The sequence below is a fragment of the Nostoc sp. genome (assembly GCF_036917315.1).
GTDB lineage: Bacteria > Cyanobacteriota > Cyanobacteriia > Cyanobacteriales > Nostocaceae > Nostoc.
The window spans coordinates 1-115,343 of sequence record NZ_JBALDR010000018.1 but is presented as its reverse complement, the minus strand read 5'-3'; the positions used below and the strand labels follow the sequence as shown (position 1 = coordinate 115,343).

Sequence of the window (115,343 nt, the reverse complement as noted above, 5' to 3'; positions counted from 1 at the left end):
TGTTTGCAACAGCGGCACAACTTCCTCTAAAGCATTTTTGATTGCATCAGTTGATTGCCGATGATTACCTACACCAAAGGGCGATGCTTCCCCCCAACCTTCGATGCGATCGTGTGAGATACTCACCCATACATTAGTTGTCTGTGCCGTTGTGCCCCGACTAATGGTCAATGGAAATCTCTTATTTACTGTAAATAAATTTACATTTATTTGCATACTTTTTATACATATTATGCTACTAGCAAAAGCCAGTGTAAGTTGAAAGTTTAGATTATCGGATGCATCTGTTATACTTTTTTACATTCATTACAAAGTTTTTATACATACATTTTATTTTTACTTAGTTTATGAACAACTTAAAGAAATGGAAGATTTTAAAATCAAAAATGGTTTTAGATAATCTTTGGTGTCAGGTGAGACAAGATGAAATAGAATTACCAAATGGTAAAATTATAGATGATTATTTTGTCAGTCTTAAGCCTGACGTTGCGATGGTTTTACCTATTACTAGTAACAGAGAGATAATTTTTGTTCGGCAATACAGACATGCAGTAGGTGAATTTTTCTTAGAACTGCCAGCAGGGAATTTCGATCCAACAAAAGAGAGTGCAGAAGTAGCAGCAATTAGAGAACTTAGAGAAGAAACTGGTTATATTCCCCAAGAATTTAGAAAAATCGGAACTTTATACGATAAGCCGAGTAAAGATACCAATAAAATACATTTATTTTTAGCAGAGGATGTGAGCAAAGTTGGAGAACAACAACTAGATATTACAGAAGAGATTGAAGTTGTATTTATTCCTGTAGAATCAGTTTTAGAAAAAATTATTGAGGGAGAAATTTCTGTTGCAGGAACTGTAGCGGCTCTTTTTTTAGGTTTACAGGTTATCAGTTATTAATAAATATAGCTTCTTGATGTATTGTAATAACAATGCTTGATGTGAATTTTATCCTGAAGTGCTTACAGGAGCTTTTTTTTTTCGAGAGAGTGATGTCCATAAAAGCCAGATAATATCAATGACAGATAAAGAGCATAAAGCTTGTTTGCCTATTCCACTAAATCTAGAATTATTTAATTCTCATTGTGAGCTTCCCTATGGATTAGAAACACACCATGTATATCACGCTATGAACGAGTTTATTGATTTCCTGGGCTTCATCAATGTTCAACTGAAAACAAAAAATATGTCGCGTTTGGAAAGTTTTTTAATGCCTGCAAACTTTAGCAGTATTGTAGGCGAATTTATGAATATGAGTATTCCCAAGTACTGCTGTAACCTTGTGAAGAATCAATATCACAATGGTCATCCAGATTTAATTCCAATAAATACCTTTCCAGAGAATGCAGTTCAATATTCAAGTCAAGGCATAGAAGTTAAAGGTTCTAGACATCTGAATGGTTGGCAAGGACATAATCCTGAAGCTGTATGGCTTATGGTATTCTGTTTTGATAGCAATACATCTAGCGACAGCATGAAAAATATAGAGCCAAAGCCTTTTGTTTTTAGAGCTGTATATGCGGCTAAACTCAACGAGGATGATTGGACTTTTTCTGGTCGTTCTTCAACTAGCCGCCGTACAATTACAGCAAGTGTTAATAAAAATGGCTTTCGGAAGATGAAGAGTAACTGGATATATGAAAATCCATCACATTTCTAGAGCAGTTTGATAGTCTTCTGTTTGTATTGTTGTCAATTTGGGAATAGCGATTTGGCTTTTTTCAAAGTAATCTTTGTATCGCTCAATCCCAATCCCTGGATATCCAATAGCTTCTGCTGCTGCAATCGTAGAACCAGATCCCATGAAAGGATCTACAATAATACCTTTTCCTAATGGAAGAGACGCGTAAACTAGTTTTCTTAGAAAGGATTGTGGTTTAAGACTGGGATGCTCTACAATACTGCGTTCTCTTTGAGGAGTGCGTTCACTAGAAATAACATCCTCGAAAGGATTACCGTCAGGCTTTCTTCTTAAACCTCCTGTTCCAAATTCTTTGAGACAATCACTAACCCTCATTCCTTTTAAAAGAGGTTTACGAAAGATTCCCCAGGGTTCAAAACATCCGCGAGGCATTGAGCAAACGTCGTCAAATTCTTCTTCAGCATTTTTCGGCCTATCTCCTCCACGCAATGTTCTTACTAACCGAATAACTGTTCCTCTATATTCAAGTCCACCATCTACCAATGCTTGAAAAACTAACTGAGACAGGAAAGTATTAGATGCAATAAATATGTGACCACCAGGGCATATAGGTCGAATAACTATTTTTGCCCATTCCAAAAAGAAACGATATAAGCTGGCTCTTTCTTTATCATTAAGGGCTGTGAAACGCGGCAAAGGAGAACGTATATTTCCATCAAAAGATGGTGGTATTCTCCAAATTCCTCCCTTACCATTCTCTTTTTTCTCTAATTGGTCAAAGTCATATTCTTTGACTCCATAGGGAGGATCAGTAACGATCGCGTGAATGCTGCACTCAGGAATTATACTCAGCCATTCCAAACAGTCTGCATGTATTACCAAAGACTGACCGTACTCATACACCGAATAGTTAAGTGTTAATTTTGTGTATTTCCTTAGCACAGACTTACCATAGCTTAGAACGAGATTTAATAATAATTAAAATTAGCATAATCATCCTCTTATTTCAAGCTGACAGATATTTAAATTTAGTTTTTTATTTTTAGTTTTTACCTTGCCAATTGCTGCAATATATAAGCATAAAAAGCCTCTTTATCTACCTGATCCATAGCATAAATCTTCCGACCACCAGAAACTACTTTAGTACGTCCTTGACTAAGACCAGTGGTGATAATTTCTGTTTCCCATTCGCGCAATTCATAAAATTCTGGATGTCCCAAATAAGCCGTTGCCAGCACATCCCAAAAATAATAATCTTGGGGGATAACTAGTGCATAACACTGTCCGGCTAAATCAGATATGGGATAGTGGCGTTGTCGTCCCATTTTGTATACTAACTCCGATGTAACTGGGACATTGTTAGTTAAATCCAAAGGACACATAATAATTTCAATTTGGGTTTGCCATACCCGCGCTGCTGAAACCGCATCCCAATAAACATTCCATTCGGCAGAACCATCTTGTCCAGGTTCTAAACTTTTTTCTACATTACCACCAACATTTAACGCACCCCCCATCCACACAATCTTTTGAATCTTGGCTTCAATATCCGGTGCTTTGTCTAAAGCTACTGCAACGGTGGTCAACGGCCCAGTTACCATCAACGTTACGGGGTCTGATGCCTCGCGCAACACCTTAATCATGAAATCTTGACCTGTTTCGGCAATCAGAGGTGTAGTGATGGTTTCCCTTTGATTAAGAATGGGGAGATGGTCAACGATAAACGAATCACGGCGATAGAGAGTAGGAAATGGATTAATCCCGCGCACAGTGCTTTCTGCTACTGGGATATGAGAAAATCCCATCAAATCTATAATTTTACGTGTGGCGCTAACAGCTGGTTGAACGTAGCAATCTGCTGGAGTGACGACAACACCAAGGAGTTCAATACGATCCATTGTCAACAGCAGCATAGTTGCTAGATAATCATCTACACCGCCATCGTGATCCATTAATACAAGTTGTTTTGTCATAAAAGGAGAATTATATGGATGAGTTTATGGAAGTTGCTATTCAAGAAGCAAAACAAGGCAGACAAGAAGGTGGAATTCCCATTGGTTCGGTTCTCGTCAAGGATGGCAAAATTCTCGGCAGAGGACACAATAAACGCGTGCAAGACGGCGATCCTGTTACCCACGCCGAAATCGATTGTCTCCGCAATGCTGGGAGAGTTGGCAGTTATAGAGGTACTACACTCTATTCAACTTTAATGCCATGTTACCTGTGCGCTGGGGCAGTGGTACAATTTGGCATTAAAAAAGTCATCGCTGGAGAATCTAGAACTTTTCCTGGTGCTAAAGAATTTATGGTATCTCACGGTGTGGACGTTATCGATCTTAATCTTGATGAGTGCGAACAAATGATGAGTGAGTTTATTGAAACTAACCCCGAACTTTGGAATGAAGATATCGGTAAATAGTCATTGCATCCCTATAATCATAGCGATCGCAATATATCTGGTTGAAGTCCAGCACATTAGGAAAATATTGATAATACTTAAGAAAGAAGCTGCAAACTCTTTTATATTACACAATAATTTTAGTGACTAGAACTAGCTAAAATTTAAACGTGTGAAAATGTCAAATCTAACTGAATTTACATTATTTGCTCCTCGTAACAAAGGAGCATCTTTAATTGGGTCTTTTTCAGATTGGAAAGAAATTCCCATGTCAAAAAGTGAAGATGGTTATTTTCGCACTAAAATGAAACTGGAAGATGGCATTTATCAATATAAATTTCGCATTCAAACCAAAAGCCCAAATTTTGCACTTGATGAATGGATAGATGTCATTGATCCCAAAGCAACAGATGTTAATGAAACAGAAAAATATAGCATAGTACGCATTCAAGATGGTCAACGCATTGTTGATACTTACATTTGGCAAAACGATGAAATGCCGTTGCCTGATAATCGGGAATTAGTCATATATGAAATGCACGTCGCCGATTTTACTGGTGATGAAGTTGGCTCTAACGAACAAGGTAAATATTTAGGGATAATTGCTAAGTTAGATTATCTTTGCGAATTGGGAATTAATGCAATTGAATTAATGCCAGTTAATGAGTACCCTGGTGATTATAACTGGGGCTATAAAGTTCGCCACTTCTTTGCTACAGAATCTAGTTACGGTTCAACAGAAGATTTAAAGCGGTTGATTGACGAGTGTCATGGTAGAGGCATCCGCGTCTTTATGGATGGAATTTATAACCATACAGATGAAGAATGCCCTTTAATACTAATTGACCGAAATTACTGGTACTACGAACACAAGCATTATCCTGAAGACTCAGATAATTACTGGGGGCCAGAGTTTAACTATGATAATTACGACAAAAACTTAAATATTAAACCTGCATGGGAATACATCGGCGATGTGGTAAAGTTTTGGATTCAGGAGTATCACATTGATGGAATTCGCTTTGATGCAGTGCGGCAATTGGCTAACTTTGAATTTCTCAATTGGCTGACTAAGGAAGCGAAAAGCTATGCTGCACCCAAACAGTTTTACAACATTGCTGAACACATTCCCGATACAAGCACTGTAGTCAAGCCAGATGGCCCATTAGATGCTTGTTGGCATGAGAGTTTTCGCTACTTTATAATTCCGTATATTTGTGGTAAATCATTTGAATTAGAACAACTCAAGCAAATTTTAGATCCCAAACAGCAGGGTTATGCGATCGCAACCAATGTAATTAATTATTTGGCAACCCACGATCGCGAACGTGTATTACGAGAATTAGGCAATTGCGACATCTTTGACGCCGCCGCATTTGAACGAGCCAAATTAGCAGCTGCTGTGTTAATGACAGCGATGGGTATACCGATGCTATGGATGGGAGAAGAGTTTGGCGAATATCAGCAAAAAAGCGAAGATGTGACTAAGCCGCAGAAGATTACTTGGTCTTTATTGTCAAGCGACCAGAATCATGATTTATTTGAGTATTATCAAAAGCTGATTGCTCTACGCCAGCAAACTCCAGCTTTGCAAAGTGACAATATTAAGTTTTTCTACGAAAATGCAGCTGAGAAAGTGCTGGCTTACACCCGTTGGGATGAGCAGAATTCTCATGTCGTCGTCGTGGTAAATTTCTCCGAGCAAAATCTAAATCAATATAAAATTTCAGGCTTCCCAACTGCTGAGTATTGGCGAGATTGGGTTAGTAATCAGGAAGTGAAATCTGGAGAGGATGGTTTAGTTGCTGACTTACCAAGCTATACAGTAAAGATATTTGTTTCAGATTTACAGTAATGTAGTCTGTGGATCGTTAATGTCAAAAGGTTGGAAATACATTGTCGCAAGCAGTGCAATCGCTCTACTTATTATGAAGCCATGTCTTGGTACAGTTGAAAATTTTGCTAATCTTCGCCAGGAAGCATATAGCGGGTAACTGAACCTTTCTGCTCAATATTAACAGAGTACTGTAAGAGAAATTCAGTAGACCATCTAGGCTCGGATGCAGTTTGAACTCCAGGCTCATCACCAACCCAAGGAGGAGCCGGAGTATAAAAGTCTTTACCGTTAAGTTGTCGAGAAAGCCACTCTACACCTTCATAGTGACAACGACCTGCTCCTAGAAAATCACCTTGCTTATCGAAAATTTCTATAAACCGACCGCTATTGTCCCATCCATCATCAACATATCCCTGTATTAGAAGAGCAAACGAATTCTCAGATTCAACAGAAATTTTTACCAGGTACAGATTGCTGAGGCTGTATTGAGAGTACCAAAGATGGCGATTATAAGTTTTAACTACAGACTGAGGAATGTCTTGCTCAATTCTTTCAATCTCTACACAATTGAAAGCCATATCAGTAGATAGGGTTAATAGTTGAACACTTGCAATTCGACACGCAGGAAAAAAATTACAGAACGAGTCTGATAAATCGTAAAGTTTATTAAGTTCTGTTGAGTAAAATTGTCTAACTACAGACTTTCGGATATCTAAATTCATTCACTTTATACTTTCACGTACCACTAGCTTCAAAGTTTAATGAGATAACCCCGACTTCGCAATCACCTTTCGCGATCGTACCTGCTTTAAACCTTTACTGATAAAGCTTTTCAGTGATTAGATAAATTTGATTTATTAATTTTTTTCTTAATTACATCCAACTCTATACACACCTAATTAATAATATTTAGGTATTGATGACAATTAACGTCTTGAAAGACCAATCATCTACACCAATAACCCTTAACCCAAGAGTATTGTGACATAACACCATCTGCGAACAAGGCGTTGGGCAGTATTCGAGCTGATTCGTAAAGAAAATCTTAAGGATACCCAATTCATTGCTGGGCATGACTTTCAGAGAATAAACGCTTGATTGGCTCAAATTCCTGCAACGCTTACGAGACAGAGACTTTACTATAGTTTACAAATTAGCTCTTAACAGGAGGCTTTAATGGTAATTATTGACAATTTGCGCTTCCCTTTGACGCTTTTCACAGCACTAGGCTGCGGATTGGTGGCTGGCGTCTTCTTTGCCTTCTCAACTTTTGTGATGAATGCCCTTGCACGACTCCAGCCAAAGGAGGGCATTATCGCTATGCAATCCATCAATATCACCGCGATCAATCCGTTGTTCATGTTGGCACTCTTCGGAACGGCTGTGGCTTGCATCTTTCTAGCGATTTCGTCGGTGTTAAAGTGGCATCAACCTGGTGCTGCCTATTTGCTTGTCGGTAGCTTGCTCTATCTCATTGGCACCGTTCTAGTGACGATCGCCTTCAATGTGCCACTAAATGATGCGTTAGCGATCGCCAAACCGGATAGCACTGAAGGCGCGAACCTATGGGCTAGATATCTTACCAACTGGACGTTCTGGAACCACGTTCGGACAATAGCGGCACTTGCGGCAGCACTTATACTGGCACTGTGCGATCGCACGGTGAAATAGGAATGATGAATAGGTATAATACCTTTTGCTCGGCAAAATGAAGCTATATGAGTATTCAAGCAGCATACGATAATTGGTCAGCCACATACGATGCTGACGAAAATCTGACGCGCGATCTGGATCAAACCGTCACCAGAGAAACTTTGATGGGTTTGAAGTGTAAATCAGTCGTGGAAATTGGCTGTGGCACAGGTAAAAATACGCTTTTACTTTCACAAATTGCTCTGAAAGTTTGTGCGATCGATTTTTCAGCACAGATGATTGAAAAGGCAAAAAAGAAAGTGAGGTCTGCGAATGTAGTGTTTATTACCGAAGACATTACCAAGCAATGGACTTGTCAGAATGAGTCTGCCGATTTAGTCACTTGTAATCTGGTTTTAGAACACATCGAAGACCTCAGCTTGATATTTTCAGAAGCATCTCGTGTCTTAGTCAAAGGAGGATACTTTTTCATTTGTGAGCTTCATCCATTCAAGCAATATCAAGGAACAAAAGCTAATTTTCAAAGACAGCAAGAGAACTTTGAAATTCCTGCATTTGTGCATCATTTATCAGACTTTTTTAACACAGCAAAAGTTCATGGCTTTCTGCTTGAGGACTTCAAAGAGTGGTGGCATGAAAAAGATCAAAATAAACCACCAAGGCTTATATCGATCTTGTTTAGAAAGTAAAGACAATTTTGGCTGGGCTTCAGCTAGTGCAGTAATGCGATCGCTCGATCTGCCCACTCACTACTTATTGATTAACAGTTTAAATGTTTACTCCGTATAGCTGAGAGCTTTTCTTAGTAATATTCGATGAGCCTGAAAACATACGCAAATTACGCGAGTTTACGAATAACTCTGAGGATGAATAAGCCTATAGCGGTTTCTATTCAGATGCAGTACAACGTTATATCACAAGGTGTAGAGAGATGAGCAAATTTCATGGATCGGAGACGCTTGTATAAGTCAATATGAAATTTTATGACTTCAACCCGCACTTATATTGATCAGCGTGATATCTTTTCAATAGCAATTAAGCGTTGCAATTAACTGCATTTTGCCCTATCTCAATTACTGTAGAGCTTTTGAGTTTCGCATACCATTAGTGGAGGAAACTAATTATGAATACATTCAAACTTTTTAAAGCCTTTAGTTTAGCAAGCGCAGTTACAATTTCATTATTTAGTATGAATTTGATGAACCAAAAGTCAGCATCTGCTGTAGATGTTACTCCTAATGGTTGGTGTATACATTCTGGCTCGTACATAGTGTTTGGGAACTTTGACGGTAAAGGTGGTAGAGATGCTCTTTGTGCTGATGATCAAGGTTCTAAATGGATTAATTACGCCAATGGTAAGCGATGGTATACAAAAACATCTTGGTGTACCCACCCAGGTTCACGTATCAAGGCTATAAGGTTAAATAATGACAATCGTTATGACCTTGAATGCCAAAATCGTGATGGAAGTGTAGTACAGAGAAGAGAAGCACTTCCTAACGGACGTTTTAACTTTTAACATCTTGGTTATGTTGCAATACGGTTCAGTTAAGGCTAAAAAATAAAATTGGTGTAGGTAGGGTTGAGGAACGAAATCCTACATTATCAAGCCTTTGTTAGGTTGAGGAACGAAGCCCAACCTACTATTATTCTTAACTGAACTGTATTGGGTTATGTTGCAAACAATCAGATACACATTAGATACAGAAGGTTAAAATTCAAAAACTTTCTAATAATCTATTTCATGTACTGAGTACAAATGTTTTTGTAACACAACTAAAGAATGAAACACAATACAGGATAACTTTGATGAGGGATTTGAAATAACAATTAACCAAAATCTCCCCCTCATTAACCAGTTACAAAAAACTACAAGACATATAAAAAGAGATTGGGCTGTACAAAGAAGCCGATTAATCCCCATATTCCGCCGTAGCACCTCTCGCGTAGCACGGGGTTTGTTTTTGGGATTGGGTGCGATCACCAAACTCGCGCTCTGTGACCAGTAAACCAAAAAGTTTTTCCCAAAGAGCGATCGCTAATCAAGCTCAATGGTGGCTGAATCTGCCTGGATTGATTAATAGATTGTAGGTAGTGTTTTAAATTTATTCAAGCTGTAAATTTTTTGCTTACTCGTCTCCAAGAAAGTATTTCATGAATCAATGGCACGGTTGTAAAGTCCAAAGGTTTATGTAGTCTCGTTCCCAGTCTTAAGACTAGGAATGTATTCTTAGAGGCTCTTAACCAGTTGAGACAATGACTGTATCTTAACTTAGTGCTAATACTCAAGTGTTAGTGATTATTCCCTTACTTATCTCGATCGCCCCATATCTTATTTTGGAGCTGCACCAATGGGAACAGGTTCACCGAGAACTTTGGCGAATCTTTGCAAATAAAAATCCACAGGATTTACTACTGCTTGAATTGAGTAGCGATGTCTACGACGGGCTATGCGTACGCGTACCAGATTCCACCATGTCTGCAAACCATGTCCGAGCGATGATAGACCTAAAAAAAGAACAACTGTTATTGAATAATGAGTAACAGCGTTATGCAGCGGTCAAAATAGATAAGTGATGGAAGATGGGCGATTAATTATGGAATTTCCAAAACACGTAGAGAAAGTTTCTGTCAGCGCTGACAATTGCTTAACATCAGAATTATCAAAAAAGATTCATCAGTCATTAACACAACGAGATACTCAGTTTATTGAATTACTGATGCCTGTATGGGAATGGTTTTACCGTTATTACTTTCAAGTAAAAACTGATGGATGGCATCATATACCAACAACAGGAAAAGTACTACTGGTTGGCTCTCACAATGGGGGCATGGCTTCTCCAGATTTAATAATGATGATGTACGATTGGTTTTCTAGATTTGGAACCGAGCGTCTGGTGTATGGTCTAATGCACCCTTCTGCTTGGAAAGTGAGTCCAGAAATAGCAGGATTAGCCCAGAAATTCGGAGCAATTGTTGCACATCCCAAAATGGCTAATGCGGCTTTCGATCGAGGTGCTAGCGTTCTGGTATATCCTGGAGGACAATATGATATGTTTCGTCCTCATAGCCAACGCCATAAAATTCATTTTGCCGGTCATCAGGGCTTTGTCAAGCTGGCTTTAAAACAAGAAGTTCCGATTATTCCTGTAATCTCCGTAGGCGCTCATGATAGCTTGATAGTTTTATGTGATTGCTATGAGTTAGTGAAACAATTGCATCAATGGGGATTGCCGTGGTTATATCAAATAGACCCTGGAGTTTTCCCAATTTACTTAGGCTTGCCTTGGGGCTTGTCTATTGGCCCTCTGCCAAATATTCCTCTACCTGTGCAGATTCACACTCGTGTCTGTCATCCAATTACTTTTGAAAGATATGGTCGAGATGCAGCTAGAGATCGTAACTATGTAAATGCTTGTTATGAAATAGTTCAAAGTCAAATGCAGGAAGAGTTAAATAATTTGGTTAGAGATACTCAGAAATCTAGCTAAAACACGAATATTAGTGACGAAGTGACGCCTCCCCCAGTATTTCCAAAAGCGATCGCTCCATAACTTCACTGACAAATTTATTTCCTTGCAAGTTGAGGTGAATGTGATCGTGAAACAAACCTTGCGGCTTGGTAGTTGAATTGAAGTTCGGTAAAAAGTCTATATAGTGAATTTGCTGTGCTTTGGTAAAATCACTCAAGCGCTGACGTGCTTTTATTTCGTAATCGCGGGGGCCTGGTTCACCAATTTCTCGTAGTAAAGGAGTCATCACCAGCAGAAATTTGCTGTTGGTTTGGCGAGTCAAGGCTTGAATTTTAGCGATCGCCTCCAAATTAACCCCCACGCGATCGCCTGATTCTTTTTGCACGGCTTGCAGTTCAGGAATTGGCTTTTGCTTGACGATATAACGCTGCCACACTTCCACTAATGCCAGCGGAGGTTTACGATCGGGATAATTGCGATCGCGTCCTACTGGTAAAGAAGTAGGAGGAGTTGCAAACAAATCATCAGTATTAATTAATAACACCACTGCTTGCGCGTTAAAAGTGCCAAACTTCTCTAAATAAGCTAATTCATTCCTTGGCCCCCAAGAGTTTGCTGAAGCATTTAACACTTCTACTTCCTGATAATTACTATTAGTGAATAATGGTAGAGAACGCATCATCAAACTAGATATTGTATTAGTCTGATCTGTCCACCAGCCACCGTTAGCAATAGAATCACCTAAGAGGAGAATTCGCAGCCCAGAAGGTGCAGGTATCTTTTTTATCGGACTACCTCGCATAGAATATTCATTAATTTCAATGCGATTCCCAAAACGACGAGTACGTTGGTTGGGAGCCAACAAATAACCAATCTGCTCATCGCCAATATAAATCAGGGGATTACCAAAACCAAACAGCGATCGCAGTCCGATCTCGATCGCCAAAAACAATCCCACAACCACCGCCAAAATTACGCTCAGTGCTATTTTCACCTACTCACACCCTCTTATACTGAGTTGCTTTTCAATGATACTGGGGGATTGGGCACAAGAGGCGGAGGGGCACAGGGGCAGAGGGGAAAAACTTACTGTAACTTCTCCCCTGCTCCCCTGCTCCCCTGCTCCTCTGCTCCTCTGCTCCCCTGCTCCCTTGCTCCCCTGCTCCCCTGCCCCCCTGCCTCCTCCTGCTTCTAAATTTTTAAAGTGAATTTAACGTCATCCGCAAATAGAAGGACTACAATCAAAACGGACAAATATTTCATGCTCCAACAACAGAGGATTACAAAGCTGTGTCCGACTTAAATCGCGGAATTATGAAATTTAAGGGAGCAGATTCTCCAAAAGTAGTCACTATCTCTACCGTGTTGCTTCTGGGATCGATCGCTGCTCTCGTAATCTGGGCGCTGCAAGCTGCCTATGCGCTAAACTAAAACCATTAGTCGTCTAGAAGGACACTTGTCTTAAACGGTTTCCGTCTTAGCCAAGTGTCCATTTAGCAACTAATAAATAAAACCCCCCCTTATAACCATCAAAAATTTCAGCAAAACTTTAGATTTTAGATTTGAGGTTTTAGATGGAAAATTTAAATCTAAAATCCAAAATCCAGAATGTTTGAACCTTGGGGTATCTTAGTTATTTTAATTGTCTGCCCCCTTTTGGGCGGATTACCCCTGATAGCATGGATAACTTACGCCCTCAAACGGAAGCAGTTATCACAAGTTGGTACAGGAAATATTAGTGTATCAGCTGCCTTTTATCATGGCGGTAAAATTGTCGGAATTCTGGCAGTCTTGTCAGAAGCTTTTAAAGGAGTTGCGGCAGTCTTACTCAGCCGCATTTTCTTCCCAGATGGATCGTCTTGGGAATTGGTTGCCCTAATCGCTCTGGTAATCGGTAGATACTGGATAGGCAGAGGAGCAGGTACGACAAATGTTGTCTGGGGATTTGTCGTACACGATCCACTGGTGGCGATATTTGTATCTTTCTTTGCAGGTATTGCTTTTACAATTCTGCAATCAAGAAAGGTAGTCAAATTTGGGGTTTTGCTGCTTTTTCCTTTGTTTGTGGCACTTCTGCACCTGAGCGATATTCCCAGAATACTTGCTGCTGTGGCCTTAGCTGGTTTAATGGGCTGGATTTACACCAAAATTCCTGATGATATGAAACTGCCAGCCCAAGAGGCACAAACAGAATCGCAAGCGATGTTGGAATTTTTACGCGGCGAGCGCACAATGGTTTCTCTAGATGAAGAGTTGAATGCTGCCATAGTCGGAGAAAAGGCGGCAACATTATCTCAAATTAAACGCTGGGGCTATTCAGTGCCGAAGGGATGGGTACTAGCACCTATCGACGATCCAGAAGGGTTAACAGAATTTCTCCAACCATCAGAATTATCTCCCTTGGTGGTGCGTTCCTCCGCTATTGGAGAAGACTCAGAACACGCTTCTGCTGCTGGACAGTATGAAACAATTCTAAATGTTACTAGTCCAGAGGCATTACAGTCAGCGATCGCTCAAGTTCAAGCTTCCTACAATCATCCATCTGCTGTCCAATATCGGCGCGATCGCGGCTTAAATGATACAGCAATGGCTGTGTTGATTCAGCAACAAGTCCAGAGTGTGTATTCTGGCGTTGCTTTCAGCCGCGATCCCATTACCCAGCAAGGCGATGCGATCGTGATTGAAGCCCTTCCAGGCAGCCCGACGCAAGTCGTTTCGGGAAAAGTCACACCAGAACAATATCGCGCTTTTGTCGTTGAAACAGAAAATTCTTACTCTGTACAATTAGAGGGTGAAGGACGAGTCCCACAATCATTAATCAAACAAGTTGCATACTTAGCTTACCGACTCGAAAAACGTTATCATGGCACTCCTCAAGATATAGAGTGGAGTTATGACGGGCAAACGCTTTGGGTGTTGCAATCTCGACCGATCGCTACTCTGTTGCCCATCTGGACGCGCAAAATCGCTGCTGAAGTCATTCCCGGAGTAATTCATCCCTTAACATGGTCAATTAATCGTCCCTTAACTTGTGGAGTTTGGGGAGAATTTTTCACTTTAGTTTTAGGCGATCGCGCTTTGGGGTTAGATTTCGCCAAAACAGCAACTCTGCATTATTCCAGAGCTTACTTTAATGCGTCTCTCTTAGGAGATATTTTTCTCCGTATGGGATTGCCGCCGGAAAGTCTGGAATTTTTAACCAGAGGAGCTAAATTAAGTAAACCTTCCTTGCAGTCAACTTGGGAAAATTTGCCAGGATTAGGGAAGTTGCTGAAGCGAGAATTCAGTTTAGAAAAGGACTTCAAGGAAGATTATCACAAACGCTTCATTCCTGGGTTGTCGCAGTTGACGCAGGAAGATATAGATAGCTTGGAACCACCCAAGCTGTTGGCAAGAATTGATTTTATTCTGGAGTTGCTGCGTCATGGGACGTATTACAGCATTTTAGCTCCTTTAAGTGCCGCCCTAAGACAGGCGATTTTTCGGGTAAAGGATAGGCAAATCGATCATAGCGTCACCCCAGAGGTAGCGGCATTGCGATCGCTCAGTGCGATCGCTACAGATGCCAAGCAGGTATTGGTTGAGTTTGAGCCACAGCAAGTATTTGAACAATTAAAGCAAACCCCTGAAGGAGAGAAAATCCTCCAAGCATTTAACGAATTGCTGCAAGATTACGGCTACTTAAGTGAAGTAGGAACCGATATCTCCGTTCCCACTTGGCGGGAAAATCCCCAGATGATTCAGCAGATGTTTGTGCAGTTAATGCAGGGGAATGAACCACAAGCAGGTGCCAAAGACGCGATTAATAGTATCTTTGCTGGTAAACGCAAACGCTCTTTCGTGCAACGCCGTGTAGATATCAAAGGACGAGTCACCGAAGTTTATTCCCGGCTTTTAGCTGAATTGCGTTGGAGTTTTGTGGCTTTAGAAAAAATTTGGTTAGAGTCTGGTTTACTCAAGAAAACAGGCGATATCTTTTTTCTCAACTTTGATGAAGTGCGGCGTCTAATTGTAGATGAAGATTCCAGCTTATTAATAGAGCAGTTAGATGAGTTAGTAGAATTTAGGCGATCGCAATTTGTACAAGATAGCGAGATTATTCAAATACCTCTTTTAGTCTACGGCCATACACCTCCTCACCCGTTAGCTCCCTCTGAACTTTACTCTGACCAAATTTTACAAGGTATCGGAGCCAGTCATGGGCAAGCCGAAGGTAGGGTAAAAGTGTTGCGAAATTTACAAGAGATTCCAGACATCGACCGAGATACGATTCTGGTAGTACCTTACACAGATTCCGGCTGGGCACCATTGTTATTAAGGGCTGGAGGATTAATTGCCGAAGCTGGAGGAAGACTTTCTCACGGTGCGATCGTTGCTCGTGAGTATGGAATTCCCGCAGTCATGGATGTTCGTGGTGCTACATGGATATTGCAAGATGGTCAACGAGTCAGGATTGATGGGTCTAGGGGTATTGTGGAATTATCTAATGATTTAAGACCCGAATGATTACCACTTCCCTGAAAGACTTGCCTGAAGAGTCGGTTTCTCACAATGCCGAAATCAAGAAAAAGGTGATGTTACGCTTCGGCGATTTACCTCACCTAACTAATTTTTCTCAAGCACGTTTTGCTCCTGGACAAACTGCACCAGCACACGCGCATCAAGATATGTGCGAGGTATTCTTTGTGGAAGCCGGTTCAGGAGTAATTCACATTGATGGTACAGAATACCCCTTGCTTCCGGGAAACTGCGTAGCGATCGAACCGGGAGAAGTACACGAAGTTGTCAATAATGGCTCAACCGAACTTGTTTTGACATACTTTGGTTTGCGAGTCGAAAAATCGAGCTAATCATTCAGTTAGGATCGTTAACTAGCAATTGAGGTTAGTTTGATTTTGAATAAAACACGCAGTGGGGGCATAACAATGTTATGTCCTTAGAAAAGTTTGCGGATGTTGTTTATAAATCAATAGATTTCAGATCAAACCAAAACCCTGATGTAGAGACGCGATTTATCGCGTCTTCAAAAATCGATGATTTACTAATATACCAAGGGTGTCGCGTTGCGCATCTGACGCAAAGAATTTATACAAGCAGGACAATCACAGCCAAATAAGTTGATTGCCACATTGCTTTCTTCATCATTGAACTCCAGCATGGGAGCATCTTCTTGAGAAAACTCTATTTCACGCTGATAGTTAGGAATTTGAGCCAATACAGAAGCCCTGGCACATACTAAACCCACTTTATGTTTATTGCGTATACAAGATAGACGATCTGTGATTTTGGCTCCTGGTTCTGGCTCCATAGCTTGTGCGTGATTCAACATTACTCCCATAGAGAGAAGAGAGCTAATCAGCACTGGAGAAGAAAGCAAACTCAGTATGAATTTGTTCATTGGTTTTCTTGAAAAACAATCTCGATTGCTCAGATTATCCGATTAAATCTTACAGTGCAAGTAAATGTGTATCAGGAATAGCCCGAAATCCAGATGTAGAGATGCGATTTATCGCGTCTTGAAATACCAAGGGACTTCCGAAGTCAAAAATATCTATCCTATTGGTGTGTAGGCAGTGTTTCGACTACGCTCAACAACCGAGCTGGGGGAGATAGAAGAATATTATCTGAGTAAATTGGATAATTTATTTTCTGAAAGTCCCTAATTATTTACACCAATAACCCTTAATTGAGCCGTATTGTCGTATAACGCAAGTCTGTTTCTAATAACGTCAAAGCAGAAGTTGCTACAGGCTGCGCGAAACACCGAAACGTGAAAGCAGAAGCTCTTACAGGGAAGACGGAAGTTGCTACAGACTGCGCAAAACACGGAAACGTGAAGGCAGAAGCTCTTACAGGGAAGACGGAAGTTGCTACAGGCTGCGCGAAACACGGAAACGTGAAAGCAGAAGCTCTTACAGGGAAGACGAAAGTTGCTACAGGCTGCGCGAAACACGGAAACGTGAAGGCAGAAGCTCTTACAGGGAAGGCAAAACAGAGAAGTTTATTGGTAGACAAAGAGTTTTATATCCCATTGTCATTTGGAAACCTACTCAGTAATAATAGAATCTTCAACATAATCTATCAAAAATTAAAGAGATTGATAGTCAAAGCAGGTGTTTTTTGAGCGCTATTGATTGCCATGTTTATCTTCAACAAAAAATATTTTTATCTCACAATTTTACTATTTTTAATAGAAATATGTATTGCTGTTTTTGTCAATGATAGTTTCATTCGTCCTTTTATCGGTGATGTTTTAGTAGTTATATTAATTTATTGCTTTGTCAAAGCTTTTTTGAATATACATTCATCCATCGTCGCTTTATCAGTTTTTGCCTTTTCTTGTACAATCGAAATTCTGCAATATTTTAATTTTGTAAATAATTTAGGATTACAAAAATACAAGATTCTGGCTGTTGCTTTGGGAAGTGTATTTGATTGGAAAGATATTTTTGCTTATGCAATAGGTATCATAACAGTCCTATGGTTGGAAAATAGAACATGATTACTCGATCGAGTATTTCGCGGCGTTCAATAGGGAGAGTAAATTCAGGAATAATATTCTAAATTCAATCATATCTATCTCCAATACAAATCAGTATAGGAGCTATGATTTGGTTGTTAACCCAACTGACTACAAGATTATTTTCTTGGAATGAGGCTGCGTAGTTTACCGCCGTAGGCATCGCAGCCAAGTTGCGAAGACGTACAGCTTTATAAACTTCCCAGTCACAGGGTTGTCTAATTACTCCCTTACCTCATATTTCTGTAACAATCTTTTGGCCTTAGTTATTTATTATTGCTGGGAGAATAGAAACTGGGATGCATGGGTTTTCTTCGTTTTATCTGGATATTATAAAGCATCTCAAAAACTAATTCATTACCCATCACATAGTATTGAAATCGACGTTGGATAATATCGTTAAATTTATAAATAAAATCATAAAAAAAACTTGGATTTTTCGTGAGTTCTTTCAATGCTAATAACCATTTTCCTTCTTTGATAGAGAATGAAACTTGATAGTAAGCTAAAGTTCTGTTGTAAACTGTAAGATTATAAGACAGAGCACGCATTAAAGCTGGATTTTTTTTCACAGCTTTTTGCTGCATGAAAGAATAAGTAGCTATGCAATATTGATTTAGACGTTTAAATGGGCTTTCACGTACAAGAGAAGAAGAGCGCGAACGGTAGAAATAATAGGCTTCTGGCACTAGAAAAAAGCGAGCGCCATTAATTAAGCATTTCATGTCAAGCCAAAAGTCCTCAGCTATACTTAGGGTTTCATCGTACTCTATGCTGTGTTTAACCAAAAATTCTCGTTTGAACATAGGCTTACTTAAACCAAGATGCAGCCCTGTTTTTCCATAGACATCAGTCTCTACGAAATAAACGATATCAATTTGGAGAATTTTATCTATATGTTCTCCACTTTCTTGAATCAATGTACTCCAAGGAGATGTTGCACCATCTTTTATAAAATAAACATCATCTGCAATCATATCTGCATTTGCTTGTTCTGCTAGCAACACAAGCTTTTCTAATCTTTCATGAGCATACCAGTCATCTGAATCAAGAACAGCAATCCATTCTCCTTGGGCTGCTCTGATAGCAAGATTACGTGCAGCAGAAACCCCAAGGTTTTGTGGATTAACTATCACTGTGAGACGTGGATCGGTAAAACTCTTTGCAACTTCTACAGTTTTATCAATCGAACCATCATCGACAACGATAACTTCAAGCTCAGTGAGGGTTTGATTTAAGACTGACTCTATTGCCTTCTTAATATAAACTTCAGTATTGTAGGCAGGGATAATTACAGAGACTTTAGGATTCATGAAACTAAACTCCTGACTAATTACTACATGCTTAGATTACAATGTTAAAATTCCAAAGAAAATGTGTTGAAATAAGAATTCAGAAGTCCGAATCAAGACACTTAAGGATTTCTTGGCATTCGCGTTAGCGTCTCTGAAAGAGAAACCTTTCGTAGAGAAGGAGCTTCGTTCTCAATCGGGGATTTAGACCCACTAATGAATTCTTGTATCACCAAATTTTCTTGTTTTGTGAGGTTCTTAAACCTGATGATTCATCCGCTAGTTGTACATAATTCAGAATAAATTCTGACTTTTGACAAATGTATTCTGTTTGATAATAATTTATTTTTTCATAGCGTAATCACCAATGATTTTTACTCATTTACATTCCAGGTAGGTGAGAGATATTGGGATTTTTGTTTGAATGAACTACATACACGAGTTGTATAGTAACACAACTGTGACTGCTGTTGTGAAAATTCAAAATTTTGACGATTTACCACTTGCTGTTGCAGGCTTTTGGGAACTTCTATGTATGTTCCTTAGATTTTTCTATGTGTTAATAACCTGCTAATTGATGAATTGAACAAAAAATAATGTTGGACACCTTTTGCTCGGCTGCTTGTGTTCCTTTTATGTGATGTACATCACACTCAAAAATTACAATTCGTTTGATTTGTTTTATTTCTAAAGCATAAAGGGTAGCGATCGCAGCATTACAAAAAATGCAAAATCCCATCCCTTCATCTTTGAGTGCTTTAAAAAAGTGCTTATCCTTTTTTGCTCTCTTTGCTGACAGCGCCAATCGTGCCTATTCGGTATAGCGACGCGGCGTATAAACCCAGATATTACCATCGCGGCGCTTAATGGTTCGGGTTTTTGTGGAACCAACGAGAATAATTGTCCGCATATCAGCGCTTGCTGGAGTTAACTGCTCAAGTGCGATCGCTTTTACCGTCTGTCCTGGGCGACCGAGATTTCGGGCTAATACTACTGGTGTATCTGGTGTTCGATGTCGCAGCAAAATATTTCTCGCTTCTGCCAGTTGCCAAGTACGCTCTTTGGAAACAGGATTGTAGAAAGCAATGACAAAATCAGCCTCGGCAGCAGCGGTAATTCGTTGTGCGATCGCAGACCAAGGTTTCAAGATGTCAGAAAGGGAAATAGCACAGAAGTCATGCCCAAGAGGCGCACCAATGGCTGCTGCTGCTGCCTGCATTGCAGAGATGCCTGGGGCTACATGAATGTCGATACTGTCCCATTCAGGTTTAGCATAGCGATCGCACACCTCAAAAACCGCTGCTGCCATTGCATAGATACCGGGATCGCCAGATGAAACTACAGCTACATATCGCCCAGATGCAGCCAAATCAAGGGCCATCTTTGCTCGTGCTTCTTCTTCGCGGTTGTCAGACTCATGCCGTTGCTTGCCATCAGCCAGAGAACCAACTAAATCTAAATAAGTTTTATAACCTACTAGGTCAGTTGCCGACTTGAGAATCTCCTTCACTTCTGGAGACATCCACAGCGAACCACCAGGGCCCGTGCCAATAATCGCTAACCGTCCGCGTGGCTGACCGATGGTATTGGGGTCAATTACTTGAGGGGCAATAGCGATCGCAATGCTAGCAGAAGGAGAAGATAAAGGGGATGCACCTGTGGCGGCGATCGCTGCGGCTTGGGCGGGGCTATAACCTTGTGAAAGTAGACTTTCTAGCTGATTTGGGGTAAAAAAGCGGGTGGGTACTCCCAAGGCGCTAGATACGGCGTGGATTGCGGGATCGGCTGCGGCGGTGATGGGTGCAAATATCCCGGCGACTGATGTTTTTTCTAGTTTGGCATCAGCTAGTAGCTGTTGTACTAAAACGACTGCATTATCAATGATGCCACTAATTGCGATCGCGATCGTTGCTGGATGGTAGACAAGACAGTTGGCTGTAGGAGTCACCAAACGTTCTGTAACTTGGATGGTCAAATCTCCCTTGGCATCTATCGGTAATTTACTATCGCTCAACCAAGGTGCTATTCCTTCAAGATTAACTTGTGCCCCAGCTAGCACATCTGAAATAAATTTCTTTGCATCATCTGGGTTTGCCAAATGGTATCCAGGAGGAGGAGATAATAGCGTTGTGCCTAAACGTAAATCGCCTGTGGTCGTAATTGCAGGTTTAACATCCAGGACTTCGGCAATGCGACGCGCTAAATCGTTTACTCCACCAAGTCCACCCAACAAGGGAACAACAGCACTACCATCTTCAGCCACAGCTAGCACTGGTGGTTCCTGTCGTTTATCCGAGATTACCGGAGCTAGCGTCCTAATTAAAATACCAGCAGCACAAATGCCAATCAGAGGTCTTCCCTGCATAAATAACTCGCGTAGCGTCTCGCCAAAATTTGTGAAGCTGACATCAACTTCCGATGTGCGACCCTCTAAACCGTATAGTGTTGCCCCTGGTAAGACGCTGATTATCTTGCGTGCTACTGTCACGCTATTTTGACCCAGTATTACAATGGCAGGTGCAACATTCATCATCATAAATAGATATCTTGCAAAATTTGATATCCTTCAAATGAAACCACAGATTTAGACATGTAGCGACTTCACATTTACGACCTTGAGGAATTAAGGGTGCGATGTCTACCAAGGGCAACTCTTGGAGAGGCTACGCTAACGCCTACGCGCGTGCTGTTTTCAGCATAGCTGTTAAAAACCTATTTTGGGTTTATCCTATATTAGGTTTTAGAATTTAACTGAGTTTAGCAATATGTAATAACTCTCATCGAGATCGAATAAACCATCGCCAGAAAAAAGGCAAGCTAAAGTGCCTAAATCAGTTTTCAGCGAAGATTACAATCGGTTTCGCCAGTTACTTATAGAAGCGCGGAAAGCTGCAAAGCTCACTCAAACAGAGTTGTCAGCAAAGCTAGAGCTTCCACAATCTTATGTATCAAAGTATGAACGTGGAGAGCGTCGTCTTGACGTGATTGAATTTTTACAAGTTGCCCAAGTTCTAGAAATCGATCCGCTTGCTTTTATCAAAGAACTGGTGAAATACCAAAAGGAGACATAATAATCATTATTCAATATGTTGACTTTAACGCAGCAGATACAATAATTAATACCCAATACCAAAACGAATGGCATGAGATTAGTGCTACTCTCACTAGAATGCCTTTGCACATCAAGGCTTCAGATCAAGCTGGAATTCAAGGTAATGCAATATTCGATCCAGTAGGTACGAACGAATATATTAAAGCTGCTTTTATTCATGATGGTTGGCAATCAAATATTCCTATTCCAGGACCTTATAGATTTTTAGGTACAGATGTTGATTTTGCTAAAACTGGCATTATCATTGAAATTCAATTTTCTAACTATCCCTTTTTACTCAATAACACTTTGCGCTCAGAATTGTTCTTCAAAGCTAAAACTGAATTTGTTGGATACCCGACTAATTTGGTAATTATAGTAACAAAGGCTCTGATGTTTCCTGCCTCCAATAGCACTCTTTATTACGAGCAAGCTGTTAATCAATTAACAGCTTTGGCTAAAAACCAAGTTTTTGATGTACCAATCAGACTGGTTGGATTATTTGAACAACAAAATACAATAGTTCCTATTATCTGGACTGAGTATTTATCTAAAAGATATTCTAGAACCGTGAATACTAGAGTTAGTCGCCAATGCCAAATTATTGCGGGAGTACAGCCCGTAGTCGTTGTCTAATTAACTTATTGTAAAAATTAATCTATTAAGTCCATAATCTCAATTCGATTTGTTCTACTTCTTCTATTTGTTTTACCATTTGATTTTGTAAAGAGGTCGTTTTCCCATTTCCATTAAGCTTTGCATCTACTGGAATCTCTTCACCTCTTAGATTAGCTGCAAAAGCAGATTCTTCATAGATTAGTCTATCTTCCATTTCTTGCAAATGATACTCTTCTGGATAAATTTTTGCTTTGCTGCGTTCTGAAGCTTTATTTCCTACTTGCACGTCAAACTTAAATTTATCAATAGATTGACCAGTTTTTTCAACATAATCACGCAATGTTTTTAAATTTGGAAAACAACCATTTTTATCTGGATTGCCACTGAGACGACGCAACGCAACTTGATGATATTTCGGTTCAATTTCTGACCCGATAAAATGACGTTCATGATCTCTCGCAACCACTGCCGTAGTACCAGCTCCCATAAATGGATCTAAAACAATATCATTTTCGTTAGTTGTAGCTAATATCATTCTAGCTACCAAGTCTTCTGGAAATTGGCAGGGATGTATAGTTTGTTCTTCATGATTGTGTTTAACATTCCGAAACAACCAAATATCACCAGGATTTTTACCTTCTGGATTGCATGAAAGTTCCCCCTTTCGATTTCCTCGATAATGTTTCTTATTTTGATACTTTTGGGGAACTCTAATAGCATCTAGATTAAATTTATAATTATCTGATTTAGTAAACCAAAGAATAGTTTCATGTCTACAAGAAAACTTTTTCTGGGCATGAAGACCATGTTGCCTAGCCCATATAATTCGGTTGCGAGGAATTAATCTGCATGACTCTAAAATCGGAAAAAAGCGAATATCCAAAGGAATCAGCATTCCTCGGTCAGAAAAAGCACCAACTTGCCAAAATAGCGAACCTGTATTTTTGAGAATCCGGCTACATTCAAACAGAACGGCTGTTTGTTCTGCCAAATAAATCTCAATAGCTTGCCTTGATTCGTATTCTTTGCCTAGATTATAAGGTGGAGAGGATACAACTAAATCAACACAATCATCTGGCAGATTACTCAGCATTTGTAAGCTATCCTCCAAGAGAATCTGGTCTAAGGGTAGATTCTCTCTATTAGTCTTCATTACGATACCTACCTTGCAAGTAATACTAGGCTTTCGTCATCATAACCTATTTTAGGTTATTAGCAAATTTAAATAGTAGATGGAGTATAATACCATACTTACTTTAACAATATACCTTGTCGTCGTAGACATACATACCTAAAGGCGATGGAGAAGCGATCGCACTTTTTTGAGAGAATGCGATCGCTTGTTAAATTGGAAATTAGAACTCCAACCAAAATCCAAAGAATTTCATCCCTAATCCCCAGTCTCAACTCAATTAGCTTTACGTTCTTTCAGTACTTGATCTAGCAAATTTCTAGCAGGTTGTGCTTTAGCCAACGCTACTTGATGGTCATTATAAGCACGAACAAGGCGAGAAAGACTGCTCACACCTGTCTTGAGTTGCTCAAGTTCTTCACCAGCAACTAGTTCTCCATCAAGCATCCGCCCAATCAACGGTTTGATATCGCCCACTTCCTGCCGGACTTTTTGGAGCTTTTCTAGAGAACTCAGTAAGGTTTTTAGTGAGTTCAATATGTCGTCAATATCTTGGGCATCCTCCACTGGCTCAGGTGGATTTTCAATTGCGATCGTATCTTTGTCTGAAGCTGTAGGCAATTCCTCTACAGACGTTTCACTTGTAACCCCGTTTGACCGTGCCATCAACGCTTCCTCAAGGAATTTTCCTCAGTGTATCGCTGATTTCAAGTTGCCAAAGATAGTATTGTTATAATTCGTTAAATAAATACTTGTACAAATTCAACTGTACGTCACTATTACGAAACCAAAGAATTCTCTTAGCTCTAAATCAGGACTATTTCATTCTATTTTTAGGATTCAATTGGTACAGGTATAAGTAAAAACAACGACCAACATATAAACACAGCAATAATGATTGATTTTGAACCTTGGGACAGGTTGTTGCGTCAGTATGTCGATCGAGAGGGTCGTGTAAACTATATTGCTTGGAAAACTGAGCAACCTCAAGCGATCGCAAATTGGTTGTCGAGTCAAAAAAATCTGGCTTTTACATCTAATAGCAACACTTCTGAGCAATTGGCATTGTGGATCAACCTTTACAATGCGTTCACCATTTCGACAATTTTGGAGAGATACCCGCTTGAGTCAATCCGTCCGCGAATCTTAGGCATTCCCAACTGGCTGGCTTTTTTGTGGTTCTTCCAACGTCGTGCTTATTATATATTTGACGAACATTACAGTCTAGCCCAAATAGAAAACCAGATTCTGCGGAATCAATTACAGGAGCCACGAATTCATTTTGCAATTGTCTGCGCTTCCGTTGGTTGTCCGTTACTGCGGGCTGGAGCTTATTTTCCTCAACAAGTTACTCAGCAGTTAGATGAAGATACCCGTCGCTTCATTAACAATCCTGAAAAAGTCCGTTATGACTCAGATAGTAAAACGCTCTACTGTAGCAAAATCTTTAAATGGTATCGTCAAGATTTTCTTAAGGTCAAATCCTCTATTCCAGAATATATCCGCTCCTACCTAGAAACAGACTTGCCAATAAATGCTTCAACGCCGATTTCCTATCTCTACTATGACTGGAGCCTGAATCAGCGAATATCTTGATAAAATTGTTTGAGATAATTTGCATCAACGCCAATCCCCCACAAAAAACCGATATAAAGGTAGATTGCGTTTGCTTTCCAGCTACCCCATTTTGCGACGCGGCGATCTGAAGAGTGAACAATGCGGTTCACCAGATAAATACGTCCTTTTTTAACCAATCTCAGGCATAAATCTCCATCTTCCATAATCGGTAATGCCTCATCAAATCCATTGCAATCCCAAAAGTCAGTGCGACGACAAAACATTACCTGATCTCCAAACAACAGGCGCAATCCTCGAAAAAACAGGTGAGGCTTAAATAGCAGTGGCGCGTAGTAGGTTTTTAAATAATTATGTAGAGAGACGCCCCAGCGAGTCGTTTGAGATCCACTCATTAGAGAAATGAACCCCCCACAGGCAATAGTTGGTTCTGCTAGGGTTTGCTTTATTACCGTGATTAAGTCATCCGGCACCCAAGTATCTGCATGAAGAAAGCAAAGAATATCTCCAGTTGCAGCTGATGCTCCGTAATTCATCTGAATAGAACGCCCACGCTGTTCAGATGAGAGAACTTGTACGCCTAGCGACTGATTTAATGACCCCAAGCATTGTTTTGCAACTGCCACTGTCTCATCATTGCTGCCACCATCTACTACTATCACTTCAAAAGCAGGCGGATTAAGTAAAGTCAATTGGCGTAATGTCCGCCCTAAACTAACTGCTTCGTTTAAAGTAGGAATGACAATCGAAACTTGAGACATGCAGCTTAAGTAGTTTTATCGTTGCTTTTATTCTACTTACTTAATGTTGACAAGCTCTTAGTCCAAAGGTCAACACTCCTGAGTATGGTAAGTAGCTTTTAGCAGTTTTCCCCAGATTGCATTGTAAGGATGTACAAGCTGTGTCGGATGCCCATTTTGAAAGATCGGCCTGCCTTCGTTTGCCCACTGAAAAATTCCACCACTCAAGTTATAAATGCACTTCATCCCGGCTTTATCCAGTTTTTGGGCTAATTTTGCGCTCCGGTAGCCAACAGCACAGTACACAACAATTGGTCTATCTTTTGAAACTGTTGCAACTGCTGCTAAGTCCTCTGTGAGAGGATCTATGCGAACTGCTGTTTCGATATGGCTGACTGCATACTCAGCCTGACTTCGTGCATCTAGCACTAATGGACGGGGCTTTGCAGAATTTGATAGTAATTGAGCTAATTGGTTGCAATTAATTTCCTCAACAGTAGGAAACTGAAATCTAATCAGAAGTTTAAGAAAGTTAAACGTGAGCGATCGCACTTGTCAAAAGACTCTCTAGTTGAGAAACAATACTGACTGGGGCTGTGTTTAATGTTTAATAATAAAAAACTAGCAAAAAACAGGCGATCGCATTGGCATCAACTCTACAAAACAAACAGATAACTTATCCAGATTAGCTTATTTCAAAGTAAATATACTTATAATAATTACAGCATTTACTAATCAACTGCGATGTATTTATGGCAATTCTTCAACTGATTGAACCCGAAGTTAAAAATCTGGGTGGTTTTTCTGCCCGCCGCAGTTTGCCATATCCTAATCGCCAAACGGTTGGGCCGTTTATCTTTTTCGATCATCTTGGTCCGTCCGTTATGCCACCCAATCAAGGCATCGATGTCCGACCACATCCTCATATCAATCTGGCAACGGTAACTTATTTATTTGATGGTGCTTTGATGCATCGCGATAGTTTGGGTACTGTACAGGAAATCCAACCAGGTGCAGTCAACTGGATGACAGCAGGAAAGGGGATTGTCCATTCAGAACGCTCACCTGACTTTGACCGTCAGCAAGAAACTACTATTCATGGCATTCAAACCTGGGTTGCCCTGCCTGTTGAACACGAAGAAACCGAGCCAACGTTCATTCACTATCCGGCTGAAATCCTTCCCACCTGGGAAGAGAATGGCGTTATCATCAAACTTATTGCTGGGCAAGCATTTGGCTATACCTCACCAGTGAAAGCTCTCTCACCTATCCTCTATTTAGATGCAGTGTTGTCTGCAAACACCCACTTCACTATCCCTACAGATTATTCACAAAGGGCAGTATACAGTGTCACCGAGGGGTTGAGGATTAATGATGAACCGATAGAGCAATATCGTCTCGCTATTCTAGAGCCAAGCGATCGAGTTGAGGTCTCTGCTACAGATGCTGCTCGATGTATTGTTATTGGCGGTGAGCCGTTAGGTACACGCTACAAATGGTGGAATTTTGTCTCTAGCCGACCAGAGCGAATAGAGCAAGCTAAAGCTGATTGGCGCGACTCTCGCTTTGCTAGCGTGCCAGATGAAACAGAGTTTATTCCACTGCCAGAAGTGATAACAGAAGCTAATCCTTTTTCATAAGTGTGTCACACTTCAACGCTCACTACCTCGCTTTAGAATGTACAATGTTGCATTCTTTTTTCAAATCGATCGGTCTTTAACCGGACACAATCTCATATTATGTCCGTTTGATTACTTACTAAACCCCAAGAACTCCACCCCGCCAAAGCTGCGCTTTGTCTCCCTGCCCCTAATCCCCAGAGGGGGCCCCGAGTTCCCCGCTTGCGGGGAGGGGGTTGGGGGTGGGGTGCAATAACTGTGGGAATCATAACTAATTATGCGGACACAATCTCACTGGACAAGAGGGAGCAAATTGTTGAAAGTCAGCGTCAGGAGTAGATAATTCAACTAAACTTTTAGGTGTAAATAGATGCACAATGGTTTTAGGAGTAAACTGCCACTACTGCTGACATTCTGCTTTTTTACTAGCTTTTTGCCTGCCTCTGGTTCAGTTTTATGCCCAGCCGTTGCCTCTGACGAATACTATAAATTAGCCAGAAATTATAGCAGAGATGGACGCGCAGGAACCGATGGGCGATCGGGTAGAGATGGTAGCAGCGGTGAAAACCAAAATATTTTTGTCAATGGTTCACCTGTAAATTTTGACTTGTCGGGTAAAGATGGTGAAGACGGGGAAGACGGGGAACATGGCGATCAACCTGACTGTGGTTCCCAACGCGATCGCGTCAGCCATGATATAAATGCACCAGATGGTGGTAACGGTGGTAATGGTGGCAAGGGAGGAGATGGGGGAAATGGTGGTTCCCCCACAGTGTATTACAGCAATTTGGCAGACTTACGGAATATTTCTATCCGGGCAACTGGTGGGGAAGGCGGGCGCGGTGGTAGAGGTGGTAACGGTACGGAGGGTTGTAACTGTCACAGACGGAGATGGGAAGTAAAAACCTGCAAGGGAACTCCTGGTAGCCCTGATTATAAGTGTACTGAAAAGGTTTATCGATGTAGCGATGGTAGCGATGGGCGAGATGGCAGTGATGGTAGCGATGGTAGCCAAGGGCGCTTAGGAACTTTGAGTATTGTCAATAGCAAGGAACCTTTGGCAGCTGATACTCCAACTGTGCAGCTAGCAATGTCGGAACTGATAAACAAACAGTTTAAACTCTCGAAGAATAAGTGGAATCAACGCATAGGCGCAGCTTCTTTACTTGCGCCTAGTTCTGCGATCGCCGATGATTATCGAGAGTTTGAACAGCGTCTAGAAGAGGCTTTTCAAATAGTTTGGCAAGAAAGACAACCCATTACCAGCTTTGGCAATCAAGCCGTAACACTAAATTTAACTGATAACAAACAAGTAGAAATTACTTTTTCTGAGGAATTATGGGTTGACGGTAACAGCAAAAGTGAGGCTAACTTAACAACATTTACCGTTAACCATGCCATTCCCAAAAAAGATGTCACCCGGTTAGCTGTGGCAGAGTTTGCCGATGCCGGACAAAATCTCAACTTAAAAATAGTTGATTTGGCAGCCAAGTCTGATGCCATTAATACTCAGTTTCGCGTGAAATTCCGCGCCCAAGATAGCTCGCACGGTTTTTCTGGCTACAAAACTGAATTTGAAGGGGATATTCCCACAGAACTTGTGACTCGTGACTACAACCGTTTTACTCTAGCTTTGGGCAAGCTCAAAATTCCTGACGAAGCTTTACGCCCTAGTGTCAACGTTGATATTGAAGTCGTAGCAACTCGTTCTTTAGGAATACGTTCTGCCAAGCAAACTATTAGCTGGCAGGGTTCAATTCGCAAGCCTAGTAACGCAAGGCGGAACTAAAAATTAAAAATTAAAAATGAATACAGCATAAGCATTTCATTGATTTGGAATGGGTCGTTTATTTCCACCGTGTTTTACTAGATAAAGAAGAATGTACAATTCAGAATGAAGATGCTGTGCGATCTCCTTTTGGGAGAAGAGAAGGCTCTACGCTGCGCTACCCGCCAGCGATGCACTGAGCCTGTCGTTCGCGGAGCGTCTCGTAGAGAAGTGTCGTACACAATTCATTCTGACTCACCTCGACTACGCTCGGCGACCTCCTGACTCCTGAATTCTGTTCGATAAAGTTTAAGAAGATTTTTTGCCATCTGAAACCATTTGCGAGAGAATATAGGCTGCGAAATCTAATAACTGATCCAGCAAAAAGCCAATGATACCGATGTATAATATTTCCTGGATTATGTAATCAGTATTGCCAGCTTTATAAGCATCCCAAAGAGTAAAGCCAAGTCCCCTTGGGCCTGTTAACATTTCTGTGGCAATAACGATAAACCAGGCTACCCAAATGCTAACTTTCAAGGCATGAAATATATGAAAAATAGCTACTCGAAAGTTATTATTCTGTCTTTTGAAATGCCGCATCCCTATTGCTGTATTAATAATCATCGTCCAGAGAGTTCCCACAAAAACTACTACAATAGCAGCCGAGTCGCTCTCTTGAAACGCAATTAGGGCAATAGGTAGCAAAGCGATAGGAGGGATACTATGAGGGAGCTGAAATATCAGCCGAAATAGCTGATAAACCATGCTATTTATCCCGATAAAATATCCGATAAAACTACCCAATACAGCGGCTGGAATATAACCAACAAATAACCGTTGCAGGCTAGCTAAAATGTCTAAAAACATATTATTTTCTCTGCCTCAGTTCTCATGGAAAAGATTCGGGAAATACTGCGGCAACAATACAAAACAGGGCTGAGAAAAATGTATTGAATTACACATTCTATTTTGTTGCTAAAAATTTTTTATATCTTCTCCTCGTTAATTATTAATTAAAAAACTTAGGTATTATTACGATGTGATAGTAGTAGTACAAAGAAGAGGTAAAGCTTGACTTTACTAAACTTTATCAGAAAAGCAAATTTTAATTAGTAAATTAAATACAATTTCTAGAATTTATCAAATAAGGCACTTATTGCTAGAACTTACGTGCGTAGTTTACCGCCGTAGGCATCGCTCCTTGATTATCTCAGATGATGGAACGAGCCAAAAAAAGCCTTGAACAGGGTATACAAATCAATTGGATGGGTATTCAAACCCCAACCAATTGTAGACGCTTGTAAATAATGACACAGTTCGCTAGTTATCTTTAATAAAAGACGCGATCGCCTTTTTTATCGGAGAACCGGAATCGTCTCTGGTATAGTACGTAAGACCTTGCTCAATGAATGCAGAGGTCGTATCTATTAACTGCTGAAGAATCTCGGAATTAGTATCATCTATTTGTTCTGTGACTTTTTCCCCTGTAAATTTATTTTTCCGCTCTTCTGGAGGTAAGACAATGCGAGGATCTTTATAAGTCTCTTTTGGCTTGGGTTTAAATGTCTCATTTAAGTCAAACTGAAGACGTAAGTAACGTTTAGACTCATATCCACCCATGATTTGTCGGCAAATGGTACTATCAATCTCAGATGTAGGTTCCATAAAGATGTTAGTAAGATTTTTGATCCAGTCTAAGCCTCTCCATTTGCTGATTTGCTTATATTGATATGGTTGACCAGTTTGACCTGTGCCAATAGAAAGGATAGAAATATCTTCCAATCGCAGATTATCTAGTTTATATTTTTGCTTGATTTCTGAAGATACTGAAGACTGACTAATCCTCATCGCTAAACTTAAAGCTGCAAGAGCAGGGTTATTAGCAGAAACTCCTCCATCAATGTGGGGGAATTCCCAGTCACCAAATTTTTGTTTATCTACAGGTTCTAATTTATATGGTGGAAAAAAAGTAGGTGCTGAGGCAGAAGCGGTACATATTTCCCATAAATAACAGTCATCGTACCATCTGTCTCCTAAATCGGGATGACAATTTGTAAAAAAGGTTGTGTTGCGATATAGCGTATCGTAAGCAAGAATCAAAAGAATGGGTTTTTCGATATCCTTGATTCTTGTGGATTTATAGGCATCTTTGAGTACGCTAGTAATTCCATCATGAGAATATTTAGATGGGGAAAATACATCAATAATTGATTTGATGATAGACGGAAAGTTTTTGTAGCGCTCTTTTCTCTCCAGAGGAAATATATCTTTACCTCTATTTTTATACATTTTAATGAGTTCATCACTCTCCTTTCCAATAGCAATTCCTCCTGCTAATATTGAACCAGTAGAAGTACCAGCAACCATGTCAAAATATTCGTGTAAAAACTCTCCTTTTCCCTGATTTCTAATTTCTTGTTCTACTTGTTGAAGTATTCGTGCTGCAACAATTCCACGAATACCGCCACCGTCTAAAGCCAAAATTTTGAAGGACATAGCAATTCTCTTTGATTATTTCTGTGGACAAGCATCATGAGATGAATCACAATACGATTCCATTAGCTTGTTTACTCTTATCCGACTTATCCGACTTATCCGACTGGAAAAATACCTAAGTTTTTTTTTAACGAAGTGCCTTCTCTACGAGACACTACTTATAGCTTGCTTCTCTGTAGAACGGGTATGCGTAGCATCGGTGTCAAGTTAATTTGAAAGCCAGCCTAGAATATATTTTCTCCTTCCCAGGCTCCGCCTTCCGCAATACTCTTCGGTTAAGGCAAGAGACGCGATGAATCGCCGTCTCTACAATAGTCAATCTTTCGTAGAGACGGCGATTTATCGCGTCTTTGTGATTATTTAACTTGAAACACTTAGAAATACAGCAAATTTCTACGTTGTGAGGTTAAGAAATATCCCACCCGCGCAATCTGGCGTGAAGGTTGGGGAGGAATATATCTTGTGTAGTTGCTGTAAATTCAGGGTTTTAGTAAGGTTAAATAAATAGACCTCTTGCAAAAGTCCCTAACACCCCTCCCCGCTCTTCGGGCTACGGTGTACACACATCTTTCTAGAAAACCAAAATCGTCCTAGATCCCCCTAAATCCCCCTTAAAAAGGGGGACTTTGAGAGCTTTTTGCCCCCCTTTTTAAGGGGGGTTGGGGGGATCAAAAGCCTGTGGCGCAACTCTAGAAGACTTGTGTATACACCGTAGCCTTTTTAAGGGGGGTTGGGGGGATCAAAAGCCTGTGGCGCAACTCTAGAAGACTTGTGTATACACCGTAGGCTCTTCGGGAGGGGAGACAAAGTTCTTTCTTATTTTTGATTTATGCAAGAGGTCTAATATTTGCTACAAGAAAGTTAAAGCTTGACCCCGCACTTGCGTATTTACCTGGCCTTTGTCATAAACTATTTCACCGCCGACAATAGTGGTTTTAGCCCAGCCAGTCAGGTTCCAGCCTTCAAAAGGACTCCAATGGCATTTGGTTAAAAGTTCCTCGCGCTGGACTGGGCGGTATGTGTTTAAATCTACAAGCACCAAATCGGCATCGTAACCAGGTGCGATCGCTCCCTTATTCGGAATACCATAAGCCACAGCTACAGCTTTAGACATCCAGTTCACAACTTGAGCAACAGTACACTTGCCCTCCATCGCCGCAGTTAACATCAAAGCCAGGGAAGTTTCCACCCCAGGCATTCCTGAAGGGCTATTGGGATATTCTTGAGCTTTTTCTTCTAAGGTGTGCGGTGCGTGATCTGTCGCGATGAAATCAATTACGCCATCGCGCAAAGCTTGCCAGAGAACTTCGTTATCGTGGGGCGATCGCAAAGGTGGATTCATCTGTGCTAATGTGCCAATTGTTTCATAAGCACTAGTATTTAATAACAAATGCTGTGGCGTAACCTCAGCTGTCACCCAACTCGGTTTCTCCTGACGCAGCAAATCTGCTTCTTCGGCAGTTGACATGTGGAGAATATGCAGACGACGTTGATATTTTTGAGAAAGTTTTAATGCTAGTTGGGTTGCCAGTAACGCCGCTTGATTATCTTGAATTTGCGAGTGAACGGCTGGGTCGTGAATATTGGCAAATTCTTGGCGGCGTTGGTTAATTCTAGCTTGGTCTTCGGCATGAACGGCAATTAAGCGATCGCCTTTGGCAAATATCGCCTCCAATGCTGTTTCGCCATCAACTAACAACTGACCATGCATCGACCCCATGAAAATCTTAATTCCCGGTGTTGGCTTTGCTAAAAGCAAATCTGGTAAACTCTCTGCTGTTGCCCCAATAAAAAAGCCATAATTAACTAAGGATTTGTGTGAGGCCCGTTCTAGTTTGTCGTCTAGAGCCTGTTGTGTCGTAGTTAAGGGGCGCGTATTGGGCATTTCTAAAAAAGAAGTGACTCCCCCTTTAGCACAGGCACAACTGGCGGTGAATAAATCTTCCTTGTGTTCTAATCCAGGTTCCCGGAAATGCACCTGCGGATCGATAACTCCTGGCAACAAAGTTAAGCCTTCTGCGTCAATTTCAGTGACTAGTGCTGTTTGGGAGATTTCTGGCGCAACTTCGACTATTTGGCGATCGCGCGTCAACACATCTCCAACCATCAGTTCACCATCGGGTAAGATTATGCGAGCGCGGCGAATCAGTAACATTTTTGGAGATGACATAGGGATAACCAAGTTTAGACAGCGAGTTATGTATTACAGAGAACCATGCTTTTAGGTTAAACTTATTCGCGATCGGAGTAACCAATTTTTGCCGCGCCTTAAAAAAAAGTTTATTTTTAACAACAGAGGCAGCAGGAGTTTAAGTCCCCCACAAAATCTCCGATTTGGTGGACTGCAATTAGATAGGGTTGAACGCGAGAGCGTCTTATATAGAAGCCTTATCTAAATTCAAACCTCGTACCTCCTACCCCCGGTCACTGAGCGTAGCCGAAGTGCTGCCTCTTCCCTGGTTGTTGAGCGTAGTCGAAACACTGCCTCCTACCTCCTTCCCAATCCACAATCTAAAATTGGTAGTCAAGATGCAAACATAACTAGGAAATTAAAATTTTCCCGTTAAGATTAACAGATAAAGTCTCACTAGGCGAGTTAATTACCTACATCTTTCGTTAAGTTAAGTAATTTCATGCATAATCAAGTGTCTGATAACAACTCTAGTCAACAACCCGATAATTCTTGGATCGCAGAGCTAGGTAGAACAATTGTATTGAGCATTGTTCTAGCTCTAGGAATTCGTACCTTTGTTGCCGAAGCACGCTGGATTCCTTCTGGATCAATGGAACCGACTTTGCATGGTACACCAAACCAGTGGGAGGCAGACAAAATTATTGTCGATAAGTTGAAGTATAAATTTGCCGATCCGCAGCGGGGAGACATAGTAGTATTTTCACCGACGAAAGAGCTGCAAAAAGAACAATATCAAGATGCTTTTATTAAACGTATAATTGCCTTACCTGGAGAGAAAATACAACTTAAGGATGGCAAAGTCTATATCAACGACAAACCTCTACCAGAATCTAATTACCTCAGTTCTGGGCAGACTACAGTTATTGATGTTTGCCAATCAGGGCCACAGCCACCTTTTTTGGCAAAACCCCAGACTATACCTGCCGATTCATATTTAGTACTGGGTGATAATCGTAACAGTAGTTATGACAGCCGCTGTTGGGGTGTTGTCCCCCGCCAGAATATCATTGGGCGTGCTGTAGTTCGCTTCTGGCCTTTAAATCATGTTGGCGGCATCGATAAATCGCCAGTATATCCATAAAATAACAAACAATATTGCTCAAATAGCTGATTAACAAAAGAATTTTAGATTTTTGATTGGGGACTACTAAATCACCAATCTAAAATCCAAAATCCGTCTTGAAAAGTTTAGTTCGCTCTTTGCGAGATGCTGCGAATTTTCGCCAAATCTCAAATCCAAATATTGCTATGAACGAAAACAAAAAGGATACAGAGCAACTAAATTTAGGCGTTGCATATTTGCGGGATGATTTTGCTAGTTTTGTGGGATGGGCATCTTGCCCGTCCCTTGTATTTCAGGGCGCTCGTGTCGCCCACCCTACAAGAATCATCCCTTGATTCAGCAACGCCTAAATTTATTTATGGGTGTCTAAAATGTTTGAATTTTGAATACTTCTCCTGGCGGAGAGGCTACGCCAACGACAAGCTCAGTACAAGTTTTGAATTTTGAATTTGGAGCGAAGCGACGTGACGCCTTACCTAGCTAAGATTTTACTGTATCCAGTTAAATCACTGGATGGTGTTGAAGTTGATAACGCTAAAGTTCTTGCCAGTGGCGCATTACAATATGACCGCGAGTTTGCCATTTTTGACGAACAAGGTAAATTTGTCAATGGCAAGCGTCATGCTAAAATCCATTTAATAAGGGCACAATTTGTACTCTTAAATAGAACTATCTCGTTGCAAATCCCCGATCGCAACTTAGAACAAATTTTTCATCTGGATGAGGAACGGCAAGCATTAGAAGCAACTTTGAGTGATTATTTTGAGTTTGCTGTCACATTGGGACAAAACTCTTTGATGGGTTTTCCTGACGATACACACTCACTTGGCCCAACGGTAATTAGTACGGCCACATTGGCAGAGGTAGCTTCTTGGTTTCCTGGTTTAAGTGTAGATGAAATGCGCCGTCGGATGCGTGCCAACATCGAAATTGGTGGTGTACCAGCATTTTGGGAAGATCGGCTATTTAGCGAACAAGGTGATTTAGTTTCTTTTCGAGTGGGAGATGTAGACTTTTTTGGGGTTAACCCATGTCAGCGTTGTATAGTCCCAACACGCAATTCTTACTTAGGGGAAGCTTACCCAAACTTTCAAAAAATTTTTATAACCCAGCGACAAGCAACTTTGCCAAATTGGGTTGCTTCATCGCCTTTTAATCACTTTTATCGATTGAGTATCAATACTCAACTACCCCGATCGTCAGCCGGAAAAATTTTACAAATTGGTGATGAAGTTGACATAACCATATAACAAAGTTTACATTTTGTCAAAATAAAAAATACAAAGTAAATTTTTTATATTTTTTTTGTTTCTGCTGTGTATTTGCATAACAATTCTAAAATTGCTGTAATTAAATATAAGTTCTTGTACAAATCCAGGGGTTTCCAGACCAGAAAATCAACACCTCAGCAATTAAAAATTAAATTTAGGATTGGGTGCTAATGGCAACCTGAATTTTAGAATGGCATACTGGAGCTTATTGGTTAAATTTCAGTTCATTTGAGAAAATTTGTGGAAATATTGCCAGATAAAACCGAGCAAATTCAAGTGCAATGGCGTACCCACATAGACGATTTCTATAGTGGACTACTCCTGTGCAAAGTTTGAAAATTAGGCGTTGGAGGAAGTCAGCCAGTCAAAGAATTATAAGTATTTCGTACTATTTTATACTAAAAATATAAAATTTTCATGAAGAGCGATATATGCCGTAATTGTACTTATATACAATGTAGCTAGCACGGCAAAATGCACCTAGTAGATGCTGGGGAAGAATAAAACTACAATGTTATCCAAACTTCAGCCCGTCAAATCATTTAATCGCTTAGTTGGCAAAGTTTATGCCAAGATGCCTCTGAGATATGTTCTGATTGTGCCCTTTATCTTGCAAATTTGTGGTGCGGTGGGACTTGTAGGCTATCTTTCGTATCAAAACGGCCAAAAAGCGGTAAAGGAGCTTGCTACTCAATTAGAAAATGAAATCTGCGATCGCATTGAACAGCATCTTGATAGCTATTTAACAACTCCGAATCAAATCAATCAAATCAACTTAGATGCGGTTGAGCTAGGTTTGCTAAACCTTTCGGACTTTCAAACCACCGGTAATTACTTTTGGAAACAAATGCAGGTTTTCAATATTGGCTACAACAGCTTTGCCAATCCCAAAGGTGAATTTATCGGTGTTGAACGTTTAGATAATGGGAAGCTTTTGATCAATGAAGTGAGCGAAAAGCGCGGTATAGGAAAACTCTATGTTTATCCTACAGACAACCAAGGAAATCGCCGCCATTTACAGGAAGTCAAAAATTACGATCCTCGCTCAGAAGCTTGGTATACAGATCCAGTTAAGGTAGGCAAACGAGTTTGGAGTCAAATTTATCCATGGGAAGATAAACCAGAAATTTTATCCATATCTTCCAGCTATCCTGTTTACGATAAAAATCGCAAATTTGTTGGGGTAATTAGTGTTGATTTGCTCTTGTCACAAATTGGCAAGTTTTTAGCTAAGTTAAAAATCAAAGGGTCGGGTAAAACTTTTATTTTAGAGCGTTCTGGATATATAGTGGCTTCTTCTACTAGCGAGCCACCATATACGATCGTTAATGGTAAAGGAAAACGTCTATCAGCATTAAAAAGTCAAAATTCTTTAATTAAACTCACAACACAGTCTTTGATCGAACGCTTTGGCAGTCTTAAGTTTGTTGTAGGGAAGCAACAGCTAAGTTTTACCGCTGATGGAATGCGTTATTTTGTACAGGTAAAAAGCTGGAAGGACGAACTGGGTTTAGATTGGCTAATTGTGGCGGTGATTCCCGAAGGCGAATTTATGGAGCAAATTAATGCCAACACCCGCATCACTATTTTGCTGTGCATAGTCGCTTTTTTAGTGGCTACAAGAATTGGGATTTTGACTGCTCGTTGGGTAATTAAGCCGATTTTGCAATTAAACAGATCGGCGAAGAAAATTGCTGAAGGTGAATGGGAGGAAATACCAGATATTCAGCGTTCCGATGAACTGGGGGAACTAGCCAAATCATTTGAAACTATGGCAAAGCAACTCCAAGCATCTTTTAGTGCTTTAGAAGCAAAGAATGCCCAGATGCAAGTTTTAAATGAGGCGCTATCTCATAATCAGAGTCAGCTAACTCAATTTTTAGAAGCCATACCAGTCGGTGTCTTTATCATCAATGCTGAAGGTGAACCTTATTATACAAATCAGATTGGGCAGCAAATTCTCGGTCAAGGAGCGATCGCAGAAGTTACAGTCGAAGAATTGTCAGAGATATATCAAGCTTACCTTGCCGGGACAGATCGACTTTACCCCAGCGATCGCTTGCCGATTTTGAGAGCATTGCTTGGGGAAAGCATCAGGGTTGATGATATGGAAATTCGCTATTGTGGCAAGATTACTCGCATTGAGGTTTTAGGAAAGCCAATTTATGATGAATCGGGGAAGGTGGCTTTTGCGATCGCCACATTTTTTGATATTACCCAACGCAAACAAACAGAAAAGTTATTAGCGGAATACAATCGCACCTTAGAGGCTCAAGTAAAAAAACGTACTGAAGAGTTCCAGCAAGTTATCGAGCAACTGCAAACCACCCAAGAAGAACTGATTCAATCGCAAAAAATCGCTGCACAGGAACAACAAGCAGCCATTCGGGAAGCGGCGCGAAGTGCTGCCGCCAATCTCGCCAAAAGCGAATTCCTTGCTAACATGAGCCACGAACTGCGTACCCCACTCAATGCCATTCTTGGTTTTACCCAAGTCATGAGTCGAGATTATTCGCTATCTAGCGAACATCAAGAAAACTTGGCAATAATTAATCGTGCTGGCGAACATCTACTCAAATTAATTAACGACATTTTAGAAATGTCTAAAATCGAAGCCGGCAAAATCACATTAAATTGCAGCAGCTTTGATTTAATTCACCTGTTGAAGAACTTAGAAGAGATGTTGCACTTGCGTGCTGCATCTCAAAATTTAGAATTATTGTTTGAATATGCGCCAGATATTCCTAAATACATAGAAACTGACGAAAATAAATTGTGTCAAGTATTGCTCAACCTGTTGGGAAATGCGATTAAATTTACCGATAAAGGGAGTGTGACGCTACGGGTGAGACTGGGAGCAGGGGAGCAGGGGAGCAGGGGAGCAGGGGAGCAAGGGAGCAGGGGAGCAGGGGAGCAAGGGGAGCAAAATCTTTCTTATCCCTCTCTTCTTTTCTTCGAGGTACAAGATACTGGCTGTGGTATTGCCCCACAAGAACTTGAATTGCTGTTTGAAGCTTTTGAACAAACTGAAATCGGCAGAAAATTCCAACAAGGGACGGGATTGGGTTTAGCGATTAGCCGTAAATACGTGCAACTGATGGGAGGTGATATTACTGTCAGCACTACGCCTGGTGTCGGTAGTACATTTGCTTTTGATGTTCAGATTGCTCTAACTTGCCCTAGAGAAATCCCGATAAACCAAATTAAATCACAAATTAGAGCTTTAGCACCTAGTGAAAAAGTATACCGCATCCTAGTAGTTGACGATTCCAAAGAAAGCCGTATATTGCTAGTTAAAATTCTCACATCTCTCGGCTTTGAAGTTAATGAAGCTACAGATGGTAGTGAAGCGATCGCTAATTGGGAATCTTGGCAACCACACTTGATTTTTATGGATATGCGAATGCCAGTCATGGACGGTTACGAAGCCACAAGAATTATTAAAGCTAGAGAAATCGGGCATGGAACAGCCAATACGTCACGGAGGTTCCCAAAGTTAAAACAACTGGTGTCATCGGGGAGCCAGTACCTTGCAGAAGAGTTAACCGATTCAGTTGAGGGTGAGGTTCTGAAAGTTGTATGCAAAGAGTCTTCTACACCAGAAACAACTGGTGTTATACAAAATGATGCTTCTGGTACGTCCACTTTGCGATCGCGGATGCCAGCAGCCTTGGCTCCTGCTTACGACTTCTCTAGAACAATGCCGGATCGCTCCAATACAAATACAATCATTATTGCCCTAACTGCTAGCGCCTTTGAAGAAGAACGCCAGAAAATTTTGTCCATTGGCTGTGATGATTTTATTCGCAAGCCATTCAAACAGGAAGTATTATTGGAAAAACTGAGCAAACATCTGGGTTTAAAATATACCAATCAAGTAGAAACCACAAACACGGTAGTTGTCGATCGAGCTACACAGATTTTTGTAAGTGTTGCCGAACTCCTGGGGCATTTATCACAAATGTCACCTGAGTGGCTCCAACAGATTCACTATGCCGCAGCCAGCTGTAGCGATGAACTGATTTTAGAGTTACTCAAGCAAATTCCATCAGATAATGCTCAAGTTTTCCAAGTTCTCAGGGATTTAGCAAATAACTACCAGTTTGAGAAAATCATGGAATTGACTACAACAAACTTAGAATGAATTACGAGCATTTAGACTCTAATAAAAAAGATATTTTGATCGTTGATGATATGGCGGATAACCTCCGGGTTTTATCCTCCATATTGACAAGGGAAGGGTATAACGTTCGTAAAGCTTTGAACTGGCAAATGGCACTGACAGCAACTCAAACATTATTACCTGATTTGATTCTACTCGATATCATGATGCCAGAAGTAGATGGGTATGAAATTTGCCAGACTTTTAAAGCTTGGGAGCTAACAGCCGATATTCCAGTAATTTTTATTAGCGCTTTAGATGATGTTTTTGACAAAGTAAAAGCTTTTAAAGTCGGTGGTGTAGACTATATCACCAAACCTTTTGAGTTTCAAGAAGTTTTAGTGCGCGTGCAAAATCAACTAGCATTGAGATCGGCACGATTAGAAATATTGAAACTAAATGTTGAACTAGAACATCGGGTAAAACAGCGGACTGGAGAGCTAGAAAAAACTCTCCAAAAACTCCAAGAAGAAATCGATTCCCGCCAGAAATTGCAAAGTCAACTGCTAGATATAGCACTGCATGATTCCTTGACTGGATTATCAAACCGAGTTTTATTTATTAGGCGACTAGAAAATGCTCTAAATCGGGCGAAACAAGAATCTAGTTATCAGTTTGCAGTACTTTTCTTGGACTGCGATCGCTTCAAAGTTGTTAATGATTCCCTTGGTCATCCGGTAGGAGATGAATTGCTGATCGCCATTGCTCATCGCTTACAAGCATGTATCATACCCGTTGATACTTTAGCACGATTGGGCGGAGACGAATTTGGAATTCTCTTAGAAAATATCACAGATATTAATATAGCAATCCAAGTTGCAGAAAGGATTTTGCAACAATTATCACTTGCTTTTCAACTTTCAAGATATGAAGTATTTATGAATGCCAGTATTGGCATTAGTTGGGGCAATAAAGATTACGATCGCCCAGAGTATTTGCTGCGAGATGCTGATACGGCAATGTATCGGGCTAAGGCTCAAGGAAAAGCCAACTATCACGTTTTTAATCCAGCGATGCATCAGGAAGCTATTCAGCTTTTAGAGTTAGAAAATGATCTGCGGAGGGCTGTGGAAAGGCGAGAATTCCTCGTTTACTATCAGCCAATTATTTCCCTGGTTACAGGTAGAATTTCTGGATTTGAAGCCTTGGTGCGCTGGCAACATCCAATTCGTGGTTTGGTTTCTCCCATAGAATTTATTCCTGTGGCCGAAGAAACAGGTTTAATTAATGCCATCAATACTTGGGTATTACAATCAGCTTGTCATCAATTAAGCATCTGGCAACATTATCCAGTGACGCCAGAACCTCTAACTATGAGTGTCAATTTGAGTGCAAGATTATTTTTACAACCGAATTTGGTAGAACAAATTGACCGAATAATTTATGAAAATAAAATAAATCCGGCATATTTAGAATTAGAAATTACCGAAAGTGTAATTATGGAAAATACCGATGCGATAAAAATAATTCTTGAACGACTAAAGCAGCGAAAAATCAAGTTAATTATGGATGACTTTGGTACTGGATATTCCTCTTTAAGTTACTTGCACAGCTTTCCTTTGAATTCACTCAAAATTGATAAATCTTTCGTCAAACGGATGCAGGATAACAAAGAGAATATGGGGTTAGTACCAGCAATGATTGGCATTGCCAACTCAATGGGGATGAGTGCGATCGCTGAAGGTGTCGAAACACAAGAACAGTTAGCCCAATTGAGAAGTTTAAACTGTAATTTTGCTCAAGGATATTTATTTTCTAAACCCATAGAACAACGACTGGCTCTTGAGTTGCTCACCTCAGAACCTCAATGGTAGCTATCAAGTAGCACCTGGAAAAAATTTAATTGTCGATCCTTGGCTTATTATCTGTGAGTGCTAGCTACTATAATCCTTACAGCAGTTGATCGGGTTGCCAAAGGTGATAACTGGCCAATAGCTTCGATAATTTGCAAAACTCTCCAGCCACGTGAGAGTTAAACTATAAATATCAATATTTCGGTGAAATCGGTCAACAAATTTTAAGGTGATTTCAAAGAAGGATTTACTATCCTAAATAATTATACGCATAACTTTTGATCAATAATGCATTTTAATCAAACTAACCATCAGAAAAGAAATATTTTGGTGGTCGATGATACCCCAGATAATTTGCGGCTTTTATCGGCGATGTTGACTGCACAAGGTTTTGAAGTTCGCAAAGCCTTAAACGGTAAAATGGCACTGACTGCATGTCAAATGGTTTTGCCAGATGTGATTTTGCTGGATATTAATATGCCAGGTATGGATGGCTACCAAGTTTGTCAACAACTAAAAGCTGACGATAAAACTAGTGAAGTCCCAGTAATTTTTATTAGCGCTCTGGATGATGTTGTCGATAAGGTAAAGGCATTTGATGTTGGTGGTGTAGATTATATTGCAAAACCTTTTCATGGTGCAGAAGTGGTGTTGCGAATTGAAAATCAGATTAATTTACGCTTGCTCCAAGTTAAACTGCAAGAAAAAAACTTTTTACTCCAACAGGCTCTTGACAACTTGAAAGCCTCTCAAGTTCAACAAATTCAGAATGAAAAGATGGTGGCGCTGGGACAGTTAGTAGCTGGACTGGCTCATGAGATTAATAACCCGATCAGTTTTATTTATGGAAATCTCCAATATGCTGGTCAATATGTGGAAGACCTAGTAAATCTAATTGAGGTCTATCAGCACGAATATCCCAAACCTACACCAAAAATTCAGCAAATAGCCAAAGATATAGACCTCAATTTTATCATTAAGGATCTACAAAACCTCATAGGTGCAATGTATAGAGGCTCCGATCGCATTCGGGAAATTGTACTGGCGCTACAACATTTTTCTCGGCATGATGAAGCAGAGATGAAACGGGTAAATATCCATGAAGACATCGAAAATACTTTAGTGATGTTACAACATCGGCTCAGGGAAGCAGCCGATCGCCCGGCAATTGTTGTAGTGAAAGATTATGGTAACTTGCCCCTAGTAACTTGTTATGCGAGTGAACTAAATCAAGTATTTATGCATTTGTTGAATAATGCTATTGATGCAATAGAAGAGGGAGTAGAGAATGGAAAGTGGGGAGCAGGGAATCAATTTCCAGAAGAGGGAATGGGAAATCAATCTTCTCCTCCCTACTCCCTACTCTCTACTCCCCAAATTCGGATTCATACAGAGGTGACAGACTTGAATCTAGTCAAAATTGCGATCGCTGATAATGGTCTTGGTATTGAAGAGTCGTTGCGATCGCGTTTATTTGACCCATTTTTTACCACAAAACCTGTGGGCAAAGGTAGTGGACTAGGATTATCTATTAGCTATCAGATTATCGTCCAAAAACACCGAGGAAATATAAGCTGTAACTCATCTGTGGGTAAAGGAGCAGAGTTTGCGATCGAAATTCCCATAGAGCAGCAACCTGATATCTCATCGCAATTTTCAAAATCTTAAAAGAAGTTCTGACCCGATAAATCTAATTAATCAACAATTCTGGTGCTACCAATCCTTTTTGGATAGCTAAGACTGCGGCTTGAGTGCGATCGCGTACTTCTAGTTTCTGTAAAATAGCATGGACATGAACCCGCACTGTACCAGGGGCAATGTAGAGAATTTCAGCAATTTCTTGATTGCTTTTGCCAGCTGCTACTAGTGCCAAAATTTCTTGCTCCCGCTTCGTTAAAGGATTTTCTAAAGATTCCTCAGTTTTTGTAGACTGCACCGCCATCGAATTACCCTCAAAAGCGGCTCTAATTTCAGTTGTTGCCGTTTGATCCCACCAAGAAGCGCCCGCAGCAACCGATCGCACTGCTAATATCAAAGACTCAGCCGGAATACCTTTAAGACAGTAACCTTGCGCCCCGGCGGCAATTAACCGCGAAATCAGTGGTTTTTCAGAACGAGACGTTAAAACGAGAATTGGTAAATTTGGGTGCTTCTGCTTGATTTGGCGACAAGCCTCAATCCCGCCAATTCCCGGTAAACCTATATCCAGCAACACCAAATCCAGAGGATAGTGATTGGCTAATTCTACAGCTTGTTCTCCATCTTCCGCTTCTGCGACAATCTCCAAAGTGGTTTCTTGTTGCAACCGCATCCGCAAACCAAGCCGAAATAATTCATCATCTTCAACTAGTAAGATTTTTGTCATTTGTCATTTGTCATTTGTCATTAATTATCAGAAAAATGGGTTTAAAACCCCGTGATTCTAGCACGGCTTTAAAGTAATGAGTAATGAGTAATGAGTGGATGAAAAATGGGTATTTACTCATTACTTATTACTTGTTACTCATTACTCCTTCTTCCCCGTGCGTTCACGGCGGTGAGGATGTCAACCTCCCCTGCTCCCCTGCCCACTCCTCATCTCCCCGGTGGCGGACAAGCTGGGAGTCGAAAACCAAACAGTGCGCCGCGTGGTGAGCGATTCTCTGCCCAAATTGTACCCCCATGAGCAGTAATAATTTGCCTGGTTAAATAAAGTCCTAGCCCAGAACCGGAGACGTGGCGATCGCTATTTCCTTGATAAAATCTCTCAAATAAGTGAGGTAACTCTTTTTCGGTAATCCCGGAACCAGTATCGAGTATTTTTACCACTTGATCGCTAGAATAACCTTCAAATACTACTTCTACTTTACCGCCACGAGGGGTATGGTTAATGCCATTACTCAGGAGATTGCTGAAAACTCGCCCAAGTTGCAAAGAATCGCCATTTACCCAGAGAAAGCTGCGAAAATCTGATTCGCCATAGTGCAGAGAAATATAAACCTGACGTGTTTTCGCTAGTTCTGTCAGGGTAGCGACGATCTCCTCCGCCACTGTCACCAAGTTAACTGGTGATATCTGTAGTTTCAGCCCTTCCGCATCATTGCGGTACACATCTAAAAGTGTTTGGACTAATTGCAATGTACTGCCATGACTACGAGCCATTGTTTGTAAGACTTTTGCTTGCATCGGCGTGATTTCACCGAATTGCTCATTTTGAAAATATTTCAGCGTTTCAATTGCTCCTAATAGGGGTGTTTTCAAATCATGCGTTAGGGTAGAAACAAAATCTTCACGCATGATAGCTAGTTGTTCTTGGGAACGTAATTGTGCTTGAGTATAAGCGATCGCTTCTTCATTGCGGTGGTTGCGATCGCTTAACCAACCTGTCACCATCAACGCCAATACTGCAATTAACCGATTTGCCAACGTTGGAGAATTAATCATTTCTCCTCCGGGCACAAACAAATTTAACAATGTTAATCCTGTAGCTGCAAGAGTGATCCCCAAAACTGCTCTCCGATTCAATCGAGAATCTGCTAACAAAATCGTCCCTGTGTAGAGGTAGCCAAATACGTACTCAGGGGGTGTCAAATATTCTAGTATTATCACGATTGCAAAGGCGATCGCTATTAGTCCATAGGTCTTTACACGCTCATTTATAGCTTCTTTCATAATCAATAATCGACTTAATCTCGTCATTTATGATTTACTAAAAAATCGCGATCATACAATCTGCATAACTATTTAATTCACCAATTACGAGCTATCTGCAATCTATATCTGCAAATGCCAACTTAAAAATTAACCCCAAAATTACGATTATCCAAATGCAGGAAAGGAGACTGGAGAGTGGAAACTGGGTAGTTGCCCAGAAGAAGCGGGGTCTTTACTACCATCTTCCCAAATCCTAATCCCATTAAGAAAATACTTTATGATATTTATATTCTTTGAAAGTAGCAAACTGGGAAAATGTATTGTATAAACAAATAATCCTAAGTAGTGAGATAGATGAATTAAGAGTCAAAATTAAATATTCTTAACGAAAACTTTAATAAGTCTCTGGAAAATAGTCAGAACTAAAAATATTCAGGAGTTATGTTAGCGGATAGCTAAGGTTGAGCCAGTACTGGGTAAAAATTAATGAGTCAGAATTATTACTTATGAATCTTCCTACTCTCAGTTAAGGCACTTACTACTCGAAACTGATTTGATGCTAAGTGCGATTATTGCTTTTCGTACTCAGCATTTTTAGGGAAATCCCTTGAAATCAAATACTTCCACAGTTAATCTATTATTTCTCAGAATTGGCTTGCTACAACTTAAATTTAATTTAGCGTCAAATATATGGGACAAGGTTTTTTGCAAATTGGCTTAACGCTGTGTATTGTCATAGCAATCACTCCATTATTCGGAAAATACATAGCGCGTGTCTTTTTGGGAGAAAGAACACTGCTTGATTTTTTAATGAACCCCATAGAGCGAAGTATGTTCGTATTTGCGGGTGTTCGGAGAAAAGATGACATGACGGGTTGGGAGTATATCCGGGCCATACTCTGTTGCAACGCGGTCATGGCCATTTCAGTGTATTTTCTGATATATTTTCAGAGACTCTTACCCTGGAATCCAAACGGCTTCGGTGCGCCCAATTGGGATGTATTGCTGCATACAACGATTTCATTTGTAACCAATACCGACCAACAACACTATACAGGTGAGACAACCTTAAGCTATTTTAGCCAAGTAGCGGCTTTAGGCTTTTTGATGTTCACCTCCGCAGCCACCGGTTTAGCCGTGGGAATTGCCTTTATTCGCGGGTTGACGGGTAGAAGACTGGGAAACTTTTACGTCGATCTCGTCCGTGGAATTACGCGAATATTGCTGCCGATTTCGATTATTGGCGCGATCGCTTTGCTGGTAGCAGGTGTACCACAAACCTTAGCTGGGACTATGGATGTGCAAACCTTGGAAGGCGGCACGCAATATCTGGCCAGAGGCCCGGTAGCATCCTTTGAAACGATCAAACTTTTGGGCGAGAACGGCGGTGGCTTTTTTGGCGTCAACTCTGCACATCCCTTTGAAAATCCCAATGGTGCTTCTAATTTGATAGAAATGCTGGCCATGATTTCTATCCCAGCCGCTTTGATTTACACCTACGGTATATTTGCCAATAACATCAAACAAGCTTGGCTACTTTTTTGGATGGTGTTTGTGATTTTTGTCATTCTGGTGGGAGTGACAGCCGTGGGAGAACTGCAAGGTAATCCCCTGGTTAATACCGCCTTTGGATTAGAACAGCCCAATTTAGAGGGTAAAGAAGTTCGATTTGGTTGGGCACAAACAGCATTTTGGGCAGTGATGACTACCGCTACTATGTCTGGTGCTGTGAATGGGATGCACGATTCTCTGATGCCGCAAGGAATATTTTCGACTCTCTTCAACTTATTTATCCAAGTTATCTGGGGTGGTCAGGGAACTGGAACAGCTTACTTATTTATTTACTTAATTCTCACAGTCTTCCTCACTGGACTCATGGCAGGACGTACTCCAGAGTTTTTAGGACGCAAAGTTGAAAAACGGGAAATCGTCCTCGCTAGTGTAGTGCTGTTGATTCACCCAATTCTAGTTTTGATCCCCAGTGCGATCGCTTTGGCTTATCCCATCTCCCTATCTGGAATTAGTAACGCTGGCTATCACGGTATTTCTCAAGTAGTTTATGAATATGCCTCAGCAGCAGCAAATAATGGTTCGGGCTTAGAGGGCTTGGGGGATAACACCCTATGGTGGAACTTGAGTACTTTAGTTAGCCTAATCGGAGGACGCTACATTCCGATGATTGCCATCTTGCTGCTAGCTGACGGAATGTCTCGCAAACAACCAGTAGAAGAAACTCCTGCTACCCTAAGAACTGATTCTTTGGTGTTTACTAGTATCACAGCTGGAGTAACGCTGGTTTTGGGAGTATTAACTTTCTTTCCCGTTCTGGCTTTAGGCCCCATAGCTGAGGGTTTGAAACTAGCATCTGGCAGTTAGAAAAGTTATGAGTTATAAGTTTGAAATTAAGAAAATATCAAAAAGTAATTCAGGAGGCAGGAGGAAGGAGTAACCCAGACTTAAAAGTGTGAGATTCAAGCAAGAAAGGTTTATATCTTGCACTAGGCGTCTCGTACCAGTATCTTATTTTTAACTGGGTAATTACTCAGAACTAAAGTTTTCATTCATACTTCTTTCCTCCTGGCTCCTGCCGTTATCTTATAAATTATCCGGTTTCGTAGGATGCGTTACTAACGCATCCTACAGGTTGGATATTTTTTTATTAGAAGTTCCTATAACTCCTAACTCCTAACTTCTCACTGCTAACTTTATTTATGAATCCAGTGGCAACTAACTTCAAAGCTAGACGCCCAAGTTCTCGTTCTGGCGATCGCCGCCAAAAACGTAAAAAGACTAGGGCAAATAATAAGTGGCTGTACTTAAGAGCAATTAGAGATGCTTTTGTCAAGCTCAACCCTAAGTATGCAATCAAAAATCCAGTAATCTTTGTGGTTTGGGTAGGGACAATCATCATCCTATTGCTAACGATCGATCCCAACCTATTTGGCCCAGCCCTTCAAAAGAACCCGCAAGTTTTCAACGCCTTGTTGTCGGGGATTTTATTCTTTACAGTTTGGTTTGCTAATTTTGCCGAAGCAGTGGCAGAAGGCCGGGGTAAAGCCCAAGCCAATGCCTTGCGGTTAACAAAGTTAGAGGCGATCGCTAAAAAACTTGCTGCCGATGGCACACTTAGTGAAGTTTCATCCACCAGCCTCAAACAGGGCGATACGATCTATGTCGTTGCTGGCGATATCATCCCCGCCGATGGCGAAGTAATCATGGGTGTGGCCTCAGTGGATGAATCGGCAATTACTGGAGAATCTGCACCAGTATTAAAAGAATCAGGCTCCGATGTTGCCAGTTCCGTCACTGGTGGGACGCGGATTATCTCAGATGAACTAATTATCCGCATCACATCTGACCCAGGTAAAGGCTTTATTGACCGAATGATTACTTTAGTAGAAGGCGCAGAACGCAGCAAAACACCCAATGAAATTGCCCTTACGGTATTGTTGGCAGTTCTCAGCTTAGTGTTTTTGTTAGTTGTAGTCACCTTGCCTGCCCTTGCTTACTATGTCAACAGTCCAGTCAGCGTCCCAATTTTAATTGCCTTATTAGTAGCGTTAATTCCTACCACCATTGGCGGCTTACTAAGTACCATCGGTATTGCTGGTATGGATCGAGTTGCCCAATTTAACGTCATTGCCACATCAGGACGAGCAGTCGAAGCCTGTGGTGATATCAACACTTTACTTCTCGACAAAACAGGTACAATTACTCTCGGCAACCGTCTAGCGGAAGAGTTTATTCCCCTCAACGGTCATTCAATGTCGGAAATTGCTAATGTTGCCTGGGCAGCTAGTGTCTTTGACAATACACCAGAAGGAAAATCCATTGTCCGACTAGCAGAAAAGTTGGGCGCACGGTTTGATTTTGACTCCACTCAGGCAGAAGCAGTGAGTTTTTCCGCCAAAACCCGGATGAGTGGCACAAATTTACCTGGTGGGTATGAGGCCAGAAAGGGAGCAGTAGAAGCTATTAAAGGATTTGTCCGTTCCCGTAATGGACGCGATATACCAGAATTGGATGCTGCCTACGAACGAGTTTCTCGCTTGGGAGGTACACCCCTAGCAGTTAGCTTAGATAACGAAATCTATGGGATTATTTATCTCAAAGATATAGTTAAACCTGGTATCCGCGATCGCTTTGAGCAACTGCGACGGATGGGAGTGCATACCATCATGTTAACTGGAGACAACCGAATTACCGCTTCTGTCATTGCCAAAGAAGCAGGGGTTGATGACTTCATTGCTGAAGCCACACCAGAAGACAAAATCAGTATCATTAAACAGGAACAAGCAGCAGGTAAACTGGTAGCCATGACGGGAGATGGAACTAACGATGCTCCCGCATTAGCCCAAGCTAACGTCGGTGTGGCGATGAATACAGGAACGCAAGCTGCAAAAGAAGCCGCTAACATGATCGATTTGGACTCCGATCCCACAAAGCTGCTCGATATCATTGGTATTGGTAAACAATTGTTGATTACTCGTGGGGCATTGACGACATTTTCCATCGCTAATGATATTGCTAAATACTTTGCAATTATTCCAGTGATATTTGTCGCCGCTAATTTGCAAAGCCTGAATATTATGAATTTGACTAGCCCTAAATCTGCTGTACTCTCAGCATTGATTTATAATGCTTTGATTATTCCCGCTTTGATTCCCTTGGCATTAAAGGGTGTGAGGTTTAGACCGCTGACAGCTAATCAGTTACTCCAACGCAATATCTTAATTTACGGCTTAGGTGGGGTGATTGCGCCGTTTATTGCAATTAAATTGATCGATGTACTGATTACACTTGTGGGCTTGGCTTAAGGATAGCAAAAGTAGAGACGCTGAGAAACGATCGCATCTTGACCAAAGTAAAATAATAAACATTTTTACTTTTACCTGTTGACGGGAGGGACAAGAAGAATATAAATAAAGATCGTTTTCATTCAGCACTGCTTTGACGATATCCTTTGTTTAGTCGCAATGGCATAAACAACATCTACCACTCGCTATTTTGATCTTTCTGTGCTTGAATGTGCTGTGCTTGAATGTGGTAACTGCCCCAGTTGTTGTTTATGCTGTTGCTAACAGTATCTTTTAACCTCCTGTTAGGTGGGCAAAAAAATTAAAAATTAAAATTAAAAATTAAATTTTAGGCGCAATTGGAAAACTTTTTATGGCTATTATTCGAGAAACCATCAGAGCAATTTTTATAACTCTAATGCTTTGGTTGTTGACTGCAATCATCTATCCGCTGATAATCCTTGTAGTCGGTCAAGTTTTTTTGCCCTATCAAGCTAATGGCAGTATCGTGCGGAATCTAAGTAATGAACCAATTGGTTCTGCTTTAATCGGTCAGCTATTCACATCTGAGCGATATTTCCATTCTCGTCCCAGCACTGTTAGATATAGCCAAGGCAAAAAAGCCAAACCAACTGGCATCTCTGGAGCTAGTAATCTCGCTGCTAGCAATCCAGAACTACTAAAGCGGATTTTAGAAGAGGCAGATAAATTGCGAGACGAAAATCTTCAACCGATAGCCGATATAATTTATACCTCTGGCTCTGGTTTAGATCCGCATATTTCCTTTAGAGCAGCACGGCAGCAATTGACGCGAGTTGCTGGGGCGCGGGGAGTAAAAGAAGATGAGATTTTACCTTTAATTAATAAGTATACTGATGACAGATTTTTATGGATTTTTGGCGAACCGGGAGTGAATGTTCTCCGATTGAATTATGCTCTTGATTTGCAAGATATTAATCGTCAGCAAAATTAATAAATGGGCATTGGGCACTTGTACTGAGCGCAGTCGTTGGCGCAGCCTCTCGTAGAGAAGTATGGGGTATGGGTAAAGCGCTGTTTTCGTTTCCGATGAAGTAGGAGTACTAAGTAAGTGGGCGGGAATAAACCAAATTATGCTACGAAACGAAAATAGGCTTAAAATCCTTACCAATGACAAATGACCAATGACAAAGGACAAATGACAAAGGACAAATGACCAATACTGGTTCGGCTGGGAATGCGCCTTTAAATTCTGCAAGTTACTCGCTTTATCCAGCACGACGGCGGGGTAAGCATAAAATCTTTATTGGCATGGCTCCTGGAGTAGGCAAAACCTACCGGATGTTGGAAGAGGGACACGCTTTCAAACAGGAAGGAATTGATGTTGTCGTTGGGCTTTTGGAAACCCACGGACGCAAGGAGACAGCTGAAAAGGCAGAGGGACTGGAAATTATACCCCGTAAGCAATATCCTCGCGGCGAGTTGACGCTGACAGATATGGATACAGATGCTATTTTAAAGCGATCGCCCCAATTAATTTTAATCGATGAACTTGCCCATACCAATGTCCCTGGTTCTCCACGCGAAAAGCGCTACGAAGATGTAGAAGTAGTTTTGGCAGTCGGGATTGATGTCTACTCCACAATGAATGTCCAACATCTGGAAAGTCTCAACGACTTAGTAGCCAGAATTACAGGTGTGGTAGTCCGCGAGCGGGTTCCTGACAGGATTCTGGATGAAGCAGATGAAATAGTGGTAATAGATGTCACACCGGAAACACTGCAAGAACGGTTATTAGAAGGCAAGATTTATGCACCAGAAAAAATCCAACAATCCCTCGATAATTTTTTCCAACGCCGTAACCTGATTGCTTTGCGGGAGTTGGCTTTGCGGGAAGTGGCAGACAACGTGGAAGGAAATGCGATCGCCTCTACTCCCAACGGACAATTCTGTAATATTCACGAGCGGGTTTTGGTGTGTGTATCCACCTATCCCAACTCAGTGCAATTGTTACGTCGGGGTGCGAGGTTGGCTAACTATATGAACGCGCCGCTTTATACCTTGTTCGTTGCCGATCCAGAACGTTTCCTCACCAAAGAAGAAAGCTTACACATCCACACTTGTGAGAAACTTTGTAAAGAATTTGAAGGTACTTTTCTTCGTGTTACCAACAGTAATATAGCTAATGCGATCGCGGAAGTTGCTGAAAAACATCGTATCACCCAAATTGTTATTGGTGAAAGTCAGCGATCGCGCTGGCAAATGCTCCTCAAAGGATCTTTGACGCAAAAATTGGTGCGCTTGCTCAAAAATATAGATTTGCATATTATTGCCAGTGAAAAAATGGTTTCACCCAAATAAGCGATCAAATTTCCCCAAAAACCTCAGAAGTAAAGCTCCCATGCAAACCATAGGGGATATGATGCTTCAGATGTAGCCGTGCAATTACTCCTTTAGAGAAATCATTAGCATCTAAAATTACCAAATCTGAGCGATGATGGGCAGCATCATAAACCAAAGCTAATACCCAACCATCATCTTCCTTTTCAGAATTTGGGCGCGGGACAAAAATCGGCTCACCAACAAAACCACGGGGTGCAGCACTCCAAAGTTGTCTTTCTCCAGACTCTAAATCAATTTTCAGCAATGCTTGTAAGGGAGCATTACCAGTCTCCGCATGAGCCGCACCTATATATAGATATCGATAAGAACGTCCCACATTCGCCGGATGTATGCTGGGAAATTCACAACAACGGCTATCAATCAATTCCTGCCGGACTGTCCCATCCTTTAGATTCAGATAAAATCGCCAAAGTTGCCCAGGTGAAGACGCTTCAAAATCAACTTGTCGAAAATCACTTTTAGGTTCAACTTTTAATAAATCTTGGTAGCAAATGGAGTCAATCCTAACTTCCTCTCCTACCTCAAAAGCATTAACGTGGTGGAAGACGAAACCCGACTGAGTTTCCAGAAATTTTATCTTTTCTTGCCCTTCTTTGGGGAAACGGGGAATAATTAGAATTTGAGTTGGCTGATTTGGCTGAAATTTGATACATTCTCCCGCCGCACGTATTCCCAAGACGAAAGGTATGGGATTAAAGGTGACAGGATTTTGAAAGAAGATGCAGTAATTGGGAGTAATGACAAAATCGTGAATGAAACAGAAACCTGGAACCTTATGAGCCTGCTGTCTAACAATTTCACCTGCTGAGTTTAGCTCAAAAATATTAATTGTGGTAGATAATCCTGGCTTAGTCGAGAAATTTACCAGGCAAGGTGCGCCCCCATCTTGCTCACAATTTTTTTCCAAACGGGGATGGGCAGCGAAAGCTTCACCTGCTGACAAAGCACCATTAAAATATTCATTCCCCAAGGTTTCAAGAGTATAGGGATCGAGGCGATATGGTTCAGCCGCTTCCCACATTGCTAGCAGTTTCCCACCCCAATAGATAACATTTGTATTGGCGATATTTTTGAGTTTGAAGTCAAAGATATTCGCTAGCCAACCGCCGGGTTTTTGAGTACCAAAAGTACCGCGATAGAGGATTTTCCCTGCCTTTTGCTCTGCTAAATAACCAGTTGTGCGGACAAAGCGGTTGCGAAAATGGGCACAACCGTTGGTAAAAGTAATTTTGCTAATCATCCCATCCCCATCAAACGGATGATGAAAAGCCTGCCCATTCACATCCAGCAAACCAGGGCCATTTCTAAACAACGTACCTTGTAGCTCTGTGGGGATTTGTCCTTCTATATCATCAATCCAATAATCAAACTCTTGGGTAAGAGATTGATATCCTCCTTGCCAGTCTGCACGAGTGTATAATTTTTCTGTAACTGAGGTTTCTTGACTTTTCAAACGCATATACTTTGTTTTTTCTGGTTATTTTGGACGATAAGATGTAACAGCTAAAAAGAATTTTTTTGCCGCTTTACTACAACGCGAAGGCAGGACACTACCTCGACTCAGGGTGAAATTTATTACACTATTCGACTATTTTCGACTCTGGTTCTCTCAGTACCAATTCAGACATCAAATCTGGCAAAAACGCTTCTTCCCCATCTTTGGCTGCCTCAGTTTGTTCTTCAGCAGCAGGTAGCCAGTTGATAAATGGTAGGGGTAATAGGGTGCTGAGATTAGTAATTAGCACCAATAGCCAAAGTGACTCAAAGTTTGTTGCGGTGATTCCCAGCCAATGCGTGATTAATGCCCCGAATGCTTGGGAAACTGTTCCGGCTGAATTATAGACTGACATTAACAAGGCAAATAATGTCGCTTCCACACCAGAAGGACAAAGCCTTGCTGCTAGCACCATCACTTGCATAAAGACAATTTTCCCCATCACAGTCAGAATCAAGCTATCACCCAAACTAAACCAGTGGTCATCTATACCCAATAGCCTGTTTGTGTGAGTCACCAACAACAGCATTGTCATCCCCAAAAGTGACGAAAGGACAGTACTCCAAGCAAAAATCACGCGAAAAGGGATGCTTTTGAGGAAACGTTGAAAAATCCAAACACCTGCCAAAGAAGCAAAACTTCCCACCAAGTTTACTCGCCCCAAGAATTCTGGTTCAAAGTGAAGTTCGTTGGTAGAGAAGTAGAAAAAGGCTGATTCAGCATTTGGGGTAGCTTGCCAGATGAAGATAAATGCCATTGGTAGCCAAATTGTTTTTTGACTAATGGCTTGGCGTAGCTGCTCCAGTTGATGTTTGATTGGTAAAGGGTTGGTGTGATTACTATCTTGAGGATCTTTGCTAACGGGGGACTCAGCAATTAACCAAGCCACCCCTGAAACGATCAGCGGAAATAAAGCGGTAATCCCAAAGACGGTACGGGTAGTAAAGTATTGGAGTAGTAGACCGCTAGAGTAGGCTGTTATTAAACCTCCGATCGCAGAAGCACCCCAGCAGAGAGATTGTAATGAACCGGCTTTTGCTTGCGATTCGCCTCTGGCTCGTTCTACAACCAGCGAGTCAACGATGACATCACTCATCGCGACACTAAGAGAACTAAGAGCGATCGCTAAGGTGGCTGCCCAGCTAGTATTAACTATTGTGGCCAGACTCATCCAAGAAGCAGTTCCCAGTATCCCCGATAAAATCAAGTAAGGACGGCGACGATAGCCAAATATAGGCAAGCCATCAGAGATAAAACCAAACACCGGCTTGATCATCCAAGGTAGGAAGACAATTCCCAATAGCGCCGACACCTGGACTGGACTCAACATTAGTTCATCTTTGAGGAAAAAGCTAACGGCTAGACGCGATAGCCCTAAAATTCCTTGAACAAAGTAAACGGTGAGAATTGCAATTAACTCCGCATTTGGTTCATTACCCAAGAAGATTTTTTGTGTTAATGAGTCTTTGACCTTGGACAAGCCAGATGATTGATCTACCATTCGATAAATATTTTTTAAATTTTATTTACTTGTCTATCATATCGATTCCGAGGAGGTGGGTTTTTGCTCACCTTTTTCCTTTGGTTTCTTTGTGGAGTATTATTTAAGGCTTTTCTAACAACTTTTTTTTCTTCTAGGAAGATGTTCTCGTTTCTGAACGGCTACTCTGCTTTGAATTTGGGACATCAAATACAGTTCTATCTACTGCGATGATTTGCCACTGTAAGTTGTCTCAAAAGACACACATAAACTGGCGTTACTGATTTGGGAACAATAAATTCAGAAATTACCACGGTTTAGCAGTATGGTCAGCAGCATGGTCAGTATTCCCGGATACGACATAACTGAAGAAATCTACAATGGTTCCAGAACTCTAGTTTATCGGGGGTATCGAGAAACTGACTCACTTCCTGTAGTAATTAAACTGCTAAAAAATTCATATCCCAGTTTCAGCGATCTGTTGCAGTTTCGCAATCAGTACACAATTGCCAAAAATCTTAACTCATCTGCGATCGTCCAAACCTACAGTCTGGAGGCGTATCAAAATGGTTATGCGTTGGCAATGGAAGATTTTGGTGGGATTTCTCTTAAAGATTATTTTGCTTGTTACCAGACGCCAGATATGGTGTCTTTACAAGAATTTTTACAAATAGCGATCGCTCTGTGTGATGCATTAGATATCCTAATTCATCATCGGATTATTCACAAAGATATTAAACCCGCCAATGTTTTAATTAATCCAGAAACTAAACAAGTTAAGTTAATTGACTTTAGTATTGCATCTCTGCTGCCACGAGAAACTCAAATTCTGATGAGTCCTAATGTATTAGAAGGAACACTCGGCTATTTGTCTCCAGAGCAAACCGGACGAATGAATCGGGGGATTGATTACCGTACTGATTTTTATTCTTTAGGTGTAACTTTTTATGAGTTGCTCTCAGGGGAATTACCATTTAAATCGCACGATCCGATGGAATTGGTGCATTGTCATATTGCCAAAGTTCCACCACTTTTAGGGAAGAGGGGAAAGGGAACAGGGAATAGGAAAGAGATTCCTCAAGTTCTATGCGACATCGTGATGAAACTGATGGCGAAAAATGCTGAAGACCGCTATCAGAGTGCATTTGGGCTAAAATATGATTTAGAAAATTGTTTGGCTCAACTGAAGTCAACAGGAAAAATTGCAAGTTTTCCAATAGCTCAACGGGATGTGTGCGATCGCTTTATTATCCCAGAAAAACTCTATGGTCGCGAGCATGAAGTTGAAACTCTGCTGAAAGCATTTGAACGCGTTAGCAACCCCCCTAAATCCCCCCTTACTAAGGGGGGACTAAGGGGGGTAGAATTAATGCTGGTGGCTGGTTTTTCTGGTATTGGTAAAACAGCAATTGTTAACGAGGTTCACAAACCCATTGTCCGGCAGCGGGGCTACTTCATTAAAGGCAAATTTGACCAATTTAATCGGAATATTCCCTTTTTTGCTTTTGTGCAGGCATTTCGAGACTTAATGGGACAATTGCTGAGTGAAAGTGATGTCCATTTGTCAACTTGGAAAAATAAAATTTTACAAGTGCTGGGCGATCAGGGACAAGTCATTCTTGAAGTAATTCCCGAACTAGAACAAATTATTGGCCAACAACCACCGGCAACAGAACTTTCACCAAATGCAGCCCAGAATCGGTTTAATTTATTATTACAAAGGTTTATTCAAGTATTCACTACCAAAGAACATCCCCTAGTCATATTTTTAGATGATATGCAGTGGGCTGATTCAGCATCAATGAAATTGATCCAGTTACTAATGAATGAGTCAAACTCAGGATATTTATTATTAATTGGAGCTTATCGAGATAATGAAGTTTCTGCTGCCCATCCATTGATGTTGACATTAGATGAAATTGCCAATGCTAATGCTACTCTTAACAAAATTACATTAGCACCTCTGAGTGAAGCCAGTTTAAATCAATTGGTTGCCGATACTCTAAACTGTTCGCTAGAAACTACAGAAATATTAACAAAAGTAGTATATCAGAAAACCAAGGGCAATCCGTTTTTTAGTACGCAATTTTTCAAAGCACTGCATCAAGATCGGCTAATTAAATTTGATTTAAATAGCGGCAGTTGGCAGTGTGATATTGCCCAAATAAAAGCATTAGCTCTGACAGATGATGTGGTTGATTTTATGGTATTGCAGTTGCGAAAATTATCAGAATCAACGCAGAATGTTTTGAAATTAGCAGCTTGTATTGGTAATCAATTTGATTTGGCAACATTGGCAATTGTTTGTGAAAATTCTGAAACCGAAACAGCAACATTTCTCTGGAAAGCATTACAAGAGGGATTAATCCTGCCCCAAAGTGAAGTTTACAAATTCTATGTTGGGCGGGAAACACAGGATTTAGTACAAAGTGCGCTAAGTGTAAACTATAAATTTTTACACGATCGCGTTCAACAAGCAGCTTATGCGTTGATCCCAGAGTCTAAAAAGCAATCCATTCATCTGCAAATTGGCCAATTGCTATTGAGTAAAATACCGATTAAAAAGCAAGAAGAGAGAATTTTTGAAATTGTTAATCAGTTAAATATTGGTGTAAAGCTAATCACTCAACAGTCTGAGCGAGATCGATTAGCAGAGTTAAATTTGCTGGCTGGGCAAAAAGCCAAACTATCTACTGCTTATACGAATGCAATAGAATATATCAGTTGTGGTATTCAACTATTGAAAAAAGATAGCTGGCAACAACAGTATTCACTCACATTAGCTTTGTATGAAGAAGCTGCTTCGGCAGCCTATCTTATGGGCCAGTTTGACGAGGTAGAAGGGTTTGTTGAGCAAGTGCAACAACATGCTAAAGTCTTAATAGATCGGGTGAAATCGATTGAAATTCAAATTCAATCTTATTTAGCTCAGAGTCGTTTTGATGATTCGATTCGGACTGCGATCGCACTGCTAAATCTCTTAGGTGTGAAACTATCTCATCAAGCGAATCAAATACAAACATTACTCAGCCTAGCCCAAACGAAATTACGATTTGTAGGTAAATCTCCTTTAAGTTTGATTGATTTACCTAATATGACTGGGGACAAACAACTAGCAGCAATCCGAATTTTGGCTAGTACGAATTCAACGGCTTATATTGCTCGTCCAGATTTACTGCCACCAATAATCTTGAGCGAAGTCAATTTATCGATGCAGTACGGCAATGCTGCCGCATCTGCATTTGGCTATGCCTGGTATGGATTGATTGAGTGTGGCATTCTGGGAAATATTGAGACAGGTTATAAATTTGGCCAATTAGCATTACAAGTTCTTGAAAAATTCCATAGCCAGGAATTCAAAGCTAGAACTTTCTTCATTGTTCAAACATTTATTAATCACTGGCATCAACCACTTAAAGACACAATTGCGCCGTTAATTGAAGCCTATCAAGTGGGTTTAGAAACCGGAGATATTGAATATGCGGCTTGGGCTAGCTATAGCTGTAGCTTTCATGGATATTTGATGGGGCAAGAATTAGCTGAGTTAGAAAAACAGATGGGTGACTATGCTGAAGTCTACAGCCATTTTAGACAAGAAAAGCCCCAAACGTATATTAATTCATTTCGTCAAGCCATCTTGAATTTGTTGGGATCTACCGATCCCAGTTACTTATCAGGTGCTGTTTATGATGCCCAAACTATTCGTCCATTACAAGAGCAAGCAGGCGATCGCACTGGATTGAGCTTTAGCTATGCCAATGAACTGATACTTTGCTACCTGTTTGAAAATTATACCAGAGCATCTGAGGCAGCAATTCAAGCAATAACTTATTTAGATGGGGTAACATCGGCAGCAGTTGTACCAATAGTTTATTTTTATCAGGCGTTAACCCAACTAATTCTCTATCCAACAGCAACGGCTAACGAACAAAAACAGATTCTTAAAAAAGTCACATCCCATCAAAAAAAGCTGAAAAAATGGGCACATCATGCCCCAATGAATCACCAACACAAATTTTATTTAGTCGAAGCAGAACGGCAGCGGATTTTGCTGCACAAAAACAAAGCGATGGAATTGTACAATCGCGCTATTTCTTTAGCGAAAGAAAATGCATATATCCAAGAAGAAGCCTTGAGTAATGAACTAGCGGCCAAGTTTTACCTCGACTGGGACAAAGAAAAAATCGCCCAAGTTTATATGCAAGAAGCTTATTACTGCTATGCTCGTTGGGGCGCTAAAGCTAAAACTGAAGACTTAGAAAAACGCTATCCTCAACTGCTTATTCCCATCTTACAAGGGCAACTTAATCACTTTCAACTGAGTTCAACTATCGATGCATCATCATTACCAAATCAAACCATTCACACAAACCTTTCTAGCAGCAGTATTTCGGAAGTCCTAGATTTGTCCACCATCTTGAAAGCCTCACAAGCCCTCTCCAGTGAAATTCAATTAGAGCAATTACTCACTAGACTTTTGCAAGTAGTGATGGAAAATGCTGGGGCACAAAAAGCTGCATTACTTGTACTCAAACAGGAAAATTTAGTGGTTGAAGCCATAGCCACTATTGATGAAGGAGTCACCCTATTATCTGTACCACTGTCAACCAGCGAAGATATTCCCATTACACTGGTGAACTTTGTCAAACACAGTTTAAAAACTGTTGTTCTGGATGATGCAACAGCACAAACTGATTTTATGGCCGAGCCATATTTCATGCAGCAACAACCTAAGAGTGTGTTGTGTACGCCGATATTAAATCAAGGAAAAATCATCGGGCTGCTATATTTAGAAAATCCGCTGACAATTGGTGCATTTACTCGCGATCGCATCGAAGTTATCCAACTGCTATGCGCTCAAGCTGCCATCTCTCTAGAAAATGCCCGCCTTTATCAAGAATACCAGAATTATGCTCATCAACTAGAGCGATCGCTGCAAGAACTTGAGCAAGCCCAATTACAAATGGTGCAAAACGAAAAAATGGCAACCTTGGGCAATTTGGTTGCAGGTGTGGCACATGAAATTAATAATCCCATTGGATTTCTGGAAGGTAGCCTCCACAATGCCGAAGAGTATACTCAAGACTTACTCACCCATATCCAATTGTTTAAACAACATTATCCCACTCCTGCGATCGCAGTCATTGAGCATGGCGAAAAAATTGACCTCGAATTCTTGATTGAAGATTTACCAAAGCTAGTAAGTTCAATGAAGGTGGCTTCGGAACGGATTAAAGATATTAGTACGAGTCTCCGTACCTTCTCCAGAGCCGATACAGCCGAAAAAGTTGCTTGTAACCTTCATGAAGGGATTGAGAGTACTCTGTTGATTTTGAAGTATCGCCTCAAAGCTAACGAAAAACGTCCAGCGATCGAAGTCATCACTGAATACGGAAATTTACCTCCTGTCGAGTGCTTTTTAGGACAATTGAATCAAGTATTTATGAACATCCTTGCAAATGCAATTGATGTCTTCGATGCATCCATTGAGGGGCGTTCTTTTGCCCAAGTGCAAGCAGAACATCAGCAAATACTGATTCAAACTGAAGTATCCAGTAACGAACAAACGGTAATAATTCGGATGAAAGATAATGGTCAAGGGATGTCAGAGGAAATTAGATTGCGGATCTTTGACCACCTATTTACAACCAAAGAGGTTGGCAAAGGAACAGGATTAGGATTAGCGATCGCTCGTCAAATTGTTGAGGAAACCCATGATGGAAGCTTAAGTTGCAATTCTGTACTTGGTGAAGGAACAGAATTTGTCATTGAGATTCCAGTATTTTAATTCTACCTATAGGAATCATATTTGATTTCTGAAAAAATCTCGGTAGTCTTGTAATGAACTGTCTAGGCTAAAGTGTTGCAAAAAAATTGTAGGTTGGGTGGAGACTTTGCGTAATATTATGTCCGCTTAATTGCTTATTAAACCTGAAGAACCCCACCCCCGCCAAAGCTACGCTTTGTCTCCCCTCCCCGCTTGCGGGGAGGGGATTAAGGGGAGCCAGCGCGGTCTTGGGGGTTTCCCCCATGAGCGACTGGCGTGTGGGGTGCAATGACTGTGGTTAGCATAATTAGTTATGCGGACATGATATAAATTAGGCTTTTCAAACAACCTCTAATAGCAAGAATTGGTTTAAACGGACTAATCAAATATTCTTAGTCCGTTTAAATCAACTTGAGCTTTTAGCCTGAAAATTTTCGGGCGATTTTTAAGCTTTTGTAACAGCTTTTAAGATGGTGGTTCTACACATATTCATATCGGGAATTAGGAATGCTTAACATCTAGAAAAGGCAGTTGCTTGGAACCATTAGCACCAATAACTTCAATACCTTGTTTGCCACGAATACCGTCTACTGGCAGAGAAACTGTATAAGGTGCGGTAGCTGGTAGTCCGATTCCGGGCAAAGTGCCAACGACTTCAACTCCCCAATATTCAGGTTGCTGGACATATACAAGTGGTACAAGATTCACTTCCAAATTCAAGTATGGTTTCGTCCCTCTGACAACTAAAATATAAGTGCCACTTACTATACCAGGACGAATTTCTGCTTCTTCAAAGTCAATTAATCGAGATGACTCTGGTTTTGGTAAAGCTCGAAATTGACTAAGACTTTGCTCTAAGGTACTCATTTTTTCTCCTGTAGAAGAACTATGTTGTTGTTGAATCAGCCAATTAAGGAGATAACAAGATATTTTCAATCTTGTACCTTCAACTTTTTAGCTTCTTAGTTAATTCATCAAGGTAGAAAGCAAAGTTTATGCAATGCCAACTTCTTCTTTACATTTATTTATCAAGCTCAAAAATTACCATACAAGGTGGTTAATCTAGAAGAATCCTTGCGTTGGCAGTGATGTACCGTCGATCTCGTCGTTTGCGATCGCACGATCTTTGAAATCATCAGAGTTCCTGCATTACCCGAATAACCATCTCGAACAGATCGCGTGCAGACATACCACCACTACCTTCGGCAATGGGATTTGCACTGCACTCAGCCCTGAACGACAAATCGGTTCGACTAGATCGTAAGGAAGGATGCGATCGCGTTCGTACTCTTATAGTTAGCATTGCCAGAAGAAAATAGCACCGATTGAGCTTTAAATATGACATAACTATTGTCTTTGCCTACTTAGAGCAGTTTTCATGTATTTGAATCACACCTGTCGTAGGGTCGCAAGGTCTTGCACCCTTACCGTGTGGTCTATTTACCTGAAAATAGCTGTAAACAAGCAGCATATACTACGCTAAATCGATAGATAAACAATTTTAACTGCGTATAAAACTGATTATATGAAGAATTAATTAAGTGAAGGGGAATAAATTTATATATCTATAAGTACTAGTTGACCTTTACTGCCATCTATATGAATATTATACTGATGCCAATTTAAAAAATTTTTGCTAATTACAACGCGCACTCTCTTGTATCTATATATATATTGATATTGCATTCTTTTTTCAAATTGGCATGGTTAAAGAAATCCCCTATTTAACATGCCTTCATTTCCTGACGACTGTTTTTTTTTAATCTATTTTTGTCCAAAATCTTCCAATATAATCCAGTTTCAGATTCACCGCCCTCAGTAGTTTATTTGCGATGGCTAGGACGGGTTACGACTACGCTACGGGAGTATGTTTGGTGGAGGTTATCCCTAATTAACTCTTGATAATGTGCCAATTCTCTGGAGCGATCGCTTTCAACTCTTGTAACTCGTCATCAGAACCTCACACCATAACCCCATATTTAAAAAACTCTTACAGCTTGCTTGTCTACTAGGGGCGACGACACGCTACACGAGCAAATCAAACAACTGTTTAACTGCTGCATTCTGCTCGTTAGTGGTTTTCAAGACATGAAGAATACATAAAGATAAGTACTGACATTATACCGATCGGCAAATATTGTGAAGAGTATGCAAAGATATGTCTTTAAGTGTGGACATCTCAGTAAATATTCAGATATGGTTATCAAAGTGTTATTTAGATGTTCCCTATTTTTAAGCTACATACCCACGGGCAATAGCCCACAACAACTGCATAAAAATTATTTCCCTATCGAAAGTGAATTATTCTCTATATTTACGACAGTAGGGCTACGCTCTGATAAAAAATATGAAGTGTGGGTTTTAGGCATTCAAGCTTGATTTTTCGACACTTTGTCAGTGATGGCTGGGTTGATCTGCGGATCGAGAATGAGAAAAAAAGTGTGAAACCATCTGTTTTCCTAAATACACGCTCATAAATATGTACAATGCTTAAGACTTAGATAGTCTTAACTAGCATTATTAACGGGTACACAAATAACGAATGAAAAAGGAAATAGGGAATAGGCAAAGAATTTAACTTTGAATCTCCTGCCTCCTGCCTTTTTCAAGACAGTTAGACAAGTCCTGCTTACAAGCATCAATAGGTTAAATCTTCGAGAAAATTGCTAGCCCTCAAGGGTGACATAAAAGTATGTCGAAAGCGTTAACTCTCGGCGATTTCCGTGCGTCCTCAAACAACATTAACAACAAGTTAATAGCTGAAGTTACTCAAAATATCGATTCAGGAAGGTGAGAGTTATGGTGAATATCATTGGAACCAACGGTAAGGATACTCTACTGGGTACTCAGGATGCAGATACAATCAACGCTAAAGTAGGTGATGATATCATCGATGGCAAAAATGGTAACGACCTTTTAAGCGGTGATGCCGGAAATGATACCCTCATTGGTGGTGCAGGCAATGATACTCTCCTTGGTGGTACAGATAACGACTCTCTCCGTGGTGGTACGGGTAATGACTCCCTCCGTGGTGGTACTGGTAATAACCTGCTGCGGGGTGATGAGGGAAATGATACCCTTGATGCTTCCTATTCTTCTGGAAATAACATCCTCAGTGGAGATGCAGGAGATGACTACCTTGATATTAGCTATTCTGCTGGCAACAATACGGTTTCAGGCAAAGACGGTGATGATTCCTTTTACGCTGATGAAGTCCGGGGTAGAAACACTCTAAATGGAGGCGCTGGTAATGATGACTTCCATTTGTCCGCCTCAAAAACTGCCCCATCTTCCTTAACGACTCAAAGTGTAAATGGAGAAACAGGTCAGGATTATTTGTCTGTATATTACACCCGTGCTACTAAAGGAATCACTTCGAGTTTCGATGCTGCTACTAACACTGGCTCAATTCGGGCTGGTACAAATCAGATTAACTACACCAATATCGAACAATTAGAAATTAGAGGTACAACCTACGCTGATTTTATTGTCGGAAGCAATGGCAACGATTTACTCTTCGGAGGCAGTAGTGGCAACGATTCAAATTATGGCAATGATACAATTTTTGGCGGTGAAGGTAACGATTACTTGAATGTTGATTATTCAACAAGCGATAACATCCTTAACGGTGGAGCTGGAAACGATCAATTCAGTGCTAGCTCTTCAACAGGCAATAACCTGATTTCTGGTGACGATGGCAGTGATAATCTCTCTGCGTCTAAGACAGATGGCAATAACACCCTCAACGGTGGTGCTGGTGACGATCAATTAGATGTTAACTATTCAACAGGCGATAACATCCTCAATGGAGGAGATGGCAATGATTCTCTTAGCGCTTCTCGTGAATACGACTATTCCGCCTCTTTTACCTCCGGTGATAACACTCTCAATGGTGGTGCTGGTGACGATCAATTGAGTGTTAACTATTCAACGGGCGATAACATTCTCAATGGGGGGGATGGCAATGATTCTTTCTTTGCCTCTGGCTACTACGACGACAAAAAAGCCGAGGGCAGCTTTGGTAATAACATTTTCAATGGAGAGAATGGTAATGATTCCTTCTCTTTCGTCCTATATACTTCTCCACCTTCCTTAGCGACTCAAACAGTAGATGGGGGGACAGGTAACGATTTGTTGAGCGTTTCGTATATCTATCCTAGTGGGGGAATTATTTCGACTTTCAATGCTGCTACTAACACTGGCTCGATTAGGGCGGGCACGGATCTGATTAACTACAAGAATATCGAAGGATTACATATCTCAGGTACAGCCTACAATGACTTGATTGTGGGGAGTAATGGCAACGATACTATCTCGCTCTACGCGAGTAGTAGCAATGATACTATCGATGGCGGAAAAGGTGATGATTTATTGGAAGGCTATTATTACAGTAATTCTAGCGGGGGTCAGGGAATCACTTCGACATTCAATGCTGTTACTAACACTGGCTCCATTACATCAGGCACGAATCAGGTTAGCTATAAGAATATCGAACGATTAAATATCTCAGGTACAGCCTACAATGACTTGATTGTAGGGGGCAATGGCAACGATACACTCACCGGAGGCGATCGCGGCAAAGATACCATAGATGGAGGGAAAGGTAACGATTTGTTGTCTTTCTATAACTATTCCATCGGCCAGGGAATCACTTCGACATTCAATGCTGCTACTAACACTGGTTCGATTACAGCAGGCCCGAATCAGGTGAGCTACAAGAATATCGAACAATTAAATATCTCAGGTACAAATTACGATGATTTGATTGTGGGGAGCAATGGCAGCGATACCCTCGCTGGGGGACGTGGAAATAACACGATTCTCGGCGGTGCAGGTAAGGATTACTTGAGTGCTGACTCTTCAAATGGTAATAATTCGCTCTCTGGTGGTGATGATAATGATTCTCTTGATGTCTCTGGCTCCTACGACGACTACCGAGGCAATTTTTATCTCGATGCTATCTCTGGTAAGAACACCCTCAATGGTGGCGCTGGTGACGATAACTTAGTTACTAACTATTCATCAGGCAATAACCTACTGAATGGGGGCGATGGCAATGATACTCTCACAGCCGCTGGTTCAGCCTCCTTATATTCTTCATACGGGGCTTATACTGTCTCTGGGAATAACAGCCTCAATGGTGGTGCTAATGACGATCGCTTGATTGTTGACTATTCATCAGGCAATAATCTACTGGATGGAGGCGATGGTAATGATACTCTCACAGCCTCTGGCGCTTCTGGTAAAAACACCTTCAAAGGTGGTAAAGGTAATGATAACCTTTATGGAGGAGCTGGTACTGATACCTTTGTTTTCAATAGTTTCAACGAAGGCGTTGATAACATTTATAACTTTAACGTGACTAATGAACTGATTCAGGTATCGGCTTCTGGTTTTGGTGGCGCGTTATCGTCAGGTTTACTCTCAGCTAGCTCTTTTACCCTTGGAACATCTGCAATAACCAGCAATCAGCGATTTATCTATGACAATACTACAGGCGCACTATATTTTGACCAAGATGGCAGTGCGGGTGGATTTGCTCAGGTACAATTTGCACAACTATCTGGTGGAGTGTCACTAAGTCAAAATAACTTGCTAGTTGTTTAATCCTCAACCCCACAGTCAAATAGAAATCTTCAGAATGCGAGGTGTTATATTCAGCACCTCGCATTTGAATAATTACTCCAATCGGTTCAAGGAGGAAGCAATTGCCTATTTCTTTTAAGAGCGATCGCTTGTAAATTATTGAGAGATCGACAAAAAGCCTTAAATTGAGTATATCTATTCAGTTTAAATATCAGCTCTAGAAGTGTGGTGTCCAGAAAAAAAGCCAGTCAGATTACTCAAGTCTTGAAGAGTCAGCAGAGAGCTAAGGAAGCTTTTAGCGTAGTACCAAGACTAACCAACCGTCGCTATGCACTCATCGCATTAATCCTCTGCTTGATAATTGTTGCTTGCACTAACACATATCAATCCTCCCCTTCCCCACTTAATAAGTTATCCAGTGAAAGTACCGATTTAAGGATTTGGTGGGATAAAGGTTTTACTCAGGAAGAGGATGAAGCTCTCAAGCAACTAGTTAGTGAGTGGGAAAAACAAACCGGCAACAAAATCAAGCTTTCTTTATATTCTACAGATGAGCTAACACGGAAGATTCAAAGAGAAATTCAGGCTGGCAACCTACCTGATATTGTTACCAGTTATACTGCCGATCGAGAAATTATTCCCCGTTTAAGTTGGGAAGGCAAACTAGCAGATGTATCAGATGTAATTGAGCCACTTAAGAGTTTTTACCCGGAAGAAATCCTTAAAACTGTTCAGTCTTATAACAATGTTACTCAAAAGCGAAGCTACTATGCTCTGCCAATGAGCCAAGCAACTATTCACATTTTTTACTGGCGAGATTTGCTAAAGCAAATAGGTCGTCAAGAAAGTGATATACCAAAAAATTGGGATGCTTTCTGGGAGTTTTGGAAACAAATACAGGATGACTTGCGGACAAAACAAATACCAGATAAAAAACCGAATATTTATGGGTTAGGATTTACCTTCGGCATTAGTTCTGCTGATACATACTACTTATTTGAGCAGATTTTAGAAGCATACGACGTGCAAATTTTAGGTTCTATGGATAAACTCCTCCTTGACGATCCGAAAGTGCGTCAAGGTATTATTAACAGCTTAAAATGGTACACAAATTTTTATCAGCAAGGCTACGTCCCACCAGATGCTATAAATTGGTTGAATCCAGATAATAATCGTAGCTTACTCAATCAAAGCGTGGTTATGACTCCTAACAACTCGCTTTCAATTCCTGCTGCTGTGCGACAAAACCCTGATACATATTATCAAAAGCTTGGTATCTTAGAGTTTCCAAATAAACCCAATGGCTTGCCAATGCGCTACTTAATTACGGTTAAGGAAGCGTTTTTATTTGCCGATTCTCAGAAACAGAAACTAGCTAAGGAGTTTCTTGCATACTTAATACAACCAGAAGTGATGGGAAATTATCTCAAGGCTTCTGGAGGTCGTCATTTACCAGTTTTAACATCGGCGTGGGAAGATCCTTTTTGGAAAAATTCCAAAGATCCCTATCTCTCGACTGCCATTAATATATTTCTCAACAGAGAAACTCGCCCATTTTATTTTGTCCAAAACCCAGCTTATAGCTTGGTTTTAAAAGATAATGTCTGGGGTAAGGCGCTCAATCGAATTGTTGTAGATAAAATTTCTCCAGAGCAAGCAGCTGATGAAGCGATCGCACGAATTAAGCAAATTTTTGACCAATGGCAGTAAGCTTTTATAAAGATGATATTTAAAAGAAAAGCTAGTGAAATTGCTAAAGGCTCTCAGAATCGGGCACAATATCACCATTATCGCAGATATGTGTTCATCGTATTGACACTCAGCTTGATAATTATTGCTTGTACTAACACCTCTCAATTAAAACAATCTTCAGTCACCCATTCCCCTACTGACAACACAGTTTTAAAGATTTGGTGGGATAAAGGTTTTACTGTCGATGAGGATGAAGCAATCAAGCAGTTGGTGAGCAACTGGCAAAAACAAACTGGTAATCAAGTCAAGCTTTCCTTCTATATCGGCGATGAGTTACCGCAGAAGGCGCGTAGGGCTATTCACGCGGGTAATCCACCCGATATCATGATGAGTTACGGCGCTGAGAGAGCGTTGAATCCATATCTGGCTTGGGAAGGGAAACTAGCGGATGTAACGGATGTAATTGAGCCAGTCAAAAATCTTTATCCTGAATATGCTCTGCAAGCTGTTAATTATTATAATAATGCTGCAAAAAAGCGAAGCTACTATGCAGTTCCAATTAATCAGGCAACGGTTCATATTTTTTACTGGCGAGACTTGCTAGAGCAAATAGGTCGCAGCGAAAGCGATATCCCCAAAGATTGGGATGGTTTTTGGCAGTTTTGGAAACAAGTACAAAATGATGTGCGGGCAAAACAGCAAAAACAGGATATTTATGGGTTAGGTTTTCCTTTTTCTACTGGAGCTTCAGATACCTACATCTTTTTTGAGCATATTTTAGAAGCATACGATGTGCAAATTCTCGACTCCAAGGGTAAACTCCTGATCGACGATCTAAAGGTCAGACAAAAAATTGTCCAAGCATTAGATTGGTATACCAAATTTTACCAACAAGGTTATGTGCCACCAGATGCACTCAATTGGTTAAATCCAGATAATAATCGCAGCTTGCTCAACCGTATGGTGGTGATGACTCCTAACAACACTCTCTCAATTCCTTGCTCTGTGCGCCAAGATCCCGACACCTATCGCAATAAGCTTGGTATTTTAAAATTTCCCAACAAACCTAACGGCAAGCCAATGCGTTATCTACTCACACTTCGGCAAGCAGTTTTGTTCGCCGATTCCCAGCAACAGAAAAAAGCTTTGGATTTTCTTGCATATCTCACCCAATCACAGGTGATAGGTAAGTATCTGAAAGCTGCTGGAGGTTGTAATTTACCTGTCATCAAGACACTTTGGCAAGACCCATTTTGGAAAAACCTAGCTGACCCACACGTTTCAACTGCGGTCAAGACCGTAACGGAAGGTTCAACGCGGTTATTTTATTATGTCCAAAACCCGGCATACAGCGTAGTGTTAGAGGAGAATATCTGGGGAAAAGCTCTTAATCGAATAATTGTAGATAAAATTTCTTCAGAGCAAGCAACTGATGAAGCAATTAAGGAGATAAAACAAATTTTTGCTCAATGGTAATCAATAATTATTTATATTAACTAAAGGAATAACCTATCTGCATGAATAACAAAAAAGATAAATATTTTTAGAATAAGAAACAAGTTGTAAATATATGAACTTCTGGAATCAGCACCTAACTATTAAAGTTGCCAGTTCCTTCTTATTCCTATCCTTGGTAACTGTAGGTGTAGTAGGAGGATTTGCTTTTCTTAATGCGAGGGAAGCTTTGAAACAAGCTGCTTTTGAACGACTCAGTGCTGCTGCTACCCTAAAAGAGGAAGAAATTACCCGTTGGTTTGAAGACCAAGAACGAGACTTTCTCCTAGTAACTCAGTTCCCAGACGTACAAAATAATTTTCAAATACTTTTAAATTCCAAACCCGCCGACGCAAATTATCGTAAAGCTTACAAACTTCTCTCAGATTATCTCATAAATATGGCTAAAATCAAGCCAAGTCTGGGAGAAATTTCCATTCTTGACCGGAGCAATCGGATTATTTTATCTACTAACAAACAGCGTGAAGGTCAATATGAAATTTCAGCTAATATCACCTATATTGAACAGATTCAGCCGGGAGATTCTTTTGCCCCCATCTTCTATGCCTCACCGATTACTGGTAAGCCATCAGTGACTTTTGCAACCCCTCTACGCGATGCAGCCAAGGTACGTCAAGGTGTTCTTTTAGCCGATTTAAATTTAGACAGAATAGATCAAATTGTACGCGAACGTACAGGCTTAGGTAAGAGTGGAGAAACTTATTTAGTTGGTTCTTTAGTAACTAAAAACGCTTTTATTTCTAAAGATAAAGATAAGATACCGGACTTTTCTCAAGGAGTTAGCAGCCAAGGTATTGATGCAGCAATGGGTGGAATTAGTGGTCAAGGACTTTATCCAAACTATGCTGGAGTGTTAGTAATTGGGGTATATCACTGGCTCAATGACCAAGACCTAGCCTTAATGGTGGAGATGAACCAGGAAGAAGCCTTTGCGCCGGCTCGGCGATTAGCAGGAACGATGATGCTAGTGGGATTCTTATCAATGGGATTTCTATTGATTGGAGTGTCTTGGCTAACGCGACAGTTAAAAATCTCTGGCGAACAGTTAGAGAATTACAGCCATAGATTAGAAGTAAAAGCCAAAGAAGCCGAAACTGCCAACCGTGCCAAAAGCGAATTTCTCGCAAACATGAGTCACGAACTTCGTACTCCCCTTAACAGCATCCTTGGCTTTACTCAGCTAATGATGCGCGATTCTTCTATCAATGTTTCTCAGTTGGAACATTTAGAAATTATCAGTCGCAGTGGAGAACATTTGCTTACCTTGATTAATGATGTGTTGTCAATGTCGAAAATTGAGGCGGGTTTAACGACACTGAACAACAATAGCTTTGACTTGTACACTCTACTTGATTTACTTGAAGAGATGTTTCAAATTAAAGCGGAATCAAAAGGTTTACAGTTGATGTTTGAACGCAGACCTGAAGTTCCTAAATATGTGCATACAGATGAAAGTAAATTGCGTCAAATCTTGATTAACCTCCTTGGTAATGCTATCAAATTTACTCAAGAAGGCGGCGTGAGTTTGCGAGTTAGAATGAAGGAAGAAAGTAGACTACAGCAACAAGAAGGGACACAAGTAATAAGAAACTCCCATCCTTCATTCTTCTGGCTTCATTTTGAAGTTGAAGATACCGGGACAGGGATTGCACCTGCCGAAATTGAAAAGTTGTTTAAACCCTTTGTCCAAACAGAAGCAGGTCGAAAATCTCAGCAAGGAACAGGTTTGGGTTTAACTATTAGCCAACAATTTGTGCATCTAATGGGGGGAAGTATTACTGTTAGCAGTACTTTGGGTCAAGGAACGATTTTTTCTTTCGATCTTCAAATTAGTCTAGCAGAAATAGCTGAAGCTCCAATTCGACAGCTAAAACGACGAGTAATTGGTTTAGAGCCTAATCAACCAAAATACCGAATCTTAGTAGTTGAAGATAAATGGGAAAATCGCGAACTCCTAGTCAAGATGCTAATATCCCTTGGCTTCGAGGTACGTCACGCTGAAAATGGTCAAGAAGGGGTGACTCTTTGGGAAACTTGGGAACCACAACTGATTTGGATGGATATGCGGATGCCTGTAATGGATGGGTATGAAGCTACTAAACAAATTAGAGCTACTTTAAAAGGTCAAGCTACTGTCATTATTGCCCTAACTGCTAGTGCTTTTGATGAGGAACGGTTTGTGGTTTTATCGGCTGGCTGCAACGATTTTGTACGTAAGCCGTTCCGAGAGGAAGTAATCTTGAATATGATGTCTAAATATTTAGGCGTGCGTTATTTATATGAAGAGAAACCCCTTCAAAAAGACGAATTTGCCGAAAATTCCGGCCTTAAGCTTTTATCATTAGAAGAGATGCTGGCTCAGATGCCTACTGAGTGGGTAGCACAGCTCCACCAAGCGGCACTGTGTACTGATGAAAAGCTGATTTTTAGCTTGCTTGAGCAAATTCCTGAAGAATCTGCTCTTTTGACAAACACTCTGTCTGATTGGGTTAATAACTTTCGTATTGATAAAGTTATTGATTTAACACAACTGTAAGAAATGATTTTTGAATCAGAAATCAGAATTCAGAAGTCAGAATTTAGGAGTCAGAATAAGAAAGTGGGGGATTGATATGATGTCCGCTTGATTACTTATTAAACGCATCTGGCGTGTGGGGTGCAATGACTGGAGAAATCATAACTAATTAGCCAGATTTGATATGAGATTCGCCACTAATCAAACATCACTAAATCTTCGTGTCGTGAATGAACCAAAAGATTTGGTGGGGATCTTAAACCGATTCATTCACCAGTCGGACTCCAATTAAATTTTGAATTCTGATTTATGACTCTTGAATTCTTTTTTAAAAAATTAGTTCTAATAAATATGGATAACCATCAAGTTCAGCTAACAAAAGCAAATATTCTTGTTGTTGATGATACACCCGACAATCTGCGACTTTTATCCGCTATGCTAACTCAGGTTGGCTATGAAATTCGGAGAGTAATTAACGGACAAACGGCTTTGAAAACAGCACAAGCTGCGCCACCTGATTTAATTTTGCTTGACATCATGATGCCAGAAATGAATGGTTATGAAGTGTGTCAACATTTGAAAGCCTCAGAGAAAACCCGCGACATCCCGGTAATTTTTATTAGCGCTTTAGATGAAGTTTTTGACAAAGTTAAAGCTTTTGCAGTCGGGGGTGTGGATTATATTACCAAACCTTTTAGTGAAGAAGAGGTTTTTGCCCGTGTAGAAAATAACTTGACTATCCGAAGGTTGCAAAAACAACTGACCCAGCAAAATATACTTTTGCAGCAGGAAATTAGCGATCGCCAAAAAGCCGAGTCAGAACTACGCCTCAGTCAGTTTTATCTAGATAAATTTAAGGATTCTATCTTTTTTGTCAATTCGGATGCCCAGCTTGTTTACGTGAATGAAGCCGCCTGTCGTCATCTTGGCTACTCCCGCGCACAATTGCTGACCATGACTGTTTACGATATAAATCCAAATTTTTCGACGGTTGCTTGGCGATCGCACTGGGAAGAAGTTAGACAAAAAGGCTCTCTCACTTTTAAGTCTAGTCAACAAACTCAAGATGGTCACGACATAGCCGTAGAAATAACTGTCAATTATCTGGAGTTAAACGGACAGGAGTACCATTGTGCTAGTGTCCGCGATATCACCTCCTGCTAACACAGGTGGGAAAAGATTTTTTCTGACGTTACTGACATTTTTTACATAACTTAATAAAACTTTGACGGCAAAATCCTGACAAATTATGACTTTTTCATACTGTTAAAAGTGAGTAATTCACTTAAGTTAAAGGTATGGTCAAAGTAAACTTCAATCCAAAATCTTAAGAACGTCTAATAAGTAGAGGCAGAAGCGAAAACCCAACAGCAACAAGTTCTTCTGGTTTGAATTTTACATTTAATTATGTCCTCCTACTGAGTTGATTATGTAGATTGAGTGGAGTCGGTGAGCAAAAGGGTATTGCCCATTGCAACCATACTGTTATTACCTCTTATATCTGACAGATAATGACAGCATCAAAAATCAAGCAAAGAGCAGCTTTAGTACTATATCAAGCCTGCAAAGTATGCTCAAAAAAGAAACTTGAGGAAAGAAAATAAGATGCGAAAAAATACTATAGACCAAGATTATATACCCCCGAAAGAAGCAATTCATCGCTGTATTCAGGCATCTGAGCAAAGTAACATCGATAGCATTGCTATTGAAACTGATGAGGTAAGCAAGAACTCTTTGTCTGTAAAAGATATTACTACTGATTTAGACATTCAGAGTCATTCACTACCAGTAAATCAGGAAGATCGGCATCTGTTACTTAAAACTTCAGTTAAGAAGAATCTAAATGAACAGCTAGCATCCTTAGTTATCCAAGCCCGTAGACATCCAGCTGGAAGCCCTCAACGTCAGAAGTTGCTCACGCAAATCATTCGTTTGACACAAGGTAAACTCTGGAAGGAAAATACTCCCTACTATCAAGACGCACTGCAACAAACTTGGTTGTATTTCTGCCGCAATGTTTGTGATGGTACAACAGGTCAAGCCTATGACTCCACTCAAGGTAGTGTGATTAATTGGCTAGATGCTTACCTAAAACGCAGACTACAAGACTTTTATCTCAACCAAAACTGGGAAAAAGCCACAACAGTCTCCTTTAGGGTTCATCAGTCTAAGTCGGGTGAGATTGGTGAAACTATTGACCCGATAGATAATATACCAGCTACCCCCCAAGCGGCTCCCATTTTGGAAAACCTGGAGATATGGGTGGAGACAGACTCGGATATGGAACTACGTAGTACTCACATTAAAAAGCGTCCAGACGTAAATTGTCAGGTATTAATTCTCAAACGCTTACCCCCGGAAGTTAGCTGGAAAGAATTATCTAAAGAATTTGGGCTGTCAATTGCGACACTAAGCAGTTTCTATCAACGCCAGTGTCTACCACGCTTGCGGAAATTTGCTGAGGTAGAGGGTTTATTCTAAATGCTATTTGGGCATGAACAAATAAGTACTAGTAGCGTACTCTCTCTCAAAAAACCTTCTAATAATGTCCGTTGCAAAGCTGATACTTTAATAAAGTATCGACTTAAATAAAATACCAATAATTAGACCAACTATTCCAGCAATCAAGCCGGCACAAAAGAAGTAGAAAAACAATTCCAAACTTGCCTGAATATTTGGGGTATATCTGAAATAAAATATTGCCCAAATCGCTCCAAGCATTCCTAAAATTCCTGTTGGAATCGTTACGATTGCTATGACACTTTGAGTTATCATTTATATATGTATAGTATTATGAACCGTAAAAGTTTCTAGTTAAACACATAACAGAAACAACTTGAATTCGACAAAAAATCAAAAAATACGCACCAATAGAGCTAAAAACACGTATTTATCCAGAACGGATTATGAATAAAATCTGATGAAAATCAATCCTCCTAAAACTACTCCTTCAATAATGCCTATAATCCAGAAAATTGAAATCCAAATAACCCAACTGGCGCTTTCAGAGCTAAAAATGAAATCACCTGAAAATTCCTCAAATCCCGTCGAACTACCTAAATGACCAATAAAAGCACCAACTATTCCACCAATCAATCCTCCCAAAAATGAGTAGAAAAATAACTTGAGAGTTACTTGAATATTTTGGCTATACAGTAGATAAATTATTGCCCAGAGCAATCCTATGATTGCTGAGATTACTACTGGTACTATTATATAAAAAATTATCCCTTTTATCCTCTCAAAGAACCTTATAATAATGTCCATACCAAATCTGATACTTTACTAACCTACAATCGTCTGAAATAAAAAACCAATAATTAGACCAACTATTCCAGCAATCAAATCGGCACAAAAGAAGTAGAAAAACAATTCAAAACTTGCTTGAATATTTTGGGTTGCGCTCCGCTCCACCCAACCTACGTCTACTTCTAATGCACTATTTTGCGTAGACAGTCCACTACGTGCATTTCAAAAATCAAATACTAGTCCTATATCATAAATGTAATTTTATTTGGGTTGCAGATATAATCGTTGTCATACTCATGGGTCATGTAGTAATTGCTTTGAGGTCAATGAACAGTGCTTTTTATACTCGAAAGTCACCATCCCCAATCCTAAAACAACTATTAATGCCCAACCGAATGCGCCGAGAAAAAATAATCTTTGAAATCTAGCTGCTTTTTGCTCTTGAACTAATCTAGCTTTGACTTCTTTAGTTCGTTCTGCTTCTAACCATGTCTCAACTTCTCGCCGATCGCATTCTTGGCTAGCTGCTAAAAACTGATAATCTAAATCACTCAAGCTTTTGCCTTGTGACCAAGCTAAAGCCTCATGTAAAGCTGTGCCGCGTAATAGTCGGGAATTATCACTGTGTCCTGAGATTACCCAAGCGTTGAATGCTTGGGAGTAGGGTCGTAATTTTGCTAATTGTTTTTCTACCCAAGTTTGGTTAAAAACCTCTTCATAAATCCGATTTTTTACTATTAGTTGCCCTTGCTGCTTGGTTACTAACCCCGATAACAGCAGTTCTATTTGTTCTTCTCCATCATCACTAGCTATCTGAATCCCTTGTAAAATTTGCTGGTAAAGTCCTAGTAAACCTCCAGCACGCTGTTCATTTATTAGCAAGCGATCGCGGATTGTTTTCAAATGCTCTGGATCGTCTTTTGCCTCCCATTTCTCAATAATATGGGTTTGCACTAGTTTTTCTAAAATCAACAAGGGAAATTGGTAATAAAAATTTATCAGATGTTGATTAATAATCGGTAAATGGTTATCCAATTTATAACGTTCATCAACTTCTATGCTTCTGTGTTCTTCAACATTTTTGCTTCCACAGGTTCTTTCTTGCACTACTATATTACATAGCTTTTGAGTCAAAAATGGCTGCCCATTTGTCCAAGCTAAAATTTCTTTGAGAACTGCCATCGGATTAGCAACTTTACTTTCTAAACCTGCCGCTAATGGCTGAACTTCCGATAAATTAAAGCCGTGCAGTTCAATAGATTTACCAATATTAAATGGGGTACAGTTGCGATCGGCAATCAAATCTGAAGGGGTTGCGACTCCGAACAGCGCCCAAGTTAGACGGTTATATTCTGGATTTTCGGCTCGTTGATTGTAGCACGAGCGAATTAAAGTAAAAAAATCAACTACCGGAAAATTTAAACCTAAAACACTATCAATTTCATCAATAAAAATAAATATTTTTTCAGTTTTTAGTTCAACTAACAAAATGTCTTCAACAAACTGGCTCAATCGCTGTAATGCAGGTAAATCTTCACGTTCCAACCACCAGGATTTTATATTAACTTTGCTAAAGAGATTAAAGCTCCTTAATAAGTCAACTACTATGCCCTTATACCATTGAGCAGGAGTAATATTACCGTTACCAATCCGAGTCATATCGATAGAAGCACAACTGTAGCCTGCTTGTTCTAATTTATGCCTTGTTTGTAACCGCAAGCTAGATTTACCCATCTGTCGGGAACTAAATACATAACAAAATTCACCTTGAATTAAAGCATTATAAAGTTCAAAGTCAGCCTCCCTTTCTACATAGCTAGGAGCATCGACTTTGAGACTACCGCCAATTTGATATTCGTATTTATTCATAGCGTTTAAGTTAATTGCTCTCGGAAATACAGCTGATATAATTCACAGCTAGGCATTGCCTGATTTCCTTCAAGTTTTACCAGACCCATACTTTCTAATTTATAGGCAGCGATAGCTTCTAGTTGTACACTTGTGGGAGAGGTCACTACCCGTTTGAGTGCGATCGCAAGTTCTGGATGTTCTTGGAGATTGGCTAGATGATGGCGTAAATAGTTGCTATAAATGCCGGCAATTGTGGGAGCCTCTTGTAATAGCTGCTCTAGGGTTACTGTTTGATTTCCCAGGTTATAAAGAGCCAGACGAGCTAAATAAGGATGACCGCCAATCATTGCTCGTAGCGGAGCCAGCTTTTCCAATCCTTTCTCACCTTTAGCCCAATCCAATCCATGACGCACTGCCAAATCTTGCATCTGCTCTAAACTAAATTCTGGTAACTTAATCGGCAGTCCCACATTGAAAGGTGATTGATTAATATCTAATGGGATATAAGCTTCCGTGGCATGAACTACTACTAATCGCAGTTTTTGCCAGATTTCTAATTCGGAAGCATCTTCATACCAAGAACGCAGTAGCGGCAAAAAATCCCTAGAGATTTCTGGATACTCAAAAATTCGATTCACTTCATCCAAAGCTAAGACTACCGGAGCGTCGATTTTCTCCAGCAAATACTCCTGTAAATACAATGTGCAGCTAACTTTGCTACCAATATCCTCATCCCAATAATCATCCAGTCTAATTTCTAGGTTCAACTGCCGACTGACGTTAGCACAAAACCAGCGTAAGAATTTTTCCAAGCTAGTGAAAACTTGACTATCTGCCCTTTGTAAACCAATCTGTACAGTGTGTACCCCAGTCTGTTTGGCATGAGTAAGAATTCTGTGCATTAGGGATGTTTTTCCCATTTTGCTGGGGGCTTTGATTCTGATTAGGCTTCCAGGTTTATTGATTTCGGTATAGGTGCGTTCTTCAATTGGCGGACGCTCTATGTAAAAAAAGGAATTTAGGGGCACTGAGCCACCAGGATTTTCTAAAAAGTCGGGATTAGAGACTGGGCTTTTTCTCTCGTCTTGCTTTTCGATTACCAAAGAAGACGCTGATATTCCATCTTTGGCTTTGCTTGTTGGCTGAGACTGTCTCAAGACTGCTGGCACAGGTTGTAGTTTTTCTGAAATAACGCTATTTTGCGTAGGCAAAGCCCGCTGGAGGCTTCGCCGTCTCAATACTGAGCGAAAATTACTTTTTGTCACCTCTTCCCCGAAAGCTTGTGAAAGTAGCTTCCATAACTTGGAACCAACATCTTTTATATAATTGGCATCATAACCACAGCTTTCGGCGATATCTGGATAAGTTTGTCCTTCCCAAGCTTGACGAAATATTATTTCCTGAACATCACTTAAGCCATGTTCAAGGAATGTATCTAGAATTACTAATGCTTCTTCTATATTCATTTGTAAAAATAATAAAGTTAGTTTTAAATAAGACTTTAGCGGAATTTTTCATATTTTTTTGTTTATTTACTTAAATTTAAACAGTAAGCTTCATGAATGTGCAATCCAATTACTCTGAGATTCTCCCTTACTTTTAGCAGGCGATGTTTGACGACAAGCTGCTCGGGTCTACGCAATACAAAGCATAATTTTTATCTTTGATTTTGAAATAAACTGCAACGCCTGGAGCATCTGGTTTCTTGTGACGGCGGTGGTAGATTTATTAATGGAAATTGCCTAAGTGAGACGATTTCAACCAGGATTTGAAAAACTTTTCGATCTACTGAAACTGATATTGGGCGGTTAAAAGCAAGATAACCGCAGCTATTTGGATAAATTAAGATAAAGATTTTATGAAAATGGTCGTAAATCTTTAAAATAACACTATTATCTCTGAAATAGCGTTTGTCGGCGCTACTAAAATTTTCTGTATTCGTGTGTAGTATGGCTGAGGGCTTAAATTGCTAATAGGGTATCAATGGACGCTTTATTCCCACAGGGGAGGGTTGATGGATAGAAAGTATTTGTGTCCAGACAGTTTATATGCTCTTATTTTTACCTGGGGGAACTTAGAATGACAACTAATGCTAATGCAATATTCGTTTACAATGCAACCGAATTCCTAGTTGATAACTTAGCTGATGCGGACATTGTAGTAAACACTACAAACCAACGGGACGAAATAATCACAGATACGTTAATATTTAATGGTTCGCCAGCAGAGATAACACTGCTGGGGGGCAACGACTACCTCTCAACAGAGCTTATCGTGGGTTCGTTTGGCGGCAACGGCTTCACGACTATAGACCTCGGTGACGGTGATGATACATTTTTATTTTCAAACAAACTTTTAGATACCCTACCAGGTGGGCTATCCGTTGTCGGTGGTGGCGGTAATGACACGCTCTCAATCTCTGCTAATTTCAATAGTAACATCATACCAACCACTCTCTCCGTGAATTTAGGTGACGGCAACGACACCTTATCTTTAGTAGGCTTCTCTAATACGTCAGGAGCGGTTACGGTCACGGGCGGGCAGGGCATTGACACACTTACTCTGACGGGTCGTCCGAGTGACTATGGGTTCGCAAACCAGAACTTGTCGTATCCTGATGGTCAAGCGATCGCCCTGACAGGTCTTGGTATTTCTTATAATGTGTCTGGTGTTGAGCAGATATCGTTCCAGTTTCCGAATAATAGTGCTCCAACCGGCGTACCCACTGGCATATTAAGCGACACTGCCGAAGATACGGCAATCACAATTCAAGCCTCTAAATTATTAGCCGGGTTCAGTGATGCGGATGGGAACACCCTCTCAGTTGTTAACTTGACTGCCACCAATGGTGGATTAGTCAACAACAATAATGGAACGTATACTTTCACCCCAACTGCCAACTTTAATGGTAGTGTCACCCTTACCTACGGGGTCACAGATGGCATTGCAACTTTAGCAAATCAAACCCGCACTTTCTCAGTCACCCCTGTTAACGATGCCCCCACCGGGACACCCGCTGCCACATTAAGCAACACTGCCGAAGATACGGCAATCACAATTCAAGCCTCTAAATTATTAGTCGGGTTTAGTGATGTGGATGGGAATACCCTCTCAGTTGCTAACTTGACTGCCACCAATGGTGGATTAGTCAACAACAATAATGGGACGTATACCTTCACCCCAACTGCCAACTTTAATGGTACTGTCACCCTCACCTACGGGGTCACAGATGGTACTGCAACTTTAGCAAATCAAACCCGCACTTTCTCAGTCACCCCTGTTAACGATGCCCCCGCCGGGACACCCACTACCACATTAAGCAACGCTGCTGAAGATACGGCTATAACTATCCTTCCCTCAAACTTATTAGCTGGGTTCAGTGATGCGGATGGGAATACCCTCTCAGTTGTTAACTTGACTGCCACCAATGGTGGATTAGTCAACAACAATAATGGGACGTATACTTTCACCCCAACTGCCAACTTTAATGGTAGTGTCACCCTTACCTACGGGGTCACAGATGGCATTGCAACTTTAGCAAATCAAACCCGCACTTTCTCAGTCACCCCTGTTAACGATGCCCCCACCGGGACACCCACTGCCACATTAAGCAACACTGCTGAAGATACGGCTATAACTATCCTTCCCTCAAACTTATTAGCTGGGTTCAGTGATGTGGATGGGAATACCCTCTCAGTTGTTAACTTGACTGCCACCAATGGTGGATTAGTCAACAACAATAATGGGACGTATACCTTCACCCCAACTGTCAACTTTAATGGTAGTGTCACCCTTACCTACGGCGTCACAGATGGTACTGCAACTTTAGCAAATCAAACCCGCACTTTCTCAGTCACCCCTGTTAACGATGCCCCAACGGCCACCGGAGAAACCCTTTCCACCAGCCAGAACACTGCTGTTAGTGTAGATGTGAGCGACAATCTCAGCGATCCCGATGACAATGGTCTAGTCGGTGCAACGCTCAACGTCACCAATGCATCCAATGGCACTACCAGCATCGATCAAGATACGCAACTGATCACCTTTACCCCTAATGCAGGGTTTTCGGGCACAGCCTCCTTCAAGTACACTGTCATCGATGGCGGAGGACTCAAATCTGATGAAGCTACGGTCATTGTGGAAGTCGGTAGTGTCCAATCCACTAGCAACAAAGATCAATCTCTGACCGGGAATGAAGGGAATGATTACATCTCCTCTGGCAACGGCAAAGATACAATTTTTGGTCTGGGCGGCAAGGACACTCTACTGGGCAATAATGGCGCAGATAGAATCGATGGGGGTAATGGCGATGACTTGCTTGATGGCGGCAATGGCTCAGACTTGCTAACGGGCGGAGCCGGAAGCGATCGCTTTGTGCTGAAAGCCAATTCCGGCGGCGACACCATCACCGACTTTACCGATACGGTCGATCGCCTCGCCCTCTCAGGTGGCTTGACCTTTGGGCAACTGACCATTACCTCCAGCAACGCTAACACCCTGATCCAGCTAGGGACAACCACCCTGGCAACCTTAACCAGGGTCGATGCCAACCTGATTTCCATAGCAGATTTCGTCACCCTTTAGACCACTGATACTTCCATGCAATCGCTCTTCCATGACTGGAGGGGCAATCGGTTTTTGGCGTTGAGTTGGGCGCGGTTGCAGAACCGAAGCGGCGTTCTTTGACACCGTAGGCTAATAAGATATCCGGCGTTGCATAATAGAGGGATGAATTGAGGTTATCTACTGTGCAATGTCCATACTGTGAGTCTACGGAAATCCGGAAGAATGGAAAGCGAAGAGGTAAACAAAATCACATCTGTACTAACTGCGAAGTGCTGACGCCCCGCTCCGCTAACGCCAATTTATAGATGTGTACAATCCGCCGAAAGGATATTCAGAGGAGGTGAAACAAGAATGTTTAAAAATGTACCTGAACGGCATGGGTTTTCGCGGGATTGAGCGAGTTAAAGGAGTGCATCATACTACCATCATTTATTGGGTCAAAAAATTAGGAGAAAAACTTCCAGACGTGCCAAAAGAAGATATCATTCCAGAAGTTGGAGAACTGGATGAATTAGAGACATTCATCGGGTCAAAAAAAACAAAATTTGGCTTTGGACAGCAGTAAATCACTTTACTCAGGGTATTTTAGCCTGGGTTTTAGGAGACCATAGTGCTGAAACGTTTGAGCCATTATGGGAAATTGTTAAACATTGGAAGAGCTATTTTTATGTGACAGATGGCTTATTGTTTACCCAAGTTTTATCCCCAATGGAGACCAAATTGTGAGTAAAACATATATGACTAGAGTTGAAGGCGAAAATACCCGCTTGCGTCACTATTTAGCACGACTACACCGCAAAACATTGTGTTACTCAAAGTCAGTAGATATGCTGAAATACTCAATTCGATTATTACTTCATTATTTGAAGTATTGGGAAATACCCGTATTGAATTAAATCATCCCGCATTTATGCAACGCCAGATATCCTAACGTCTTCATCTTTGGTTTGCCCAAACTCCCCATTTCTTCTAGTAGACTCTGTAGAATTACATATAGCTATCGTTCCAGTGCTTGTTTGTTGTAATCAGCATCTAAGTGAATCGATGGCTTTCTTGTGGATTGGCTCAATTAAAAGTTAGTATGTTCAGCGCAGAGACTTTAAGCTTTCAGTTTTTTGCACTAAGAAATCAGTGAAGATACTCATAATTGTGCGCTGACGTAATTTCACATTAGCATTAATGGACATCCCTGATTGCAATGGAACTTGACGCTGATTAATCAGTAACTTTTGCCCATGTAGGCGGACTTTTGCTGAGAAGCGCCAGAAATTATAAACTTGGTCTGGAGGTAAGGCATCAGAGCCAATCTCAACTAGTTCGCCTTTGATATCACCATACTCTTGGAAGGGAAAGGAATCAATTCTCACATCCACTTGTTGCCCTTCTTTGACAAAGCCGATGTCGCGGTTGGTGATGTAGACGTTAGCAACCAAGTTACCATTAGGAACGAGTTTCAGTAGGGGTTCGCTGGAATTAACTACAAATCCTGCTGTTTTGGCTTTGAGTTCAAAGACGGTTCCATCTACGGGTGCAGTAATTTTTTGATATTTTAGGGTTTGTTCTGCCTGAGTTAACTTACTATCAATTTCTCCAATCTGACTATTAATTTCATAGAGGCGTTTCTGATTATCTACAATTACCTTAGTTAATTGGCTGTCAATTCCGGCAATGTTTTTGTCATTATCTGTAATTTTGGCTAGTAAGTCTTCTTGAGACACAGCCGCAGTATTGCGAAATTTTTGATTTGATTGTGCGATCGCTAATTGTAATCGCTGCTGTTCCCGATTCAATCGGATCACTTCTGCTTGTTTGCTGCTGACATCCTGTTGTTGTTTCAAGTACTGCACTTGGGAAATCGCCCCCTGCTGCGCTAGAGGTTCAAACTTGCGGAGAATTTGTTGATTAATTGTCAGCAACTCTTTAGCGCTACTTAATTCCGCCTGAGTCTGGAAAAATTGCTGTTGTGTCTGTCCCGTTTCTAAATTAGCTGTGGCTAAACGCGATTCTAATTCTATTTGGCGATTTCGCAAGCGTAACTGTTGCTCTCTTGTGAGAATATTTCCAGCAGTCGCACCGTTTAACTGTGTCCGGTACAACTGGTTTTCGGCAATAATCGCGGCTCGGCTTTTGGTCAAAAAGGCTAGTTCTGGTTTAATTTTCAACAGAGCGGTTTGCTGTGCCACTTCCTGTAGTGATATGTTCCCTTGAAGCTGACGGCGATAGAAATCATTTTCTTGCTCTAGCGCCTGTTTCGCCAGCAATTGAGCTGCCCGACTTTGTTTTAATGATGTTAACTCCGCCTCAGAAGAAGTTTTTTCTAAGGTAACGAGTGTTTCACCTTTTTTGACTCGCTGACCATCTTTGACTAGAATCTCATTGACAACACCATGAACCGGAGCCTGAATTTCTTTGACTGCACCCTGTGGTTCTAGCTTGCCAGTAGCATGAATTGATTCATCAATTTGGAAGACTGAAGCCCAGATTACCGTAAAGGTGCTAACTCCGATAATAGTCCAGGCGATCGCTCGCGACCAAGTAGGGGTTTGTTGTAAAAGTACTGGTTGATCGAATTTATATTGAATATTCATAATAAATGGGGAATGGGGCATTGGGCATTAGGGAGTGCAGAGAGACGCGATGAATCGCGTCTGTACAAGAGTTAGGAGTGCTAAGGTTAAAGTTCCTAGTTGAGAAGCTCAACATTCAAGTAAAAAGGTGCAACTTCCGAGTTTAAAGGCTCAACGTTTGAGCAAAAAGGCTCAACTTCCGAGTTCAGAAGCTCAACGTTCAACCAAAAAGGCTCAACTTCCGAGTTCAAAGGCTCAACTTCCGAGTTCAAAGGCTGAAGTATCGAGTTTTAAGCTTGAAGTTTCATTATTTAAAGTTGAAGCAATAGTATTTACTGCTGACAAATGACAAATGACTAATGACTACACTTTCGCTTCCTGTTGCTGATACAGACAGTAGTAATAACCTTTGAGCGCCATCAATTCTTCATGAGTTCCCTGTTCTACCACAGCACCTCCATCCATCATCAAAATGACATCGGCATGGCGGATTGTGCTGAGGCGGTGAGTAATGAAAAACACTGTTTTATCTCGAAAAGCTGATGCTAAGTTACGGCAAACTTGGGCTTCGGCATTGTAATCTAAAGCGCTAGTAGCTTCATCCAAAATCAGTAATTGCGGGTTTTGCAAGACAGTACGAGCGATCGCTACTCGTTGGCGTTGTCCTCCAGAAAGCCCCGAACCTCGCTCGCCGACACGGGTGTTATAGCCATTGGGCAAAGACATAATAAAGTCGTGGGCAAACGCTACCTTGGCAGCATTAATAATTTCTTCATCGCTAGCATCAGGATATCCCAAGGCAATGTTTTCGCGGATTGTGCCATCGAAGAGTAAGGTATCTTGTAACACCATCCCAATTTGACGGCGTAAGGAATAAAGTTCTACCTTGCTGATATCATAGTCATCAATCAAGATTTTGCCGGACTTGGGTTCGTAAAGTCTGGGTAATAATTTTAGCAGTGTGCTTTTACCGGAACCGCTTTGACCAACAATTCCCACAAAGGAGCCAGCAGGAAAATCTAAGTTAATATTGCATAGTTGCAATGGCCCGTGTTCCGCGAAACTGAAGCTGAGATTTTCAAAGCGGACACTACCTTGAACGCTGGGCATAAGGATATTTTGACAGTTACCGATTTCTACTTCTTGGGGAGTGTCTAAAATATCAGCAAGGCGTTGCAGAGATAGAGCGGTTTCTTGGAAGTTCTGCCAAAGTTGCATTAGGCGCAACAAGGGACTGGTGACATAACCAGCCAGAATGCGGAAAGCGATGAGTTGTCCCAAGGTTAGGTGCTGATTGAGGACGAGAAAAGCTCCCACCCACAGCACTAACATACTAGAAAACTTGTTGAGAAAACTGCTAACAGAACCGGCAGTAGTTTGGGTAGAGACTGTTTTGAAACCTGCGCTAATATAACGAGCATAGCGTTCTTGCCATTGCCAACGCGATCGCATTTCTAAATTTTGCGCCTTGACTGTCTGCATTCCCCCCATCACTTCCACTAAATAAGATTGCGTCTCGGCATTGCACTCAGCTTTTTCTTGCAATTGTCGGCGCATCACAGGTGATACCATCAAGTTGAGCAAGCCAAACAGCGGTACTGTTGCCAAAGCAACTAATGTCAACACCGGGCTGTAAATCGCCATCACTACAATGTAGACCACTGAAAATACAGCATCCATCACCACAGTTAAAGCTGTACCAGTTAAAAAAGAACGGATATTTTCTAGTTCGTGAATTCGCGTTGCCAATTCTCCTACAGGACGGCGTTCAAAGTAAGATAATGGCAGACGCAACAGGTGATTAATCACCTCAGAACCAAGGGCGAGGTCAATTCGGTTAGTGGTATCTGTAAATAAATGAGTGCGGATACTGGTGAGTATTGCTTCGATGACTGCTACTACTAGCAAAAAGATGCCAAAAACTTCCAGGGTATCAGGACTGTTGCCAACCAATACTTTATCAATAATCACCTGTGTGGCGAGAGGATTTACCAGCCCAAACAGTTGAATAACAATCGAAGCAACTAGTACTTCAATTAACACCTTGCGATAGCGCCGCAGTGAGGGTACAAACCAACTCAAACTAAACCGCGCCTTGGGAGTATTTTTGGTGGTTTGCAGCAGCAGGACTTCTCCTTCAGCCCCCCAGTTTTCCGCAAAGTCTCGGAGTTTGTAACGCAGTAGTCCCATCTCTGGAACGGCAATGAGTAACTCTCGATCGCTATTTTTGTAAATAATTGCAAAACTATCTTGCCAAGAAATCATTACTGGTAATTGCAAGCGTCCGACTGCGGCGGCGGGAACTTTTACCATCTGTGTTGTCAACCCCATCAACTCAGCAGCGGCGGCGCAAAATTGCAGAGATATAACGCCTTTCTGTTCGTGCTGCTTGGTCAACACTCGCTGCAATGTATCTCTGCGCCAGGAGATGTTAAAGTATTGGCTCAACATCTGGAAGCAAGCGAGTGTCGCATCCAGCGGTCCTCTACCTTTGATATAAGGAAACTTCTTTTGTTTGCCCTTAGCTGCTGGTGCTTCTGTGACAATTTCTGAGGCGTAGGGAATCTCTGCGGGTAAGAGTGTTTTTGGTGTAGGCGCGAGATTTTCTCCAAGTATTGATTTGGGCAATCCCACCAGACGCATATTTGTATTAAATTTCAGCTTGGGATTGAGTTCATCCAACTCTAAGCGACTCCCCACAGGAAACTCAGCATCAAAATTACTGCTGACTAACCACAAAAATTCTGAATCCAACTGCTGGCGGAAAACTTTGCGTGCAGGAATTGTTTGGACGATCGCAACTTCAGTTGTAGCTTGGGCAAGCTTAACTAAATTCGTGCGACCATCTGCGCGACGGCTGAGTTCTTCGGTAAGCAGTTCATGCACCTCTAAGAGAGTAATCTCATTTTGCAAGGCGCGGACAAAAGCCTCTTCTTGCTTGAGTAAAGTTAAAAAACCAGCAATAGGTAGATTAATAGCGATAACTTCAGTAGAAGCGATCGCAGTTTCACAAGCAATACCCCGCATATAACTTACCCAACCCAAAACCTCTCCTTGTGAGATTAACTTCAGTGTCGCCGGATTTTGTCCTTGGGAATTGTAGGTTAATAAACGCGCTTGTCCTTGGTAAATAATGCTAATCCAATTGGGCATAGCTTCCCTGGTTACTATTACCTGCCCGATGCGATAACGACAAAATTGCACCTTGTCGAGCAAATTTTCTAAAACATTTGCTGGCAGATAATTAAAAGGAAATAAATCGGTAATATATTCTTGAATATCAACAGTTGTATTTGTCATAATCTTCTACACCCTATTTTGATGATTTATAAGTCAATACGCTTGGGTTAAGCCTCTTTTCCTGCTTCCCCTGCCCCTCTGCCCCCCTGCCGTTCTACGCTGCGATCGCTTCTTGAGACTGTGCTGGTTTGGTGTTGATTCCCATCCAGGTTTTTTCTTCTGGCGACAGTTGACTTAGTTGCTGTTGAAACCAAGTTTCAAAATTCTCTTGCAGCAATCGTTGGCGCATAAAATCGTCCAATTGGGCAGTTATAAACTTTTCCACCCGTATAATTATCCATGAGTCTCCAAAGGGTACAGGTGGTTGAACTATACCTACTTGACTTGTGCAAAGTAACTGAGCAAAATTGTGAGTTATAGTACCAAGTTCTACTGGGCCGATGATGCCATTTGTATCCGCTTCTGGCCCTTGAGAATATTCACGAGCTAGTTCTGAAAATGATTGTTCTCCTTCTGTAATTCGGAAGAATAGCTCGTTAACAGTTCCTCTGCTATTAGTCCGAATTAAAGAATAAATGACTTTATCAAAATGTCTTTTGTATTTGAGAAAGTAAGATTCTAGTTGATGTCCCCAAGTTATTTGCTTGAATTTTTCTACTCTCAGCTTGCGGGTGGCGAAAAGTTCTAATTGTTCTTGAGTTAGACCATAACGCAAACACCAATCTTGGATTTTTTCTTCGCTGTTTAAATCCCAAAGCTGATAAAATTGTTCTACAGCGTGAGATGTTTCGGCATGTGTGCAGGGAATTGGTGCGATCGCTAATTCAATAATGCTCTGAGATAATAATTGCGGGATTAGATTGTAACTTGCTAAAAAGGGGATAATTTCTGGCGGTAAGATAGCGCTGCCGCTACGCCCGTCGTAGACATCGCCTAGTTGTAATGTTTTATTCATAATATTTGTGCAAATATTTGAGCCGTGCAGAGATAAATTGAGAAATGCAAGCGGTAAAGTTCAGGTATGGATTTGTACCGCTTGCATCATTTGCATACTCTTGAAAGCATTGCCGTACAAAGCTTTCAAGTACTACTCACCACTGCTAATGCCTAAACTTAAGCAGGGACGGAGAACTGGTTAAAAGCCACATTGTAGTTAGTGGCGCCAGTGAATTCAGTTACCTGCAAGAAGTAGTCACCAGGAGTGTTAATGTTGGAAATAAGTTCTGAAGTAATACCTGCATTAGTAGAGCTTCCAATTACCTCACCTGCATCGACGATGCGATTGTTGTTAGAGTCTCGAATCACCCGGATATCAGCATCAGTGCTTAACCCGTCTAATCTTATGTCGACACCTTCACGGAATCCCAAAGAGAAGCTGTAAACATCAGTAGCATTAGTGTTACTGATATTACCTGTACGAGTGACATTACCTGATAAGTGACCGAGTACAAATTCTTTAGGTAGAAGGTTGCTGGAACTAGCTGAAATCGGAAAAGTTCCCGCAGGTGCAGTTGCAGATAAGGCTAAATCGTAACTGACATTACCTGAACTACCTGGAGCAAAGCGAGATACTTCCGCAAAAAAAGTACCTGAGCTAGTTTTAAAGTTAATCGCCTCATCTTGGTTGCTTCCGTGATTGGAAACAAGTCCAACTTTTCGGTCGAAGTCATCTAGTACGCCGTTATTGTTAGCATCCTTAAACAGTCGGATGTCGGCATCATCACCCGCGCTAATGTCTGTCAGAGACAGGTTGATATTTTTGCCACCGATGGTTTTGAACTGAAAGACATCCGTGGTATCAGATGTAGTTAAATCAAAGTTATTCTTAACAACAGGTGTGCTACCGAGTGTACCAAGATCGAAAAGTGCCATTTTTTTGTCCTTTAGATGTTGATTGTGATGCGGTCAAGTTCAGATTAAGTTATGGTTTGCACAGATGTAAAAGTTCGATTTCACTCGATATTTACTGGAACGTAGTGGCTTAGAGTTTGATGAAAATAAATATTTTTTATTATTTTCAATAGAGCCTTAGCTGTTTGGTTTTGTGCTTGCCGCGTTTAGAACCTGTTGTTTAACCATGAATCTAAATTAAACTGTTTTTTCAATAAGCACAGCATGAAAAAGACTTCTATAGTTAGGTGTTTGTTAAAGTAAATTCCAAGTGCTTTGTATTGTTTAGTCATAAAAAGTCTTATGACTCACCATTGGCGTAATCGAGAATGAGTTTGATGAAATAAGGGATGTTAAGACTTACCCACTAAAGTCTAAAACTTAGATTCCTCCGAGCAGGCCTTAAAAAAGCTACTGTCTACACACAAGTCTTTTAAAGTTGCTGCGTAAGGTAGAGTGAGTTAATTTTTATAAGCATTGCAGGTCGATGCATTGGCATTGCAGGTCGATGCATTGGCATTGCAGGTCGATGCATTGGCATTGCAGGTCGATGCATTGGCATTACAGGCCGATGCATTGGCATTGCAGGTCGATGCATCAAGAGACTTGCGTGTACACTGTAGCTTTTTAATGGAAGAATTTTTAGAGCCAACTTTTTAAGAGGGTTAGGGAATCTGAGTGCGTAAGCCTTGGATATGTGAAGAAGAAGGTGAAAGCTTGCGTCAAGCGATCGCTTTGGCAAACTTTTGCCACACAAAAGCTTGTATATATTGATACGAAAAAACCTCTGGTGATTCAGAGGTTCCTTATGATTAACTGGATGTTTCTGGTAGTCTTTAAGCGATCGCTAATTTATGAGTTTTCACTCGTCACTTGTTACACTTCACTTCATCAACCGGCAATAGAACCCCACAGACATACATCTGTGCCTAAATCCCTTCCCCGAAGGAAGCTTAAAAAATCTTTAACATCAATTGTGTTGAAATATTTGATCGATACAGCTATAATTTATGCAATGAAGCGGTAAAGTTCAGGTATCACTTTTTGCCGCTTGTATCATTTGCATACCCTTGAAAGCATTGCCGTACAATACTTTCAAGTACTACTCACCACTCCCGATGCCTAAACTTAAGCAAAGGGGGTGGTGAACTAGTTAAAAGTCAAAGTGTAGTTAGTGCTATCTTTGAATTGCTCGACCTGTAGAAAGTATTTACCAGCATTATTAATATTAGAAATAATATCTGAGGTAATACCGCTCTTAATAGAACGGGTAATTTCCTCGATTGCGATTAAAGTCTCGAATTAGTTGGATATCATTATCGTTGCTCAGTCCGCTTTAGTTAAGTCTGATGTAATTTTTTATCTAAAGTCTGGAATAAAAGCGGCAAAGTTCAGATAGAATTATTTGCCGCTTACATCATTTGCATACCCTTGAAAGCATTGCCGTACAAAACTTTCAAGTACTACTCACCACTGTCGATGCCTAAACTAAAGCAAAGGGGGTGGTGAAGTGGTCGAAAGTTACAGTGTAGTTAGAGGTAGAGAATTGAGTGACTTGCAAGAAGTAGTCACCAGATAAGGTAGTGTTGGAAATAAGGTCTGACGCAGTACCTCCACTAGTAGAGCGTGCAACTTCCTCACCAGCATCAACGATGCGATTGTTGTTAGAGTCCCGAATCAGGCGGATGTCAGCATCGCCGTTCAGTCCGTCCAATTTAATGTTGACACCCTCAAAAAATCCCAAAGAGAAGTTGTAAACATCAGTAGTATTGGTGTTACTGACGTTACCTGTACGGGTGACATCAGCTGATAAGTTACCAAGTACAAATTCCTTCGGTAGAAGGTTACTGAAACTAGCTGAAAGCGGAAAACTTCCAGAAGGTTCAGTTGCAGACAAGGCTAGATTGTAACTAACACCGCCCACACTAGTGCTAAAGCGAGATACTTCGGCAAAAAAAGTACCTGAGCTAGTTTTAAAGTTAATCGCCTCATCTTGGTTGCTTCCCCGATTGGAAACAAGTCCAGCATTTCGGTCAAAGCTGTCTAGTACGCCGTTATTGTTAGCATCTCGAAACAGCCTGAGGTCGGCATCATCTCCTGCACTAATGTTTGTTAAAGACAGGTTGATATTTTTACCACTGGTGATTTTGAACTGGAAGACATCCGTGGGATCGGATGTAACTAAACCAAAGTTATTCTTAACAACAGGGGTGCTACCGAGTGTACCAAGATTGGAAAATCCCATTTTTTTGTCCTTTAAGTGCTGATTGTGATTTGGTCAAATTCAGGTAAGTTGTGGTTTGCACAGATGTAAACTTTCTATTTGAAGTTACATTTACTGGAATTGGGCAGCTTAGAGTTTGATGAAAATAAATATTATTTATTATCTTCAATAGAGCTTTAGCTGTTTGGTTTTGTGCTTGCCGCGTTCAAAACCTGTTGTTTAACCATGAGTCTAAATTAAACTGTTTCTTCAAGAAACACAGCATGAAAAAGACCTCAATAGTTAGGTGTTTGAAAGTAAATTTCAAATGCTTTGTATTATTTAGTCATAAAAAGTCTTATTTAGGGCAAACAGATACAAATAAGGCAGACAGTACTGATGTTGCAGTGACATAAAATCTATCAGCATTCTCTAACCTTTACCTGAGAGAGCAGTTTCAACCCAATCTTGCCAAGTAGTTTCCGAGCGATGGTAATTGACTCTATGCGATCGCTTTACTCTTGCTCGATTTTACTAAAAATTATCATTAACTTTTAACTGCTGGAAGATGCTTTTTTTCAGCTTTCCTACTCTGCATACTAAGCTTTTTCCGCCATGTCTCCATATAAATGTAAAACACTGGAGTCAAATACAAGGTCAATATCTGAGAGAACGCCAATCCACCAACGATCGCAATCCCCAAAGGACGACGCGCCTCTGAACCTACTCCTGTCCCCAGAGCAATGGGGAGTGTCCCAATTAAAGCTGCCATCGTCGTCATCATAATTGGACGGAAGCGAATCAAGCAAGCGGCATAGATGGCATCAAAGGAATTTTTTCCTTCCTTTCGTTGCGCTTCAATGGCAAAATCCACCAGCATAATGCCATTTTTCTTGACAATACCCACTAGCAGAATGATGCCGATGAAAGAGTAAAGATTTAAATCAACCTGGAAAATTAGCAGTGTCAATAATGCGCCAAAACCCGCCGAAGGCAGACCGGAAAGAATGGTGATCGGGTGAATGAAATCCTCATAGAGGATACCGAGAATCAGATAGATGACTAAAATAGACACCAACAACAGCACACCTAAATCGTTGAAGGACTGTTGGAAGGTTTGGGCTGAACCCTGAAAGCTGGTGGTAATTGTGGAGGGTAGTAACTCACTGGCTGCTTGCTTGATGGCATCTGTAGCTTGACTTAGAGACGTTCCTGGGAGGGTGTCAAAAGAGATAGTTGCAGAGGGGAGTTGAGCAACGTGAGTCACGGTGAGGGGGCCGACATTCTGGGTGATATTAGCGATCGCACTTAGGGGAACAAGTTTCCCAGTACTAGATTGCACATATAGTAGCGATAGGGCGCTGGGATCTCGCTGAAACTCCGGTTTTACTTCCAGAATTACATAGAATTGGTCATTTGGGGTATAAATAGTTGACACCTGACTGGAACCGTAAGCGGCGCTGAGGGTTTGTTCAACTTGTTGGGCGGTAATCCCAAGAGTTGCGGCTTTGTTGTGGTCAAATTTGACTTCGATTTGAGGAGTGCTGAGTTGTAAATCGCTATCAACGTCCCGGAGTCCTGGTAAGGTTTTGACTTTATCTACAAGTTTAGGAACGTATTGGCGTAAGTCTTGTAAATTCAAACTCTGCAAGGTGAACTGATAAGTAGAATTAGTTTGTTGCCCACCGATGGGAATCGCTGGCGGAGAACGGAGGAATGTCTTAACCCCAACTACACGTCTCAACTTGGGGGTTAACTCTTGAATGATTTCGTCAGCACTCAGTTGACGTTCAGAACGTGGCTTGAGCCGAATCGTAATTCGCCCAGAGTTTACCGACGCATTCGGGCCACTTGCACCTACAATCGAGTCAACTGCCTCAATGTTGGGGTCTTGACGAATAATGTCAACAACCTTTTGTTGGTGACGCCGCATATCATCAAAAGAAATATCTTGCGCTCCTTTGGTGTTGGCCGTCAGTTGTCCGGTGTCTTCCGTAGGAATAAATCCTTTGGGAACGATGACGAACAAATAGACGGTCATTACCAGCAGAATGCCAGAACCAATCAGTGTCATCAAGCGGTATTTTAAGACGGGCTTGAGAGTCCAATCATATCCTTGCAGTAGTAAATCAAATGCCCGTTCTGAGACTCGATACAGCCGATTTGGTCTTTGCTGATGCGAACCCAGAAAGCGACTGCACAACATTGGGGTGAGACTGAGGGAAACAAAACCCGAAACCAAAATTGCCACTGCGATCGTCACGGCAAATTCATGAAATAATTTACCGATTATTCCACTCATAAACATAATCGGGATGAACACCGCCACTAGGGAAAGAGTCATTGACAAAATTGTGAAGCTGATTTCCCTCGATCCCTTCAATGCCGCATTTAGGGGAGATTCGCCCATTTCTCGATAACGGACGATATTTTCTAACACAACGATCGCATCATCCACAACAAAGCCCACGGAAAGGGTCAACGCCATGAGTGAAAGGTTGTCTAGGGAAAAGCCCGACAGATACATTACAGCAAAAGTGCCAATAATTGCTACAGGTAGCGCCAAACTGGGAATTAGGGTAGCTGTTATATCGCGTAAAAATAAGAAAATTACCAAGACAACTAGACAAATCGAGAGAACCAAGGTAAATTTCACATCATTGACAGAGGCTCGGATAGTTTGGGAGCGATCGTACATAATCCCCATTTCAATGGATTTGGGAACTTGTTCGCGGAGTGTAGGTAAAAGTTCCTGGATGGCATCAACAATATTTACCGTATTAGCTCCCGGTTGCGGCTGTACAGCGAGAACAACAGAATGGCGGTTTGTTACTTTGCGATCGCTATATAAATTCGAGACTTTGACGTTTTGTTCGCTGTCAATTACCTGCCCCAAATCCTGGAGTCGCACGGGCGCACCATTCTTGTAAGTTACAATTAGCTGGCGATAGCTGGCAGCATCAGTGAGTTGACCGTTCGCCTGAATCGTATAATTTTTGTAACTGTCAGAGAGACTGCCGATTGGTAAGTTGACATTTCCCTGTTGAATTGCAGTTTTTACCTGATTTAGACCAATTCCCCTTGATGCTAACTCTCGCGGGTCAAGCTGGACGCGGACTGCATATTGCTGTTGACCATAGACCTGTACCTGAGCAACACCATCAATCATCGAAATTGGCTGACCAACTGTTACCTCTGCGTATTCATCTACTGTCGAGATTGGCTGTGTCTCAGAATACATGTAGAGGTAAAGAACCGGGGAGACAGATGGGTTAACTTTGCGGTAGGTGGGGGGGTGAGGCATTCCGGCTGGCAGTTGTCCGGCTGCTGCTGAGATGGCTGCCTGTACATCTTTTGCGGCATCTTCCACTCTGCGGCTAAAGTCAAATTGTAGGGAGATGTTGGTGCTACCTGTGGAACTGGTGGAATTGAATGAATTTAGTCCGGCAATTTCGGTAAACTGTCTTTCTAGGGGTGCGGCGACCGAAGATGCCATTGTTTCTGGGGTAGCACCAGGGAGACTAGCAGAGACAGAAATAAAAGGATATTCAACGTTGGGTAGGGCGCTGATGGGTAACAGTAGATAACTCATGAGACCGAAAATGAGGATACCCATCATTACCAAAGTGGTCATGACCGGACGACGGATGAAGAGTTCTGAAAGGTTCATGAGTTTTGTTCTCCCAGAAATGTGATGGGGATGCGATCGCTAAATATAATGCAATAGTCTTGGGTTAAGGCTTAAGTCTTTTTCAAAGGCAATTTTTAACGTGAATTTGAGAAACCTATAATAGGTGCGATCGCTCTATTTTTGATTCCTAAACATCTCTAACGCCTCTTTAACTGCTTCTTGAACAACTGGATCTGGATCTTCTAAAAGCTGCGATACAAACTCTACAGCTTCAAAGGCTTTGATTTTTCCTAAAGCAAAGGCTGCCCTACTACGAACCCATTTGCTAGGGTGTTGAAGTCCTTGAATTAATGCATCTACTGCTCGAAGTTCTTCGAGTACTAATACGACAGAAAAACCGGAATCATATTTTTCATCTTGCAACAGATTAAGAAGGGTATTAACTACTTTGGTTTTCAGGTTACTTTGGGGAATTTCTATTGCATAGCTATTTATCATATATAGGTCGTTATGAAGTAGTTGTACGGTTTGCCAAGAAGAATCTTCAGGAAATATTTTCAGAAATCTTTCGAGAGCTAAGTCTGTAATTACTGAGTTGTATTTTCGATATGCATCAGCATATTTTTTATCATCTTTCTCTATGTAACCGTTACGACCGATGAACAATCCCCCAGTCTCGTAAGATTCCGCTAGAGTCAACATCATCGCTGTTAAGTTGGTGTATTGCAGTGAAATTTCGGCAATTTCGGAAATATGAATTACAGGAGAAGTTGTTTGTTCATCATCCGTTGCCACAACTGCTAAAAACTCCATATCGGATATGCAAACTGGTAAGACAGGTTTACCTGCATACTTATACATCAGGCTTATTTCTTCATGTTCCTCTAACCAAATTTGAGCCTCTTTCACTGCTGATTCTAAATTTAAAAGGAACATATAATAAAATATCCAATCATCTGCACATCCATATTTGGAATATCCATTTGACCATTGATAAATTTCCTTAACTTCGTTGGATACTTTAAAAGATAGAGTACTCAACAAATTATCTATTTTCAATGGGCTTAAACCTGATGCCAGTGACGCAATCTTTGCTGGATAGTTTTTTTGAAACCAGTAATGAATTCTATCTAATGCATCTTTAATCTCTGACATAAGTCTTTAATTGAAATTCGTAATTCATCAAATCCGATTTGGTATTGGTTTTCAGATTATTGAACATCACGATCGCTCATCTGAAAATGAAAATACCCGCCGGAACTTAACTTGATTAAGCTTCTTCCGCCACGATTCCATGTATATATAGAAGACGGGTGTTAAATACAAAGTCAATATCTGAGAAAACACCAGTCCGCCCACAACTGCAATCCCTAAAGGACGGCGGGATTCTGAACCAGCCCCAAATCCGATCGCAATAGGCAAGGTTCCCATTAATGCTGCCATTGTCGTCATCATAATTGGGCGGAAGCGCACTAAGCAGGCTTGATAAATTGCCTCAGACGGTTTTTTCAATTCATTTCGCTGGGCTTCGATGGCAAAATCCACCATCATGATCCCGTTTTTCTTAACGATGCCCACCAAGAGAATTATGCCGATGAAGGAGTAAACATTCAGTTCGACATGGAATATTATCAGCGTTAATAATGCCCCAAAACCTGCTGAAGGCAAACCGGAAAGAATTGTAATTGGGTGAATGAAATCCTCATAGAGAATACCCAGGATTAGATAAATTACTAAGATGGCGATCGCTAACAATAAACCCAAACTCGGCAGTGAACTTTGAAATACCTGGCTTGCGCCCTGAAAGCTGGTGCTAATGCTCTTAGGAATCACCCGATCGATCAGTTCTTCAATTTTTTGGTTGGCATTTCCCAAGGACGCACCGGGGGCGAGGTTAAAGGAAATGGTGGCGGCGTTCATCCTACCGTTATGATTGACCATTAACGGGCTGATTCCCTGAGATAGTTTGGCGAATGTCTTCAGAGGAACTGCCACTCCTGTGCTGGAGTTAATGTATAAGGTCAACAGAGCATTAATATCCTGCTGATATTGCGGTGCTAATTCCAAAATCACCTGATACTCATTGGTCGCTGCATAGATGGTTGACACTTGATACGAACCGTAAGCACTTCTGAGGGTATTTTCGATTTGCTCGGCGGTAATCCCATAAGTTGAGGCTTTATCGCGGTCAATGTCAATTTGAATCTGGGAAGCAAATTGTAAATCGCTGTTGACATCCTGGAGTTCTGGCAAGTTCTTCATCTTGAGAACAAGTTGGGGAACATATTCCTGCAAGGGCTTGACATCAGAACTCTGAAGTGCAACCTGATAAAGTCCAGTGCTTTGTTGAGCGCCAATGGGTATTGCTGGAGGATTTTGTAAGAATACTTGGATGCCTGGAACTGTGGCAAGTTTGGTTCGTAAATTTTGCACGATTTCGTCGGCTCCTAGTTGGCGCTGCGATCGCGGTTTTAACCGAATAAACAAACTACCAGAATTGGCTGCAACTGCTGCCCCACTGCCATTAGCACTCGCTCCCGCGCCAATATTGGAGTTGACTGCATCTACATTTGGATCTTGGCGGATCAGGTTAGCAACTGTCTGCTGATGCTGGACAAGATTATCAAAGGATGCATCCTCGGCTGCTTGGGTAATACCTGTAATTTGTCCGGTATCTTCGCTAGGAATAAAGCCTTTGGGAACTATCACCAACAACCCAACTGTTACTGCCAATAGAAAGGCAGATAAAATCATTGTGGTGCGGTGATATTTTAAGACTTTTTTGAGACTCCAATCGTACAAACCGAGGAAGCGATCGAAGACATATTCGGAAGCTTGGTATAACCGACTTTGATTAGCATGATCCACAGGACGCAGAAAACGGCTGCACAACATCGGAGTCAAAGTCAAAGACACAAAACCAGAAACGAGAATTGCCACTGCGATCGTTACAGCAAATTCATGAAATAATCGTCCCAGCACTTCACTCATGAACAACATGGGGATGAACACTGCAACTAAGGAAAGTGTCATCGATAGAATTGTAAAACCAATTTCTCTCGACCCATTCAACGCCGCTTCTAACGGACGTTCCCCCATTTCCATGTGACGGACGATATTTTCTAGCATGACGATCGCATCATCCACTACGAAACCCACTGAAAGGGTCAATGCCATCAGTGACAGGTTATCTAGTGAGTAATGCAGCAAATACATCACTGCAAAAGTACCAATCAGCGAAACGGGTAATGCCAAACTGGGAATTACCGTCGCCGAGAGGTTCCGTAAAAAGATGAAAATTACTAAGATAACTAGAGCGATCGTCAGAATCAAGGTAAATCTGACATCATCTACTGAATCTCGAATTGATTGAGACGCATCATAGAGAATACCAATTTCCACGGATGCTGGAATCTGTTCTCGCAAATTCGGGAGCAATTTCTTAATCGTGTCTACGACTTCTACCGTATTGGTTCCGGGCTGTCTTTGAATCGTGAGAATAATGGCGCGAGTATTGTTGTACCAGCTTGCTACCTTGTCATTTTCTACACTGTCAACAATCCTACCCAGTTGATTGAGATAGATGGGCATTCCATCTTTATAAGAGACAATCAACTGGCGATAAGCAGCCGCATCCTCAAGTTGTCCGTTAGTTTGGACTGTAAAATTCTTGTGATTTCCCGAAAGACTGCCGGTAGGCAAATTGACGTTACCTTGTTGAATCGCCGTCGCCACCCGATCTAGCCCAATTTGCCGTGCTGCCAATTGCTGCGGATCTAGTTGAATTCGAGCCGCATACTTTTGGGAACCGTAGACAGCTACCTGTGCTACCCCATTGATTGTAGATAGCTTTTGTGCCAGATAAGTCTCGGCATAATTGTCTACCTGGGAAAGCGGCAGTGTGGGAGAGTCTAAGTAAAGGTAAAGAATCGGTTGGTCTGCGGGGTTAACTTTGCTGTAGGTAGGAGGATTAGGTAAATCCGTCGCAATTTGCCCCGATGCTCCCGATATCGCGGCTTGCACATCCTGCGCCGCATCATCAATGTTCCGACTCAGATTAAATTGCAGGGTAATTTGAGTCTGTCCCAGAGTGCTAGTTGAGTTAAGCGAATCAAGTCCAGCAATACTGGAAAATTGCTTCTCTAAGGGACGGGCAACCGATGCTGCCATTGTTTCCGGGCTGGCTCCCGGTCGGGAAGCACTTACCTGAATTGTGGGATAATCTACACTTGGTAAATCGCTGATGGGCAGCAAGCGATAACTCATGAAACCGAAGATCAAAATCGCTGCCATCACCAGAGTCGTCATGATCGGGCGACGGATAAATGGTTCTGAAAGGTTCATGATTCACCTCCACCTGACTTCGAGGATTCTCCCCCCTGCTCCCTGCCCCCTGCCCTTCCTCTTCTCGAAGAATTTCCACCTGCATTTGAGTCATTACCGGCTGTTTTGATGCGGATTTTGCTACCCGAAACGAGATTCGCTTGACCATCGGTGACAATTTTATCGCCTGGTTGCGGCCCTTTCTGAATTACATCTAGCCCCTGAATCGTGCTGCTAACTGTAACTGGAACGTTTTCTACCGTCATGTCTGGCTTAACTACAAAAACAAACTGCCCATCGGGGCCATTCTGCACGGCTTGGGAAGGAACAACAGTTGCATTTGGTTGTTCAGTCAGCGTCAGCGTTGCGTTAACAAATTGACCGGGAAACAAATGTCCCTGAGTGTTGTCAAAGTCGCCAATCAGTTGAATTGTTCCCGTGGTGTTATCAACCGTATTATTGACAAACGTCAAAGTACCTGGTATGGAACGAGATGGATTATCGGGGAACGTCACATCTACCTTCAGCTTGCCATTCTGCATATACTTTTGTACCTGGGGCAGATTTGTTTCAGGAATGGAAAAAGCAACTTGAATCGGGCGAATTTGGGTGATGGTAACAAGTGGAGTCGTGCTGTTGGCTTGTACCACATTCCCCTGAGTCACGAGAATATTGCCAGCGCGACCATCAATCGGCGCATAAATTTTGGCGTAAGATAGTTGCACTTTGGTATTGTCTAATGCTCCTTGGTCGGAAGTGACAACGGCTTGAGCATTAGCGATCGCAGCTCGATCGCCTTGGACAACTGCACCAGCATTAGTCAGCGCCACGCGATCGCTTTTCAAAACTGCTTCAGCATTAGCGATCGCTTCTCGATCTGCCTGAAGTGTTGCTGTAGCCGATTTGCTATTAGAAACGTATTGCTGTGCTTGATCTAAACTAATCGCGCCCTTCTTATATAACGAAGTATAGCGATCGCTCTGTCCCTGAGCAAATTCTGCTTGTGCTTGATCCTTGGCTAAATTCGCTTGGGCTTGTCGCACCAAAGCTTGATCTTTGACTAAAGTGGCTCTAGCTTGGTCTACCTGACCCAAATCTCTAGTTAATCCGTCTCTGGCTTGTTGTACCGAGGCTTGGTCTTTCGCTACAGTTCCTTGAGCTTGCTGGATTGCAGCAGCTTGCGATCGGTCATCCAGGGTAAACAAAAGTTGTCCCTTTTTCACCTCTTGACCTTTCTTGAAATAAACTCCAATAATCCGCCCACTAGCTTGGGGCGTAATCGCTACCGTAGACCCCGCTTGCACATTACCGATCGCCTGTAGTTGTATCGGAACCGTTTTTTGTGTCACCATTGCCACAGTTACAGGTGTCATTTGCTGCCGATTACGCCCAGATTTTTCAGCTTTGTCTGACTTGGCTGCACCTGCATGGATACCAAAAAAACCCAACCCAGCCAGCAACAGCACGCCCAAAATTACCAAGCTAATCTTTTTCTTTTTTGGCGATCGCGGTAGCTCCGGTTCTATGCTGTTCTCAGTCAAATCGTTAGAAATTTCATGGTTCATCAGAACCTCCAATGCATTTTAGTTAATTAAAAACCGTGAAATCCTTTACCACCTCAACTCCCGCTAATACCAATTTCATTTGAGGCGGCACATCTAAATAATTAGTTTTTTCGAGTTTGCTCGATGTGCCTTGTCAAATAATGATGATTTTGTTGATTTCAAATAAAACAAATAAGATTTTTAAATATTTTTTAGTTAATCATATTTAAAACATCTTATAATTTTAATGAATAGTTTTTTGACTGCATTTATTTATTACTTCTTAACTGCCGATATAGAATGTGGAGAGCTTGTTTTTCTATCTGTCTAACTCGTTCCCGACTAATACCCATGCGCTGACCAATCTGTTCTAGAGAAAGTTCATTTCCATCTGTTAAACCAAAGTGTAAATTTAAGATTTCTTGTTGTTGTCTAGATAAACTTGACAATAATTCTTCAAGTTCCTGATTGAGAGATTGCTCAGTGGTATAGCCATTCTCCGAATATCTGTAATCTTCTATTAAATCTTCTAACTTTACATCTTTCTCTGAGCCAACTCGAATATCGAGAGAGATAGTTTGACGAGCTAAAGTTAGATATTCCCGAATCTGACTAGGCTCCAAAGAAAGTGCATGAGCAATTTCCGTAGTGGTAGGAACGCGACCCAGTTTTTGAGATAACTCTCGCTGAACGCGCTTAATTTTGTTTAACTTCTCATTGATGTGAATCGGTAATCTAATTGCGCGTCCTTGTTGAGCGATCGCTCTGGTAATTCCTTGACGAATCCACCAGTAAACGTAGGTTGAAAATCTGTATCCTAAAGCCGGATTGAATTTTTCAATCCCTCTTTCCAAACCCAAAGTACCTTCTTGAATTAAGTCCATCAGTTCTAAATTCCGTCTCTGATATTGCTTGGCAATTGACACCACGAGCCGGAGATTAGACGCCATCATTTTCTGCTTGGCTTTTTTCCCTTGATTTAGCTTTTGAAGTAGTTCCTGTTCGCTTAACTGCATCTGGTCAGCCCATTCTGACAATGTGGGGCTACGATTTAATTCAACAGTCAGTTTTTCGGATTCAGCAAGTATTTTCATCATCTGCTGAACTTGTTGGGCAAAAAAAATTTCTTGCTCCTGCGTTAATAGAGGTATCCGCCCAATTTCTTGAAGATAAGCACGTACTGTATCAGTTGTAAATTGAGATGCTTTGCTTGTGTGAATAGCTTTAGTATCTAGAAATGATGTTAAGTTACTCATATTGAGTTAGCCTCTACCTATTAACTGGGGTATTTTTTATTGGGGAAAAAGTGCAGATAGTGACTCGATGAACCATAAAGGCTTTTATAAAAAAACCAGGTATCAAGTACTAGTTCCAAAAGAGCAATCAATACCCAAATTGCTAATGAAACAATTACAGGTAGGCTGAGATCGGGAAATTTCCTTTGCAAATCGATAATGCCAAATAACAGCAAAAATACAAGCGAAACTCCTAGAAGAAATGACAACTTGACAATTGCGAGAATGAAACGACTCATTTCTAGGATGCGATTGTAAAGTATAGAAAATCTTTCCAGGATTTCTTCCATATTATTGATCGCAAGTAAAATTTGTTGTTGATGCAGATGTGTAGCTAAGGAGTATTGTTGCTGTACTTGCGTCAATTCCTGTTCATGCTTGAAATTATCTAAAAGCTTGTCCCAAGGTAAAACCTGAGAGCTAGTTGACCAGATTGGGAAATCCTTTAAATGTAAGGGAACTAAATAGTTAATCAGTGCGATCAGAGTTCGATCAAAATTACTGAGTTCGGGGGGAAGAGACTGAGTTAGACGAATCAGTTGGTCAATCTGAATCTGAAGTGTATAGTAGTCCTCATATCTTCTTTGAGCGATCAACTGACTAGTAAAGGTGAGAAAAACAATTAACACACCCAATAACGCAGCTAGGGATTGGGATACAGCAGAAAAGAATTCAATCGCTACCTGTTTAGGTACTGTCAGCCAAGGGGCGTTTTCCCGCATAGCAAAAACCAAGGTGGCAACAAATACCAGCCCGACGATCGCTAGCTGATGGTGGGTAACAATAGCTATGATTGTCCGCACTAAAGGAGTGTTGCTGAGTTGAACTAAGATTTGCAAACCTGGGACTGGTTCACAAATTTGAAGTCGTTGGGCTTTGCGGGTTGACATGATAGAAAGATATGGTTCCTAGCTTGTTAAAGTAAGGCAAGAGGCAGATAGCGCAGCGTAAAGCCTTCTCTACCAGAGGCTTCTCTTTCAGAGACGCTAACGCGAACGCCAACGCTTAGAGCGAGTCCACGAGCGAGGTGGTCACTGAGCGTAGTCGAAGTGACCACCCCTCTGCCTGCTTCATTTCCCACGCTGTAAACTCACATGATTGCCCCCAGACTGAATTAATCTGCTCAGGTCAGCAATGGCGCTAGCATACTGAGGATCGGCTAATGTTCCCAAGGTTTGGTTTTGCACTAAGGTTTTCTGTTGTGTCTCGGTTAATGCCACGTTAATATCTGGGGCAATGCCGACATGATTGATATCTCGACCTTTCGGTGTATAGTATTTAGCGATCGTTAGTTTCAGCCCCGAACCATCCTCTAGTGGCTCTACGGCTTGAACTAAACCTTTACCGAAAGTGCGAGTTCCTACTAAGGTGGCGCGATTGTCGTCTTGCAGCGCTCCCGAAAGAATTTCGCTGGCGCTAGCAGATCCCTTATCAACCAGTATTACTAAGGGTTTATCGGTGAGAGGATGTCCCGATGCATCGTAGCTTTCTTTCACTTGGTCTCGATTTACCAAAGACACGATCGCTCCTTGCTTCAACCACATACTGGCAATTTGCAAACTCGCATCCAGCAGTCCACCCGGATCGGAACGCAAATCTAAAACGTAGCCCTGTACCTGTTGTTTTTCTAATGCTTCAATTGCCCGATGCATCTGGGCGGGCGCAGTTTGCGTAAACTCTGGCAAACGGATGTAACCAATCTTGCCTGCTGCTGTTGTTTGCGTGTTGTAAGTTACAGGATGGATCGCAATATTGGCGCGGGTAAGTTTGAAAGTTTCCGACTGGCTACCCCGTTGAATCGTGAGTACTACCTTAGTTCCGACGGGGCCGAGAATCCGCTTCACGGCATCGTCAATTTTCATCCCCTGAGTTTTTTGACCGTTAATTTGGACAATTACATCGTCCGGCAAAATACCCGCTTTAAAAGCAGGGGTTCCTTGAATTGGGGCGACAACGGTTAAGGCTTTAGTTTTTTCGTTCTGTGCCAGTTCCAGCCCTACGCCACTGAGGTTGCCAGAAATATCGTTATTTAGGGCTTTAAATTCTTGCGGATCGAAAAACTCGGTGTAGCGATCGCCTAATTTAGCTACCATTTCTGCAATCGCTCCATAAGCCTGTTTCTTGGAACTATAGGAACGGCTAATATACTGCTGGCGAATTGCTTGCCAATCTTGATGGTTAAAGCTGACATCAACATAGTTTTTATCTAGGATTTGCCACACCTCATCCACCAGTTTTTGAGAGCTAGGTTGTGGTTTACCGAGAGCTTTGGAAGTGTATAGACTAGTTCCTACAAAGATTGTGGCTATAACAGCCAGTTCTATCTTGACGAGCAATTTTTGTTTAAACATACTTTAATTATTGAAGAATAAATCCAGAATTCAGAATCTAATCAATGAAAGTCTGAATACCCCAGTAACAGATAATTACTCCTGAATTCTGTTTTGATAAAACTACTAGGAATTATCTTGAGATTTTCCTTTACGGTGGGGATAGGCAGTCTTAAAAATATCCTGAATTTTAGTCTTTTGTTCAGCAGTAAGATTTAGGCTCAACACTGCTTTACGCATTTTTTCGCCTTTTTGTAATTTCGTTGACAATTCCTTTACCTGATCTGGGGTCAGAACTGCCTCAACTTGCTTGCGAATTTCTTCACGCTTTTGAGCGCGTTCTGACGTATTCGATGCCGGAGAGTTCGTCGTAGAAGTATCAGATACCTTTGTGCCAGAATCATTACCTTGAGACACATCTGGAGATTTAGAACTGCTGCAACCTGTCATTCCTCCAATCAAGATAGTTGCAAGTAGCAGGGTTGGTAAAATTATCTGTTTTTTAATCATTTACTTCTCTGGTTTTTGTTGTGTGTAATAGAACTGTTCTGACTCAATTTCGGTTTATGACTGTTTAGAAGATGTTTGAAAAGTATTTCACTGTGACTTTAGACACTTTCAGATCCCCCCTAACCCCCCTTAAAAAGGGGGGAACCGGAATTAAAGCCCCCCTTTTTAAGGGGGGTTGGGGGGATCGATAATGTTTTGCTACCGACGAAAGGACTTTTAAAACATCCTCTTAGAAGATGTTAAAAAAGTTGCTGCTTTACTCACACCAGCTAATCTTAGAAGTTGGAATGAGTTTGCACATGAGCTAGAATTCCTAACCTCACCAGTAAAAAAGTACTCAAGTTATTGTGACTTTTTTCCTAATTTAGAAATAATTAATTAGTCAGAACGGCTCTATCGATAGTAGAGACAGATTCGTTATATAGAAAAGAGAGTTTCATCTCAACAGCGCCCATCTCTTAGCATCCTGTTTTCTTCACCTATTTACCTCTAAAATTGTGAAAATACCTATGGTTTTGTTAGAAAGGCCATTGATTTGGAACAGTTCTATGGTTAGCTTGACCTACCCATCTTTTCGTCTGTTGCTTTACCTAGAGTGGCTGTTATTAGCCACGGCAGCGTTCATGGAAGTGCTGCTGCCGTTTGATTTGTCTTGGTCGTTGCTGCTACGAGTTCTGGCGATCGCCATCTTCAGCTTGATGGGCTTGAGACTACCAATGGTAAAGCTGGAAAGAAAATTACTTTATACAGCTTTAGAATTAGGTTTAATTTGGCTACCAGCGACTCAACATAGCTTATCCCCTCGCTCCGTTTTGCTGCTGTGTCTGGTACTGGTGATGCGGAGTTGTCTGATATTTAAGCGATCGGGACAGTTGGTTGTCTTGGGTTTATCTCTGCTCTCTCATGCAACACTGCTTTTGTTAAGACCGATTGAACCTGAGAATTTTATGCGAGAGAAGCTGATCGCCATGTCCTGGGATTGGCGATTAAGTAATATATTATTGTTTAGCTTAACGTTAGTATTCGCTTTATTATTAATTAATGCCCTGCTTGCAGAACGCCAAAGTCGAGAGCAGTTAGAAATTGCCCATCAGCAATTAGAAATTACTAATCAACAGCTGTGCCAGTACGCGATACGGATTGAAGATCAGGCAACCTTGCAGGAACGCAACCGAATTGCCCGCGAAATTCATGATGGGTTGGGACACACTCTCGCCGCCCAAACTATTCAGATTAATAATACTCTGTTGTTTTGGCAATCAAATAATGACAAAGCATTGACATTTCTCAAACAGGCAAAAGAACTAGGGGCTGAAGCGCTGCTAGAAATTCGGCGATCGCTTTCTGTTTTGCGCTCAAATCCTTTGCAAGGGCAATCTCTCAAATCATCCATTGAAAAGCTGTTGATAGATTTTCAGCAAACCACAGGTATTGAACCATCCTGTAAAATCGATCTCCCGCACACTTTACCAACAGAAGTAAACACAGCTCTTTACCGCATTGTGCAAGAATCGCTGACAAATATTTGCAAACACGCCGAGGCGACGAGTGTCACCGTTAAACTTCTGGCTCACGCTGGGATGATTCATCTGTCAATCGAAGATAATGGAAAAGGTTTTAACCCCACTCAAAATACAACCGGGTTTGGATTACAAGGGATGCGAGAACGGTCGGTTGCACTGGGCGGCCAGTTAAATCTCCACAGTCAATTAGGAACAGGTTGCTGTATTTCTGTTTCTTTGCCACTCTCAAAGCTGTTGGTGTTTTAGCTTATGATTCGGATTTTATTAGTTGACGATCAGCATCTTATTCGCCAGGGACTTAAGAGTATGCTTGAGTCGAATGCAGAGATGCAGGTAATTGGTGAGGCGGAGAATGGGCAACGGGCACTCGAACAGATTGCCGCACTGCAACCCGATATTGTACTAATGGATATTCGGATGCCCGTAATGGATGGAGTCGCCACCACAAAAGCGATCGCTCAACAATATCCTGACATTAAAGTTCTCGTCCTCACCACCTTCGATGATGATGAGTATGTTTTCCAGGCAATGCGGCTGGGTGCAAAGGGCTATTTGCTCAAGGACACCGAACCAGATGAACTAATGTTGGCAATTCGATCCGTCTACAAGGGACAAACTCTACTCGGCCCGGGATTGTTTGAGAAAGCGCTCACGCCGATTGCCGCGCCTGCCCCGTCTGTGCAAACTCCTCCAGAATTGGCGCAACTCACAGCCAGAGAATTAGATGTATTGCGGTTAATTGCTCGTGGAGCTAATAACCGAGAAATTGCCGAATCGCTGTTTCTTTCAGAAAACACTGTTAAGAATTATGTTACCAATATTCTGAGTCGATTGAGTTTACGCGATCGCACTCAAGCCGCTTTGTTTGCCCATTCGTTATTTAGTGGACTTAAGTAGGTAGAGTCTACTTGGGCAAGCGATATATCGTTATCCAGCATTCACGGATTCTACAGGCACTAAACAGACAGACACCGAACAAAGCGCGTAGGCGTAGTCCGCCGCAGTCTCTAAGCCATGACTGAAGATTAGCTGTATCTCTGACTGCGTTAGAACTTTGGCGCGTCCGTGCCGATTTATTTTCATCGCTAGACTGTAGACCCTGCGATCCACAGCTTACAACGATTTGACATTTGATCGCGTGGAAACATTGTCTGTATTTGCGGATCAATTGTACTGCGACGGCAAAATGCTTGACTCTATCTACAATCCACGTTCATTTTCCGCAGTATGCATAAATTGATTTCATTACCCCGATATAAGAAGTAGAAGCAAGGCTTATGTCCTCGCTAATACAAAACCCCGACTTTATTAAGGTGATTTATGTCTGCTGTGATAACTGCCACACAATCAAAAATTTGTCAACGCGTAAGTTCTAGAATAGAGAAAGATGTTATGAATTTTTCAAAACGTTTCTCAACACCTTTAGTATTTTTCTTTTTGACATTTAGCGCATTACCTGCTTTAGCTGATAATTGTTCAGTAGCGGATCGACTCCCATTGCCACCATGTGTTCAAGCAGATTATGTTAATAATGGAGCTGTTCTAACTAATCGCTGTCCTTATACAGTTACTATAAAAGTTGATATAGCTAACGGTAGCGATCAACGGGTAAATGTTCCTAGCAACGGAGGAAGAAGAGTAGTCAGTACTACAGGAAGGTTTAATTTGAAATGCTGTCCCAAATATAACAAATGTAGGGGGTAGTAGTGGGATTTTGTAAAAAAGTGGACAAAGAGACAACGGGCGACCACCGGGTGTCACCGCCAATAGTTGTAAGCTAAAAGCAGCCTCTATCAATACTTTCAGCAATTTGACCCCGTAGCACCCCCGCGTAGCACGGGTTTTTTTTGGTGGTTGGATGCGATCGCAGGAAATAAACCAATTACGATTGGACAAGGATACAGTACGATAGCTTGGATTCCAGAAGATTCTGGAAGTTGGGCACTACCTTTGAGGCATGAGCGAATCACCAGTTGGGACAGTCCGATTGAGAAAGCAGTTGGACAACTGAAAAAAGTATGCGAGCTAATGCCTTCGAGACCGATTTCTGTTTGGTGATTATGCAAATCATAACTAATTACCCGGACATAATATTAGACAAGAAGTCTATTGCACATTATGTATTAATGCACAACCACTGAATATAGATATTTTGACATACCCTTTCAGGGATAATTCTTGTTATACAGCAGCCTACAGGGAGAACTAAATATGACATCTCCAGAAACGGTTACATGGCTACAAGAACGCACGAGTTTAGGAATTCTCTCACCTGAAGTATTAAATGCGATCGCTCAAGTAATTGAAGAACAAGTAGTGAGTGCCGAAACTGACTTAGTTAGTGAAGGCAATTCTCCAGAAGCCCTTTATATTCTTGTAGAAGGTCAACTCGAAAGCAATACCACCAATCAAAGCAACCCAGCTTTAGCTTGTGGATTCCTTCCCGGTGCAGTGATTGAACTCAAAGAATTGCTGTTGGATGAATCAACTCCATTCACAATTACGACAGTAACTGAATGTCACTTGTGGGTTGTACCTGCTGCTAAATTTCGGGAATTAGTCACTCAATACCCCGAAATTGCTCAGGCTTTTTCGCGTCAATTGGCTCAAGAATTAGCTCAGGTAACATCTGCACTTGGCTATGAACAAGAACGTTCTATTGCCTTGCGCCCATATTTAGTTACCAAAGCGCAACGGGGAATTGTCGGTACAAGTCGCTATGCTGTGCGGCTGCGGGAGCAAATTCGAGAAGCGGCTGCCGATCGCAAATCTGTGGATATTTTCGGAGAACCAGGGTTAGAAAAAGACAATATAGCAGCCCTGATCCACTTTGGTTCTCCCAAACGGCGAGAACCAATTATTAAAGTCAATTGTGGTATTCTCCAAACTAGCGGCGCAGATTTATTTGGTCGTGCTGGCGGCAAACCCGGACTGTTGGAATGGTTGGGGGAAGGTACTCTAGTTTTCAACAACATCCAAGAATTGCCCGAAGAATTATTACCTGCCGTGACGCAGTTGCTCAAAACTGCTACATATACACCCGTCAGTCGTTCTGGAGATCCAGTAGCCGAAGCTCGTCCCACTAAAGCCAGAATTCTGATTGTTTCAGAAAAAACTCAGCCGACAGTTGAACGTTCTGTTGGTCACATTATTAAAGTACCACCGCTACGGGTGCGAAAAGCTGATATTCAGACACAAGTCGAATATTATACCAGTCTTTACACTCGCTCTAGAGGCGTTTCTAAACCGCATATTACCCCAGAAGCTTTGCGTCGCCTCCAGTCTTATGATTTTCCTGGCAACCTCAAAGAATTGAAAAATCTGGTAGAAAGAGCGATCGTGCAAGCTGAGGGTGCGAATGAATTAACAGAAGAAATTTTCTGGCCAGCCGAAACTAAGAAAAAACGATTTCGGGTGAATCTGTTAAATGCCTATCCTTCTTTAAGGCGGTTTTTACGTAGTGACTGGTGGCCGGATCGGATTAATTATGGTTTTACTGCAACGGCTTTTGCGATCGTTGTGGCAATATTATTCATTGGGCCGCAAACGCGCGATCGCAATTTCGTCTTAAATCTATTTTGGGCTTGGTGGTGGCCTTTCTTCTTATTTCTCTTTCCCTTTTTGGGACGTATCTGGTGTTCTGTTTGTCCCTTCATGATTTATGGAGAAATCACCCAAAAGCTCTCTTTATGGCTGTGGCCTCGAAAACTCAAACGCTGGCCGAGAGAACAAGGTGAGAAATGGGGCGGATGGTTCCTCTTTGGTTTATTTACCCTAATTTTCTTATGGGAAGAACTCTGGCATTTAGAAAATACAGCCTACCTCAGCGCTTGTTTGTTGCTGTTAATTACTGCTGGGGCGATGATTTTCTCGGCTCTTTTTGAGCGGCGGTTTTGGTGTCGCTATCTCTGCCCCATCGGCGGAATGAATGGTTTATTTGCCAAACTCTCAATGACGGAACTCCGGGCACAGCAAGGGATATGTTCTGCCAGTTGCACCACGTATCAGTGTTATAAAGGCGGGCCGCAAAAAGGCGAAGGGCTAGAAACCAATGGATGTCCTTTATACTCACACCCAGCCCAACTAGAAGATAACCGAGATTGCGTACTGTGCATGACTTGCCTAAAAGCTTGTCCTCATCGTTCCGTTGAGTTCAACTTGCGTCCCCCTGGAATTGAACTGTGGACAACTCATGTACCCCGCACTTATGAAGTAGCATTATTGTTTTTGCTATTGGGTGGGATATATTTGCATCGCTTACCAGAGTTGCAATCTTGGTTAGGGCTGCAACTTGATTTAACTGATTTTTGGCAGCATTTGGGATTATCGCTGCTAGTGTTAATTATTCCAGCAGCTCTTACCTTGGGGGCTTATGGTTTAATCCAAGTGTTCAATTTTAACCGTAAGCCTCGCTCCTTTGTAGAACTTGCCTACGGCTACCTACCATTAGTGTTGGGAGGTAATTTGGCTCACTATCTACGTTTGGGCTTAGGCGAAGGCGGGCGGATTTTACCTGTTACCTTTGCGACTCTTGGTTTGAGTGGTGAACAATTGCCAATATTAGTTGCTCACCCCGCTGTGATTGCCTTTTTGCAAGGTACAACGATAATTTTCTCCGTGTTGATGACTATGTTATTAACGCAAAAAATTGCCAAGCAATCAGTGGGTACACCAAAGGGTTTAGCGAAACTATCGCTGCTTTGGCAACACCTCGCAGCGATCGCTTTGGGAGTTAGTATGTGGGCGATTATCGTATTTTAAGCTTTACATCTTCCACCAGGCGGTTTTTAATCGCCTGGGCTAGGTGCAAAATGTGATTTAAGAACATTCTTCCCTACGAACGTGATAGAAAATACTTGTATGATTTATGATTTTTGACTCCTAGTGTAAGGATTACAGATAATGCACGTTCTAAAAAGATCCATCAAACCTGCAACTTATATATCATTCCTCCACATTTACCAAACGACTTGGGGGACTGCTGGTGATATTTGTTTAATCCGTGAATCTGTAGCGAATGACAGTACAGCGAAGTTTATCGGGCACAAAATCGAACTAGCAATTCCCAGAGGGTTGGAGCGCGATCGCATCGCCAACTGTCCGATAATTAAAGTTGCAGGTAATGTCGGCGACGGACATCCCAAAGAACACCCCTTGGAATGGGAGGCTTATGAGGGTGTAAGTGAAGAAATAGCTTTAGCAGCTTTGAAACCTTGGGGATTCAAGTTAATTGAACTCTAATGTGGCAATCTGACAAGCTCAACTCGCTTTCGTCCTTCTGAAACTATTTTTCCCCCTAGTGCCATCAGACATTGGCTCAAATGGAAAAATTCATCTAATAGACATAGGAGTGAAATTAATTATGCGTTGCCCGAAATCCTTGGTAGGCATAATTCATAAATTGTATCTACGTCATTTTCACTCCTATGTCTAATGTACCAAACCAGGTTTCTAAATCCGCGTAGTTTACCGCCGTAGGCATCGCCTGAAAATCCAACAATGCTTCACCGAGATTTTCTAATTGTTCTAAAGAGAGAGTTTCAATCCGGTCGTAGCACCTCTTGGGGTAATTCTCCCACCCGTCGAGTAAGTTGACGGAGAATCAGCGCTCGTTCTCGTTGTTTGCCTTCACCGAGAATTTCTTGATAAATCACTGACTCGCGCATCATACCCTCCCGAAATAATTGTCGAATCAAATCTTGATTTTGACGAGCGACATAGAAACTAGATTTAATTAGTTGCTACTCAAATGTACTAAACCAGATTTCTAAATCCGCGATCGCCTGAAAATCCAATAATGCTTCACCGAGATTTTCTAATTGTTCTAAGGATAGAGTTTCAATCCGGTCTAGCATATCTTGAGGTAATTCTCCCACACGTCGAGTCAGCAGACGGAGAATCAGCAATTGCCCTTCTGCTTTTCGTCCTCTTAGTTCTCCTCGTTGTTCTCCTAGTTGTTCCCCTTCTCTTAGAATTTCTTGATAAATCACTGACTCGCGCATCATACCCTCCCGAAATAATTGTCGAATCAAGTCTTGATTGTATTTTAACCCCGCTAAGATTTGGGTATACGCGGAAATTTCTGGTCGTTGTCTTGGCTCAAGTTGACTAACTTTTCTCACAACTTGTTGCAACAATCCTTGAGGTTGCGTGGTTGCGGTCAGTGGTGCTAATGGTAACAAAGCTGGGTCATTGAGGAATAGTTCTGGATTTTCTTCCCATAAGCGAATCACGCGATATTCATGACGGGTAGTTTCGACACAGAAGACAGTTTCAATTACTGTTTCTGCTGCGGGGGGAAGCAATAATACGACAACTTGCGTTATTGGTAGACGATACAAACGATACAAGCGTACCCAATAATCTAGCATCCGCAGGGGTAGGGGTGGCGTAGATTCTAGTTTGGTTTGAAATTCCAGATGGAGAATGCGTCCTTCTAGCTGTAAAAATGTGACATAATCAGCGCGAATTGGTTCGATGCTCAATTCGGTTTTGAGGACTGTGACGGAAGTTTGCGGTGTTCCTAATACCCAACTGGCAAAAGTAGCAGGATGTTTTTCGGACAGGAGTTTGCAAAGGTTATCAAAAGACATTTGCGATCGCTAACAATTGAACGAGGTATTGTTATTATCTCGTGCAGTGGTTTGAGTAGGCGATGTCTACGACGGGCTATGACGCTCGCACCATCGCTCAAGGAAGCTCATTATACTCTGAGCGTATCTTTTTAAATTCCTGTAATAATTACATTAATATTCCATTTCTGGCTAGGTTGAGTTATCAGACGGTAAAAAGATAACTGTAGCGGTTCCTGATTTACTAGTAAAAAACCTAACTCCCTTCTCTTTCCCTACCAAGGAAAGGGCAGAAACAGCCTTTATTACTAAAGAAATTACGAATTATACTAATGCATCTGCACATAATTAAAAAGCGATCGTCGCCCTTTTTCCTTTTTCCCTTTACCCTGCTGTTGATTCTCTTCCTCGCCCTGCCTTGGGTAAGCGCGAAAGAACAGCCGAAGCCTACACCGCAAGCGTGGCAGATTAACGGTATCGTAGCTGCCTTTGATGATGGATATGACGGAGTAAAGAAACTCGCTTTTGAAAAATTCAATGAATATGATCTAAAAAATTTAAAATCGGTGGTTCAGAAACCAGAGGATATTGCTCAGAAAGTTTTCAAAATCCTCAAGGATAAAACCGTTGACTCCTCTGTTCGTTACTATGCAGCATCGGCATTGGGAAATCTGGGGGAGGCAGCCAAACCCTACGTCAAAGACATCCTCGACTTCCTCAAGGATAAATCCGTTGACTCCTCTGTTCGTTCCGGTGCAGCATCGGCATTGGGAAATCTGGGGGAGGCAGCCAAACCCTACGTCAAAGACATCGCTGACATCCTCAAGGATAAATCCGTTGACTCCTCTG

General features: G+C 41.4%; 90 protein-coding genes and 1 pseudogene (1 of these 91 running past the window's edge). 47 read left to right on the top strand and 44 right to left on the bottom strand.

The window, feature by feature from the left end:
• Positions 1-216, bottom strand: the start of a protein-coding gene (locus V7K84_RS10610; RefSeq protein WP_334837912.1) for a dipeptide epimerase. 837 nt of this gene lie to the left of the window's left edge; 216 of the gene's 1,053 nt are visible here — the first part of the coding sequence; it begins with the start codon at positions 214-216; the stop codon falls past the left edge of the window.
• Positions 217-347: 131 nt separating this feature from the next.
• Between V7K84_RS10610 and V7K84_RS10605 the strand changes: the two genes are divergently transcribed.
• Positions 348-899, top strand: a complete 552-nt coding sequence (locus V7K84_RS10605) for an NUDIX hydrolase (protein WP_334837910.1) — start codon at positions 348-350, stop codon at positions 897-899.
• 118 nt (positions 900-1,017) lie between these two features.
• On the top strand, positions 1,018-1,659 hold the full coding sequence (locus V7K84_RS10600) for a hypothetical protein (protein ID WP_334837908.1): 642 nt from the start codon (positions 1,018-1,020) through the stop codon (positions 1,657-1,659).
• On the opposite strand, the gene V7K84_RS10595 is transcribed toward V7K84_RS10600, so the two are convergent.
• Complete coding sequence (locus tag V7K84_RS10595) at positions 1,648-2,583, bottom strand: DNA-methyltransferase (protein ID WP_334837906.1); 936 nt, start codon at positions 2,581-2,583, stop codon at positions 1,648-1,650. The genes V7K84_RS10600 and V7K84_RS10595 overlap by 12 nt on opposite strands.
• 107 nt (positions 2,584-2,690) lie before the next feature.
• Positions 2,691-3,614 (bottom strand): nucleoside hydrolase, encoded by a 924-nt coding sequence (locus V7K84_RS10590; protein ID WP_334837905.1) that lies wholly within the window; start codon positions 3,612-3,614, stop codon positions 2,691-2,693.
• A 14-nt stretch (positions 3,615-3,628) separates the two neighbouring features.
• Between V7K84_RS10590 and V7K84_RS10585 the strand changes: the two genes are divergently transcribed.
• Positions 3,629-4,060, top strand: coding sequence for a nucleoside deaminase (locus tag V7K84_RS10585; RefSeq protein WP_334837904.1), 432 nt, complete (start codon positions 3,629-3,631; stop codon positions 4,058-4,060).
• A 157-nt stretch (positions 4,061-4,217) separates the two neighbouring features.
• Entirely contained in the window at positions 4,218-5,894 is a 1,677-nt protein-coding gene (locus V7K84_RS10580; protein WP_334837902.1) for an alpha-amylase family glycosyl hydrolase, read from the top strand.
• A gap of 107 nt (positions 5,895-6,001) precedes the next feature.
• Here the strand turns inward: V7K84_RS10580 and V7K84_RS10575 are convergent, their stop codons facing one another.
• Positions 6,002-6,598: a hypothetical protein gene (locus tag V7K84_RS10575; protein ID WP_334837900.1), complete on the bottom strand. Its 597-nt coding sequence runs from the start codon at positions 6,596-6,598 to the stop codon at positions 6,002-6,004.
• Between the two features lie 454 nt (positions 6,599-7,052).
• Here V7K84_RS10575 and V7K84_RS10570 point away from each other — a divergent pair, with 454 nt between their 5' ends.
• From V7K84_RS10570 to V7K84_RS10555, 4 genes are all read left to right on the top strand, one after another.
• The gene (locus V7K84_RS10570; protein ID WP_334837898.1) at positions 7,053-7,547 is read left to right on the top strand and encodes an anthrone oxygenase family protein; all 495 of its coding nucleotides are present in this window, start codon (positions 7,053-7,055) and stop codon (positions 7,545-7,547) included.
• 47 nt (positions 7,548-7,594) lie between these two features.
• Positions 7,595-8,218: a class I SAM-dependent methyltransferase gene (locus tag V7K84_RS10565; protein ID WP_334837897.1), complete on the top strand. Its 624-nt coding sequence runs from the start codon at positions 7,595-7,597 to the stop codon at positions 8,216-8,218.
• A gap of 434 nt (positions 8,219-8,652) precedes the next feature.
• Positions 8,653-9,048: a hypothetical protein gene (locus V7K84_RS10560; protein WP_334837895.1), complete on the top strand. Its 396-nt coding sequence runs from the start codon at positions 8,653-8,655 to the stop codon at positions 9,046-9,048.
• A 1,078-nt stretch (positions 9,049-10,126) separates the two neighbouring features.
• Positions 10,127-11,020, top strand: a complete 894-nt coding sequence (locus V7K84_RS10555) for a lysophospholipid acyltransferase family protein (RefSeq protein WP_334837894.1) — start codon at positions 10,127-10,129, stop codon at positions 11,018-11,020.
• Between the two features lie 10 nt (positions 11,021-11,030).
• Here V7K84_RS10555 and V7K84_RS10550 read toward each other — a convergent pair whose 3' ends face one another.
• A complete protein-coding gene (locus V7K84_RS10550; RefSeq protein ID WP_334837892.1) occupies positions 11,031-11,996 on the bottom strand; it encodes an SGNH/GDSL hydrolase family protein in 966 nt (321 codons plus the stop codon).
• 296 nt (positions 11,997-12,292) lie between these two features.
• Between V7K84_RS10550 and V7K84_RS10545 the strand changes: the two genes are divergently transcribed.
• The 3 genes from V7K84_RS10545 to V7K84_RS10535 all read left to right on the top strand — a co-directional run bounded on the left by V7K84_RS10545 (position 12,293) and on the right by V7K84_RS10535 (position 15,852).
• Entirely contained in the window at positions 12,293-12,433 is a 141-nt protein-coding gene (locus tag V7K84_RS10545; protein WP_190240958.1) for a hypothetical protein, read from the top strand.
• A 177-nt stretch (positions 12,434-12,610) separates the two neighbouring features.
• On the top strand, positions 12,611-15,508 hold the full coding sequence (locus V7K84_RS10540) for a glycerol-3-phosphate acyltransferase (protein WP_334837890.1): 2,898 nt from the start codon (positions 12,611-12,613) through the stop codon (positions 15,506-15,508).
• The gene (locus V7K84_RS10535; RefSeq protein WP_094351371.1) at positions 15,505-15,852 is read left to right on the top strand and encodes a cupin domain-containing protein; all 348 of its coding nucleotides are present in this window, start codon (positions 15,505-15,507) and stop codon (positions 15,850-15,852) included. Before V7K84_RS10540 ends, V7K84_RS10535 begins: the two co-directional genes overlap by 4 nt.
• A gap of 191 nt (positions 15,853-16,043) precedes the next feature.
• On the opposite strand, the gene V7K84_RS10530 is transcribed toward V7K84_RS10535, so the two are convergent.
• Positions 16,044-16,400: a hypothetical protein gene (locus V7K84_RS10530; RefSeq protein WP_334837889.1), complete on the bottom strand. Its 357-nt coding sequence runs from the start codon at positions 16,398-16,400 to the stop codon at positions 16,044-16,046.
• Positions 16,401-16,772: 372 nt separating this feature from the next.
• On the opposite strand from V7K84_RS10530, the gene V7K84_RS10525 reads away from it, so the two are divergent.
• Positions 16,773-17,126, top strand: coding sequence for a hypothetical protein (locus tag V7K84_RS10525; RefSeq protein ID WP_334837887.1), 354 nt, complete (start codon positions 16,773-16,775; stop codon positions 17,124-17,126).
• A 15-nt stretch (positions 17,127-17,141) separates the two neighbouring features.
• Entirely contained in the window at positions 17,142-17,504 is a 363-nt protein-coding gene (locus tag V7K84_RS10520) for a ribosomal maturation YjgA family protein (RefSeq protein WP_334837886.1), read from the top strand.
• 284 nt (positions 17,505-17,788) lie between these two features.
• Here V7K84_RS10520 and V7K84_RS10515 read toward each other — a convergent pair whose 3' ends face one another.
• From V7K84_RS10515 to cobJ, 3 genes are all read right to left on the bottom strand, one after another.
• Positions 17,789-18,835, bottom strand: coding sequence for a glycosyltransferase family 2 protein (locus V7K84_RS10515; protein ID WP_334837884.1), 1,047 nt, complete (start codon positions 18,833-18,835; stop codon positions 17,789-17,791).
• A 538-nt stretch (positions 18,836-19,373) separates the two neighbouring features.
• A complete protein-coding gene (locus tag V7K84_RS10510) occupies positions 19,374-19,619 on the bottom strand; it encodes a hypothetical protein (protein ID WP_334837883.1) in 246 nt (81 codons plus the stop codon).
• 6 nt (positions 19,620-19,625) lie between these two features.
• Complete coding sequence (gene cobJ / locus V7K84_RS10505) at positions 19,626-21,347, bottom strand: precorrin-3B C(17)-methyltransferase (protein ID WP_442940940.1); 1,722 nt, start codon at positions 21,345-21,347, stop codon at positions 19,626-19,628.
• A gap of 289 nt (positions 21,348-21,636) precedes the next feature.
• On the opposite strand from cobJ, the gene V7K84_RS10500 reads away from it, so the two are divergent.
• Both V7K84_RS10500 and V7K84_RS10495 read left to right on the top strand, forming a co-directional pair.
• The gene (locus tag V7K84_RS10500; protein WP_334837880.1) at positions 21,637-21,885 is read left to right on the top strand and encodes a helix-turn-helix domain-containing protein; all 249 of its coding nucleotides are present in this window, start codon (positions 21,637-21,639) and stop codon (positions 21,883-21,885) included.
• Complete coding sequence (locus tag V7K84_RS10495) at positions 21,804-22,541, top strand: BglII/BstYI family type II restriction endonuclease (protein ID WP_334837922.1); 738 nt, start codon at positions 21,804-21,806, stop codon at positions 22,539-22,541. Before V7K84_RS10500 ends, V7K84_RS10495 begins: the two co-directional genes overlap by 82 nt.
• A 25-nt stretch (positions 22,542-22,566) precedes the next feature.
• On the opposite strand, the gene V7K84_RS10490 is transcribed toward V7K84_RS10495, so the two are convergent.
• Together V7K84_RS10490 and V7K84_RS10485 are read right to left on the bottom strand one after the other, a co-directional pair.
• The gene (locus V7K84_RS10490) at positions 22,567-23,676 is read right to left on the bottom strand and encodes a DNA-methyltransferase (RefSeq protein WP_334837879.1); all 1,110 of its coding nucleotides are present in this window, start codon (positions 23,674-23,676) and stop codon (positions 22,567-22,569) included.
• Positions 23,677-23,931: 255 nt separating this feature from the next.
• Positions 23,932-24,321 (bottom strand): hypothetical protein, encoded by a 390-nt coding sequence (locus V7K84_RS10485; protein ID WP_292732278.1) that lies wholly within the window; start codon positions 24,319-24,321, stop codon positions 23,932-23,934.
• Between the two features lie 228 nt (positions 24,322-24,549).
• On the opposite strand from V7K84_RS10485, the gene V7K84_RS10480 reads away from it, so the two are divergent.
• Positions 24,550-25,251: a DUF547 domain-containing protein gene (locus V7K84_RS10480; RefSeq protein ID WP_334837877.1), complete on the top strand. Its 702-nt coding sequence runs from the start codon at positions 24,550-24,552 to the stop codon at positions 25,249-25,251.
• On the opposite strand, the gene V7K84_RS10475 is transcribed toward V7K84_RS10480, so the two are convergent.
• Together V7K84_RS10475 and V7K84_RS10470 are read right to left on the bottom strand one after the other, a co-directional pair.
• Positions 25,236-25,991 carry a TIGR04283 family arsenosugar biosynthesis glycosyltransferase gene (locus tag V7K84_RS10475; protein WP_334837875.1) on the bottom strand — a complete coding sequence of 252 codons (756 nt, stop codon included), beginning with the start codon at positions 25,989-25,991 and terminating at the stop codon, positions 25,236-25,238. The genes V7K84_RS10480 and V7K84_RS10475 overlap by 16 nt on opposite strands.
• 69 nt (positions 25,992-26,060) lie before the next feature.
• Positions 26,061-26,522 carry a rhodanese-like domain-containing protein gene (locus V7K84_RS10470; protein WP_334837873.1) on the bottom strand — a complete coding sequence of 154 codons (462 nt, stop codon included), beginning with the start codon at positions 26,520-26,522 and terminating at the stop codon, positions 26,061-26,063.
• Between the two features lie 200 nt (positions 26,523-26,722).
• Between V7K84_RS10470 and V7K84_RS10465 the strand changes: the two genes are divergently transcribed.
• On the top strand, positions 26,723-27,610 hold the full coding sequence (locus tag V7K84_RS10465) for a pirin family protein (RefSeq protein WP_334837871.1): 888 nt from the start codon (positions 26,723-26,725) through the stop codon (positions 27,608-27,610).
• Between the two features lie 349 nt (positions 27,611-27,959).
• Positions 27,960-29,378: a collagen-like protein gene (locus V7K84_RS10460; protein ID WP_334837869.1), complete on the top strand. Its 1,419-nt coding sequence runs from the start codon at positions 27,960-27,962 to the stop codon at positions 29,376-29,378.
• Between the two features lie 288 nt (positions 29,379-29,666).
• Here V7K84_RS10460 and V7K84_RS10455 read toward each other — a convergent pair whose 3' ends face one another.
• The 3 genes from V7K84_RS10455 to V7K84_RS10445 form a co-directional block, all read right to left on the bottom strand.
• Positions 29,667-30,227, bottom strand: a complete 561-nt coding sequence (locus V7K84_RS10455; RefSeq protein ID WP_334837867.1) for a nitrate transporter — start codon at positions 30,225-30,227, stop codon at positions 29,667-29,669.
• 453 nt (positions 30,228-30,680) lie between these two features.
• The gene (locus V7K84_RS10450) at positions 30,681-31,856 is read right to left on the bottom strand and encodes a patatin-like phospholipase family protein (protein WP_334837865.1); all 1,176 of its coding nucleotides are present in this window, start codon (positions 31,854-31,856) and stop codon (positions 30,681-30,683) included.
• 850 nt (positions 31,857-32,706) lie between these two features.
• Positions 32,707-34,026, bottom strand: coding sequence for a dihydroorotase (locus V7K84_RS10445; RefSeq protein ID WP_334837864.1), 1,320 nt, complete (start codon positions 34,024-34,026; stop codon positions 32,707-32,709).
• A 463-nt stretch (positions 34,027-34,489) separates the two neighbouring features.
• Here V7K84_RS10445 and lepB point away from each other — a divergent pair, with 463 nt between their 5' ends.
• From lepB to V7K84_RS10415, 6 genes are all read left to right on the top strand, one after another.
• Positions 34,490-35,131, top strand: a complete 642-nt coding sequence (gene lepB, locus V7K84_RS10440) for a signal peptidase I (protein WP_334837863.1) — start codon at positions 34,490-34,492, stop codon at positions 35,129-35,131.
• Positions 35,132-35,298: 167 nt separating this feature from the next.
• Positions 35,299-35,448, top strand: coding sequence for a hypothetical protein (locus V7K84_RS10435; protein WP_334837862.1), 150 nt, complete (start codon positions 35,299-35,301; stop codon positions 35,446-35,448).
• A gap of 129 nt (positions 35,449-35,577) precedes the next feature.
• The gene (locus tag V7K84_RS10430) at positions 35,578-36,363 is read left to right on the top strand and encodes an MOSC domain-containing protein (protein WP_334837861.1); all 786 of its coding nucleotides are present in this window, start codon (positions 35,578-35,580) and stop codon (positions 36,361-36,363) included.
• Positions 36,364-36,895: 532 nt separating this feature from the next.
• The gene (locus V7K84_RS10425; RefSeq protein WP_334837860.1) at positions 36,896-40,528 is read left to right on the top strand and encodes a response regulator; all 3,633 of its coding nucleotides are present in this window, start codon (positions 36,896-36,898) and stop codon (positions 40,526-40,528) included.
• Positions 40,525-42,360 carry a GGDEF/EAL domain-containing response regulator gene (locus V7K84_RS10420; protein ID WP_334837858.1) on the top strand — a complete coding sequence of 612 codons (1,836 nt, stop codon included), beginning with the start codon at positions 40,525-40,527 and terminating at the stop codon, positions 42,358-42,360. The genes V7K84_RS10425 and V7K84_RS10420 overlap by 4 nt, the downstream gene beginning before the upstream one ends.
• A 267-nt stretch (positions 42,361-42,627) precedes the next feature.
• Positions 42,628-44,007 (top strand): hybrid sensor histidine kinase/response regulator, encoded by a 1,380-nt coding sequence (locus tag V7K84_RS10415; protein ID WP_334837856.1) that lies wholly within the window; start codon positions 42,628-42,630, stop codon positions 44,005-44,007.
• 22 nt (positions 44,008-44,029) lie between these two features.
• Here the strand turns inward: V7K84_RS10415 and V7K84_RS10410 are convergent, their stop codons facing one another.
• Both V7K84_RS10410 and V7K84_RS10405 read right to left on the bottom strand, forming a co-directional pair.
• The gene (locus tag V7K84_RS10410) at positions 44,030-44,704 is read right to left on the bottom strand and encodes a response regulator transcription factor (RefSeq protein WP_334837854.1); all 675 of its coding nucleotides are present in this window, start codon (positions 44,702-44,704) and stop codon (positions 44,030-44,032) included.
• Between the two features lie 209 nt (positions 44,705-44,913).
• Positions 44,914-45,990 carry a sensor histidine kinase gene (locus V7K84_RS10405; protein ID WP_334837852.1) on the bottom strand — a complete coding sequence of 359 codons (1,077 nt, stop codon included), beginning with the start codon at positions 45,988-45,990 and terminating at the stop codon, positions 44,914-44,916.
• A 672-nt stretch (positions 45,991-46,662) separates the two neighbouring features.
• Here V7K84_RS10405 and kdpA point away from each other — a divergent pair.
• The 4 genes from kdpA (at position 46,663) to V7K84_RS10385 (ending at position 53,108) form a co-directional block, all read left to right on the top strand.
• Positions 46,663-48,348: a potassium-transporting ATPase subunit KdpA gene (gene kdpA, locus V7K84_RS10400; protein ID WP_334837851.1), complete on the top strand. Its 1,686-nt coding sequence runs from the start codon at positions 46,663-46,665 to the stop codon at positions 48,346-48,348.
• 335 nt (positions 48,349-48,683) lie between these two features.
• On the top strand, positions 48,684-50,789 hold the full coding sequence (gene kdpB, locus V7K84_RS10395) for a potassium-transporting ATPase subunit KdpB (RefSeq protein ID WP_334837849.1): 2,106 nt from the start codon (positions 48,684-48,686) through the stop codon (positions 50,787-50,789).
• Between the two features lie 352 nt (positions 50,790-51,141).
• The gene (kdpC, locus tag V7K84_RS10390; protein WP_334837848.1) at positions 51,142-51,741 is read left to right on the top strand and encodes a K(+)-transporting ATPase subunit C; all 600 of its coding nucleotides are present in this window, start codon (positions 51,142-51,144) and stop codon (positions 51,739-51,741) included.
• Positions 51,742-51,959: 218 nt separating this feature from the next.
• On the top strand, positions 51,960-53,108 hold the full coding sequence (locus tag V7K84_RS10385; RefSeq protein ID WP_334837847.1) for a universal stress protein: 1,149 nt from the start codon (positions 51,960-51,962) through the stop codon (positions 53,106-53,108).
• A 4-nt stretch (positions 53,109-53,112) separates the two neighbouring features.
• Here the strand turns inward: V7K84_RS10385 and V7K84_RS10380 are convergent, their stop codons facing one another.
• Both V7K84_RS10380 and V7K84_RS10375 read right to left on the bottom strand, forming a co-directional pair.
• Positions 53,113-54,609 carry a carotenoid oxygenase family protein gene (locus tag V7K84_RS10380; RefSeq protein WP_334837845.1) on the bottom strand — a complete coding sequence of 499 codons (1,497 nt, stop codon included), beginning with the start codon at positions 54,607-54,609 and terminating at the stop codon, positions 53,113-53,115.
• 121 nt (positions 54,610-54,730) lie between these two features.
• Positions 54,731-56,146 carry a folate/biopterin family MFS transporter gene (locus V7K84_RS10375; RefSeq protein WP_334837843.1) on the bottom strand — a complete coding sequence of 472 codons (1,416 nt, stop codon included), beginning with the start codon at positions 56,144-56,146 and terminating at the stop codon, positions 54,731-54,733.
• A gap of 304 nt (positions 56,147-56,450) precedes the next feature.
• Between V7K84_RS10375 and V7K84_RS10370 the strand changes: the two genes are divergently transcribed.
• Positions 56,451-61,913 (top strand): trifunctional serine/threonine-protein kinase/ATP-binding protein/sensor histidine kinase, encoded by a 5,463-nt coding sequence (locus V7K84_RS10370; RefSeq protein ID WP_334837842.1) that lies wholly within the window; start codon positions 56,451-56,453, stop codon positions 61,911-61,913.
• Between the two features lie 480 nt (positions 61,914-62,393).
• Here the strand turns inward: V7K84_RS10370 and V7K84_RS10365 are convergent, their stop codons facing one another.
• Both V7K84_RS10365 and V7K84_RS10360 read right to left on the bottom strand, forming a co-directional pair.
• Positions 62,394-62,759 carry a hypothetical protein gene (locus V7K84_RS10365; RefSeq protein ID WP_094352314.1) on the bottom strand — a complete coding sequence of 122 codons (366 nt, stop codon included), beginning with the start codon at positions 62,757-62,759 and terminating at the stop codon, positions 62,394-62,396.
• Between the two features lie 268 nt (positions 62,760-63,027).
• A complete protein-coding gene (locus V7K84_RS10360; RefSeq protein ID WP_334837839.1) occupies positions 63,028-63,237 on the bottom strand; it encodes a hypothetical protein in 210 nt (69 codons plus the stop codon).
• A gap of 1,454 nt (positions 63,238-64,691) precedes the next feature.
• On the opposite strand from V7K84_RS10360, the gene V7K84_RS10355 reads away from it, so the two are divergent.
• The 6 genes from V7K84_RS10355 to V7K84_RS10330 all read left to right on the top strand — a co-directional run bounded on the left by V7K84_RS10355 (position 64,692) and on the right by V7K84_RS10330 (position 75,681).
• Positions 64,692-67,499, top strand: coding sequence for a beta strand repeat-containing protein (locus V7K84_RS10355; RefSeq protein ID WP_334837837.1), 2,808 nt, complete (start codon positions 64,692-64,694; stop codon positions 67,497-67,499).
• 207 nt (positions 67,500-67,706) lie between these two features.
• The gene (locus V7K84_RS10350; protein WP_334837835.1) at positions 67,707-69,188 is read left to right on the top strand and encodes a sugar ABC transporter substrate-binding protein; all 1,482 of its coding nucleotides are present in this window, start codon (positions 67,707-67,709) and stop codon (positions 69,186-69,188) included.
• 12 nt (positions 69,189-69,200) lie between these two features.
• Complete coding sequence (locus V7K84_RS10345; RefSeq protein ID WP_334837833.1) at positions 69,201-70,646, top strand: ABC transporter substrate-binding protein; 1,446 nt, start codon at positions 69,201-69,203, stop codon at positions 70,644-70,646.
• Between the two features lie 94 nt (positions 70,647-70,740).
• Positions 70,741-73,221, top strand: coding sequence for a hybrid sensor histidine kinase/response regulator (locus V7K84_RS10340; protein ID WP_334837831.1), 2,481 nt, complete (start codon positions 70,741-70,743; stop codon positions 73,219-73,221).
• 330 nt (positions 73,222-73,551) lie between these two features.
• On the top strand, positions 73,552-74,364 hold the full coding sequence (locus tag V7K84_RS10335; RefSeq protein ID WP_334837829.1) for a response regulator: 813 nt from the start codon (positions 73,552-73,554) through the stop codon (positions 74,362-74,364).
• A gap of 645 nt (positions 74,365-75,009) precedes the next feature.
• A complete protein-coding gene (locus V7K84_RS10330) occupies positions 75,010-75,681 on the top strand; it encodes a sigma-70 family RNA polymerase sigma factor (RefSeq protein ID WP_334837921.1) in 672 nt (223 codons plus the stop codon).
• Between the two features lie 87 nt (positions 75,682-75,768).
• Here the strand turns inward: V7K84_RS10330 and V7K84_RS10325 are convergent, their stop codons facing one another.
• The 4 genes from V7K84_RS10325 to V7K84_RS10310 form a co-directional block, all read right to left on the bottom strand.
• The gene (locus V7K84_RS10325) at positions 75,769-75,975 is read right to left on the bottom strand and encodes a hypothetical protein (protein ID WP_334837827.1); all 207 of its coding nucleotides are present in this window, start codon (positions 75,973-75,975) and stop codon (positions 75,769-75,771) included.
• Positions 75,976-76,104: 129 nt separating this feature from the next.
• The gene (locus V7K84_RS10320; RefSeq protein WP_334837825.1) at positions 76,105-76,467 is read right to left on the bottom strand and encodes a hypothetical protein; all 363 of its coding nucleotides are present in this window, start codon (positions 76,465-76,467) and stop codon (positions 76,105-76,107) included.
• Positions 76,468-76,743: 276 nt separating this feature from the next.
• Entirely contained in the window at positions 76,744-78,318 is a 1,575-nt protein-coding gene (locus V7K84_RS10315; RefSeq protein WP_334837823.1) for an AAA-like domain-containing protein, read from the bottom strand.
• 5 nt (positions 78,319-78,323) lie between these two features.
• Positions 78,324-79,766: an AAA-like domain-containing protein gene (locus tag V7K84_RS10310; RefSeq protein ID WP_334837822.1), complete on the bottom strand. Its 1,443-nt coding sequence runs from the start codon at positions 79,764-79,766 to the stop codon at positions 78,324-78,326.
• 613 nt (positions 79,767-80,379) lie between these two features.
• Here V7K84_RS10310 and V7K84_RS10305 point away from each other — a divergent pair.
• The 4 genes from V7K84_RS10305 to V7K84_RS10295 all read left to right on the top strand — a co-directional run bounded on the left by V7K84_RS10305 (position 80,380) and on the right by V7K84_RS10295 (position 83,762).
• Complete coding sequence (locus tag V7K84_RS10305) at positions 80,380-82,884, top strand: cadherin-like domain-containing protein (RefSeq protein ID WP_334837820.1); 2,505 nt, start codon at positions 80,380-80,382, stop codon at positions 82,882-82,884.
• A 164-nt stretch (positions 82,885-83,048) separates the two neighbouring features.
• Positions 83,049-83,171, top strand: a complete 123-nt coding sequence (locus V7K84_RS34250) for a transposase-like zinc-binding domain-containing protein (RefSeq protein WP_442940939.1) — start codon at positions 83,049-83,051, stop codon at positions 83,169-83,171.
• 2 nt (positions 83,172-83,173) lie between these two features.
• A complete protein-coding gene (locus tag V7K84_RS10300) occupies positions 83,174-83,431 on the top strand; it encodes a hypothetical protein (RefSeq protein ID WP_334837818.1) in 258 nt (85 codons plus the stop codon).
• A gap of 85 nt (positions 83,432-83,516) precedes the next feature.
• Complete coding sequence (locus V7K84_RS10295) at positions 83,517-83,762, top strand: IS1 family transposase (protein WP_334837817.1); 246 nt, start codon at positions 83,517-83,519, stop codon at positions 83,760-83,762.
• Between the two features lie 189 nt (positions 83,763-83,951).
• Here the strand turns inward: V7K84_RS10295 and V7K84_RS10290 are convergent, their stop codons facing one another.
• Positions 83,952-85,454 (bottom strand): HlyD family efflux transporter periplasmic adaptor subunit, encoded by a 1,503-nt coding sequence (locus V7K84_RS10290; protein WP_334837816.1) that lies wholly within the window; start codon positions 85,452-85,454, stop codon positions 83,952-83,954.
• 127 nt (positions 85,455-85,581) lie between these two features.
• Between V7K84_RS10290 and V7K84_RS10285 the strand changes: the two genes are divergently transcribed.
• Complete coding sequence (locus V7K84_RS10285; RefSeq protein WP_334837815.1) at positions 85,582-85,782, top strand: hypothetical protein; 201 nt, start codon at positions 85,582-85,584, stop codon at positions 85,780-85,782.
• 14 nt (positions 85,783-85,796) lie between these two features.
• Here V7K84_RS10285 and V7K84_RS10280 read toward each other — a convergent pair whose 3' ends face one another.
• From V7K84_RS10280 to V7K84_RS10270, 3 genes are all read right to left on the bottom strand, one after another.
• A complete protein-coding gene (locus tag V7K84_RS10280; RefSeq protein ID WP_334837813.1) occupies positions 85,797-88,733 on the bottom strand; it encodes a peptidase domain-containing ABC transporter in 2,937 nt (978 codons plus the stop codon).
• A 94-nt stretch (positions 88,734-88,827) separates the two neighbouring features.
• Positions 88,828-89,628, bottom strand: coding sequence for a peptidylprolyl isomerase (locus V7K84_RS10275; protein ID WP_334837811.1), 801 nt, complete (start codon positions 89,626-89,628; stop codon positions 88,828-88,830).
• A 158-nt stretch (positions 89,629-89,786) separates the two neighbouring features.
• Positions 89,787-90,545 (bottom strand): PPC domain-containing protein, encoded by a 759-nt coding sequence (locus V7K84_RS10270; protein WP_334837809.1) that lies wholly within the window; start codon positions 90,543-90,545, stop codon positions 89,787-89,789.
• Between the two features lie 495 nt (positions 90,546-91,040).
• On the opposite strand from V7K84_RS10270, the gene V7K84_RS10265 reads away from it, so the two are divergent.
• Positions 91,041-91,223, top strand: a complete 183-nt coding sequence (locus V7K84_RS10265) for a hypothetical protein (protein WP_334837807.1) — start codon at positions 91,041-91,043, stop codon at positions 91,221-91,223.
• Positions 91,224-92,046: 823 nt separating this feature from the next.
• Here the strand turns inward: V7K84_RS10265 and V7K84_RS10260 are convergent.
• The 10 genes from V7K84_RS10260 to V7K84_RS10215 form a co-directional block, all read right to left on the bottom strand.
• On the bottom strand, positions 92,047-92,808 hold the full coding sequence (locus tag V7K84_RS10260) for a PPC domain-containing protein (RefSeq protein WP_334837806.1): 762 nt from the start codon (positions 92,806-92,808) through the stop codon (positions 92,047-92,049).
• A 505-nt stretch (positions 92,809-93,313) separates the two neighbouring features.
• Complete coding sequence (locus tag V7K84_RS10255) at positions 93,314-96,436, bottom strand: efflux RND transporter permease subunit (protein WP_334837804.1); 3,123 nt, start codon at positions 96,434-96,436, stop codon at positions 93,314-93,316.
• A gap of 135 nt (positions 96,437-96,571) precedes the next feature.
• Positions 96,572-97,552, bottom strand: a complete 981-nt coding sequence (locus V7K84_RS10250) for an SMI1/KNR4 family protein (RefSeq protein ID WP_334837802.1) — start codon at positions 97,550-97,552, stop codon at positions 96,572-96,574.
• Positions 97,553-97,618: 66 nt separating this feature from the next.
• Positions 97,619-100,741 (bottom strand): efflux RND transporter permease subunit, encoded by a 3,123-nt coding sequence (locus V7K84_RS10245; protein ID WP_334837801.1) that lies wholly within the window; start codon positions 100,739-100,741, stop codon positions 97,619-97,621.
• Positions 100,738-102,285, bottom strand: a complete 1,548-nt coding sequence (locus tag V7K84_RS10240; RefSeq protein ID WP_334837800.1) for an efflux RND transporter periplasmic adaptor subunit — start codon at positions 102,283-102,285, stop codon at positions 100,738-100,740. Before V7K84_RS10240 ends, V7K84_RS10245 begins: the two co-directional genes overlap by 4 nt.
• Positions 102,286-102,533: 248 nt before the next feature.
• Positions 102,534-103,520, bottom strand: coding sequence for an RNA polymerase sigma factor, RpoD/SigA family (locus tag V7K84_RS10235; protein ID WP_334837799.1), 987 nt, complete (start codon positions 103,518-103,520; stop codon positions 102,534-102,536).
• A gap of 20 nt (positions 103,521-103,540) precedes the next feature.
• Positions 103,541-104,449, bottom strand: coding sequence for a hypothetical protein (locus V7K84_RS10230; RefSeq protein ID WP_334837798.1), 909 nt, complete (start codon positions 104,447-104,449; stop codon positions 103,541-103,543).
• A gap of 26 nt (positions 104,450-104,475) precedes the next feature.
• Entirely contained in the window at positions 104,476-104,616 is a 141-nt protein-coding gene (locus V7K84_RS10225) for a hypothetical protein (protein WP_334837796.1), read from the bottom strand.
• Between the two features lie 13 nt (positions 104,617-104,629).
• The gene (locus tag V7K84_RS10220) at positions 104,630-105,910 is read right to left on the bottom strand and encodes a S41 family peptidase (RefSeq protein ID WP_334837794.1); all 1,281 of its coding nucleotides are present in this window, start codon (positions 105,908-105,910) and stop codon (positions 104,630-104,632) included.
• A gap of 105 nt (positions 105,911-106,015) precedes the next feature.
• A complete protein-coding gene (locus V7K84_RS10215) occupies positions 106,016-106,399 on the bottom strand; it encodes a hypothetical protein (protein WP_334837793.1) in 384 nt (127 codons plus the stop codon).
• Positions 106,400-106,947: 548 nt separating this feature from the next.
• On the opposite strand from V7K84_RS10215, the gene V7K84_RS10210 reads away from it, so the two are divergent.
• Both V7K84_RS10210 and V7K84_RS10205 read left to right on the top strand, forming a co-directional pair.
• On the top strand, positions 106,948-108,168 hold the full coding sequence (locus V7K84_RS10210) for a sensor histidine kinase (RefSeq protein ID WP_334837791.1): 1,221 nt from the start codon (positions 106,948-106,950) through the stop codon (positions 108,166-108,168).
• 3 nt (positions 108,169-108,171) lie between these two features.
• Entirely contained in the window at positions 108,172-108,819 is a 648-nt protein-coding gene (locus V7K84_RS10205; protein WP_334837790.1) for a response regulator transcription factor, read from the top strand.
• Between the two features lie 30 nt (positions 108,820-108,849).
• On the opposite strand, the gene V7K84_RS10200 is transcribed toward V7K84_RS10205, so the two are convergent.
• Positions 108,850-109,005 (bottom strand): hypothetical protein, encoded by a 156-nt coding sequence (locus V7K84_RS10200; RefSeq protein WP_334837789.1) that lies wholly within the window; start codon positions 109,003-109,005, stop codon positions 108,850-108,852.
• A 237-nt stretch (positions 109,006-109,242) separates the two neighbouring features.
• Here V7K84_RS10200 and V7K84_RS10195 point away from each other — a divergent pair, with 237 nt between their 5' ends.
• Positions 109,243-109,626 (top strand): hypothetical protein, encoded by a 384-nt coding sequence (locus V7K84_RS10195; protein WP_334837787.1) that lies wholly within the window; start codon positions 109,243-109,245, stop codon positions 109,624-109,626.
• Between the two features lie 98 nt (positions 109,627-109,724).
• Here V7K84_RS10195 and V7K84_RS10190 read toward each other — a convergent pair whose 3' ends face one another.
• Positions 109,725-109,988 carry a hypothetical protein gene (locus V7K84_RS10190; RefSeq protein WP_334837785.1) on the bottom strand — a complete coding sequence of 88 codons (264 nt, stop codon included), beginning with the start codon at positions 109,986-109,988 and terminating at the stop codon, positions 109,725-109,727.
• 145 nt (positions 109,989-110,133) lie between these two features.
• On the opposite strand from V7K84_RS10190, the gene V7K84_RS10185 reads away from it, so the two are divergent.
• Both V7K84_RS10185 and V7K84_RS10180 read left to right on the top strand, forming a co-directional pair.
• Entirely contained in the window at positions 110,134-112,683 is a 2,550-nt protein-coding gene (locus tag V7K84_RS10185; RefSeq protein WP_334837783.1) for a cyclic nucleotide-binding domain-containing protein, read from the top strand.
• Positions 112,684-112,824: 141 nt separating this feature from the next.
• Positions 112,825-113,163 carry a hypothetical protein gene (locus V7K84_RS10180; RefSeq protein ID WP_099103867.1) on the top strand — a complete coding sequence of 113 codons (339 nt, stop codon included), beginning with the start codon at positions 112,825-112,827 and terminating at the stop codon, positions 113,161-113,163.
• A 166-nt stretch (positions 113,164-113,329) separates the two neighbouring features.
• Here the strand turns inward: V7K84_RS10180 and V7K84_RS10175 are convergent.
• A pseudogene (locus V7K84_RS10175) lies at positions 113,330-113,633 on the bottom strand (DUF4351 domain-containing protein); the annotation flags it as partial.
• Between the two features lie 30 nt (positions 113,634-113,663).
• Positions 113,664-114,515 carry an Rpn family recombination-promoting nuclease/putative transposase gene (locus V7K84_RS10170; RefSeq protein WP_334837782.1) on the bottom strand — a complete coding sequence of 284 codons (852 nt, stop codon included), beginning with the start codon at positions 114,513-114,515 and terminating at the stop codon, positions 113,664-113,666.
• 311 nt (positions 114,516-114,826) lie between these two features.
• On the opposite strand from V7K84_RS10170, the gene V7K84_RS10165 reads away from it, so the two are divergent.
• Positions 114,827-115,343 (top strand): HEAT repeat domain-containing protein (locus V7K84_RS10165; RefSeq protein WP_334837780.1); only part of this gene is annotated, 517 nt, incomplete at its 3' end.

Bases quoted from the DNA above. Each gene is read 5' to 3' on its own strand.
- V7K84_RS10485 (WP_292732278.1), bottom strand. From the start codon at position 24,321: ATGGCACGGTCAAACGGGGTTACAAGTGAAACGTCTGTAGAGGAATTG.
- V7K84_RS10215 (WP_334837793.1), bottom strand. From the start codon at position 106,399: ATGATTAAAAAACAGATAATTTTACCAACCCTGCTACTTGCAACTATC.
- V7K84_RS10210 (WP_334837791.1), top strand. From the start codon at position 106,948: ATGGTTAGCTTGACCTACCCATCTTTTCGTCTGTTGCTTTACCTAGAG.
- kdpA (WP_334837851.1), top strand. From the start codon at position 46,663: ATGGGACAAGGTTTTTTGCAAATTGGCTTAACGCTGTGTATTGTCATA.
- V7K84_RS10195 (WP_334837787.1), top strand. From the start codon at position 109,243: ATGTCTGCTGTGATAACTGCCACACAATCAAAAATTTGTCAACGCGTA.
- V7K84_RS10335 (WP_334837829.1), top strand. From the start codon at position 73,552: ATGGATAACCATCAAGTTCAGCTAACAAAAGCAAATATTCTTGTTGTT.
- V7K84_RS10515 (WP_334837884.1), bottom strand. From the start codon at position 18,835: ATGAATCCTAAAGTCTCTGTAATTATCCCTGCCTACAATACTGAAGTT.
- V7K84_RS10245 (WP_334837801.1), bottom strand. From the start codon at position 100,741: ATGAACCTTTCAGAACCATTTATCCGTCGCCCGATCATGACGACTCTG.
- kdpC (WP_334837848.1), top strand. From the start codon at position 51,142: ATGGCTATTATTCGAGAAACCATCAGAGCAATTTTTATAACTCTAATG.
- V7K84_RS10460 (WP_334837869.1), top strand. From the start codon at position 27,960: ATGCACAATGGTTTTAGGAGTAAACTGCCACTACTGCTGACATTCTGC.
- V7K84_RS10555 (WP_334837894.1), top strand. From the start codon at position 10,127: ATGGAATTTCCAAAACACGTAGAGAAAGTTTCTGTCAGCGCTGACAAT.
- V7K84_RS10260 (WP_334837806.1), bottom strand. From the start codon at position 92,808: ATGGGATTTTCCAATCTTGGTACACTCGGTAGCACCCCTGTTGTTAAG.
- V7K84_RS10530 (WP_334837889.1), bottom strand. From the start codon at position 16,400: ATGAACAAATTCATACTGAGTTTGCTTTCTTCTCCAGTGCTGATTAGC.
- V7K84_RS10235 (WP_334837799.1), bottom strand. From the start codon at position 103,520: ATGAGTAACTTAACATCATTTCTAGATACTAAAGCTATTCACACAAGC.
- V7K84_RS10250 (WP_334837802.1), bottom strand. From the start codon at position 97,552: ATGTCAGAGATTAAAGATGCATTAGATAGAATTCATTACTGGTTTCAA.
- V7K84_RS10270 (WP_334837809.1), bottom strand. From the start codon at position 90,545: ATGGCACTTTTCGATCTTGGTACACTCGGTAGCACACCTGTTGTTAAG.
- V7K84_RS10435 (WP_334837862.1), top strand. From the start codon at position 35,299: ATGAACGAAAACAAAAAGGATACAGAGCAACTAAATTTAGGCGTTGCA.
- V7K84_RS10560 (WP_334837895.1), top strand. From the start codon at position 8,653: ATGAATACATTCAAACTTTTTAAAGCCTTTAGTTTAGCAAGCGCAGTT.
- V7K84_RS10385 (WP_334837847.1), top strand. From the start codon at position 51,960: ATGACCAATACTGGTTCGGCTGGGAATGCGCCTTTAAATTCTGCAAGT.
- V7K84_RS10305 (WP_334837820.1), top strand. From the start codon at position 80,380: ATGACAACTAATGCTAATGCAATATTCGTTTACAATGCAACCGAATTC.
- V7K84_RS10605 (WP_334837910.1), top strand. From the start codon at position 348: ATGAACAACTTAAAGAAATGGAAGATTTTAAAATCAAAAATGGTTTTA.
- V7K84_RS10275 (WP_334837811.1), bottom strand. From the start codon at position 89,628: ATGAATAAAACATTACAACTAGGCGATGTCTACGACGGGCGTAGCGGC.
- cobJ (WP_442940940.1), bottom strand. From the start codon at position 21,347: ATGATGAATGTTGCACCTGCCATTGTAATACTGGGTCAAAATAGCGTG.
- V7K84_RS10380 (WP_334837845.1), bottom strand. From the start codon at position 54,609: ATGCGTTTGAAAAGTCAAGAAACCTCAGTTACAGAAAAATTATACACT.
- V7K84_RS10585 (WP_334837904.1), top strand. From the start codon at position 3,629: ATGGATGAGTTTATGGAAGTTGCTATTCAAGAAGCAAAACAAGGCAGA.
- V7K84_RS10310 (WP_334837822.1), bottom strand. From the start codon at position 79,766: ATGAATATAGAAGAAGCATTAGTAATTCTAGATACATTCCTTGAACAT.
- V7K84_RS10360 (WP_334837839.1), bottom strand. From the start codon at position 63,237: ATGTCATATTTAAAGCTCAATCGGTGCTATTTTCTTCTGGCAATGCTA.
- V7K84_RS10200 (WP_334837789.1), bottom strand. From the start codon at position 109,005: ATGAAAATAAATCGGCACGGACGCGCCAAAGTTCTAACGCAGTCAGAG.
- V7K84_RS10280 (WP_334837813.1), bottom strand. From the start codon at position 88,733: ATGACAAATACAACTGTTGATATTCAAGAATATATTACCGATTTATTT.
- V7K84_RS10220 (WP_334837794.1), bottom strand. From the start codon at position 105,910: ATGTTTAAACAAAAATTGCTCGTCAAGATAGAACTGGCTGTTATAGCC.
- V7K84_RS10575 (WP_334837900.1), bottom strand. From the start codon at position 6,598: ATGAATTTAGATATCCGAAAGTCTGTAGTTAGACAATTTTACTCAACA.
- V7K84_RS10580 (WP_334837902.1), top strand. From the start codon at position 4,218: ATGTCAAATCTAACTGAATTTACATTATTTGCTCCTCGTAACAAAGGA.
- V7K84_RS10205 (WP_334837790.1), top strand. From the start codon at position 108,172: ATGATTCGGATTTTATTAGTTGACGATCAGCATCTTATTCGCCAGGGA.
- V7K84_RS10480 (WP_334837877.1), top strand. From the start codon at position 24,550: ATGATTGATTTTGAACCTTGGGACAGGTTGTTGCGTCAGTATGTCGAT.
- V7K84_RS10490 (WP_334837879.1), bottom strand. From the start codon at position 23,676: ATGAAGACTAATAGAGAGAATCTACCCTTAGACCAGATTCTCTTGGAG.
- lepB (WP_334837863.1), top strand. From the start codon at position 34,490: ATGCATAATCAAGTGTCTGATAACAACTCTAGTCAACAACCCGATAAT.
- V7K84_RS10365 (WP_094352314.1), bottom strand. From the start codon at position 62,759: ATGAGTACCTTAGAGCAAAGTCTTAGTCAATTTCGAGCTTTACCAAAA.
- V7K84_RS10355 (WP_334837837.1), top strand. From the start codon at position 64,692: ATGGTGAATATCATTGGAACCAACGGTAAGGATACTCTACTGGGTACT.
- V7K84_RS10325 (WP_334837827.1), bottom strand. From the start codon at position 75,975: ATGATAACTCAAAGTGTCATAGCAATCGTAACGATTCCAACAGGAATT.
- V7K84_RS10170 (WP_334837782.1), bottom strand. From the start codon at position 114,515: ATGTCTTTTGATAACCTTTGCAAACTCCTGTCCGAAAAACATCCTGCT.
- kdpB (WP_334837849.1), top strand. From the start codon at position 48,684: ATGAATCCAGTGGCAACTAACTTCAAAGCTAGACGCCCAAGTTCTCGT.
- V7K84_RS10240 (WP_334837800.1), bottom strand. From the start codon at position 102,285: ATGAACCATGAAATTTCTAACGATTTGACTGAGAACAGCATAGAACCG.
- V7K84_RS10185 (WP_334837783.1), top strand. From the start codon at position 110,134: ATGACATCTCCAGAAACGGTTACATGGCTACAAGAACGCACGAGTTTA.
- V7K84_RS10290 (WP_334837816.1), bottom strand. From the start codon at position 85,454: ATGAATATTCAATATAAATTCGATCAACCAGTACTTTTACAACAAACC.
- V7K84_RS10230 (WP_334837798.1), bottom strand. From the start codon at position 104,449: ATGTCAACCCGCAAAGCCCAACGACTTCAAATTTGTGAACCAGTCCCA.
- V7K84_RS10320 (WP_334837825.1), bottom strand. From the start codon at position 76,467: ATGGACATTATTATAAGGTTCTTTGAGAGGATAAAAGGGATAATTTTT.
- V7K84_RS10255 (WP_334837804.1), bottom strand. From the start codon at position 96,436: ATGAACCTTTCAGAACTCTTCATCCGTCGTCCGGTCATGACCACTTTG.
- V7K84_RS10410 (WP_334837854.1), bottom strand. From the start codon at position 44,704: ATGACAAAAATCTTACTAGTTGAAGATGATGAATTATTTCGGCTTGGT.
- V7K84_RS10540 (WP_334837890.1), top strand. From the start codon at position 12,611: ATGTTTGAACCTTGGGGTATCTTAGTTATTTTAATTGTCTGCCCCCTT.
- V7K84_RS10455 (WP_334837867.1), bottom strand. From the start codon at position 30,227: ATGTTTTTAGACATTTTAGCTAGCCTGCAACGGTTATTTGTTGGTTAT.
- V7K84_RS10445 (WP_334837864.1), bottom strand. From the start codon at position 34,026: ATGTCATCTCCAAAAATGTTACTGATTCGCCGCGCTCGCATAATCTTA.
- V7K84_RS10315 (WP_334837823.1), bottom strand. From the start codon at position 78,318: ATGAATAAATACGAATATCAAATTGGCGGTAGTCTCAAAGTCGATGCT.
- V7K84_RS10405 (WP_334837852.1), bottom strand. From the start codon at position 45,990: ATGAAAGAAGCTATAAATGAGCGTGTAAAGACCTATGGACTAATAGCG.
- V7K84_RS10370 (WP_334837842.1), top strand. From the start codon at position 56,451: ATGGTCAGCAGCATGGTCAGTATTCCCGGATACGACATAACTGAAGAA.
- V7K84_RS10465 (WP_334837871.1), top strand. From the start codon at position 26,723: ATGGCAATTCTTCAACTGATTGAACCCGAAGTTAAAAATCTGGGTGGT.
- V7K84_RS10425 (WP_334837860.1), top strand. From the start codon at position 36,896: ATGTTATCCAAACTTCAGCCCGTCAAATCATTTAATCGCTTAGTTGGC.
- V7K84_RS10450 (WP_334837865.1), bottom strand. From the start codon at position 31,856: ATGTCCTTCAAAATTTTGGCTTTAGACGGTGGCGGTATTCGTGGAATT.
- V7K84_RS10565 (WP_334837897.1), top strand. From the start codon at position 7,595: ATGAGTATTCAAGCAGCATACGATAATTGGTCAGCCACATACGATGCT.
- V7K84_RS10415 (WP_334837856.1), top strand. From the start codon at position 42,628: ATGCATTTTAATCAAACTAACCATCAGAAAAGAAATATTTTGGTGGTC.
- V7K84_RS10180 (WP_099103867.1), top strand. From the start codon at position 112,825: ATGCACGTTCTAAAAAGATCCATCAAACCTGCAACTTATATATCATTC.
- V7K84_RS10535 (WP_094351371.1), top strand. From the start codon at position 15,505: ATGATTACCACTTCCCTGAAAGACTTGCCTGAAGAGTCGGTTTCTCAC.
- V7K84_RS10375 (WP_334837843.1), bottom strand. From the start codon at position 56,146: ATGGTAGATCAATCATCTGGCTTGTCCAAGGTCAAAGACTCATTAACA.
- V7K84_RS10420 (WP_334837858.1), top strand. From the start codon at position 40,525: ATGAATTACGAGCATTTAGACTCTAATAAAAAAGATATTTTGATCGTT.
- V7K84_RS10475 (WP_334837875.1), bottom strand. From the start codon at position 25,991: ATGTCTCAAGTTTCGATTGTCATTCCTACTTTAAACGAAGCAGTTAGT.
- V7K84_RS10600 (WP_334837908.1), top strand. From the start codon at position 1,018: ATGACAGATAAAGAGCATAAAGCTTGTTTGCCTATTCCACTAAATCTA.
- V7K84_RS10570 (WP_334837898.1), top strand. From the start codon at position 7,053: ATGGTAATTATTGACAATTTGCGCTTCCCTTTGACGCTTTTCACAGCA.
- V7K84_RS10520 (WP_334837886.1), top strand. From the start codon at position 17,142: ATGTTTATCTTCAACAAAAAATATTTTTATCTCACAATTTTACTATTT.
- V7K84_RS10340 (WP_334837831.1), top strand. From the start codon at position 70,741: ATGAACTTCTGGAATCAGCACCTAACTATTAAAGTTGCCAGTTCCTTC.
- V7K84_RS10590 (WP_334837905.1), bottom strand. From the start codon at position 3,614: ATGACAAAACAACTTGTATTAATGGATCACGATGGCGGTGTAGATGAT.
- V7K84_RS10345 (WP_334837833.1), top strand. From the start codon at position 69,201: ATGATATTTAAAAGAAAAGCTAGTGAAATTGCTAAAGGCTCTCAGAAT.